Raw genomic sequence first — 114,451 nt, forward strand, 5'->3', positions numbered from 1 at the left:
GCCAAAGTCACCGCGCAGTCACTAGCGTACGGCGCGTCCGGCACATTCGGACTTCGCGGTCCGGTCGGCCCCGGAAAATCAGACGGCCCGGCGCGGAGACCTATTTCAAAGTGCAAGAAAGGAACGCGCATGTCAGCAAGGATTTCCCTCTTCGCCGTGGTGGTCGAGGACATGGCCAAGTCGCTGGAGTTCTACCGGAAGCTGGGCGTCGAGATCCCCGCCGAGGCCGACTCCGCGCCGCACACCGAGGCCGTGCTCGACGGCGGCATCCGGCTCGCCTGGGACACCGTCGCGACGGTGCGCAGCTACGACCCCGAGTGGCAGGCCCCCACCGGCGGGCACCGCTTCGCCATCGCGTTCGAGTTCCCCGACACCGCGAGCGTGGACAGGAAGTACGCCGAGCTCGTCGACGCCGGCTACGAGGGCCACCTCAAGCCGTGGGACGCCGTCTGGGGCCAGCGCTACGCCATCGTCAAGGACCCTGACGGCAACGTGGTCGACCTCTACGCGCCCCTCCCGTAACACCCTGGGCGGGGCCCGGACCGACCGCGCGTCCGGGCCCCGCCGGCTCGGCTCACCGGCACGTTCCCCGAAAGGTGGACACCATGGTCCTACGAGCGCCCAGGCGCCGGCGCGAACCGCGCCGCACGATCACGCCGCTGCCCGGCCGCGGCGAACGGGAAGAGATCTGCGGACGGGTCGCATTCGTCCGCCAGGAATACGGCCCGGCCCCGGCCGATCTGCTCCCCTTCCCCGATTCCCTGTCGGCCGCCCCGCTGGGCACCCTCCGCTCGGGGATCCGCACCGGATTCCTCGGCGGCCCCTGGCAGGACGGCTTTCCGCGCTATGTCTGGCAGCGGTCCGGTGACTCCGTCGTGGAATTCCGGCTGACGGGCCGTTCGCCGGGCGAATACACCGGATATGAACTCCACCCGAGCGAATGGCCGGAAGGGCTGGCGGACCATGCTTCCTGAGTTCCAATTGCAGTGGAATTGGCTCGACGCCCCGGCCGGCGGGGAAGGCGAGCTGCGGGCGACCTGGGCCCGGCTGCGCATCGCCGTGGGCGCCGAGACCGTCACGCTCGTCCAGGAGCCCGGACCGGGAACCTTCCGGGAGTACACGACCGGCTCGCTCTATCCCCTGGCCGAGTGGGTCGCCTTCAACTGGTGGTCTCTCGTGGCCGACGCGCGGCCCGGCACCCAGATATCCCAGCTGCGGTTCACCTACCGCTACGGCGTGGGCGACGACCGCGGTTCCTGGTGGATGCGCTCGCGCCGCCACATCCTGCGTGCCGCGTGCGACGGCTTCCGCTGGCCGGACATGCTCTTCGTGCCCGAGGGCCGGGAGACCCGGATCGTGTGGATGCCCGACATGGGCCCCGACGCGCGCCCGGGCGACCGCTTCGCGAGCCGCGGCAACTCCTGCGTGGAGAGCGCCGCGTTCACCGCCACGCTGGCCTCGTTCGTCGACGCGGTGACCGAGCGCCTCACGGCCCAGGGCATCACCGGTACCCCCCTCCAGGAGGAGTGGGCCGCCGTCCGCGCCACCGACGAGGACGAGGCGGCCTTCTGCCGCGTCGCGGCCCGGCTGGGCCTGGACCCCTACGCGGAGGCGGAGCCGTACGAGGCCGACATCCTCAAGGCCGCCGAGCAGCTGCCGGAACCTCTCGCCAGTGACTTCTTCAACGGGGTGCGGCCGGAGCGGATAGCCGACCAGCTCCAGTGGATCGCGCGCGTCAGCACCCTGATGGGCACTGCGCCGCAGGACGCCCCGCTTCCCGCCGAGCTGGTGGAACTGCGCAAGGACTGCGCCGACTTGAGCGAGCGGTTCTTCGCTCCGGGGCGGCTCGACAACCCCTGGGACCTCGGCTACGAGGTGGCGCACCGGGTGCGCGCGTGGGCCGGGATCGACGACACCGCGCCCTTCGACCCGGCCCCCCTGATGGGCTACCGCACCGAGCAGGTTCCCTATATGGACCGCGGCCTGGTCGCCCTCGGCACCCGCAGGGGCGCGGACGGGCCGGTCCTGGTCTCCTCCCGGCGCTACACCGACCGCCCTCGCCGCTTCCTCCAGGCCCGCGCGCTGTGGCATCTGATCTGCGACCCCGACGACACCTTCCTGATCGCGGCGGCGCACACCCACCGCCAGCACGTGGCGCGCGGCTTCGCCCTGGAGGTCCTGGCCCCGGCCAAGGGCGTGGCGAGCCTGCTGGCCGACCCCGGGCACCTGGTGTCCGCGGAGGACGTCGAGGTGATCGCCGACGACTACGGCTGCGGCAACATCGTCGTGGAGCACCAGCTGGACAACCGCGTCCTGGCGAAGGACTTCACCTGGTCCGGCCGGCCGCGCGCCGGCGCCCCGGCCGGTGAGAGGGGCCGGGGCGCATGACCGCCACCACCGGGCCCGCCTTCCCCTTTCCGCCCGGCCCCGAGGGCACCGTGCCGCCCGAGTACGCGCGGCTGCTCGCCGAGGACCCGGTCTCCGAGGTGCGCCTGGCGGACGGCTCACGCATCTGGCTGGTGACGCGGCACGAGGACGTGCGCACGGTGCTCGACGGCGGCCGCTTCAGCCGCCACCGGGCCGCCACACTGCCGGGAGCGGGGTTCGGCCGGTCCCAGGGGCCGGGCATCGTGGACCTCGACCCGCCGGAGCACGGGCGGCTGCGCGGTCCGGTCGTGGCCGCGTTCGGCGCCTCGCGCACGGCGCGCTTCGCCCCTCGCATCGAGGCGGCGGCGGAGGCGGTCCTGGACCGGCTCCCCGCCGGTGCCGGGACGGTCGACCTCGTCCAGGCGTACACCGCGCCCTTCGCGGGCCGCGTCACCTGCGAGTTCCTCGGGCTGCCCGGGGAGCGGTGGCAGGAGGTCACCTCCGATGTCGAACTGCTGCTGCTTCCCCGCGGCGCCACCGAGCAGGCGCTGAAGGAGGCACGCGGCAGGCTCGGGCAGGTGCTGGACGACCTGCTCGCCGCCCGCAGGGCCGAACCGGGCGACAGCGTCACCGACACGCTGCTGGGCGCGGCGGAGCTCACCGACGACGACCGGCGCCTGCTGCTCCACGGCCTGATCATCTCGGGCTTCATCACCATCCGCGACCTGCTGGCCCGGCACCTCTTCGGCGTGCTCTCCTCCCCCGGCCTCGCGGCGCGCCTGCGCGACGACCCGGCCGTACTGCCGTCCGCCGTCCAGGAGTTGCTGCGCTACTACCCTTCCAGCAACGACGGACTGCTGCGGGTCGCCACCGAGGACGTGGTGCTCTCCGGCCGGCGGATCGCCGCCGGTGACGCGGTGCTGCCGCTGGTCTCGGCGGCCTCCCGCGACCCCGCGGTCTTCACCGACCCCGGCGTGCTCGACATCGACCGGGTCGCCGATCGCGGCATCGCCTTCGGCGCGGGAGCGCACGCCTGCCCCGCGACGGGGCTGGCCGTGACCGAACTGACCGTCGGCATCGGCCGCCTGCTGGCCGCCTTCCCCCACGTCGCCCTGGCCGTGCGGCCCGACGAGGTCGAGCACAGCTCCGAACTGCTGCCCCTGGGCATCCGGTCGCTGCCGGTGGTCCCCGGGCCGCGCCGCTGAGCCGGAGCCCCCGGGGCACGCGCAGCGCACTTCCCCACGTCCCGGCGAGGAAGGCTCCGTTGGTGAAACCTGCCAGCCACTCCGCGGCGCCCGGCGGCGTGGACATCGAAGAGCTCGCTTCCCCATGGGGCACGGCACGTCAAGGGAGACGACCCGCAGCGCCGGTACGCCGGAGACCCACGCGCGGCTCCAGGCCCTGAAGTCGCGGTACGGCCGGGCCGTGTCCTCCGGTTCAACCCCGAAAGCCCGCCGTTGCCGGCCGGGCCCGGCCGGCGCATCCCCACGGGTCAGCAGAAGGAGACGGTGAAGACGATGAACCGGGCGGACACCGCGGTCGAGCGGTTCCCGATGTACATCGACGGGCAGGCCGTGCAGGCCCACGACGGTGCCGTGCTGCGCACCTTCGAGCCGGCCACGCGGCGCCATCTGGCCGACCTCCCCAGCGGCGGCCCGGAGGATGTGCGCCGGGCGGTGGCCGCCGCGCGGCGGGCCTTCGACGAGGGCCCGTGGCCGCGGCTGTCCCCGGGCGAACGGGCGGGCCTGCTGCGCGAGGTGGCACGGAGGCTACGCGAGGAGGCCGGTCCCCTGGCCGAGTTGGAGGCCCGCGACAACGGCTCGACGCTGCGCAAGGCCCTCGGGGCCGATGTGCCGGGGGCCGCGGCCGCCTTCGAGTGGAGCGCGTGGTGGGCGGAGCGGCTGCCCGAGCGGCAGCCGGAGGCACCCGGTTCCGGCTCCTACGTGGTATGGCGGCCGGTCGGGGTCGTCGCCGCGATCGTGCCGTGGAACCTGCCGCTGCTGCTGGCGGCCTGGCGCATCGCCCCCGCCGTCGCCGCGGGCAACACCTGCGTGCTCAAACCGGCCTCCTTCGCCTCGCTCTCCACGCTGCGGCTGGTCGCGCTGCTCCACGAGTGCGGCCTGCCGCCGGGCGTGGTCAACGTGGTCACGGGGCCGGGCGGTGTCACCGGGGAGCGGCTGGTGCGCTCGCCCGGTGTCGACCTCGTGGCGTTCACCGGCTCCGACGAGACCGGGGCCGCCGTACGGGAGGGTGCCGCCTCGGCGGGGACGAGCGCCCGGCTGGACCTGGGCGGCAAGTCCCCCAACATCGTGCTCGCGGACGCCGATCTGGACCGGGCCGTCACCGGTGTCGCCTGGGGCGCGTTCCTGCACAACGGGCAGGTGTGCATGGCCGGCACGCGAGCGGTGGTGCACGCCGGTGTTCATGACGAGTTCCTGCGGCTGCTGGCCGAACGGGTGGGCCGGCTGCGCGTCGGCGATCCGCTGGATCCGGCCACCGACCTGGGTCCGCTGGTCTCGCGCAACCAGGCGCGTACGGCCAGGCGCTTCACCGAGCTCGGCCTCTCCCAGGGCGCGGAGCTGGTGTGCGGGGGCAGGGCCCCGACGGCGGACGAACTGCCGCACGGGCTGGACGCCGGGGCGTATTTCCTGCCCACGGTGCTGGCGTCGGTCGGCCCGGACGACGCGGTCGCGCAGGAGGAGATCTTCGGCCCGGTGCTCGCGGTCGTCCGGGCGGAGTCCGACGAGGACGCGGTGCGCATCGCCAACGGCTCCCGCTACCGGCTCAGCGCCGGGGTGTGGTCCCGCGACCCCGCGCGGGCCCGCTCGGTGGCCGAGCGGCTGCGCGCGGACCGGGTGTGGATCAACGACTACCGGCTGGTCGATCTGGAGCTGCCCGGCGCCGCCGGGTCCCGCTCCGCCGTGTGGGACCGGCTGACCAACGAGCTGGACGCGTACCGCCGGAAGCATGTGGTGCACGGCGGCGGGGCGGGAGCGGGCGGGGTGTCGGCGCCGCCCACTCCCTACGCGCTGCTGGGCGGGTGATGTCAGCCGAGGACGGAGCCGCGGGAGCCCCGCGGCGCGAGACCCAGCAGTTCCCGCAGGGTGGGGGCCACGTCGTAGAGCGACAGACCGTCCGCGCGGCCGGGGGTGACGCCGGGGGCGCTGAGGGCGAAGATGCCGGTGTCCCCGTGGTTGGCGTGGTCGGGTCCGGTGTCGTTCTCCGTCGTGTAGAGGCCCTTGCCCATGCCGAGGGTGGCCAGGGCCCGCCAGCGCAGGTTGCCCACGTAGACCAGGAGGTCGGGGGCGATGCCGTTGACCTCTCCGTAGAGCTCGGCGGGGCGCAGGGCGCGGGTGCCCATCGGCTGCCCCTGGTCGTCGGGCAGCGCTTCCAGGGCGGCGGCGATGAGGTCGCGGGTGGTCTCGTACTCCGCGGCCGGGATGGTGCCCTGCGGCTCGCGGCCCTCGACGTTGAGGAAGATCCGTCCGTAGTAGCCGCCTTCGGCCCAGGCGGTGGTCCGCTTCCAGTCGACGGCGGCCTGGGCGACGGGGGTGGGGCCGGCGGGTTCCTCGGTCAGGACGAGGTAACCCTCCTTGCGCAGCCATTCGTTGATGAAGAGGCCGCCCACCATGGGCTGGGCGCCATGGTCGGAGACGACGAGGACGGCCGTGTTCTCGGGGAGGCTCTCCAGGAAGCGGCCGAGGTGCCGGTCGAGGGCGCGGTAGTAGTCGCGGAAGAGGCCGGTGTAGGCGTTGCCCGGCTCGTGGCGCGGGTGGTCCGGGTCGCAGTATTTCCAGAAGCCGTGGTGGAGGCGGTCGGGGCCCATGTCCACGAAGGAGAGGAAGTCCCACTCCTGGGTGGTCGCCAGGTGGCGCGCGACCTCGAAGCGCTGCTCGCTCATGTCGAAGACGCCCTGCGAGACGCGTTCCAGGTCGGTGGAGCGGAAGTCCTCCACGTCCAGGGCGTAGCCGCCGGTGAGCTTGTGCAGCTCGTCGGCGAGGCCAGGCGGGGAGGTGTAGCGCGACCGCGTGGAGGGGGCCAGGAAGCAGGAGACCATGGCGCCCTGGATGGGGGCGGGAGGATAGGTGCCGGGGACGCCCAAGACCACGCTGGTGCGCCCGGCGGCCGTCATCTCGTCCCAGATGCGGGGAGCCCGGATGCTGTGGGAGGTGGCGAACTTCAGCGGTCCGTAGTCATAGGCGCCGCGGTCGCGGAATCCGTAGACGCCCAGTTCGCCGGGCGAGCGGCCGGACATCATGCAGGACCAGGCGGGCATGGTGATGGGCGGGTCGATGCTGCGCATCGGACCCCACAGGGATTTCCGCCTGAGGGCGGTGAACACCGGCATGTCCTCGGCGAACCGGTCGAACATGTACTGCGGGGTCGCGGAGTCGAGTCCTATCACGGCAACTTTTCCGGCAGCGGGCATCGCGGATTCCTCTCGCTGTGCGCACCGTGCGACATTGCTTGCCGGAAAACGTACACGGCGGTCCGGCGGTCCGACAGGGGGCCGTGGAAATGCCGTCGCATTTCCGTGTGCCGGGCCGGTGGGGAACTCCCGCCGCAATCCCGGCGAGCCCGCCGGAATCCCCTGTCACATTCGACCGGAAAATCTGCGAACCCCCGGGGAGACCAATGAAGATCAGCATCGCTCTGCCGAACACCGTGCCCGGCGTGGACGGACATCTGATAACCGATTGGGCAAGGCGGGCGGAGGAGCGGGGATTCGCCTCGCTCGCGGCCACCGAGCGCCTGGTGTATCCGGGCCTCGACCCGCTGCTGGCGCTGGCGGCGGCGGCCGGGGCGACCTCCCGGATCGGGCTGCTCACCAATGTCCTGATCGGCCCGCTGCGCACCGCGCCGGTGCTGGCGAAGGCGGTCACGAGTCTGGACTCGCTGTCGGGCGGGCGGTTCACGCTGGGGGTCGGGCCCGGGGTGCGCGAGGACGACTTCGAGGCCGCGGGACGCGTCTTCGGCGACCGGCGCGCGGCGTTCGAGGAGCAGTTGGAGCTGCTGGGCCGGGGCGCCGGGCCGGGCGCGGACGGGCCCGGCGTGCCGGTCCTGGTCGGCGGGGTCAGCGCGGCCGCGGTGCGCCGCGTGGTGCGCTGGGCCGACGGCTGGACGGCGCCGGGACTGGAGCCGGGGAAGATCGTGCCGGTCGCCGGGCGGGTGCGCCGCGCCTGGAGCGAGGCGGGGCGCGCGGGGGCGCCGCGCGTGGTGGCGCTGGCGCGCTACACCCTGGGCGAGGACGTGGCACAGGAGTCGGCGGCCTTCGTCAGGGACTACTTCGCGGTGCTGGGCGAGGAAGCGGAGGAGTTCGTGGCGAAGACCCCGCGCACCGCAGGACAGCTGCGCGAGGCGGTCTCGGCGCTCGCCGACGGCGGGGTGGACGAGGTCGTCCTGCACCCCACGGCGGCGGCGCTGTCCCAAGTGGACCGGCTGGCGGACGCGTTGCTCTAGGGGCGGCGCGGCCGCCCCTTCAGCGGCCGGCGCGCCAGCCGCCGGCGAACCGCAGGGCCCGCTCCACCCCGTCGAAGCGGAAGGGGTGCCCGACCTGGAAGATCAGGTGCTGGACACCCATCGCCACCAGGCGGCGCAGCTCCTCGTCGGTCTGGTCGCGGGTGACGAAGGCGCTGCGTTCGATCTCCGCCGGGTCGCGGCCGACCCGCGCGCACCACTGGTCCAGCACGCGGTTGCCCTCGGCGAAGCGCCAGGCCATGGTGTTCCAGACGGCGGCGCGTTCGGCGGCGAAGCGCAGCAGGCGCCGCTGTCCGTCGCCGCCGATGAGCAGGGGGAGCTCGCCGAGCGGGCCGGGGCACAGCCTGCCGAGTCTGCGGTCGACGCGCTCGACCGCCTCGATGAGCCCCGCCACCCGCTCCCCCGCGCCGGGGGCCGGGTATCCGTACTCCTTCAGGTCGCGTTCGACCCACCCGGCGCCCATGCCGAGGATCAGCCGGCCGTCGCTGAGGTGGTCGACCGTGCGGGCCATGTCCGCCAGGAGGTCGGGGTTGCGGTAGGCGTAGTTGGAGACCAGGGTGCCCAGCCGGGCGGCGCGGGTGTCGGCGGCCATGGCCGCCAGCAGGGTCCACGCCTCGAAGTGGCTGCCGTCGGGGTCCCCGGTGAGCGGGAAGAAGTGGTCCCACAGCCACAGCGAGTCGGCGCCCAGGGAGTCGGCCGCCCGCCAGGCGGCCCGCAGCTCGGCCACCGAGGTGTGCTGAGGGGCCAGCCAGACCCCGATGCGGAGGGGACCGTCCGGCGGCGATGTGTGTGCCATGGAGAATCCGTCCTTCCCACACATGAAAAAATCATGGACCGGCGTTTTTCGCGCTATGGTGCGGGCCAGATTTCGGCTGCTAGCCTCGCCATATGGATGCGACTTTGACGAATGACGTCGAGAAAGCCTCCCGGGATCTGGTCGAATCCGGATACTGCCTGATCGAGTGCCCGTTGCCGGCCGCGGTCTTCGAAAAGCTCAGAGGGCGGCTGCTGGAGGTCGCCGAGCAGGAGCGTGAGAACGGTTCGGCTTTTCTCTACGACGGCGGAAACCAACGCGTCTTCAGCCTGCTGAACAAGGGCGAGGAATTCGAGCAGAACGTGCAGGACCCCACCGTCATGCGCCTGATGGAGGAGATCCTGGGCTTCGGCTTCCTGCTCTCCAGCACGCACGCCAATATCGCGGGTCCCGGCGGCTCCCGGATGCATCTGCACGCCGACCAGACCTTCGCCCGGCCGCCGTGGCCCCCGTATCCGCTGGTGGCCAACAGCATGTGGATGCTGGACGACTTCACCGAGGACAACGGCGCGACCCGCCTGGTGCCCGGCTCCCATCTGCTGGGCCGGCAGCCGGACTACGACCGGGGCGAGGGGAACACCGAGTCGGTCCCCGTGTGCGCGCCGGCCGGGAGCGTGATGGTCTTCGACGGGCGCCTTTGGCACCAGACGGGCGCCAACTCCACCGGCCGGCCACGGCACGGCATCCTCAACTACTACTGCCGCGGCTACGTCCGGCAGCAGCAGAACTTCTTCTCGGGCCTGCGGGAGGACGTCGCCACCCGCGCGACGCCCGAGCTGCGCCGGCTGCTGGGGTACGAGAACTACTTCTCCCTCGGGATGACCGACGGCCTGCCGTAGCGGCGCCGGGCGGGAGAGCGGACGGGGCCGGGGCGGTGCGGGAGAGAGGACGCGGACATGTCGCGAACGGCTGAGGGGAACGCCGGGGGCCTGGTGGTGCCGGTGGTCCGGCTGGTCACCGTGACGGACGGGCCGGACGCGGAGGGCTGGCGGGAGGCGCTCGCCCCCGAACTGGCCGCGGACCACGGCCTCGACGCGATCGCGGAGGCGGCCGGGGACGGCGGGCCGTGGGCGCTGTTCTGCGCCGGTGCCGGGCTGGGCGCGGCGCTGCGGGCCGCCGGGCGGGCGGCACGCCCGCCGGTCCATGTGCTGCTGTGGCTCGGCGACCGCGGACCGGGCGGGGAGGCGGAGGAAGGCTTCGGCCAGCTGCCCTGCCCCGTCACCGTCCTGGTCTCGGCGGCGGTGGACCGCCACCGCGCCGTGGTCCCGGCCTGGCGCGGTCTGACCGAGGGGCCTTTCACCGTACGGATCCTCCCGGCGGCCTGTCCGCTGCCCGGGGCGTGCGACCGGGCCGGCGCCCAGGTGATCAAGGAGGAGCTGCGGGTGTGGCCCGCCTGAGCGTGCGTACGCGCCGGTCCGCGTCACCGTCAGCTCTCGGGAACCAGCCGGGTGAGGGCACGGGCGGCCAGCCGATAGCCGAGCGCTCCCATCCCCATCACGACACCGGAGGCCAGCGGGGCGGTGACGGAGGTGTGCCGGAACGCCTCCCGCCCCCATACGTTGCTCAGGTGCACCTCCACCCAGGGCGGGGCGAAGTCGGCGAGCGCGTCGCGCAGTGACCAGCCCGCGATCATCAGGGCCCCGGGGTTGACCACGGCTCCCACCACGTCGTGGTGGCTCTGGAGCACATCGACCAGTTCTCCCTCGCCGTTGCGCTGTTCGGAGACCAGCCGCCAGCCGCGCGCCCCCACCTCCTCGGCCACGGCGGCCTCGATCTCGGCCAGGGTCTCGGTGCCGTAGATCTCCGGCTGCCGTTTGCCGAGGGTCCCCAGATTGGGTCCGTTGAGCAACAACACGCTGCGCATGCCGGTCTCCTCTCAGCCCACGAGTGACTTGTGGAGTTCCGCGGGGGTGGCTCTGGCCAGGTCGGCGTCGTCGGGGAGGTCGGCGCCGAGCTCCTCCTCCAGGACGACGGTGAGTTCGATGAGCCGGGCGGAGTCCACCGCCAGCTGTTCACCGAGCGGCGTGTGGGGGTCCAGGACGGCGTCCTCGGCCCCCAGTGTCCTCGTCACGAGACGCAGGAAGTCCTCCAGCGCGGGCGCTCGTTCCATGGTCGTTCGCTCCTTCGGGGTCCGGCGCCGCGGGCGGCCGGGCGGGCGGCCCGGCGGGCGCAGGGGCAGGTCCTGTTCGTAGTGCAGGCCGAGCCGCAACGCCGTCTCGGCCTTGGCCAGTTCGGCGCCGAGGTATCCGGCGTGGGCGGGGTCCTCGATGACCCCGGCCTCCAGCAGCCCGAGCAGCATCGACTCCCCGCGGGTGCCCCACATCTCATGGCAGGGCATCACCTCGGAGGTGTAGTGGCGCAGCAGGATACGCCGGTGCTCGCGGTCGAGGCTGATCAGGACGAAGCCGCCGATGCCCGCGTCCAGGGAGCGGCGCCGGCCCACCGGGTGCAGGCGCCCGAACCCGGGTCCGCTGAAGCGTGGTTGATCCGTGTCGTGGTCGCGGGGCTGGCGGTCCGGTGCGCGCCGTACCCGTGCGAGGAGCGCCGCGACCTCGGCGCGCAGCGTCCCCTCGTCGCGCACGCCGCGGGCGTCGACCAGCTCGACGCGGGCGCGTACCTCGTCGATCTCCCGCTCCGTCACCGATCTCAGGACCGGGAGGTAGCCGATGGCTCCCCGGATGTGCCCGTCCTCGGGGCGGAGGCCGTGCTGGAAGAGGGCGATCAGACTCTGACCGGCGAGGAAGCGGGGCGAGTCGCGGCCGCACACGAGCAGGCCGCGGACCGTACGGTCGTGCCGCAGGGCCTTGATCACCTGCTCGATGCCCAGGTTGGCGGTCATCAGCGTGCCGGCGACGGCCACGCCGGGCAACCGGGCCAGGGGGGTGACCAGTTCCCTGCTGCTCAGCGTGCAGACCGCCACCCGTGCCGTGGCGGCTTCCGTCTCACCACGTGGCACCGCTGCCCTCTCCCGTGTACTGGCGCGGCAGTCCGCCGGGGCGTTCCCTGGGGATGGTCGAGCTGACCTCCGTCACCCGGGCACCGAGCCGGGTGAGGGCCATGCCGACGCGCAGCTGTTCGCTGCGGAGCAGGTCGAGGCGGTCGCGGAAGAAGTGCTCGACGTCCACCACCTGCCGGCTCTGCTTCTCCGGGTCGAGGGAATCGTTCATGACCGCCTCGACATTGGACATGAAGAAGGCGTAATTGTGCTGCCCCATCTCCTGGCGGATCTCGTGCACCCGGTCCTTGAAGTTCTCCATCACCTCGTCCACCCCCGGCAGGGAGGTGAACCGGCGGTGCAGCCGGGAGATGAAGGTCTGGAGAACGACGTTGTAGGTCTCGAAGGCGAAGACGGAGGACTGCTCGGTGATGACGCCGTGCCGGTGGTAGTCGTCGTTGTTGTACAACTGGGCGAAATGCTTGGCGAGCCGTCCGACGCGCGGGTCCTTGAATTCGTAGCCGTACGGGTCGAGCCCTTCGAGATAGCTCTCGCACAGGAGTCCGTCGGTGCGCATGCGGCTCACGATGGCGGTGCCGGGGTAGATCTCCAGGCGCTCGGTCATGCGCCGGAGATTGTGCCCGGAATTGTCGCGCAGGAAGGCCGCGTTGGTGACGATCGTCTCCAGGGTCGCGTACGGGTGGAAGGGGATGAACCCCATGGCGAGATAGATGCCGTGTTCCCGCAGCATCCTGATGATGGTGACGTTGTCCTCGACGGTGGCGCGTTTCTCCCAGAGCAGCAGTTCCTCGGCGGTGCCGGCTTCGATGCCGACGTTGACCTTCTCCAGGCCCGAGGCGACCAGCAGATCGAGCAGGGCGTGGTCCTCGGGGGTGTCGTGCCAGTTCTCGGCCCGCATGCAGACGTTGTAGTAGATGTCGAGGCCGCGCTCCAGGATGCCGTTCGCGATGGCCGCGACCCGTTTCTTGCCCACCCGGCCGCCGTCGGGGTCCTCGAAGGTGGAGTCGACGAAGTCGAAGGTCCGGAACTGGTGGCGCGCGACGATCTCGGCGACCTCGTCCACGATCTGTTCCGGCCCGCGACCGCGCCACGCCTTGCCCGCCTGGACGCGGTTCTTCAGGTGCGGGGCGGAGCAGAAGGCGCAGTTGGCTACGCAGCCCCGGCTGGTGCTCACCCGGACGTACTCCAGCTTGTCGCCGTGCTGGCTGAGCTGGTCCCGGGCGGGGAAGGGGAGGTCCTCCAGATTGTGGATCAGGGGGCGGGCGGGGTTCTGGCGCGGGGTGCCGTCCTCGTCGCGGTAGCAGATGCCCTTGCAGGCGGACAACGGCTCCTTGAGGCAGAGCCGTTGGACGAGGTCGAGGATGGTGGGCTCGCCCTCCCCCACGGCGACGACGTCGGTCCAGGGGTTGTTCCGCAGGACGTCGAGGCCCGCGAAGGTGCCGGCGGGGCCGCCGCAGGCGATCGTCGTCCCCGGCAGCTCCTCCCGCAGCAGCCGGCACAGGGTCAGGCAGCTGCCCAGGTTCAGGCTCATCAGGGTGAAGCAGACGAGGTCGGGGCGGAATTCCTTGAGTGCCTCGACGGTGGCGGCCGCCGCGTCGTCGCCGTGCTCCACCTCCCGGATCTCCGCGGTGAAGCCGGTGTGGCGCAGCACGCTGGCCATATAGGCGACGCCGAGGTGTTCGGGGGACATCACGAGGTCGCCGTCGAGGAGGATCAGGAAACTGACCCGGAAGGACGCGGGATCGGTGATGCGCGGGTCCAGGGCCAGGTCGAGTGTGCCCGGTTTGGGTGCCGATGGTGCCAGACCGAGGTCGTGCTTCATCAGAACTCCCTGATGTCGGGATGGGGATCCGTACGGCCGCGGGCGGACGCGGGTCCCGTCGTGCCGAGCACAGCCGCGCCGTCGAGCCCGCCGGGGTGGATGCCCAGGGAGGCGAGGACGGTCGGGGCCACGTCGGTCATGTCGAGCGGGCCGCCGGCCGCCCCGGGGACGGGCGCGCCTCGGCGGTAGAAGACCGCGTCGTCGCGGGTGTGCGTGCCGGTGAGGATGTCATCGCGCACGGTGGCCGTGCCGCCCCAGCCGCCGCGCAGCTGCACACCGGGGGCGGGCACGGCCACCAGGTCGGGGGCGTTGCCCAGGATCGGGCCGTGGTAGACCTCCGGGGCGCGGTAGAGGGCACGGACGAGGAGCGGTCCGTCGACATCGGGGCCGAGGCGGGTGCCGTCGCAGCGCAAGGCGGCCAGCTCCCGCGCGATCTCGTGGGCGGCCTCGTCCGCCTCCGCGTCGGTCAGGCCGCCGCCGGGGAAGCGGCTCTTGCGGTTGAGGTAGACGCGGGCGGGGTCGAGCGCGAAGGCGGTGCTGCGCGCGTCGACCGCGGTGAGGTCCGGACACGCGTCGAGCCCGGCCAGCCAGCCGGACTCCCTGAGCCACGCGTTGAGATAGACCTGACAGGCCGCGGGGCCGAAGCCGTGGTCGCTCATCAGGAAGAGTTCGCCGCCCGGCGGGAGGGTGCGCACCAGGGCGGCCACGCAGTCGTCCACGAGGCGGTAGAAGCCGAGGACGTCCCCGTGCAGGGGGTCGGCGGGGTCGGCGACGGCGCGCCACAGGAAGTGGTGGACGCGGTCGGTCTCGGTGAGCACGGCGACGGCGAGGTCCCACGCCTCCTGCCGCAGGAGGCGTTCCATCGCCCGGGTGCGGGCGCGCAGGGCCCGGACGGCGCGTCCGAGGAAGGCCGCCGGGTCGGCGGCGACGTCACCGACCTCGACGTCGAGTTCGTAGTCGAGGCCGCGCAGCAGGGGCAGCAGCCGTGGCGGGCTGACGGCGCGCTCCAGTTCGGGGGCGACGAAGCCGGAGACCAGCACGCCGTCGATGGCGGGGGCGGGGTAGGTGCCCGGCACGTTCAGGCACAGGGTCCTGCGGCCGGCGCGGGAGGCGAGTTCCCACAGCGGGGGTTCGCGCAGCTGCTCGACACCGGGGAAGCGGATGCGGTAGCCCTCGCCCGGGGTGAGGTCGGTGAAGCCGTAGATGCCGTGCCGGCCCGGGTTGGTGCCGGTGAGGAAGGTGGCCCAGGAGGTGGAGCTGATCTCCGGTACGGGTGCCAGCAGTTCCGCGCAGTGGCCCTCGGCGAGCAGCGCCGCGGTGTGCGGCATGGTCCCGTCGCCGGCCAGGCGGGTCAGCAGGGTCCTCGGCATGCCGTCGAGCCCGATCACCAGGGCGTGCCGGTCCATCGTGCTCACGTCCTTCCGCTGCGGGGAGCCGGGCCGGGGGCAAGAGCGCGCGCGGTCGTCATTCGGCGGGCGCGGTGACGCCGCTCATGCGCTCGGACACATAGCCGGCGAGGAGGTCGAGGCTGTCGATGAGCTTGATCGACAGGTCCTCGTCGGCGATCTCTATGCCGAATTCGCTCTCGACCCAGATGAGGAATTCGATGGTGTTGATCGAGTCCAGCCCGAGCTTCTCCACGAGCCCCTCGTCGGGCACGGCCGAGGGTTCCAGGGACAGTTCGAGGGAGTCGACGAGCACCTTGCGCAGCCGGTCCTTGATCTTGTCGGTGGTCAGGGTCTCCATGACAGACAAACCTCTCTCCTCCACACCGCCGCGGACGGCGGGACTCCGGTGGGGACAAGCGCCGGTACGGCCCGGCGGTGGTTACAGATAGCCCATTTCGCGCAGGCGGTCACTGGTGTAGGCGTCCTCGCCGCCGGCGGCCGCGACCGTGGCGGGGCTCGTGGTGGCCGGGGCGCCGGTGGCCTCGACCCGGGGATCGGCGGGCGGGAGGCGTACGCCGTCGTCGAGGACGGCGGTCACGGGGCGGCCGTGGATGTCCTTCGGCCACGCGGCCCCGAGGTCCGTGAGCAGGGTGGGCAGGGTGTCGGTGAGCGCGACGGTGCCGGGCAACCGGCCAGGGCGGACGCGGGGCGAGCGGTGGGCCCACATGCCGCGGTAGCGGTGCAGGCCGGTCTGCGCGCTCGGCCGCCACACCTCTCCGCCGAGGTCGGGGACGGGGAGCACGGTCTCGTCCTGCGGGACGAGGAGGAGGTCGGGTGCCCGGCCCGTGTGCGGCCCGGGGTACGCCTCTTCGCGCGGGCGGACGGCCCGGAAGACCCGCTCCCCCTCGGGGCCGGTCAGCCCGGAGAGCAGGTCCGCGACCTCGTCCATGACCCGTGCGCGGTCGCGGGGGGCGACGGTGCCGCGCCGCTGGCGGCCCCGCACATTGACATTGAGGCCGTAGCTGCCGGGCACGGGCATGTAGACGCTGGTGCGGCGGAAGTCGACGTGGCGCCCGCCGCCCGCGAACCAGCTCGCCGCCGTGTCCTGCGGCTCCTCCCCCGGCGCGGTGGCCAGCAGTCCGGCCTCCTCCAGGAGCGTGTGCACCGCGAGGCCGTGCCGTCCCGGGCCCAGGCCGTGGTCGGAGACGAGCACGACGGAGGTGTCCTCGTCCACCAGCTCCAGGAGTTCGCCGACCGCCTGGTCGATGGCCCGGTAGATCCGGGGCATGGCGACATCCCAGCCGCTGCCTTCGGGTGCCGCCCGGTGGCCGGGGTGAGAGGGGTCGCCGAAGTGCCAGTAGTGGTGGCCGACCCGGTCTGCCTCGGTGAGCACGACCATCACGACGTCGGTGGGCCGGGTGGTCATCAGGTGCCGTACGGAGCGGACCCGCGCGGCCACATTGCGCTCGGCTTCCTCCAGATAGGCCATGTCGCCCCGGAACATGGTCGCGAGGTCCGACTGGAAGTGGGCCTTGGCGGCGGCCAGTTCGCGCAGCAGGGAATCCGGGCGGCAGTGCTTGAGGGTGCGCTCCAGCGGCCAGGTGACCTGGTAGCCGGGGAGGTCGGCCGGCGGGTGCGACATGGGGATGTTGACGAGGCCCAGCGAGTATTCCTGCGCGGCCAACCAGTCCCAGGCGCTGGACCTGCCCAGATCGCCGGAGCGCGTGACACGGGCCCCGTAGGCGGGGTCCTGGGTGTCGTAGAACTGATAGATCCCGTGGCCGCCGGGGTCGCTGGCGGACACGAACGTGCTCCACCCCGGCGCCGTGTGGGCGGGCCAGGTGCAGTCCGTGGCGGCGCCGGCGCTCTCGCGCAGCAGCTTCGCCATATGGGGCAGCAGACCGCACTCGATCAGCGGGTCGACCGTATCGAATGTGCCTCCGTCGATTCCGATGACGAGGGCGCGGGGAGAGGGTGGCACGAAATTGCCTCCAGCTCTGAAAAACTCATCATGATTGCAGGCGGAAACCGCCGCTCATCGATGATCCGAGGACTGTAACAGCCCCTCACCGGTGCGTCCACAGACCGCACAACGGTGGCCGTAGGGCGCCCGGATCCGAGGTCCGGAGTCGGATTCGGCTCAATGAACCATGCACAGAGCACATACCAGGACGCTGCCCGGCCCACCATACGCGACGCCGCGCGCTCCCTCCAGGCATGCGGTTTGAGCCACTTCGACGCGGGACAACGCGGCCTAGGGCACTGCCGGAGCGTCCGTGAACTGGCCCAATTCACTCCGGTAAAAGGTAATTTCACAGCTCAACCACCCTGCTGACGAGAATCCACCGCCCACCGGGGGCCGGGGCAGAGCTTCCCGGCAAGGGTGTTGACTCCGGCAACTGCCCTATGGAGGCTCGTGCTTGGCATGTGATCCGGCCCACGACCGGGGGCCGGATCACATGCCCGCTCCGGCCGGCCTCACGCCGCGGGCCGGATTTCCTCCTCGCCCCCGAGGAACGGTGATTCCCGTCGGGTCACGCACCGCCTCGGCGCAGGGTGAACACAACGGAAACGAGCCGTGCACAACGGCCCCCGAAGACATCCGAAGTCACCACGGACTCGGCACCCATCCGTCAGCCGTACAGCGCCCGAAGCCGCCCATGCCGCACCCGCAGGACCGAAAGGCTGCTCAATGACACCAACGTCCGGTGATGACGTCCTGTCCTTTCCCTCATGGCCGCAGCACGGCGCGGAGGAGCGCGCCGGTCTTCTCCGGGCCCTGGACCAGAAGGGGTGGTGGCGCGACGCGGGGCAGGAGGTCGGCCTCTTCGAGCGGGAATTCGCCGACTATCACGGCGCCCCGCACGCGATCGCGACGACGAACGGCACCCACGCCCTGGAACTCGCCCTGGGGGTCATGGGGATCGGCCCCGGTGACGAGGTCATCGTCCCCGCGTTCACCTTCATCTCGTCGTCGCTGGCCGTGCAGCGCGTGGGCGCGGTGCCGGTGCCGGCGGACGTACGGCCCGACACCTACTGCCTCGACGTCGACGCCGCCGCGGCGCTGGTCACCCCGCGGACCAAGGCGATCATGCCGGTCCATATGGCGGGCCAGTTCGCCGATATGGACGCCCTGGAGAAGCTCTCCCTCACCGCGGGCGTACCGGTCCTCCAGGACGCGGCGCACGCCCACGGCGCGCAGTGGCAGGGCCGACGGGTCGGGGAACTCGGCTCGCTCGCCGCCTTCAGCTTCCAGAACGGCAAGCTGATGACCGCGGGTGAAGGCGGCGCCCTGCTGCTGCCCGACGACGACTCCCACCGCGAGGCGTTCCTCCAGCACTGCTGCGGACGCCCGCCCGGGGACCGCGTCTACCGCCATCTGACGCAGGGCTCCAACTACCGCATGAACGAGTTCTCCGCGAGCGTCCTGCGCGCTCAACTGACACGCCTGAAGGGGCAATTGCGCATCCGTGAGGAGAGCTGGGCGCGGCTGCGCACAGCGCTGGCCACCATCGACGGAGTGGTGCCGCAGGGGCGCGACGAGCGCGGCGATCTCCACTCCCACTACATGGCCATGGTCCGGCTGCCCGGGATCTCCGCCGCGCGCCGCCTCGCCCTGGTCGACGCGCTGGTCGAGCGGGGGGTGCCCGCGTTCGTCGGCTTCCCGCCGGTCTACCGCACCGAGGGCTTCGCACGCGGCCCGGCGTCGGCGGACGCCGAGGAGCTGGCCAAGAACTGTCCCGTGGCGGAGGAGATCGGCAGCGACTGCCTCTGGCTGCACCATCGCGTACTGCTCGCCGACACACCGACGCTGGACCGGCTGGCGGAGATCTTCTCCGGCCTCGTCGGCGCGCTCTGACCCGATGCGGACCCCCCACGGCAGCACCGCGCCCCGGCTGAGCGTCGTCGTCCCCAGCCGGGGACCCGCGGCACGCCTGCGCGCGACCCTCGCGTGCCTGACCGGATCCGGCCCGGGGACGCCTTCCTTCGAGGTCGTCGTCGTCGACGACAACGACGGGGGCGGTCAACTGTCGGCGGCCGCAGGCGAGATGGGCGAGCTGATCCCGCTGCGTGTCGTGCGGGGTCCGCTGCGGGGGCGGGCCGCCGCCCGGAACGCCGGGGCCGCCGCGGCCCTCGCGCCCCGGCTGGTCTTCCTCGACGACGACGTCCTGGTGGGCCCCGGATTCCTCGCGGCACACGCCGGCGCCGCGGACCCGGGCGCCTTCACCCACGGCCGGCTCCGCGAACTTCCCACCGCCGCACGGTTCCTCGCCACGGTCGACGGGGCCCCTCCACCCGAGGTCCGGCGCGCCCGCGCCGACCTCGAACCCGCCTCCCCGGCCACCCCGGAGCGGCGCCCGCCGCACCGGCGGCTCGTCGCCAACGCCCTGGAGCGGGCCGTGGAGGCCATGGCCGGCGGCTCCCTGCCGGACGTCGCGCCCTGGCTCGGCTTCATCGGCGCGAACACCGCCCTCGACCGGGCCGTATGGGAGCGCACCGGCGGATTCGACGAGGAGTTCGGGCGCACCTGGGGGTGCGAGGACCTGGAGTTCGGATTCCGCCTGCACGCCGCCGGGCTGCGCAGGACCCTCGCCCCCGGCGCCCTCGGCGTGCATCTCAGCCACGCCCGCCCCGGCCGCTGGGAGCAGCACCACCGCAACCTGACGCACTTCTCCACCACCCATCCGCACCCGTCGGTGCGCGCCCTGGAGGCCCTGCTCGGGCCGGAGGGCACGCCCGAGGCGTATGTGCGCGCCGTCCAGGCCGAAGAGGCCGCACCGGCACGGGACGCCGCCCGGTGAGCGGCATACCGGCCACCGTGCCGCAGGGGCCCGTGGTGCTCTCCCCGCACGCGGACGACGCCGTGTGGTCCCTGGGCGGGCGGCTGGCGCGCTGGGTCGCCGAGGGCCTGCGGCCGACCGTCGTCACGGTCTTCGCCGGGCCCGCGGCCGGGGCGCCCGGGTCGTGGCGCGCCGCCGCCGATCCCGCGGTGCGCCAGGCCGAGGACCGGGCGGCGTGCGCCGAACTGGGCGTGCGCCATGTGCCGCTGGACTTCACGGACGCGGCCCTGCGCACGGCCTCGGGCACCTATCGCTACGCTTCCCCGCGCCGGCTGTTCGGCCCTTGGCACCCGGCCGACCTGCCCCTGCTGGACGAGGTCCGGGCGGCTCTGCGGCCGCTGTGCGCGGGGGCGGCGAGCGTCCACGCCCCCCTGGCGGCGGGCCGGCATGTCGACCACCGCCTGGTCCGCGGCGCGGTGGAGGCTCTGGCCCCCGCCCGCACCGTCTTCTACGAGGACTTCCCCTACCGGCTGCGCGAGCGTGATCACGCGAACCTGCGGCCGCGCACGGAGCGGCTGCCGTCCGCGGCGGTGGACCGCTGGCTCACCGCCGCCGGTCACTACACCAGCCAGGCCGGCGCCCACTTCGGCGGGGTCGCCGCCCTGCGCGAGGCCCTGCTCGCCCGCGCCCGCGCGCACGGCGGGGCCGGCGGGCCGGTGCACGCCGACCGCCACTGGGTGCCCGTCGGCCGGGACGACCGGGGCGAGGCCCGGCCCGCACTCGTGGAAAGGGGGCCGTGACCCACGCCGCGCGCAGCCCCACCACCAGAGAGGCCACTCATGTCCCGTAACACCCATCCTCCGACGGCCGCCCCCGACGCGGGCACCAGGCGGCGCCTGCCGCTGATCGGCAACGACCTGGTCATCAACGAGGACTCCTGCAACCTCAGCTGCACCTACTGCCTCACCGGACAGAGCAACCTCAAGGAGGGGCACTCCCTCCAGCTGATCTTCGAGCCCCCGCGGCGCGACAGCTACGCCAAGGACAGCGGGCTCGGGCAGCGCATGGACAAGGTCGCCGACCGGCTCCGGGACCGCTTCGGCCTGCCGCTGCTGAAGGTGACCGGGGGCGAGATCTTCCTCGTCCGGGGGATCATGGACTTCCTGGAGCAGGAGGCCCGCAAGTACGACGTGCTGGTCGTCCAGACCAATGGCGTCCTGGTGCGCGAGGAGCACCTGGAGCGGTTCCGCTCGTGGGGCAACGTCGTGCTCCAGGTCTCCCTCGACAGCCATCTCCACCACGGCAACAGCCACCGGGTGCCGTCGGAGGGCCTGCACGGGAAGGTCGTCGCCGCCATCGCCCGGATCCTGGACTCGGGGTTGCCGGTGGAGATCTACACGGTGCTCAACGACCGGAGCGTCACCGAGGTCTGCGCGTTCGCCGAGTGGCTGTCGGGGTTCTCCCGGCCTCCCGTGTTCTTCCCCTTCCCGGTGCGGGGCCCGGACTCGGAGGACTTCAAGGTGCGGCCGGAGCAGTTCGGCCACATCCAGGAACTCATCGACCGCTATGACGAGTTCGCGCGGGTCCTCCCGCCGCGGCCCTATTTCGACCGGCTGACCAGCTTCTACCGCGAGGGACGCCGCACCTTCCGCTGCCACCTGCCGCGGCTGGTCGTCTCCAGCTTCAGCGACGGCGTGGTCACCCCCTGCCCCAACATCTGGTTCTCCGACATGGGCAACGCCCTGGAGGAGGACTGGAGCGAGATGCTGGACACGGTCGGCACCAGCGGCCTCTACCGGGCCCTGCTCGCCCCCAAGCCCCGGCTCAAGGCGTGCCACGGCTGCTTCACGCCCTGGGACACGCTCTCGATGTACTTCGAGGACGAGATCACCCTCGACGAGCTGTGCGCCGCCCCCACCTACTCCCCGCCCCGCATCCGGCAGATGCTCAGCGACGCGAAGGCGGACTACCTCCAGGGCGGCCATGACTGAGCCGACAGGCGGTCACGAGGCGGACACCCTCCTGGGCGCGGTGGAGCGGCTGCCGGCCGGCCGGACGCCGCTGCCGGGGACCGACGCGAGCGCCCTGCTGGAGCAGGTGCGTACGGCCGCGGCGGCGCTCAAGGCCGAGGCGGTGGAGGGCGAGGCCGTGGCCCTGCGCGCACCCAACAGCCCGCAGTGGGTCGTCGCCTTCCTCGCGCTGCTGGCGTCCGGCGCCAGGCCCCTGCTGCTCGAACCCGGCACACCGGACACCGAGACCGCGCGACTGCTGCGCGCGGCCGGGGGCGGCAGATCCCTGGTCGTCCCCGGGACCGGCGAACTCCGACCGGCGCTGACCGGCCCGCCCGGGGAGCACTCCGGCGGCGGGTCCGCCGTTCTGCTCCCGACCTCGGGGTCGACCGGCGCGAGCAAGCTCGTCGCCCGCAGCGAGGAGAGCCTGCTCGCGGAGGGCCGCCGCTACCGCGACGGGGTCGGCCTCACGGGGGAGGACACCCTCCTGCTGCCGGTGCCGCTGTCCCACGCCTACGCGCTGGGCTGGCTGTTCGGCGGCCTGCTGACGGGGGCCGCGCTGCGCCCCGTACCGCCGGCCGCCCTGGGCCAAATCGCCGCGGAGCTGTCCGGTGGCGCGACGGTGGTGGCCCTGGTGCCCAGTGTGGCCCGGCTGCTGGCGACCCGTCGGCTGCGGGGAGCAGCGGCCGGACGGCCTCCGGGAGCGGCCGCCGCGCCCGCCCTCCGGCTGGCCATGGTGGGCGCGGGACCGGTGGACGAGCAGCTGGACCGCGCGTTCACCGAGGCGTTCGGGACTGGCCTCGCCCGGAACTACGGATCCACGGAGACGGGCGCCGTGCTCGCCGGGCCGGCGGGCCTGGAGCCCCTGTGCGCCGGCGCTCCCCTGCCCGGCGTGGAGTGCGAACTGACCGGCCGGGACGGCATGGTGCCGCCTCCCGGCACCCCGGGGCTGCTGAGCGTGCGGGTGGACGGAGAGCCGTACGCCATGGGCGACCTCGCCGTGGCCGTGCCCGGGGGCCTGCGCATCCTGGGACGGGAGGACCGGGCGATCCGCCGGGGCGGGCGCTGGGTCTCCCCGCTGGAGATCGAGGAGGTGCTGCGCGCGCACCCGGACGTGGTGAACGTGCGGGTCGGCGCCCGGCGGGGGCGGCACCAGGGCGAGGACGGGATCGTCGCGGAGGTCGCGCCGGCGGCGCCCGGCCTGACCCCCGGGGCGCTGCGCGAGCACGCCCGCCGGGAGCTGGCCCCGCACAAGGTGCCCGACGAGTTCGTCCTGCGGGAGAGCCTGCCGGTCAACGCTACCGGCAAGGTGCGGGCGGCGTCCGTCTACCGCCTCACCCGGGGCGCTGTCGAGGCCGCCCGCGCGTACAAGACCTCCGAAGTGCTCTTCGCCCTGCACGACTTGGGCGCGCTGGAACCGCTCGCCCGGGGCGCCGACACGGCGCTCCTCGCCGGAGAGCTGGGGTGTGACGCCGATGCCCTGGAGTGGCTGCTGCGCACGGCCACCGCCCTGGGGGTGCTGACCACCGAGGCGGAGGCGCCCGGGGCACGGGTCCGGGCCGGGGAGCTGGCCGCGTTCGTGGCACTGGAGGAGCACCTCTCCCGGGGGCTGGTCACCCGCGAGGAGCTCGCCGCCGTCGCCCGGCGCGGGACGGCTCGGCGCCCCTTCGACGAGAGCCCGCCGGAGACTCTCGATCCGCTCGTGCCGCTGTACCAGGGCGCGATGGACGGCCCCGGCGCACGGGCCAGGGCCGCGCTCGGTCTGCGGCTCCTGCGGCCGGGGCCGGCAGCGCGGACGGTGGAGGTGACCGCGGGTCCGGGCCGCTATCTGGAGCGCCTGCTCACCTTGGATCCCGAGGCGACCGGCCATCTGGTCACCGTCGGCCGGCTCAGCGGGCCGCTCTCCCCGGCCGTCGCCGCGGCCGTCGAGGCGGGCAGGGTGACCGTCGGCCCGCGCCTGCCCGCCGGTGACGCCGACTTCTGCGTGGTCGCCAACGCGGTGCACGGCCCGGGGCCCGGCAGCGCTCTCGGTGCCCTGCTCGGCTCCCTGCGGCCGGGCGGGCGGCTGCTGGTCGACGACGTCTTCCTGCCGCCGTCCGGGCCGGGGAGCGAACTGGCCCTGGACTGGCTCACGCACGGCGGGACCGCGTGGCCGACCACCGGCGATCTGATCGCCGGGCTGCTGCAAGAGGGGGCGGAGGTCGCGCGGCACGTGCCGCTGGACGCGTCCCCCTGTCATCTGATCATCGCCAAGGAGGCCGGTTCATGAGCAGCGTCACCGACCGGGCCACGGAGCGCCTGGGACAGAGCGGCCGCGTGGTCGTGGTCTCGGGCGCGTCCGGGCAGATAGGCGGCGCGTGCGCGCTGGAGCTCGCCGCGCTCGGCGCCACCGTCGTCGCGGGTTACCACAGCGGGGAGCAGGCGATCCGCAAGCTGCGGGAGCAGGTGGAGGGCCAGGGCGGCACGCTCGTACCCGTCGCGGCGGACCTCGGCGAACCCGCGGGCGCCGACGCGCTGGTGGCCGCGGCCGTCGAGCGGTTCGGACGGCTGGACGGCTGTGTGGCGGCCGCGGGTCTGCGCACCCGCAGGCTGGCGATGGCCACGGACACCCGGAGCCTGGAGAAGCTGCTGCGGGTGAACCTGGCCGGTTCGGTCAACCTCGCCAAGGCGTGCCTGAAGCCGATGATGCGCGCCAAGTACGGGCGGATCGTGCTCTTCGGCTCCCGGGCCGGGACCAGCGGGCTGCCCGGCCACAGCGCGTACGCCGCCACCAAGGGGGCGCTCCAGCCGTGGGCGGCCTCGGTGGCGGGCGAGGTCGGCAAGCACGGCATCACCGTCAACGTCGTCGCGCCCGGGGCGATCCGGGCCGAGGTGATGGACTTCTCGGAGGCCGAGCGCGATCTCGTCCTCCAGTTCATCGGGGCGGGGCGGCTCGGCGAGCCCGAGGAGGTCGCGGCGGCGGTGTCGTTCCTGCTGTCGCCGTCGGCCTCCTATGTCAACGGCAATACGCTCGTCGTCGACGGCGGTGCCCGCTTCTGATGACTTTCACGGAAAAGGCACCCGTCGTGACACCGCCGGAGACGGCGCGCGAGCCCCTGCGGATGGCCGTGCTGGGCGCGGGGTGGGTCTCGCGCAAGGTGTGGCTGCCGCTGCTGGCGGAACACCCGGCGTTCCGGGTCGACTTCCTCGTGGACGACGACCCCGTGGCCGCCAGGTCGGCCCTGCCGGAGGGCACGCCGACGCGCGTCCTGAGCAGACCGGAGGAGATCGCTCCGAGAAGCGTGGACGCGGCCATCATCGCCCTGCCCAACCACCTCCATCTCCCCGTGGCCAAGGCCCTGCTGGAGCGGGACGTGCCGGTGTTCGTCGAGAAGCCGGTGTGCCGCACGCTCTTCGAGGCCCAGGCTCTCGCCCTGGACCACCAGGCGCGGGGCGGCAGCATCGGGGACATCACCCTCTACGCCTGGAGCGCCGCCCGGCACCGCACCGACGTCTGCCGCCTGGCGGAGCTGCTGCCCTCGCTGGGCGCCGTGCGCAGCGTCGGGCTGAGCTGGATCCGGGCCACCGGCATCCCGCAGCGCACCGGCTGGTTCGTCGACCGGCGGCTCGCCGGCGGCGGTGCGCTGCTGGATCTGGGCTGGCACCTGCTGGACGTGGGGCTGCACCTGCTGGGGTGGCCGCGCGTGGTCCGGGCGGCGAGCACGATGTCGGCGGACTGGATGAGCCGGGGCGAGGCCACGGCCGACTGGAGCCGGCGCTCCTCCGGCACCGCGCGGTCCGGGCCCGGGGAGACGGTGGAGGACACCGCCCGCGGCTTCCTCGTCACCGACACCGACGTGGGCATCTCCCTGGAGACGCGCTGGGCCTCCCACCAGGCGCTGGACGTCACCACGATCACGGTGGAGGGCACCGAGGGAGTGGCCACGCTGCGCGGCACCTTCGGGTTCAGCCCGCACCGGCTGCGGAAGTCGAGCCTGGTGGTCCTGCGCCAGGGGGTGGAGGAGACCATCGCGCTGCCCGACGAGCCCGTGGGCGTCGAATACAAGCGGCAGGTGGACGAACTCGCCCGCCGGCTCGGCGGCTCGGCCGACGGGCAGGGCCCGGTGTCGGGCCTGGGCGAGGGCTCGATGGCCGAAGTGACCATCCTGGCCTCCTGCATCGACCACATCTATTCGGCCGCCGGTGTCGAGCCACCCTCCCCCCTGCGCCCGCCGGAGAGCGACGCGGCGCCCGGCACGCCCACTTGTCCACGTGTCCTGCCCACCCGGGGAAGCCAATGAAATTCGCTTATTTCTCCCATGTCTGGGGCCGTCCCGGGATCACGCCGGGCGAGCGCTATGAAGAGCTCTGGCGCGAGGTCGAGGACGCCGACCGCCTCGGCTTCGACTACGCCTTCTCCGTGGAGCACCACTGCACGCCGCACGAGAGCTGGATGCCCTCGCCCGCGGTCTTCTGCACCGGCGCGGCGCTGCGCACCGAGCGCATCCGGGTCGGGCCGATGGGCTGGGTGCCGCCGCTGCGCCACCCACTGCACCTGGTCGAGGAGGTCGCGACCCTGGACCAGCTCCTGGGCGGACGCCTGGAGGTGGGGCTGGCCTCGGGGGTCAGCCGTGATCCCTTCCTGCCCTTCGGCGCCGATTTCGACAACCGGCACCTCCTGACCCGGGAGGCCCTGGAGCTGTTGCGCGCCGCGTCCGCCGCTCAGGGCGCCTTCGATTTCGACGGACCGGCGCACCGGCTGCGCGACATCAACCTGTCCTTCCCGCCGGTGCAGCGCCCGCACCCGCCCGTGTGGGTGCCCACCACCAACCGCAACACCCTGCGCTATCTGAGCGAGGCCGGTGCCCACACCAGCTCCACGATGATCGTGCCGCGCGCGTCCATGGCGCTGGTCTACCGGCACTACCTCGACTGGTGGCGGGGCCACGGCCATGTGACGGACCCGCGCATCGGCTACTGGACGCTGGTCCATGTGGCCCGGACGGACGCCGAGGCGGAGGAGCGGGCGGCCGCGCACATGACCGAGACGTTCACCAAGACGCTGCGGTACGGCTCGGTGTCGCGCTCGCGCGATCAGCACGCCCCGCCGAGCAGGCTCAGCACGGCGGACATCCTGGCGGGCTCCGGCGACTTCCGCTTCCTGCTGGAGAACAACCTGGTCTTCGTCGGCTCGCCGTCGACCGTGGCCGACCGGATCAGGGCGGCGTCCCTGGAGGGTCATTTCGACACACTGCTGGGCGAGTTCGCCTTCGGTGAGCTGGCGGACCGGCACCGGGCCGAGTCCATGGAGCTCTTCGCCCACGAAGTGGCCCCGGCGCTGCGCCCCTTCACCCCCTACGCGCCGCGCCCGCAGGAGCCGGCGTACACCGCGAGCGACGAGCAGCAGGTGGCGGCCCGCCTCCAGGCCCTCGGCTACATCGACTGACGCGGCACCCCATCGGCGGGCGCACCCGCTGTCCCGTCCGCTTTCCGTCCCGCTGTGTTCCGTCCAGGCGAAAGGACCGAGGAGATCAGCGTCTACACGCCGGCCCGGCCCCCCTCCACCCAGGAGCTCCAGGCACTCGTGGCACGGCTGCTGCTCGTGCCCGACGAGCACCGCCGCTTCACCGTCGACGAGCAGAGCGCGCGCCGGCTGCACCGCGTCGGACCGGAGTTGCTGTCCGCGCTGTGCGAGGCGGGCGTGCCCTTCGTGGGTACGGGCGCGGCGCGCCTCTTCGACGGCTACGACCTGGGCAACGCGGCCCTGCACCTGGGCCTGGCCTCGGTGCAGCGCCGGGCCGTCCGCTCGTGGGCCGGTTCCCTGCGGACCGCCTCGGCCTCGCAAGGGCCCCGCTACCGCGTCGACGTCACCGCCTCCTGCCCGGTGCCCGGCCACGCGGGCCCGTGCCGCTACGGCGTGCTGCTGCCCGGCGCCCGCCGCCCGGTGGAGGCCGCCTCACCGCAGGAGACCACGCTGGCGCGGCTGTACGTACGGTCGCGCGGCCACTGGCCGGACTTCCCCCCGGCCGTCCTCGACCTGCTGCGCACCCTGGAGCCGGTCGGCTTCTTCCTGCTGCCCGAAGCGATCCGCTGGGACCCGGAGTTCCTGTGGAGCACGCGCATGGCGGACTGCGGCGGCGCGGCGGCCTGGCTGGTGGCGGAGGGCCGGCGCCGCGGGCTCGACGTGCGGTTCTCCTTCGGCCTGCTGGTGGCCAAGCCGTACTCCACACCGCACTGCTGGGCCGAGTTCCTGGTGGGCGGCCGCTGGGTGCCGGCCGATCCGCTGCTGCTGCGGGCCATGGCCGCCTGGGGCGGGCTGGACGCCGCGGCCCACCCGCCGCACAGCTCGCCGGGGGCCATCTACCACCGGCTCGCGGGCCGCTTCACGAAAGTCGTCAGCCACGCCGGGGTCTGGGCCCCGACGTCCCTACCCACGGAGCTCCTGCCATGCCTGTGAACCCCCCGCCCATCCCGGAGGCCGCGAAGGACGCGCCTTCCCCCTCGTTCCCGTCCCGGTTCACCACGGTCGTCTTCGACCTCGACGGCGTCCTCATCGACAGTTTCGCGGTGATGCGCGAGGCGTTCGCCCTGGCCTACCGCGAAGTGGTGGGGCCGGGCGAGCCGCCCTTCGACGAGTACCGCACCCACCAGGGCCGCTATTTCCCGGACATCATGCGGCTGATGGGTCTCCCCGGCGAACTGGAGGAGCCGTTCGTCCGGGAGAGCCACCGGATGATGGACCAGGTCGAGGTGTATCCGGACGTGCCGCAGCTGCTGGCGGACCTGCGGGCGGACGGCGTCGGCACCGCGATCGCCACCGGCAAGTCCGGCTCCCGGGCCCGCGCCGTGCTGGAGGCCGTCGGGCTGCTGCCCCTGCTGGACGAAGTGGTGGGCAGCGACGAGGTGCCGAGGCCCAAGCCGCACCCCGACATCGTGCGCGAGGCGCTGCGCCGGCTGGACGCGGCGCCCGAGGGCGCGGTCATGGTCGGTGACGCGGTGATCGACATCCGCAGCGGCCGCGCCGCGGGAACCGCCACCGTGGGCGCGACCTGGGGCGAGGGCGCACCCGGGCAACTGAGCGCCGAGCGGCCCGACTTCCTGCTCGACAAGCCGCAGAGCCTGCTCGCGCTGGTCCGCAGCGGCGGCCGCGCATGACGTCCGCGACCCCGCGCTGGAGCGTCGTCGCCCCGCAGGGCACCAACCTCGAACTGGCCGGAACGGACAGCCGCGAGGGCTGGCGGCTTCTCCTGGAGACCGCCCGCACCGTCCGCCGGCAGGGCCGCGGCGGGCTCTGGCTGCTGGACCGCACGGACACCCTGCCCCGGCGCGAGCCCGAGCCGGTCTGGGAGGGCTGGACGGCGCTCGCGGCGCTCGCGGGCGCGGTGCCCGGCCTTGATCTGGGGCTGCTCTCCTCGGCCCCGCCGTTCCGCAACGCCGCGCTGATCGCCAAGCGGGCGGCGGCCCTGGACATCGTCTGCGACGGCCGCCTCACCCTCGGCTTCTCCGCCCGCGAGTACCTCCCGGAGCATCACTCGACAGGGCACGCGGTGCCCGCGGGCCTGGAGCCCGACGAGGAGGAGGCCGCGGCCCACAGGTCTCTCGGGGAGACGGCCGAGGCCCTGCGCGCGCTGTGGAGCGGACAGCCCGTCACCTTCACCGGGGAACACATCCGCCTGACGTCGGCGCACTGCGTGCCCACCCCGCGGCAGCGCCCTCTCCCCCTCGCGCTGCGCGCCCCGGCCGGGGACGCCGGTCGCGGCGCGCTGCTGCCCGCCGACGCCACCGTGCGGGAGTGCGCGCACATCCAGTGGACGGGCGAGCCCGGTCAGGTCGCCGCGGCCGTCACCGCGTTCCGCCGCCGCCGTACGGAGCTCGGGCTCGATCCGGACGGCGTCCGGCACGCGTGGGCGGCGGAGTGCCGGATCTTCGACTCCGCGCTGGACCGCGACCGCTGGCTCGCCACCCCGCACGAGGTGCTGTTCTGGAGCCACCACCCCGACCTGCTGGCGCGGCGCAGCCTGTACGGGACGCCGGAGCAGCTCGTCGAACGCGCGCGGCGTCTCGTCGCCGCGGGCGTGGCGGAGTTCGTGCTGTGGTTCCGCGACTACCCGGCCACCACCAGCCTGGAGCGCCTGTTCCACGAGGTCGTCCCCCAGGTGGCGCCGGGCGCCGCCAAGGCAGCGGAGGAGTGAGCCCGTGCCCGACACCCTGTCCACCGCGCCGTTCCTGTCCACCGCCTGGCTCGACGGGGCCCGGAAGCTCGAACGCCCGCCGGCCGGCGAGCGCAGCACGGTCGCGCTCCGCCTGGAGCTCACCGACCCACCGGCCGATACGCCGCCGGCGGTCGACGTGCGGGTGGACCTGGTCTCCGGGCGGCTGGGTCTCACGGCCGCGGCCGGCGAGAGCCCGGGGCTGCGGATCCGGCTGCCCCTGGCGGCCGCCCGCGCCCTGCTGCTCGGCCCGGCGCGGGAGCGGGCCGGTGTCTTCGAGCGGGGTGACGTCCGGGCCGAGGGCAACTTCAGCCTGCTGTTCTTCATCGACGCCGCGCTGGAGCGCGACGGATCGGGCCATGTGGCCGCGCTCGGTGGCACGCCCGGTGCCCCGGCGCGCGCAGCGGCCCCCCCGCCCGGCACCGAGGAAGCGGCCGAGGCCGTCCGGGGCGCCCGTGCGGCACTTCCCGGCACCATGCGGGAGCTGGAGCGCGAGGTGGGCACCTCCACCCCGGGGGCGCAGATCTACGTCTCCCGCGACGGGGTCCCGCTCGCGGACGCGGGACTGGGGCTGGCCCGTCCCGGGGTCGCGATGACCCACCGGTCGCTCCCCTTGTGGTACTGCTGCGCCAAGCCACTGCTGTCGGTCGCCCTGGGCCGCCTGTGGGAAGCGGGAGTCTACGACCCGTACCTGCCCGTGGCGCACTATCTGCCCGAGTTCGGCAACCGGGGCAAGGAGTCCATCACCTCGATGGAGCTGCTGACCCACACGGGCCCGCTGCCCACCGGCGACGATCCGCTGCACGGCGTCGTGGCCGGCCCGGACGAGGAACGCCTGCGCCGCGCCTTCGAGGTGCCGGTGGCACCGCGCCCGGGAGGTGTGCCCGGCATCAACTACAGCCAGTGGTGGGCCTGGTTCGTCCTGGCGCGCATCCTCCCCGCCGTCGACGGCAGGGAGTACGGCACGTACGTCCAGGAGGAGATCCTGGGGCCGTGCGGCATGTCCGCCACCCATGTCCAGCTGGACCGCGACGGGTTCGCCGCGCTCGGGGACGAGCTGCCGCTGATCCATGTGAGCAACCCGGAAGGCGGCCCGCGGCCCACCCACTGGTGGTCCACCGAGGCGGCCACCACACGCTGCATCCCCGGGGTCAACACCCGGGGCCCGCTGCGCGACATGGGAAGGCTCTTCGAGATGCTGCTGCGCGGCGGGTCCGCGCCCGGCGGGCGCGTCCTGGCGCCGCCGACCGTCGCCGCCCTCACGGCCCGGCACCGCACCGGCCTGACGGACCGCTACGGCAACGCCGACTGGGGCATGGGCTTCCGCCTCGAATGCCGCCGGCTGGACCCGCGGTTCACCAGCTTCGGCTCGTACACCTCCCCCCGGTCCTACGGGCACGACGGCCTGTGGACCGCGGTGGTGTTCGCCGACCCGGACGCCGCTCTCGTCGTCGCCCTCCACCTCAACGGGAAGGTGGAGCACGAACGCCACCGCGAGCGCATCATCCGCCTCGCCGACGCCGTCTACCGGGACCTCCGCGTCTCCTGACCCCCGACCGGCCCAGACCCCCGACCTTCACGAGAGGCTCATCCATGCCGCACTCCGAGCTGTCCGACCTCCCCATGCCCTCGCCCGCCTCCGACGAAGTGGGCGCGCTCTACGACCGGTTCACCGCCCTGGGGGCCGCGTCCCTCGGCGAGAACCTGCACTTCGGCTACTGGGACTCCCCCGGCAGCCAGGTGCCGCTGGCCGAGGCCACCGACCGGCTCACCGACATGATGACCGAGCGGCTGCGCGTCGGCTCCGGCTCCCGCGTCCTGGACCTCGGCTGCGGCGTGGGGACACCCGGCGTGCGCATCGCCCGCCTGAGCGGCGCGCACGTCACGGGCATCTCGGTGAGCAAGGAGCAGGTCGCCCGGGCCAACGCGCTGGCCGAGGACTCCGGCCTCGCCGACCGGGCGCGCTTCCAGCGGGCCGACGCGATGGACCTCCCCTTCGAGGACGGGAGCTTCGACGCGGTCATCGCCCTCGAATCGATCATCCACATGCCCGACCGCGCCCAGGTCCTCGCCCAGGTCGGCCGGGTGCTGCGGCCCGGGGGCCGCCTGGTGCTCACCGACTTCTTCGAGCGGGCCCCCCTCGCCCCCGAGGGGCGGGCGGCCGTCCAGCGCTATCTCCACGACTTCATGATGACCATGGTCAGCGCCGAGACGTATCCTCCCCTGCTGCGCGGGGCGGGCCTGTGGCTGGAGGAGTTCCTCGACATCAGCGACCAGACCCTGGAGAAGACCTTCGTGGTGCTCTCGGAGCGCATCAACGCGTCGAAGGAGCGCCTGGAGACGGAATTCGGCGAGGAGATGGTGGACCAGTTCGACCCCGGCGACCTCATCGGCATCAAGGAGTTCGGCTATCTGCTGCTCGTCGCCCAGCGCCCGGGGAAGTGAGCGGCATGACCGACACCGCGTCCGCCTCCGACCAGATGGTCGAACTCTACAACCGCGTCACCGACTTGATGGTGCACGCGGAAGGCGGCTACATGCACGGCGGCTACTGGGCGGGCCCCGACGTCCCCACGAGCGTCGAAGAGGCCGGTGACCGGCTGACCGACCACGTCTCGGAGCGCCTGGGCCTCACCCCCGGGGAGCGGGTGCTCGACGTGGGGTCGGGCAACGGCAAGGCCACCTTGCGCATCGCCGCGCGGCACCGGGTGAAGGCCACCGGGGTGTCCATCAACCCGTATCAAGTGAGCCTGTCCCGGGAGCTCGCCGAGAAGGAGGGCGACGACACCACCGAATTCCACATCGGTGACATGCTCGCGCTCCCCTTTCCCGACGGCTCGTTCGACGCCTGTTACGCCATCGAGAGCATCTGCCACGCCCTGGAACGCACCGACGTCTTCACCGAGATCGCCCGGATCCTGCGCCCGGGCGGCCGGGTGACCGTGACGGACTTCGTGCTGCGCCGGCCGCTGAGCGAAGCGTCCAGGGCGATCGTCGACACCGCCAACGACAACTTCCAGCAGGGCCCCGTCCTCACCCGCGAGGCGTACGAGGACCGCATGCGGTCGGCGGGGCTGGAGGTGGTGGAGTTCCTCGACATCGGGGACGAGGTACGGCCGTCGTACGCGGCGGTCGCGGCGAAGATGCGCGCGGCCAGGGACGAGCTGGGCTCCCACATGGACGACGAGGCGTTCCACCGCATGGTCGACGGCATCGACCGCATGGGCTCGGTGGAGGAGGTCGGCTACTCGGTGGTCACCGCGCGGAAACCTCTCCCCCGGGCCCAGGGCGACGACGGGAGGGAGGGCCGGTGAAACCCACGCGAGAAGCCCCCCGGCAGGCGGGCCCCTGGACCGTCACCGAGGCCCCGGGGCGGCTGCCGCTGATCGGCCACACCATCCCGCTGCGCCGCATGCCCCTGGAATTCCTCACGGCCCTCCCCTACCGGGGCGACCTGGTGAAGGTCTCGCTCGGCCGCACGCCCGCCTATATGGCCTGCCACCCCGACCTGATCGGGCAGGTCCTGGCGGACCCGCGGACCTTCGACCGGGGCGGGCCGTTCTACGAGAAGACCAAGCTGCTCATGGGCAACAGCCTGGGCAACTGCCCCTTCAGGGACCACCGCCGTCAGCGCCTGCTGGTGCAGCCCTCCTTCCGCCGCGGCCGCCTGGCCACCTACACCGAGGTCATGCGCCGGGAGCTGGAGGCGGAGATGGACCGCTGGCGGCCCGGCGGGATCATCGACGTCAACGACGTCTTCCACGCGCTGACGGCACGGATCGGCGCACGGGTGCTGCTGTCCACGGAGATCGGCACCCCGGCCGTCGAAGGCATCCTGCGTCACCTCCCCGTGGTGATGGAGGGCATGTACGAGCGGATGGTCTCCCCGCTGGGTCTCCTCCACCGGACGCCGACGCCGGGCAACCGCCGCTTCGACGAGGCGCTGCGGCGACTGCGCTCCATCGTCGACGACATCATCGCCACCTACCGGGCGGCGGGAACGGACCACGGTGACCTGCTCTCCGGGCTGCTGGCCGCCCGCGACGAGGCCACCGGCGACCGGCTCTCCGACGCGGAGATCCACGACCAGGTGATGAACTTCCTGATGGCCTCCACCGAGACCACCGCGACGGCACTCACCTGGACCTTCCACCTGCTCGGCGAGAACCCCGGCTGCGAGGCCCGGCTGCAGGAACTGGCCGACAGCTCCCCCGCCGGGGAGCCGGACGGGGCGGACCGGACGGCAGGCCACAAGGACGAGCCGGACTACGCCCGGCGCGTCATCACCGAGGTGCTCCGGCTGTACCCGCCCGGCTGGCTGGTCACCCGGGTCGTCTCCGAGGAGACCGAACTCGGCGGCGTACGCATGCCGGCCGGAACGGTCATCATCTACAGCACGTACGCCCTCCAGCGTGACCGGCGCCTGTTCCCCGATGCCGAGCGCTTCGACCCCGACCGGTGGCTGCCGGAGCGGGCCAAGGACGTGCCGCGCGGCGCGATGATCCCCTTCGGGACCGGCAGCCGGAAGTGCATCGGCGACGAGTTCGCGATGAACGAGACGACGCTCGCGATGACGATGGTGGCCGCCCGCTGGCGGCTGCGGCCCGTGCCCGGCACCGTGGTCCGGCCGGAGCCCCGGGCCCTGGTCGCCGTGGGCCCCCTGCCCATGGTCACCGAACCACGCGTCTGAGCCCCTGCCCGCGAGCAGGGCGCCGATCGCGGTGCGGCGGACCCGCCGACGGGTCCGCCGCACCGGTTCACCGGCTTGTCATCACCACTGCTCGAAGACCGCCTCGGGAACGACCCGGACGGCGACGATGGCGCTCTCGTCCGGCGGCTCGGGGAAGGACTCGCGATAGGGCATCCCCCGGTATTTCAGGGAGAATTCATCGAAGAAGGCGCCGGGGTCCGGCACATCCATGAAGTGCGCGGTGCCCCGGATCGCGGCATAGGTGTAAGGGGCGTCCGCCGGGTGGAGCAGCACGCTCACGCGCGCGTCGTTCAGGATGTTCTTCTCCTTGCGGCTGCCGCGCAGAATCGTGAACAGTACGTCGGAGCCCTCACGCCGGACCCACACGACGGACTGGTGCGGACGGCCGTCGGGGCCGACAGTCGCCACGACGCCGAACACGAGGGAATCCAGGGCCTTCTTCAACGGCTCGGACAGCTCGATCGACATAGAAACACCACTCCCCTCCCGAATCGAAACACTCTACTTTCTCCTGAACTTGTCGGCATCACCAGTCACTTGACGCCATCGGCCCCATGCGAAAGGTTCCCTCCAGTGAGTCATCCCGTCGTCCGAGCCGAGGGTCACATCTGGCTCACCGCGCGGCTGCTGGAACAGCGCCGCTTCGCCCACCATTTCCGCACACCCGACCCCGACGGGGTGGAGGCGGCGCTGAGGGGCTATCAGCGGCCCGACGGAGGCTTCGGCTTCGCGCTGGAACCGGATCTGCGCGGACCGGGCCCGCAGCCCCTGCACGCGGCCTTCGCGCTGCGGGTGCTGGACGAGATCGGCCGCTGCGACGAGACCCGAACGGCGGGTCTCCTGCGGCATTTCGAGGCCATCAGCGCGCCCGACGGAGCCCTGCCGGCCATCCATCCCTCGCTCCGCGGCTACCCCTCGGCATCCGTCCTGCCCCTGCGGGACGATCCCCCGGGCGCGCTGCTGTCCACCGGTCCCGTCGTCGGGCTGCTGCTGCGCAACGGCATCCGCCATCCATGGGTGGAGCGCGCCGCGGAATTCTGCTGGGCGGCCGCCGGCGCGCTGGACGCCACCCACCCCTACGAGGTGGAGGCCGCGGTCGACTTCCTCGACGGCGTGCCCGACCGCGACCGGGCGCTGCCGGTGGCCCTCCGGCTGGGGGACATGACGCGCGGGCGGCGGATGTATGTGACCGATCCGGAGCGTGCGGAGGAGTTCCCTGTGCCGCCGGGGTACGCGCCGGGCGAGCACCACTTTCCCTACGACGTCGCCCACTCCCCCGCCTCCCTGGCCAGGCAGTGGTTCACCGGCCGGGAGATGGAGGACTGCCTGGACTTCCTCGCGGCCCGGCAGGAGGAGGACGGCGGGTGGCCGATCCTGTGGCGCGCGTGGGCACCCGGGTCACGGCTGGAGTGGCGCCCGGTCGTCACCCTCGCCGCCCTGCGCACCTTGCGCGCCTACGGCCGCCTGTGAACCCTGTCAGTCGCCCTCCCGCGGCATCGCCGCGAGCGTGCGCAGGACGACGTCCTCCGGGATCCCGGGCACCAGTTCCACGCCGGACGGCCCGTCGAGCACGAAGGCCAGTCCGGACGTGGCCTTCTTGTCGTGCCGCATCAGGGCGACGAGCTCGGTGATGTCGGTGCCCGCCGGAAGGGCTTCCGGGAGTCCGTAGTGGCGGACGACCTCGGTGTGCTCGCGCGCGCGGTCGGCGCCGATGCGGCCCAGCGCCTCGGCGAGCCGGCCCGCGAAGACCGTCCCGATCGCCACGCCCAGGCCGTGCCGGAGGGCGAAGTCCGTGGCGGTCTCCAGCGCGTGGCCCAGCGTGTGGCCGTAGTTGAGGATGTGCCGCAGGCCGGAGTCCCGCTCGTCGGCCGCGACGACGGACGCCTTCAGCCGCAGGCTCGCGGTGACCTGTTCGTGGACGGCGAGGCCGCGGAGGTCGCCCGCGCCGATGAAGTGGCAGCGCGCTATCTCGCCGTAGCCGTTGGTCCACTCCTCGGCGGGCAGCGTCCGCAGGTACGAGGTGTCGCACAGCACGGCCTTGGGCTGCCAGTAGGCGCCCACGAGGTTCTTGCCCTCGGGCAGGTTGACCGCGGTCTTGCCGCCGACGCTCGCGTCCACCTGCGCCAGGAGGGTGGTCGGCAGGTGCACCACCGGCACACCCCGGTGGTGCAGCGCCGCCGCCAGGCCGACGGTGTCGGTGGTCGAGCCTCCTCCGCAGGAGACGACGACGTCGTGGCGCGTGATGCCGAAGGTGGTGAACTTCCGGCACAGGTCCTCGACGGTCGCGAGCGTCTTGTGCCGCTCGCCGTCCCGCGCCCGGACGATCAGCGCGGGCACCCCGGGATCGGGCACCAGGTCGGGGGGCCGGGCGGTCACCACGGCGGCCCGGCGCGCGCCGAGGGAGGCGACGATGCCGGGGAGGAGGTGGCGGACCCCCGGTCCGACGTGCACGGGATAGGACCTCTCGCCCAACTCGACGTCGATGCGGCTGTGCTGGGGCTGCGGCACTTCGGGCTCCTCACTCGTAAGGGCGTCCGGTGCGGACACGCGGCCGCGCTCGGCGCTCAGTCCCCTTCCCCGCCTTCCCCGCTTTCCGCGCTCTCCAGGACGTAGCCACGCCCCCGGACGGTGCGCACCCTCAGGCCCAGCGCGGCGAGACGCCGCCGGATCCGCATGATGTGCAGGTCGAGGGCGTTGCGGCTCGGCACGGTACGCCCCTGCGGCAGACGGAGCAGATCGTCGCGGGTGACGACCTCGGCGTAGGACTCGGTGAGCCGGGCGACGAGCCGGGCCTCGGTGGGCGAGAGCAGGGCGGAGCGCCACCGGAAGCGCAGCACTCCGTTCGGGTCGACCTCGGGCCGGGACTCGGCGGCGGCTGCCCTGATCCGCAGCGCCTCGGCGCGGGCCCGCAGATCGTCGGCGCTGACGGGAGCGCGGACCCAGTCCTCCTTGAGGTCGACGCACAAGGGCGCCTCGGCCCCGGCCTCCAGCACCAGGATCCGCATGACGCCCCGGTCGCGGCAGCGCTCCCTCCGGTCGGACTCCACCGGCCAGCGGATCAGCTCCACCCTCTCCACCGCTGATGCTCGCAACTGGCGCCCCCTCCACGGCAACTGGTCTCTGCGCGACCGGACTTCACTCAATCACACAGAAGCGCACGGGCGCACCAGTGCCCACAGGAGCGGCGTAGAGGAACAGGTTTCCGTGGCCTCCCGGGAAGAGACCCCCTCGAAGAGGCTCCTCCCGGGAGAGGCCACGGAAGGTCAGACGGCCTGCGCGAAGGAGAACAGCCGGTGCGGGTCGTAGGCCGCCTTGACGGCGGCCAGGCGGCCGTAGTTCTCGGCGTAGTAGGCCGACTTCCAGTCGCCGAGCTCCGGGTCGATGAAGTTCTGGTAGCTCTCGCCGTTGGAGTACGGCCCCAGCGTGCGCAGCCCCCGCGCGGCCCAGGCGCGGCCGAGCCGCTCGTCCTCCTCCGTGTACTTCGGGTCGTTCAGACCGACCGAGAACCCGAGGTAGAACTCGGTGTCGCGGTGGACGTACGCGGTGGCGGCGCGGTCAAGGCGGTTGGCGGCCCCGCCGAGGGCGAAGAAGCTCAGGAAGCGGAACTGCCCGGCGCGCGGGTCGGCGGCGTACGCCTCCAGGATCCGCTCGACGCCTTCTTCCCCGATGGCCCGGGAGAAGAGCCGGTTGCGGTCCATGGAGAAATTCTGCCGGGGCAGTGCGGCCTCGGGCGAGTAGCCGACCGTGTGGCACTGCTCGGGAGTGAGGTCGGCGCAGCCGTACTGGGCCATCATCGCGTCGTGCTGGGAGAGCGTCTTGGCGGAGCGGGTGGCGGGCGTGCCGCCCACCGAGGCCACCAGGGAGTCCAGCAGGGGGGCGAGCGCGTCCGGCGCGCCCAGCCAGGCGCCGGTGACGACCACGACCGGCGCGCCGGTGCCGGCGTCCGGCCACTGCACGGCCAGCGCGGCGCCGAGGTCCCGGGGGCCGTCGATGATCCAGTGCTGCCACGCCTCGATGACCCGCCGCGCCGACTCCCACGGCCAGGTGAGGTTGTAGCTGACGACGCAGGGCACGTCCGTGGGGCGCAGCTCGAAGCTGGTGACGACGCCGAAGTTGCCGCCGCCCCCGCCGCGCATCGCCCAGAACAGGTCGGGGTGTTCGGTGGCGGAGGCCGTCACGGCACGGCCGTCGGCGAGCACGACCCGGGCGGAGACCAGCCGGTCGCACGCCATGCCGAACTTGCGGCTCTGCCAGCCCAGGCCGCCGCCCTGGACGAAGCCGCCGGGACAGACGCCCGGGCAGTTGCCGCTCGCCACGGCGACGCCGCGCGGCGACAGGGCGGTGAGGGCGTCCACCTGCTGGGTGCCCGCGCCCATGACGACGGTGTTCCGGGTGAAGCTGACCGCGTGGAACTCGGAGACGTCCAGGACGATCCCGTCGGTCGTGGAGTAGCCGCCGAAGCTATGCCCACTGCTGCGCGGGGTGAGGGGCAGCGCGTTGTCCTGGGCGAACGCGAGGGTCGTCCGTACGTCCTCCTCGGTGCGGCAGTACGCGACGGCCTGCGGGCGGATGCCGTCGAACTGGCCGCTGTAGATCTTCCTGGCCCGCTCGTAGCCGATGTCCGACGGCAGGACGAGATCGCCCGACAGATGACGGCGTAAGGAGGCCCAGTCGGTCCCGCGCGCCGCCGCGCGTCCTCGTCCGCCCGGCAGGCCCACGGCCGCCGCACCGGTGGCGGCCGTACCGGCCACGGCGGCGGCCGCCGCCACCCCGGCGCCGGCGCGAATGACGGTCCGTCTGTCGAGCATGACGCTGGCTCCTTCTGCCGGCCCCGAGCGCACGAGGCATGGTGAACATGCGCGAAATCACCTGTGATTGTGCTCAATCGGACCGGTGAGCGGCCCTACCTGTCACCCCGCCGAAAGAAACCGCCGAAAGAGACGGTCGCCGTCCAGGGGCCGGGCTCCCTGCCCGTGCGCCTCCGTTGCGAGCAGGACCGCGCCGTGCAGGGACGACCGCCCGCCGAGCACCGCCGGCCGCACCCGCACCGGATCCGTTCCGGGGCGCGCCAGCCGCTCGGCGTGTGCCGCCACCGAGGCCACGTATCCCGGCATGCCCGCCGCGAACCCGCCGCCGACGAGGACGAGTTCGGGGTGTGCCAGCTCGCAGATGCCGGTCACGGCGGCGGCGACCGCCCCGGCGCTCTCGTCGACCGCCGTCAGCGCCCACGGCGCGTGAAGGTTCGCCCCCGCCGCCAGTTCGGCGAAGCCGGTCTCCTGGCCGCGCAGCTCGGCGGCGCGGCGGAGGGTGGCCGGTCCCGACGCGATCGCCTGGACGCACCCGGCGCGCCCGCAGTCGCAGCGGGGGCCCGAGCGGTCGACGACGACATGGCCGACCTCGCACGAGCCGCGGCCGGGACCCGGCCAGGAGCGGCCTTCGTGGACGATGCCGCCGCCGATGCCCGTGCCGACCCCCACGTACAGCAGGTGCCGGCAGTCGGCGGCACGGGACTCGGCCAGTGCGGCGAGATCACCGTCGTCGGCACAGGCGACCGGGATACCGGGCAGCAACTGCCGGAAGGCGGCCGCCAGATCGAGGCCCGCCCAGCTCGGCCGGCCCGGCCACGTACGCACCCTGCCGGCCGCGTCGCAGATCGCGGGCAGAGCCACGCCGGCCCCGGCGAGGGGCCCCTCGCCGCCTTCCAGGAGGCCGCGGACGCGCGCGGCGAGCAGGTCCAGGTCCGCGGTGACGTCACTCGCGGCGGGCCAGCGGAACGTCTCCTCGGTGCGGCGGCCGCCCGGCTCGCCGCCGGTGTCCTCTGTCACCCGCAGGGCGACCTTCGAACCTCCGATGTCGATTCCCAGGTATCTGATCGCCTCGTCCCTCCGTCGGGAGCGGTCGGGAGCAACTGCCGGGACGACAACGGCGCGTCAGGGCAACGCCGGGTTGTGCCGAGCGGCAGTCACGGCAAAGCTGTGGAGCATCTCCAGCACCGTAGGACAACATCCGAGCGGGGTACAGAGAGGATCCGCTGATGGAATCCCTTGGGCCGGTGGCCGGCGTCTCGGGCACCACGCGGCTGTACGCGGTGCTGGGCGACCCCGTCGCCCAGGTCAAGGCGCCCGGCCTGCTCAACCCCCTGCTGAGCGGACTCGGTCTGGACGCCGTGGTGGTGCCGGTGCACGCCCGGGCACGGGATCTCACCGAGGTGGTCAAGGGGCTCAAGCGGATCGGCAATCTGGACGGCCTGCTGGTCACCGTTCCGCACAAGGCGGCCCTGTGCGCGCTCGCGGACGGCCTCGGACCGGCGGCCGCCCTCATCGGGACGGCCAACGCGATGCGGCGCGACCCCGACGGCCGCTGGCTCGCCGAGAACTTCGACGGGCACGGATTCGTCCAGGGGCTCCGGACGGCCGGGCACACGGTGCGCGACAGCCACGTGGCGCTGGTCGGCGCCGGAGGGGCGGGCAGCGCGATCGCCACGGCGTTGCTGATGACCGGCGCCGCGCGGGTGTCCGTGCACGACACCGACCGCGACCGGCTCGACGCGCTGCTCCTGCGGCTCGGTTCCCGCTGGCCGGACGGGATCCGGGCGCTCGGGCCCGGTGACCTGGAGGCGGCCGGCTTCGCCGTCAACGCGACGCCGCTGGGCATGCGCCCCGAGGACCCGCTGCCCTTCGACCCCACGAGGGTGCGACCGGACGCCGTGGTGGTCGACGTCGTCATGAAGCCGCACGAGACGGCACTGCTGAGCGCGGCCGGCGCCGCCGGGCGCCGCGTGCACCACGGCATCCACATGCTGGAGCAGCAGGTGCCGTGCTATCGCGCGTTCTTCGGGTGGCCGTGACCTCCGGCCCGGCCCGCATTCGGCATGCGCCGGGGCCGGCGACCGAACTCAGGTGAGCCTGGCCGGAACACCGGCAATCCCTGAGCGCGAACTCCACGACTTCCGGGCGGTGCCGGGAATTGGCCCGTGGCCGCCTGCCAGGAAAATACGGGGCTGAAATTCGCCCCCAACTCCGGCCTGCTCATACGATGTTCGCCCACTCGTCCGGGTGAAGCACTCGCGAGACCTCTGGCCAGCATTGACGCATTGCGCTGTCCTGGAATTCCGCCTCTCCGGTCCCACGGACCCGCGGACCCACCGGAGAGAAGCCCCTCACTTTCTTGTCGACTTTCTTTTCCACGCGTCCTCTTCACGCCTCTACGAAGCGTTGGATGCACCCGGCAACCAACCCCATCGGGAAGGAAAGAAAGATGAGCAGAAGCAGGTTCACCACGACCGTGTCAGCTCTCGCGCTGACCGTGTCGGGGCTCCTGGTGGCCACCACCGGAACGGCCCAGGCGGCGGCCTACGACGACATCAATATGCAGAAACAGGAAAAGACCCAGTGGTGCTGGGACGCCTCGGGCAACACCATCGCGAGCTGGTGGGGCTACAACTACAGCCAGACCGACTTCTGCGATCTCGCGCACAACGCGACCGGCGTCAGCTGCGACAACCAGCCGGCCACCCTCGGGGACATGGCGGGCGCCTGGCAAGGCATGGGCTTCGGCAACACCGGCCAGGGAGTGAGCAGCCCGCTGTCGTTCAGCGAGACCTCCAGCGAGGTCAACGCGGGCCGGCCCATGGCGGTGCGCATCGGATGGACGTCCGGCGGTGGCCATATGAACGTCATCTACGGCTACGACGAGTCGAACAACACGATCGGCGTGGGCGACCCGTGGCCGGACACCCAGACCTACACCTGGTGGAACTACAACGACTACGTCAGCAACAGCTCGTTCAAGTGGACGCACAGCCGTGAGCGGATCCAGGGTTAGGGAGGGCACCATGCGTGACAACAGAAGCTCCGGGACCACTCACCTCGCGCGCCTGTCCCTCGGCCTCGCGCTGGGCGCGTCGGCGGTGCTGACCGCGGCGACCGGAACGGCGCACGCCGTCGACGGCCCGCTCGACATCCCCGACTACCAGGCCGCGCTGGACGCGGTGAAGTCGACGGCCGTCCACAACTCCGTCTGCCGGTTCCTCAGCGTTCCGGTGCCGCACGGCGGCGCCCGGGGGCCGCAGACGATTCCCGCCAAGACTGACCCGTGCCAGGGCGTGCCGTCCTTCACCATCAAGGACCCGGTGGCGCTGTACGAGGTCACCCCGGACTTCGTGGCCGGCAAGGCCAAACCCGTCCTCACCGAGGCCCTCCGGCTCACCTACGCGGTGTCCTCGGTCAGCGCCGGCGACGGCCGCGGCGCGACCGCCATGCTCGCCGCCACCCAGGGCGGCGGCTGGCACCTGGCCGCCGTGCGCGAGGGCGACAGCGACGCCGCCTACCCCACGAAGGGGGATCTGGGGGCCTCGGTGTTCTCCACGCCGCAGGACCACGCCTGGTACCAGCTGAAGCTCGACACCGTGGAGCCCCTCAACGACGCGGCCAAGACCGCCCTCGGCGGCAAGGCGTCGGTGTCCCTGGCCGATTACCAGACCCTGCTCAAGGGCCGTCTCGCCGACAAGCTGCCGGGCTCGGACTACGACACGAAGGGCTACTCCAGCGGCTACCGGGCCACGGCCCCGGCACACCGCTCCTCGTCCCCGGCCCCGCTGGTCATTGGCGGTTCGGGCGCGGCGCTGGCGTTCGCCGGCGGCGTCTTCGCTGTCCGCCGCAGGCGCGCGGCCAGGACCGGCTGACCCGCTTCGCGACACGTCGTTTCCTTCGCCCCGGTGCCCGGCCGTCCGGCCGGGCACCGGGGCGAAGCCGTGACAGGAGTCAGCTCACGGCGTTGTACCGCTGGAGGTACCCGGAGAAGCGCTCCAGATCCTCGTCGCCCCACTCCGTGAAGCGCTCCTCGAAGGTCACTCTGCGCTGCCGGTGCGCTTCCTCCAGGAGCCGCAGGCCGTCCTCGGACGGCCGCAGGATCTGGCCCCGGCGGTCGTCGGGGTCGGGCTCGCGGACGATCAGGCCCAGGCGTTCCAGCACGGCGGTCTGCCGGCTGACCGTGGACTTGTCCAGCAGGAAGTGCTCGGCCAGATCCGTGCCGCGGCAGCCGCCGGTCTCCTTCATGTGATCGAGCATGGTGTAGGTGACCAAGGACAGCTCGGGGTGGATCTGAGCGGCCTTGTGGCGTGCCCGGCGGGCGAAAGCGGTCAGCTCGCGCTGGATGGTGCCGATGGTCACATCGCGGTCGGGCATACGTCCTCCTCCATGTTCGTTGCATAATACATCTGACATTGGTTGCATTTACCAACCTATCCAGAGGAGCCGCCCCCATGACCACAGCCGCGCACGGACCACGCCACGCCACGCACGGGCCGCGCCATCACGCCAAGCACGTCACGCTGCACCTGCTGACCCCGCTGCTGATGTGCCTCGGCATGGGCCTCGCCTACCTGGGCGCGTTCCACTCGCCCGAACCGCACGAGATGAAGATCGCGGTCGTCGGCACCTCGGCCAAGGCGGACACGCTCGCCCGGACCCTCCAGAGCAAGGCGGGCGACACGCTGGACGTCACCACCGTCGCGGACCGCGAGACCGCCGTCGCGCGCCTGGAGGACCGCGACCTGGCCGGCGCGTACGTACCGGACGCCGCGCACCCCGAGGCGCTGGTCGCCAAGGCCAACTCCGACACCACCGCCGTGGCGGCCACGACCGTCTTCCGCACCGTCGCGGACCGGCAGGGCGTACCACTGACGGTCACCGACCTCACCACGCTCTCCAAGGGCGACCCGACCGGGCAGGGCATCTTCTTCCTGCTGGTCGCGCTGAGCATCGGCTCGTACGGCAGCGTGGCCGCCATCGGGGCCGCCGGCGCGGCCTTCAAGCTGTGGACCCGGGCGGCGATCGGCCTGGCCACCTCCGTCGTGGTGAGCGTCATCGGCATCGCGCTCGCCGGCCCGGTCTTCCACATCGTCGACCACGACTACGCGACCGTGTGGGCCATGGGCTGGCTCTACTCCGCGGGCGTCATCACCATAGGCATCGGCCTGCACACCTTTCTCAAGCGCTGGACGACGCTGGCGCTGATGGTGCTGTTCGTGATGCTGAACTTCACCTCGTCGGGCGGCGTCTTCCGGCCGGAGCTGCAGAACGGGTTCTTCGGCTCGCTGCACGCCTTCTGGAACGGCGCGGGCTTCGTCGAGGGCGCCCGCAGCCTGCTCTACTTCGACGGCGGCGCGGGCTTCGACGGCCGCGTCGTCTCGCTGGTGTGCTGGCTGGCCGCCGGCGTGGCACTGCTCGCGGTCTCGGCCGCGACCGAGAGCCGCCGGGCACGGCGGACGCCGTCGGCCGCCCCGGCCGTTGCTTGACATCCTGAAACATTGGCATTTACATCGAAGCAGGTACTTGAGGACCTCAAACACCCGCTGCCGAGCCCCACCGGCGAGGCACCCCGCACCCACGATCGAGGCACCATGCACCACCCCGCTCCCGAGCAGCCCGCCGACGTCGTCGCCCGGCTGCGCGCCACCTTCCGCACCGGCCGCACCAAGCCCGTCGCCTGGCGCACCACCCAGCTGCGCGGCCTGCGCACCATGCTCACCGAGGAGGGCGCGGCGCTCGCCGCCGCCCTCCACGAGGACCTCGGCAAGAGCGCGTACGAGGCGTACCGCACCGAGATCGACTTCACGATCCGCGAGATCGACCACACCCTCGACCACCTCGACGCCTGGCTGCGGCCCGAGCCGGCCCCGGTGCCCGCGCACCTCGACGGGGCCACGGCCTGGACGCAGTACGACCCGCTGGGCGTCGTCCTGGTGATCGCGCCCTGGAACTACCCGGCGCAACTGCTGCTCGCCCCCGTGGTGGGCGCGCTGGCCGCGGGCAACGCCGTGGTGGCCAAGCCCAGTGAGCTGGCTCCGGCCACCTCCGCAGCCCTGGCCCGGCTCCTGCCCCGGTATCTCGACGCCGACGCGGTGGCCGTCGTGACCGGCGGCATCCCGGAGACCACGGCCCTGCTGGAGCAGCGGTTCGACCACATCTTCTACACCGGCAACGGCACCGTCGGCCGCATCGTCATGACCGCGGCGGCCAGGCACCTCACCCCGGTCACCCTCGAACTCGGCGGCAAGTCACCGGTGTTCGTCGACAAGGGCACCGACCTCACGGTCGTGGCGGCGCGGCTGGCGGCCGGCAAATTCCTCAACGCCGGCCAGACGTGCGTGGCGCCCGACTACGTCCTCACCGACCCGGAGACCGCCCGCGCGCTGGAACCGGCCCTGGCCCGGGCCGTCGAGGAGCTCTACGGATCCGACCCCGCGACGTCCGAGACGTACGGGCGGATCATCAACGAGCGCCACTTCGACCGGCTGTCCGCCCTGCTCGGGTCCGGACGCGTGGTGACCGGCGGCGGCACCGACCGCGCCACGAAATACATCGCCCCCACCGTCCTGGCCGACGTCGATCCGGAGGCGCCGGTCATGCGGGAGGAGATCTTCGGTCCCCTCCTGCCCGTCGTCACGGTCGCCGGCCTGGACGAGGCCATCGCCTTCATCAACGACCGCGACAAGCCGCTGGCGCTCTACGCCTTCACGGAGTCCGAGGCGACCCGGCGGCGCCTCGCGGCCGAAACCTCCTCAGGAGGGCTCGGGTTCGGCCTTCCGCTGGCCCATCTGACGGTCTCCGACCTGCCGTTCGGCGGGGTCGGCGAGAGCGGCATGGGCAACTACCACGGCCGCTACTCCATCGAGACGTTCAGCCACCGCAAGGCCGTGCTGGAGAAGCCGCTGGCCTGAGGGGCCGTCGTGCGGGAGGCCGCGTCCGGTGCGCCGGGCGCGGCCTCCCGCCATGGCCGGATGTGACAGAGGCCCGTCATTGCGGTCATGCCGGCCGGCGGCGACGATGGACACATGTCCGCCGCCCACCGCGTCGTCATCGCGGTCTTCCCCGATGTCGATCTCCTCGACGTCACCGGCCCGGCCGAGGTCTTCGCGCTCGCCAACCGGGAGACCGGTGGCCGTGCGGGCTACCGCGTCCGCCTGGCGGGCCCGGAGCGCGGGGAGGTCACCACGTCGGCCGGTGTGCGCCTGCTCGCCGACCTGTCCTTCGGTGAGGTCGGCGCGGCGGTGGACACCCTCCTCGTCCCCGGCGCGGTGGACCTGCGCCCTGACGGCCCGGTGGCCCGGATCGACCAGGCGGTCGTGGACTGGGTGCGGGACACCGCCCCGCACGCGCGGCGGGTCGCCTCGGTGTGCGTGGGCGCGCACGTGCTGGCCGCCGCCGGGCTGCTCGACGGGCGGACGGCGACCACGCACTGGTCGACCGCGGCCCAGCTCGCCGCCGTACACCCCCGGGTGACGGTGGACCCGGATCCGATCTTCGTCCGCTCGGGACGGGTGTGGACCGGGGCCGGGATCAGTGCCTGCCTGGACCTCGCGCTGGCCCTGGTGGCCGAGGACCACGGCGAGGACCTCGCGCTGGCGGTGGCCCGGCAGCTGGTGATGTACCTCAAACGCCAGGGAGGCCAGAGCCAGTTCAGCGTCCCGCTCAGCCGTCCCGCCGCCTCCCGGCGCGACATCGACGAGCTGCGGCTCCACATCGCCGACCACCCGGACGGCGACCTCTCCGCGGCCGCGCTGGCCGGGCGGATGAACCTCAGCGAGCGGCATTTCGCCCGGGTCTTCCGCAAGGAGACCGGCACCACTCCGGCCGACTATGTCGAGGCGTCCCGTGTGGAGGCCGCGCGCCGGCTGCTGGAGAGCACCGACGAACCGCTGGAGAAGGTCGCGAAGGCCAGCGGTCTGCGCTCGGTGGAGACACTGCACCGGGCCTTCCGCAAGCAGCTCGGCACGACCCCGGCGGCCTACCGCCGCGGCTTCCGCACGACCGCCTGAAGCATCCCCTCCTCCGGCAGGGCGAGCGCCGCGGCTTCGCCATGCCCGTATCCCTCCTGGACCCGTATCCCTCCTGGAAAGGACCCCTTCCGATGACCGCTTCCACGACCCTGCGCGACGTGATCGGCCTCGACGGCCGGCTGCCCCGGCTGCCCGGCACGGCACTGATCATGATCGACTTCCAGAACACCTACCGCACCGGCGTGATGACGCTGGACGGTGCCGAGGCGGCCCTGGCCGCCGGTGCCCGCCTGCTCGCGGCGGCCCGCGCGGCGGGCACCCCGGTCGTGCACATCGTCAACGACAGCGGTGCGGGCACCCCTTACGACATCCGCGCCCGGATCGGCGCCATCAGCGACGAGGTCGCCCCGGCCGAGGGCGAGCCCGTCGTGGTCAAGCGCTTCCCCGACGCCTTCCACGACACCGGTCTGGAGCAGACGCTGCGTGACCTCGGGGCGGGCCCCGACCTGGTCCTGGCCGGATTCATGACCCATATGTGCGTCACCTTCACCGCCCAGGGCGCCTTCAACCGCGGCTACCGCCCCACCGTCGTCGCCGAGGCCACGGCCACCCGCCCGCTCACCGCCCCCGACGGCACCCCCGTGCCCACCGCCGCCCTCCAGGCGGCGAGCCTGACCACCGTCACCGACCTGTTCGGCACCGTGGCCCTCACGGTGGACGACCTGCTCGGGAGCTGACAGCCCAGGGCCGCTGCCGCCGGAGGGACCGGCGGCAGCGGCCCTGTGGGTCACTGCGCCATCTCGTACGCGCCGGACAGCGCCTCGACGCGCTCCCAGACGCGCGCGGAGCGGGCCTCGTCGACGACCGGGCGGCGGACCGCGCCCAGCGCCCAGCTCTGCTGCTCCTCGGTGGCGGAGTCCTTGCCGTGCAGCTCGACGGCGTGCGCGGAGAAGTCGCGGACGAGGACGGCGAACAGCTCGTCGAGCACATCCTCCTCCAGACCGGTCAGCCGCGCCTGCTCCAGGATCAGCTGGCCGTGCACGACAAGCGCGAACAACTGGCCGACGGCGAGCAGGAGATCGAGGTCGCGGCTCTGCTCCTCGTCGGGGGCGGCGGTGGTGACGAACGCGCACAGGGCGTCCGCCTGCTCCCGGAAGCGGCCGACGTTGGGCACGGCGGCGTACGCGTCGTACGCGGTGCGCCAGTCGTGGAAGCGGACGGAGCCGAGGCCGCGGGCCGGTCCCTGGCGGAAGAGGAACGCGTCGTCGGCCGCGTCGAGGCGGGTCGGCACGGGCGCGTAGTCGGCCGGGTCCAGCAGGTGGTTGCGCATGAACTTGAGGATGAGCGCGAGGTTGACGTGGACCGTGCCCTCCAGCTTCGGCAGCCCGCGGATCTCGGTGGCGGCCTGGGCGAAGTAGGTGTCCTTCTCGAAGCCCTTGGCCGCGATGACGTCCCACATCAGGTCGATGACCTTCTCGCCCTCCGTGGTCACCTTCATCTTCGTCATGGGGTTGAAGAGCAGGTAGCGGCGGTCGTCGGGCCCGGCGGAACGGAAGTAGTCGACGGCGCGGTCGCTGAACAGCTTCATCCCGACGAGACGGACGTACGCGTCGGTCAGCTCGCGGCGCACGTGCGGGAAGGCGGTGACGGGACGGCCGTAGAGGACGCGGTTGTGCGCGTGGGTGACGGCTTCGTACATCGCGTGCTCGCAGATGCCGATCGAGGCCGTGCAGAGGTTGAACTTGCCGACGTTGACGGTGTTGAGGGCCGCGTCGAACGCGGCGCGGCCGGTGTGCAGCACATCCTCGGGGCCGACCGGGTAGTTCTCCAGGCGGAACTCGCTGACGTACTTCGAGGAGTCGACGACGTTCTTCACGAGGTGGTACGCCGAGTGACGGCTGTCGGCCGCGAAGAAGACGTAGCCGTCGGGGCCCTCGACGTCGGTGCGGCGGCCGAAGACGGAGACGAGCCCGGCGGCGTTGCCGTTGCCTATGTAGTACTTCGAGCCACTGGCCCGGAAGCCGCCGTCGCCGTCGGGCTCCAGCAGCATGTCGGTGGAGTAGATGTCGGCGCCGTGGGCCTTCTCGGACAGGCCGAAGGCGAACACCTCGCCCTGGGTGAGGAGTTCCGCGGCGCGGGCGCGGGCGGCGGCGTTGTCGCTCTGCCAGACCGGGCCGAGGCCGAGGATGGTGACCTGCCAGGCGTACCAGTAGTCGAGCCCGTAGAAGCCGAAGATCTCGTTGAGCGCCGCGATCCGGGCGGTGTCCCAGCGCGCGTCGTCCCGCCCGGCGGCGGCCGGGGTGAGGAAGGTCGCGAACAGCCCTTCCTTGGCGGAGAACGCGAGGAAGTCCGCCAGCCAGGCGCGGGAGCGGTAGTCCTCGATCAGCTTGCGCTTGCCGCGCTCCTCGAACCAGTCGACGGTGGCGCGCAGCAGCCTGCGGGTCTCGGGGTCGAAGTGCGCCGGGTCGTAGGTGCGCGGGTTGAACAGAAGCTGGTCGGCCATGGAGGTTCGCCTTTCCGGCTTGACGGTTGAGGATGAGGAAGATGATGAAGAAGTCGGGGTTCAGCGCTGGGGACGGAGCCGCTGGAGAGTGGCGAGCACGTCGTCGAGCCAGGCGATCGTCATCCGCTCGTACGCGATGCCGCCGCGCAGCACGACGTGTTGCAGCTCCTGCCCGGCATCGAGCGTGCCGGGTGCTTCGGTGCCGGTGAAGTCGCGCAGCTCGCCCGCGAGATAGTGCGCGAGCCGCTCGGTGTGCGCCCGGTGGTGCCGCTCGACCTCACGGATCAGCGCGGCGGGGTCGTCGAAGGCCGCGCCGCGGATCTTCACGGCGAGGTCGTGGCGGACGCTCTCGGGCTCGATCGGTTCGTGCAGCCACTGCGAGAGGGCGGCCCGGCCGGGGCCGGCGACGGAGTACTCCTTCTTGTCCGGCCGGCCCTGCTGCGGCACGTCCCGGACGTCGAGCCGGCCGTCGCCCTCCATCCGCTTGAGGACGCGGTAGATCTGCTGGTGGGTGGCGGTCCAGAAATAGCCGATGGACCGCTCGAACCGCCGGGCCAGCTCATAGCCGGAGCCCGGCTTCTCCAGCAGGGAGACGAGGATCGCGTGCTCGAGCGCCATGCCCGGATCCTGCTATGCAACTCGTTTCATATACAAGCGGCGCCACCCAGGTGAGACACGGCTCACCCGAGGCGTGTCCGAGGATGGCCACGATCGGCCCCCTGTGATCGCCACGCCTCCGGTGCCTCTCCCGCACGGCACTTCCCCGGTGTCATCCTGGACGCATCTGCGGGACATCTGCGGGGAGCGCCCCGCGGGAAGGGGCCCACCGTGCTTCGCGTCGCAGTCGTCGGGTCGGGACCGAGCGGGGTCTACACCGCCCAGGCACTGGTGCAGCAGCAGGACGTCCCCGGAGTCACGGTGGACGTCCTGGACCGGCTGCCCTGTCCGTACGGGCTGGTGCGCTACGGAGTGGCGCCCGACCACGAGAAGATCAAGTCGCTCCAGGGCACCCTGCGCACCGCGCTGGAGCACCCGGCCATCGCCTTCCTGGGCAATGTCCCGGTCGGTGACGGGCCGGGCGGCCTGACACCTCGTCGGCTCCTGGAGCTCTATCACGCGGTGGTCTACTGCGTCGGCGCCGCGACCGACCGGAGGCTCGGCATTCCCGGTGAGGACCTGCCCGGCAGCTTCTCGGCCACGGAGTTCGTCTCCTGGTACAGCGCCCACCCGGACGCCGCGCCCGGCGGCTTCGTCCTCGGCGCGCGCTCCGCGGTGGTCATCGGGGTCGGCAATGTGGCGGTCGACGTGGCCCGGGTGCTGGGCCGCGGCGCGGACGAGCTGCGGCCCACGGACGTGCCGGACGCGGCCCTGGCCGCGCTCGCCGCCAGTCGCGTGCGGGACGTCCACATGGTGGGCCGGCGCGGGCCCTCCCAGGCGAAGTTCACCACCAAGGAGCTGCGCGAGCTGGGCGCGCTGCCGGGCGCCGGGGTTCTCGTACGGGCCGGGGAGGCGGCGCTGGATCCGGCCTGGACGGACCCGTCGGGGCTGCCGTCGGCGAGCAGACGGAACGTCGACGTCCTGCGGAGCTGGGCGCAGGCGCCGGGGGAGGCCCGGGCGCGCCGGATCCACCTGCGGTTCTTCCTGTGCCCTGTCGCCCTGCTGGGGGACGGCGCGGTGCGCGCGGTGCGCTTCGAGCGGACCGCGCCGGACGGGCACGGCGGCGTGACCGGCACCGGCCTGTTCGAGGAGATCGAGGCGCAGCTGGTGCTGCGGTCGGTGGGTTACCGCGGGGTGCCGATCCCGGGGCTGCCCTTCGACGGCGAGCACGGGACCGTGCCGCACGCGCGGGGCAGGGTGCTGCGTGGCGGGGTCCCGTCGCCCGGTGAGTACGTCGCGGGGTGGATCAAGCGCGGGCCGACCGGGGTGATCGGCACCAACCGTTCGTGTGCCAAGGAGACGGTCGGCTCACTGCTGGCCGACGCCGAGGCACTGAAGGCGCGCCGCCCCGTCGAGGACGCGCGTTCCGCGCTGCGCTCGGCCGTCCGGGAGGTGGTGGAGTGGCCTGGCTGGCTCGGGATCGAGGCGGCGGAGTCCGCGCTCGGCCGCCGCCTGGGCCGGGGGCCGGTGAAGATCCCGGACTGGGACGGGCTGCTGACGGCGGCCCGCGCCCGGCGCTGAGGACGCCGGCGGCCGGGCGGTTCAGCCGCGCGCGAGCCGCTCGGCCTGGTGCGCGGCCGAGGTGAGCAGGGCGTCGAGCAGCCCGGGGAAGAGGGCTTCGAGGTCGTCGCGGCGCAGGGCGTTCATCTTCGCGGTGCCGCGGTAGATCTGCTGGATCACGCCGCTCTCGCGCAGGACGCGGAAGTGGTGCGTGGTGGTGGACTTGCTGACCGGCAGCTCGAACACCGAACAGGACAGCTCGCCTTCCGCGCAGGCGAGGCTGCGGAAGATCTTCAGCCGCATGGGGTCGGAGAGCGCGTGCAGCACACTTTCGAGACGGATCTCGTCCCGTTCGGGGTGCTCCAGCGAACGGCCCGGGGACGGGGGCCGGGTCTGCGTCGTCACGGCTGCTCCTTCAGGTCGGCAAGGCTTCGGAGGGCCCGTGAGGACGGCACGGGGAGCCGGTGTACGAGATCCATCGTACTTCGATGCCCGCTTACTACGAGAGGCATCGTACGAGTTTCGGCCACGACGGCGGCCAAAAGCGGTCAGCCGCACAAATGTTTCCATTTTTCGCGCAACCGCACATGCGTGTCGATCATCTGTAGAAGTGTGGCGGGGGGTGTTGTCGACCGGTTCGGGCGACGCGGCCGTGACCGCCGCTTGCTCTGCTGGTACGAGAAAGGTCGACTCACGTGCACGTCGGATCGGGCCGTCGCTCCGTCCTGTTGGCATCCGCCCTCATGGGTTCCCTGGCGCTCAGCGCCTGTTCCGGGGGGTCCGGTGGCTCCGGCGCCGATGCCGGGTCCGAGGCCCGGATCAGCGTCACCCCGGGCGAGGGCAAGGAGGTCGCGCTCGGCTCCCCGATATCGGTGAAGGCCGAGAACGGCCGGCTCACGGGCGTGGAGGTCAAGGACGACAAGGGGCAGAAGGTCGCCGGGCAGTTGGCCGACGACGGCTCCTCCTGGACCTCGGAGGGCAAGGTCGGCCCGCGGACCACCTACACCGTGCGCTCCACGGCGAAGGGCGGCAAGGACGGCAAGGGCAAGGAGTCCTCCTCCACGGCGACCTTCACCACGCAGGAGGCGCCGAAGGTCAACAAGCTCACCAACACCCCGGGCAACGGGCAGACCGTCGGCACGGGCATGCCCGTCTCGATCCTTTTCGACAACCCGGTGGACAAGAGCAAGCGCGCCGAGATCGAGAAGTCCCTGAAGGTCACCACCCAGCCGAAGGTGGAGGGCGCCTGGGGCTGGGTGAAGGACTGGTCGGGCCAGGACCGCATCGACTGGCGCCCCAAGGACTACTGGCCGTCCGGGACCAAGGTCTCCGTCAACGGCAACCTCGCGGGCGTGGACTCCGGTGAGGGCGGCTGGTTCGCGAAGAACTACCAGTTCGGCTTCTCCATAGGCGCCGACCACAAGGCCGTCATCGACGTGCCCAGCCACACGCTGACGATGTACGAGAACGGCAAGCCCGTCGGGGACATCAAGGGCTCCGCCGGCTCGCCCGTGGACCCCACGCGCGGTGGCGTCCACACCGTGCGCAGCAAGAACGCCGCCGAGACCATGGACTCGTCCACCATCGGCCACGGCAACGAGTGGATGCTGGACTCGAAGTGGGTGACCCACCTGACCGCGTCCGGGACCTTCCTGCACTCGGCGCCCTGGAACCAGTCGCTCGGCGTGGAGAACAACAGCCACGGCTGCTTCGGCATGACCACCAGCGACGCCAAGCGGGTCTACGACTTCCTGCCCATCGGCTCGACCGTCGAGGTCAAGAACACCAGCAGCACCAAGGTGACCGACGTCGGCAACGGCCTCGAGGTCTGGCAGGAGTCCTGGGACCAGTGGCAGAAGCGCAGCGCGCTGAAGTAGCCGTTCGCCCGTAGTGATGTGGGCCGGGGGCCACGGGAGTCGCTCCCGTGGCCCCCGGGCCGTCAGGCGGCCCAGCCGTACTGCGCGGGGCGGCGCGGCGGCAGCCCCAGGCCGGTGGCCGCCCGCAGCGGCCAGTAGGGGTCGCGGAGCAGTTCACGGCCGAGGAGCACCGCGTCCGCACGGCCCGACGACACGATCTCCTCGGCCTGCGCGGGGTCGGTGATCAGGCCGACGGCGGCCACGGCCAGGCCCGCCTCCTCGCGCACCCTGGCGGCGAAGGGCACCTGGTAGCCGGGCCCGGTGGGGATGGTGGCGTCGGGGGTGTTGCCGCCGGTGGAGGTATCGAGCAGGTCCACGCCGTGCGCGGCGAGGTCCTTCGCGAACCGCACGGTGTCGTCGGCGGTCCAGCCTTCCCGGCCGTCCTCGGGGTTCTCCGTGAGCCAGTCCGTGGCGGAGATCCGGAAGAGGACGGGCAGTTCCTCGGGCCACACCGCGCGCACCGCGTCCACGACCTCCAGCGCGAACCGGGTGCGGTTCTCGAAGGAGCCGCCGTACTCGTCGGTGCGGCGGTTGCTGTGCGGGGACAGGAACTCGTTGATCAGATAGCCGTGGGCGCCGTGGATCTCGACGACCTTGAAGCCGGCCGCGAGCGCCCGCCGCGCGGCGGCCGCGAAGTCGGCGACCACCTGGGCGATGCCGTCCTTGGTCAGCTCGCGCGGCGTGGGGTAGCCCTCCGCGAACGGCAGCGGGGAGGGGGCGACGGTCGTCCAGCCGTGCGCCTCGGGGCCGGCGGGACCGCCGCCGCGCCACGGCCGCTCGGTCGACGCCTTCCGTCCGGCGTGCCCGAGCTGGACGCCCGGCACCGCGCCATGGGCCTCCAGGAAGGAGGTGATGCGCCGGAACGCCTCCGCCTGGCGGTCGTTCCACAGCCCCAGATCGGCGGGCGATATGCGTCCCTCGGGAGAGACGGCCGTGGCCTCGGTGAGGATCAGGCCCGCGCCGCCGACGGCCCGCGCGGCGAGGTGGGCGAAGTGCCAGTCGTGCGGCATACCCATGTCGGGGCCGTGGTCGTCCGCGCTGTACTGGCACATCGGAGCCATCCAGACCCGGTGGGGGATGGTCAGCGAGCGCAGGGTGAAGGGCTCGAAGAGGGCACTCATCAAAGACTCCGTTTCCGCCGGTGCGACCGAGGCGCCGCGAGTGGTACGAGAAACACCGTACTACGAGGATCCTCGAATTACGACACCCTTCGTACAAGGCGCCTGACTCTCGTTCGGGGGACACCGGCCCCGGCCGGAACGGGCCCATGGGCCGGACGCGTTCGTGCGGGCACGCGCTGAGCCAGTAGAGTGACGCCCCGTGGCTGCACGACCTTTGAACGAGATCGTCGAGAACGGCTGGGCCAAGGCACTGGAACCGGTGGCCGGGCGCATCGCGTCGATGGGTGACTTCCTGCGCGCCGAGATCGCCGCGGGCCGTACCTATCTGCCCTCCGGCGCGAATGTGCTGCGCGCTTTCCAGCAACCCTTCGACGACGTAAGGGTGCTGATCGTCGGTCAGGACCCGTATCCGACACCCGGTCATGCCGTGGGCCTGAGCTTCTCGGTCGCGCCCGAGGTGCGTCCGCTGCCCGGCAGCCTGGAGAACATATACCGGGAGATGCACACCGACCTGGGCCTCCCCCGCCCGTCCAACGGCGACCTCACGCCGTGGACCCGGCAGGGCGTCCTGCTCCTCAACAGGGCCCTGACCACCGCCCCGCGCAAGCCCGCGGCGCACCGGGGCAAGGGCTGGGAAGAGGTCACCGAGCAGGCGATCCGCGCGCTCGTCGCCCGCGGCGGCCCGCTGGTGGCGATCCTGTGGGGCCGCGACGCGCGCAATCTGCGGCCACTGCTGGGCAGCGTGCCGTCCGTCGAGTCCGCGCACCCCTCCCCCATGTCCGCCGACCGCGGCTTCTTCGGCTCCCGGCCGTTCAGCCGGGCCAACGAGCTGCTGGCCCGCCAGGGGGCCGCCCCGGTGAACTGGCAGCTGCCGTGAGACGGCCGGGCCGGTGACACGCGCGGCGGGTCATGTCCTGGGGGTCGACTCGGGCGGTTCGGGCATCCGGATCGCCCTGGCCCCCGCGGACGGCAGCGACCCGCCGCTGACCTGGACCTCCCCGGCTCCGGCGGGGGTGGATGCCCGGCGGCTCCTCGACCACGTCCTGCCCGCCGCCCGGGACCTGCTCACCCGCGCCGGAGCCGGGACCTGCGAAGCCGCCTGTGTGGGCGCCGCGGGGATGGTGGCCCTGGGCGACGAGCTCCGCGCCGTCCTGCCCGGCGCACTGCGCGAGGCCCTCGGGGTGCGCCGCCTCGCCCTCGCCTCGGACGCGGTCACCGCGTACGCGGGAGCGCTCGGGCAGCGCCCCGGCGCGGTGGTGGCCGGGGGCACCGGGATGATCGCACTCGGCACCGACCTGACCCCGCAGGGCGGTTGGCGCCGCGCGGACGGCTGGGGCCACCTGCTGGGCGACTGCGGCGGCGGCGCCTGGATCGGCCGCGCCGGGCTCGAGGCGGCGCTGCGCGCGTACGACGGGCGGGCCGGCGGGTCGGAGGCGCTGCTGGCACGGATGACCGCCGTCCTCGGCCCGGCGCCGGAGGTGCCCGGCGCGCTCTACCCGCGGGCGGACCGGCCCGCGGTCCTCGCCTCCTTCGCGCCCGAGGTGGCCCGGTGCGCTCCGGAGGATCCCGTCGCCGCCCGGATCCTCCACGAGGCGGCCCGGCACATCGCCGGGGCCGCCGCCGCTGTATGCCCGCACCGACGGCCGGTTTCCGGCCGATCGGCGCGCGCGGCGGCGGAAACGGCCGCTCCGGGAGCGGCTGGTGTGACACATGAAGTCGCACTCACGGGCGGGCTGTTTCGCATGGGTGAACCGCTGCTCGCACCACTGCACGAAGAATTGCAATCGCAACTACCTCACGCGCAACTCGTCCCCGCCCAGGGCACACCGCTCGACGGCGCATTGCGCGTGGCAGGAGCCTTGGTGACGGACAGTCTGCGCTTGCCGACGGACCCTGTGATGTTGCGTATCATTTGCTGAACAGCTCTGCGACGACCGTATGTCTGGACGAATAAATCCGGACAGACGACGCTGTATCGCCCCCGCCCGAACGGCCTGGTGCGATGAACGGCTAACATGCGGCGCCATGAGTTCCCCCACAGGGCCCGCGCCTGGCCTGCCTGTACGAATGCCGCGTCCCCGCCAGCCCGGACGGCACCGGCGGCCGGAACCGGCGGCCGCGCCGACGGGCGCGCCGCCGCTCGTCCTCGCCGTGCCGGGGGCGCCCGACCTCGCCACTCGCCGGCTCGCCGAGGAGACCCTCAGCATCGCCCGCTCCGAGCTCCCCGGGCTCGACGCGCGCATCGGCTATGTGGACGCCGACGGCGGCGACGTGGGGTATCCGTCGCTGGAGTCGGTCCTGGCCCACGCGGCCGCCCAGCGGGCCGCTCGCGCCGGCGAAGCCCAGGACGGCCCCGAGGGGGACGGAGCCGACTCCTGGGACCGCTTCCCGACCGCCGTGGCCGTGCCGCTGCTCGCGGGACCCGACAGCTCACAGCTGCGCCGCATACGCCAAGCGGTGATGAACAGCGGTTCCGTCACCGAGCTCACCGACACGCTGGGCCCGCACCCGCTGCTCGCCGAGGCTCTGCACGTGCGCCTCTCGGAGGCCGGGCTGGCCCGTGCCGACCGCGCCCGACTGTTCACAGTTGCAACTGCCGCGGACGGCATCGTCCTGGCGACCGTCGGCGGCGAGGAGGCCGTGCAGGCGGCGGGCATCACCGGCATGCTGTTGTCGGCCCGCCTGGCCGTGCCGGTGCTCGCGGCGGCGCTGGACGAGGAAGGCGCCATCGCCCGCGCCGCGGAGCAGCTGCGCTCCTCCGGCTCCCGGAATCTGGCTCTCGCGCCGTGCATCATCGGTCCCGAGGTGGCCGAGGGTCTCGCTGCCGAGGCGGCGCGCGAGGTGTCCTGCGCCGCGGCCGAGCCGCTCGGTGCCTACCCGGCGATCGGCAAGCTGGCCCTGGCGAAGTACGCGGCCGTGCTGGGCCTGACGACCCAGCCGTCGCTCCAGGGAGCCCCGGTCCGCTGACGGTCCATCCTGTACGACCGCGCGTGACCGGCAGGGCGAACGCTGCCGCCACGTGCCGCACGACCTTGACGGCACGGCCGCGGAGACGCGGGCCGGAGCGGTCCGGAGAGGGGCTCCCGCGTCGCGGGGGCCCCTCCGGCCTTGTCCGGTCGTCCGCGTTTCCTCAGGAGAAGATCACGCAGGAGGCGGCGGGCACGGCGAGCGACCCGGCGGGGCTCGGTATGCCCGTGTCGGGGTCGATCGCGAACCAGGTGACATCCCCCGACCGCTCGTTGGCGGCGTAGAGATACCGCCCGCCGGGGTGGAGCGTCAGATCGCGGGGCCAGTGGCCCCCGCAGGGGGTCGAGGCGCGAATTCCGAGGATGTCGCCCGCTGTGTCGAGGGCGAGGGTGGTGATGCTGTCGTGCCCCCGGACGGCGAGCCACAGGAACCGCCCGTCCTCGGAGACGACGGGCTCCGACGGATAGTCGACGGTGCCCGTGCCCGGGAGGAGGGCGCGCGTCTCCCCGGTCGGCACCAGGGAGCCTTCCGCCGCGTCCCAGCGGCACACCGTGACGGTCGGGTCCAGCTCGTTGAGGACGTAGGCCCGGTCGCCTTTGGGGTGGAAGGCCAGGTGCCGGGGCCCCGTCCCGGAACGGAGCCGCGTCTCGTGGTGCGGGCGCGGCAGGCCGGTCACCGGATCGAGGGCGTAGATCCACACCGAGTCCGTGCCGAGGTCCACCGCGAGCAGCAGGCGTCCGGAGGGGTCGGGCACCACGGCATGCGCGTGCGGACCACGCTGCCGGTCGGCCACGGGGCCGGAACCGCGGTGCGGCAGAACGGCCGACGGCGCTGCGAGTGCTCCGCCCGTCCGGACCGGCAGTGCGCTGACGCTGCCCGAGCGGTAATTGGCGGTGAACAGGTGCGTACCCGCGAAGGCGAGGTGCGTCGGCCCCTCACCACGTACGAGGACCGGCTCACCGAGCGGTTCGGGCCGGGCGGGATCGGCCAGCGAGAAGGCCGCGGCGGCGCCCTCGTCCGTCTCGCTGACCGCGTAGAGCACATCCGCTCCGGGGGACAGCGCGAGGAAGGACGGGTTGGCCACGGCATCGGTGGAATACACCGGTGTGAGCGCGCCCGTGCGGCTGTCGACCTCGGCGACCGTCACACCGGGCCCGCCCGCCGCCGTGAACGAGCCGATGTACGCGAACCGCCCCCGCCGGCTGTGCTGGTCACTGCTGATCACCGTGCCGCCTCCCCCGCCGAATCACTCTGTGCACCTGACGCTACACGGAGCCACTGACAAGCCCGAGGTCAGGGCGGTGGCGAGGCTTCGGGAACCGGGACCGGCCTCCGCCCCTCGGGGCTGCCATTGGCCCCTCCACGGCCGGACAGTACGCTGGGTAACCATGCCATTGGCACAGCTATCTCTGCTCCTCTTGAGCCAACAGCCGGATAGATGGTCTGATGGGGGCGTCGATGGCGCTGCGGAGATCCGTGGCGCCTTTTTCATGTCCGTGCGTCGAAGGGGCGGGAAGCAGTGCTGAAGAGGGCGTTCATGGCACCGGATCCGGGCCGGGCGAGGCTGCGGGTCGCCGTCCGGGCCGTCATGGGCGTAGCCGCCGCTGTCGCCGTGGTCCAGTTGTCGGGCCTGCCCCTGACCGCTTCCATCACCGGCGGGCTCACGGCCCTGCTCGCGCTGTTCACGGTCGCCGACCCGACCGTACGCCGCCAGGCGATCACCACCGCCCTGCTGCCGGTCGTCGGCTTCCCCGTGCTCGCGCTGGCCGCGGCGCTGCACGGCATGCCACTGGTGCGTGACGCGGCCTTCCTGGCCGTCGTCTTCTGCGGGGTGTACGCCCGCCGGTGGGGGGCGCGGGGCAACGCGCTCGGGATCTTCGGCTTCATGATGTTCTTCGCGACGCAGTTCCTGCACGCCGTGCCCGCCCAGCTGCCGCACCTGTACGCGGCCGTGATCATGGCACTGGCCGCGGCCGGTCTCGTCCGCTTCGGGCTCTGGCGCATCGAGCGGCGCACCCCGCCGCCCGCGGGCCCGGCGCCCCTGACCGGCGGCGGGCTGGCGCGCGTCACGACCCGGCAGGCGTTCCAGGCCGCCTTCGCCTGCGGCCTGGCGCTCGCCGTCGGGCAGATGGTCTCCGACGCGCGCTGGTACTGGGCCGTCGGCACCGCCTGGTGGATCTTCGTCAACACCGCCTCGCGCGGCGAGACCCTCGTACGCGGCTTCCGGCGGGTCCTGGGCACGGTGCTCGGTATCGCCACGGGAATCCTCGTGGCCATTCCCCTGCACGGGGCCCCCGTGCCCACCGCGGCCCTGGTCGCCGTCTGCGTCTTCGGGATCTTCTACACGTCCGCTGTCTCGTACACGTGGATGATGTTCGCCGTGACCATGATGGCCGGACTGCTGTACGGGCTCCTCGGGGTGCTGGACGCGGATCTGCTGGTCCTCCGGCTGGCCCAGACCGGCGTCGGTGCGGCCGGTGCGGCGATCGCCGTCCTCGTCGTCCTGCCCGTGACCACGCACGCCGCGACCGACGCGTGGATCCAGCGCGCCCTGCGCTGCGTGCACACCTGCGCGGCCGAAGCCGCCGCACGGCTCGCCGGTTCCGGGACGGCCGACCCCGCCCCACGGGTCGCCGAACTGGAGCTCCTGCTCGGCCGGGTGCGGCTCTCGCTCGCCCCGCTCGTCCATCCACTGAACCCGTTCCGCGCCCGCGAGGAGAAGGCCCGCCGGGTGCTGGCCCTCCTCGACGACTGCGCCCGCGAGGTCCGGGGGCTGGCGTCCGTCGCCGCGGACCCCGAGGCATCGCACGACGACCGCCTCGCCGCTGCCTGCTGGCGCGTGGAGGCCGCGGTGGAGGCGCTGACCGCACCGGGCAAGGCGCGCGACGCGGTGGGGTCCACGGCAGCGGTACCCGAGCACTGGCTGGCCGAACCGGCGCTCGCGCACCTGCACAGCCTGGAGCGGGCCCTGGCCGAACTCGCGGTGCCCCTGCACAGCTCGCGGCCGTCACCGCTGCTCGGCGCCTGACCGGAAACCCCGGCACGGCGCGGTGGACGGCGCGTACCGCAACTGGCCGACGCCGACCGCGCATTCGGGGACGAGGCCGGCCCGTCTCCTCGTCGACAACGTTCCTCGCACGGCGCTCCCCGCCGGACATCGAAGGTCCTCCGGCAGCCGGCCGGCCGGCGCTGAGACGCGTGAGCGGCGGGAAGGCCACGGGCACCTGACGGCGTGTGAGGCTGCGCCATTGGTACTGTTGCCGGCCTGGAAGTACGACCACCGGGAGGCCGTCGGCCCATGGCCGTGGACACGCTGGACGCGAAGATCCTGCGGCTGCTGCTGGAGCAGCCGCGTACGAGCGTGCGGGAGTACGCGCGTGTGCTGGGTATCGCGCGCGGCACGCTCCAGGCGCGGCTCGACCGGCTGGAGCGCGACGGCGTGATCACCGCCACCGGACCGCGGCTGTCCCCCGCCGCGCTCGGCCACCCCGTGCTGGCCTTCGTCCATATCGAGGTCACCCAGGGGCACCTGGACACGGTCTCCACCGCGCTCGCGGACGTGCCGGAGATCATCGAGGCGTTCTCGATCACCGGCGGAGGTGATCTGATGGCGCGGGTCGTCGCCCGGGACGCCGGACATCTGGAGGACGTCATCCAGCGGCTGGTCCAGTTCCCGGGTGTGGTGCGCACGCGCACCGAGATGGTGCTGCGCGAGCGGGTGCCCTATCGCGTGGTGCCGCTGGTCGACGCGGTGGGGCGCGCGGCGGCTCAGCGGAGCTCGTGAACGGGCCTTCCCGGGCGCGGAACCGGCCCCGTTTCTCAGCGTGAAGCAGTAGGTGCGATTATCTGCACGCTCTACTCAACACGCGAGAAACAGAGGCATGTATGGAGCGATGTGAGGGAAGACCGGCACGCCGGTGGGGTGCCGCTCTGATCGCGTCGGCCGCGGCGGTCGCCGTCGCGGTGCCGGCGACGACCGCGCAGGCCGCGAGCGGCCCGGCGGTGACCGGCGCCAAGGGCGCGTTCCTGCTCGACAGCGGCAGCAACCGCCAGCTGTGGAGCAAGGACGCCGACACCAAGCGGCAGATGGCCAGCACCACCAAGGTCATGACCGCGACGGTCGTGCTGGACACCCCCGGGGTCGATCTGAACAAGCAGGTCACCATCAAGCAGTCCTACCGCGACTACGTGGAGCGGAACGGCGCGAGCACCGCCGATCTGCGCACGGGCGACAAGATGACGGTACGGCAGCTGCTGTACGGCCTCCTGCTGCCGTCGGGGTGCGACGCGGCGTACGCGCTGGCCGACACGTTTGGCAGCGGCAGCACCGAGAAGGCACGCACGAGCTCGTTCATCGCCAAGATGAACAAGAAGGCGTCCGACCTCGGCATGAAGAACACCAAGTACGACTCGTTCGACGGCATATCGCAGACCGGGGCCAACTACACGACCCCTCGTGACTCGGCGCAGCTCGCCCGGCACGCGATCGCCAACAGCACGTTCAGCACGGTCGTGAAGACGACCGGCACCCAGCAGAAGGCCGCGAACGTCAAGCGGACCTACTACTGGGACAACACGAACAAGCTGCTCGGCTCGTACAAGGGCGCGATCGGCATCAAGACCGGCACCGGCACCGCCGCCGGGCCGTGCCTGGTGTTCGCCGCCAAGCGCGACGGACGGACCGTCGTCGGCGTCATCCTCAATGACGCCACCTCCCGCTACCCGGACGCGGTGAAGATGCTGGACTGGGCCTACCGCACCAAGTCCAACGTCAAGCTGCGCCAGCTCCCGGAGTCGGCCCAGCGGGACTGATGCCCCGCTGAACGACCGCGGATGAGCCTTCCGGCCATGCGCCAAGGCCCTACCAGGAATGCCTGGTAGGGCCATAGTTGTGGGCGCACCGAGGGCCTCAGGGCGTGAGCTTCCGCGGACTCGGCGCAGCCCCACTCAGCCGAGAAACGACAGGCGGACTTTCCGGTCCGGGTTGTCCACGTTCGTGTCGACCAGGACGACCGACTGCCAGGTCCCCAGCTCCAGTTCGCCGTCCACCACGGGCAATGTGGCGTGCGGCGGGACCAGGGCGGGCAGGACGTGATCCCGGCCGTGCCCGGGAGTGCCGTGGCGATGGCGCCAGCGGTCATCGGCGGGGAGCAGGTCGCCGAGGGCCGCCAGCAGGTCGTGGTCGCTGCCCGAGCCGGTCTCGATGACCGCCAGCCCGGCGGTCGCGTGGGGCGTGAAGACGTTCAGCAGTCCGTCGCGCCCCGGGGCGACCTCACGGAGGAACGCCGCGCACTCCTCGGTGAGGTCGTACACGGTCTGCGTGGAACCGGTCGTGATGCCGATCGTGCGGGAGGTGAAGGTGGTATCAGCCATGCCTCACATTCAAGCGGAGTGGTGACGGCCCCCGGCGCCGACCCGTCCGCGCGGCCGGTCCTTCACAGCGGTCGCTCGCTGCGGCAGTATGAGGCGCCGGATGATCAGGGCGGGAAGAGGAGGGGGACATGCGCGTAGGACTGTTCGTCACCTGCGTCAACGACACTCTCTACCCCCGCACGGGCCGGGCGGTCGTCACCCTGCTGGAACGGCTCGGTGTGCGGGTGGACTTCCCGATGGAACAGAGCTGCTGCGGCCAGCCGTTGTTCAACACGGGATACCGCCATGAGACCGAGCCGCTGATGCGCCGTTACGCCGCCGCCTTCCGCGACCACGACTACGTCGTCACGCCCTCGGGCTCTTGTGCCGCCATGGTCCGTGACCATTACCCACGGATCGCGGCGAAGGCCGCCGCGGAGGGCCGGGGCGAGGAGCTGTCCACGGTGGCGGCCGAGGCGGTGGCCAAGACCTACGAGCTGACCGAGTTCCTCGTCGACGTCCTCGGCGTGACCGACGTCGGCGCCTCCTACCCGCATACCGTCACCTACCACCCCACCTGCCACGGACTCCGGGCGCTGGGCCTCGGCGACCGGCCCCGGCGCCTGCTGGAGCAGGTGAAGGGTCTGGAACTACGGGAGCTGGCAGGGGCGGAGGAGTGCTGCGGTTTCGGCGGCACCTTCGCGGTGAAGAACCCCGCCGTATCGACCGCGATGGGCACCGACAAGGCCCGCGCCGTCACCGCGACCGGCGCACAAGGCGTGTGTGCGGTCGACAACTCCTGTCTGATGCACATCGGCGGCATTCTCTCCCGCGCCGGCTCGGCCGTGCGTCCCGTCCATATCGCGGAGATCCTCGCCAGCAGGGAGGGCGACGTCCGGTGAACAGCGGTCGCAGGAGCGATCCCGTCAGCGGTCCGGCGGGCAGGAGGCCGGGCCCCGCCGACGGCGGCCCTCAGGACCGCGCCCGCGGTGCCACCTATCTGGGCATGCCGGCCTTCCCCCGGGCTGCCGCCGTCTCGACCCGTGACGGCCGCCTGCGCGCCAATCTCCGGCACGCGACACACACCATCCGCGCCAAGCGCGCCCAAGCGGTCGCGGAACTGGCGGACTGGGACCGACTGCGCGCCGCCGGGGCCGCGATCAAGGACCGGACCTTGCGTCATCTCGACGACTACCTCGTGCGACTGGAGGAGTCGGTGACCCGGGCCGGCGGCACGGTGCACTGGGCGGCCGACGCCGGGGAAGCCAACCGCATCGTCACCGACCTGGTGCGGGCGACCGGTGAGACCGAGGTAGTCAAGGTCAAGTCGATGACCACGCAGGAGATTGGCCTCAACGAGGCCCTTGAGGACGCCGGGATCCACGCCTACGAGACCGACCTCGCCGAACTGATCGTCCAGCTCGGCGACGACCTCCCCTCGCACATCCTCGTCCCCGCCATCCACCGCAATCGCGGCGAGATCCGTGACATCTTCCGCGACCGCATGGCGAGCTGGGGCCGCCCCGCCCCCGAGGGTCTGAGCGACCGGCCCGCCGACCTCGCCGAGGCGGCTCGGATACATCTGCGCGAGAAATTCCTGCGCGCCAAGGTCGGTATCTCCGGCGCGAACTTCATGGTCGCCGAGAGCGGCACCCTGGTGGTGGTCGAATCCGAAGGCAACGGCCGGATGTGCCTCACTCTCCCGGAAACACTGATCTCGGTCGTCGGTATCGAGAAGGTCGTGCCGACATGGCGGGATCTGGAAGTCTTCCTCCAACTCCTGCCACGCTCCTCGACCGCGGAGCGGATGAACCCGTACACGTCGATGTGGACAGGCACCACCGACGGCGACGGCCCGCGCTCCTTCCATCTGGTGCTTCTCGACAACGGGCGCACGGACACCCTCGCGGACCGGGTCGGCCGCCAAGCGCTGCGCTGCATCCGCTGCTCGGCCTGTCTGAACGTCTGTCCCGTGTACGAGAGGGCCGGCGGCCATGCGTACGGCTCGCCGTACCCGGGTCCGATCGGTGCGATCCTCACCCCGCAGTTGCGCGGCCTCACCTCCCCGCTGGAGGAGTCCCTCCCGTACGCCTCGTCGCTGTGCGGGGCTTGTTTCGAGGTGTGCCCGGTCGCCATCGACATCCCGGAAGTCCTGGTCCACCTGCGCGAGCGGGTCGTGGAAGGCGGCGAGGTGACCCTGCGCGGAACGCGCACCGTCATCAAGCCGGCCAGGAAACACCGGGCCGAGCGCGCCATGATGCGGGCCGCCCGCTGGACCTTCGACCACCCGGGCGCGCTGCGCCACGGCCAGCGGCTGCTCTCCCGCACCCGCCGCCTCCACCCCGGACGGCTCCCGGGCCCCGGCCGGGCCTGGACCGACACCCGGGAACTGCCCGATGTGCCGGCCGAATCCTTCCGGGACTGGTGGGCCCGTACGCGAGGGGACGCGACATGAGCACGTGGTCGAGTTCGGCATCGGGGGCGGGGTCGAGCAGGGAACGGGTCCTGGGGCGTATCCGGCGCGCACTGGCCGACGTGCCACGCGACGAGCACCCGGACGACCATCCCGTCGTGCGCGACTATCTCGCCACGCACGGGCAGCGCACGCCCGCCGAATCCGTCGATCTGCTCGCCCGGAACCTCTCCGACTACCGTGCCGTCGTCCACCGCTCGGACGCCGCCGGTCTGCCCACGCTCCTTTCCCGTCTGCTGGCCGCACGGGGCGCGCGACGCGTGGTCGTGCCGTCCGGGCTGCCAGGGACCTGGCTCGCCGAGGCGCGGGTGGACGTCGCCTTCGCCTCCGCCGCCTTGTCGCCGGGCGAACTGGACACGATGGACAGTGTCGTCACCGGCTGTGCCCTGGCGATCTCCGAGACCGGCACGATCGTCCTCGACGGGAGCCCGGGGCAAGGGCGCCGCATCATCTCGCTCGTGCCCGACCATCACCTGTGCGTGGTGCGGACCGCGGACCAGATCGTGGACTCCGTACCGCAAGCCCTCCCCCGCCTGGCCCCGGACCGTCCGCTGACCTGGATCTCCGGCCCTTCCGCCACCAGCGACATCGAGCTGGACCGGGTCGAAGGAGTCCATGGCCCACGCACCTTGGAAGTGATTCTCGTGGCGGGAGATCCACGGCCTGCCTCCGCGTACCCCTGAGACGTTCGGAGTCGACGCATGCGCGCACCACACCCGGACCCCCGCGCCGCCACCGTCACCGGTGCCTCCCCCGAGGTCTTCCAACTGAACCGGGAACCCGCTCGCAGCCCGCTCATCCCCTTCGCCGACGTGCCGTCCGCCCTTGCCCACCGCCCCGCCGAGTCGCCGTACTACCGCTCGCTCAACGGCGAGTGGCGCTTCGCCTGGTCCAGCAACCCGGCGGATCGCCCCCGAAACTTCCTCGACCACGACTTCGACGACGCCGACTGGGACCGCATCGAAGTGCCCGGCAACTGGGAAACGCAGGGCTACTCCGAGCCGGCCTACTTCAACGTCCGCTATCCCTGGACCGGATACGAACAGCCCACTCCCCCACACGCGCCGACCTCCTTCAACCCGGTGGGCTCCTATCGCCGCACCTTCACCATCCCCGACGGCTGGCGGGGTCGCCGGACACTGATCTCCTTCCAGGGCGTCAAGTCGGCGTTCTTCGTCTGGGTCAACGGCGAGCTGGTCGGCTACAGCGAGGACAGCTACTCCCCCGCGGAATTCGACCTCAGCCCCTATCTGCGCGACGACCGTGGGGCGGAGGAGAACAGTCTCGCGGTCGAGGTCTACCGCTGGTCCAACGGCAGCTGGCTGGAGGACCAGGACATGATCGATCTGTCCGGGATCTTCCGCGACGTCCATCTCATCTCCGTGCCCCAGGTCCATGTGCACGACCTCTTCGTCCGCACCGACCTCGGCCCCGACTTCCGCGACGCCGATCTGATAGCACAGGTGACCCTGCGGTCCGACCCGACAGCCGGCCCTGCCGACCACCTCGTCCGGGCCGTCCTGCACACCGCCGACGGAGCCCCTGTTCTCTCCCGCACCGGCAACGCCCGCTTCGACGCCGCCACCGGGGAGGCGATCGTCGAGCTCAGTGCCCATGTGCCGAGGCCACTGCTGTGGTCCGCCGAGGCGCCGAACCTCTACGACCTCACGGTCGAACTTGCCGACCCCGAGGGCCGCACGCTCGAAGTCCAGCACACTCGCGTCGGCTTCCGCGGCATCTCCTGCGCACGGGGAAGACTCACCATCAACGGCGAGCCCCTCGTCTTCCGCGGGGTGAACCGGCACGAATCCGATCCGGACCACGGGCAGGCGGTCCCGCTGGATCGCATGGTGCGGGACATCCGCATCATGAAGCAGCACAACATCAACGCCGTCCGTACCTCCCATTACCCCAATCACCCACGCTGGCTCGAACTGTGCGACCAATACGGCCTCTACGTGATCGACGAGGCCAACCTGGAGACGCACGACGTGCGGGACACACTGCCGGGAAACCGCCCCGAGTGGGCCCCCGCCTGCCTCGACCGGATCCGCAGCCTCGTCGAACGGGACAAGAACCACCCCTGCGTCGTGGTCTGGTCGCTGGGCAACGAAGCCGGCCGGGGGGACACCTTCCGCGCGATGGCCGACTGGGTCCACGACCGCGATCCGTCCCGCCCTGTGCACTACGAGGGCATGAACGAAGTCGCCGACATCGAGTCGCAGATGTATGCCACGCCCGACGCCGTGGAGGCATACGGACGATCCAGCGCGACCAAGCCGTACATCCTTTGCGAGTACGCCCACTCGATGGGCAACAGCACGGGCAACCTCAAGGACTACTGGGACATCATCGAGACCTATCCCCTGCTTCACGGCGGATTCATCTGGGACTTCGCCGACCAGGCAGTCCGTCTCCCGCTCCCGGACGGTCTCGACGGCACCTACCTTTCGTACGGTGGCGACTGGAAGCCCGGCCACCCCTCCGACGGCAACTTCTGCTGCAACGGTCTCGTCGACGCCGACCGCACCCCGCGGCCCGCTCTCCTGGAGGTCAAGAAGATCTATCAGCCGGTACGGGTGTCCAGTGTGGATCTCGGCGCCGGGACCGTACGGGTCACCAACTGCCAGCTCTTCACCGGTCTCCAGGGATACGAGCTGCTGTGGGAGGTCACCCGCGACGGAGCCCGTATCCAGCACGGCTCCCTTGCCTCGCCACAGGCCGGGCCAGGTGAATCCGCGACCGTGCAGTTGCCGTTGAAGCCACCGGACAAGCCGGTACCCGGCGCCGAGTACTGGCTGAACATCTCCTTCACTCTTCGCGGCGCAGCGTCCTGGGCCGAAGCGGGCCATGCCGTCGCCGCCGAGCAGTTCGCCCTCCCCTGGCGCGCCCCGGCATCCACACCCGTCTCCGCGGCTGCCCTTCCGGCAGTCTCGGTCACAGAGACCACACGCACCATCACGGTCACGGGCCCGGAACTCGACCTGGTCCTCGACCGGTTCACCGGAACGTTCACCACCTACCGCTATGCCGGGCGGACGCTCTTGGCGGGTGGTCCGGTGCCCAACTTCTGGCGTGCGCCTACCGATAACGACATCGGGCGTGGCGCCCAGGTCATCTCGCGCACCTGGCGCGACGCGGGCGCCGACCGCACCGTCACCGGCGTCGAGGTCACACGGACCGCGGCGGGAGAAGTCATCCTCACCGTCGCTGCCACCCTCCCGACGTCTCCCGCCGTCTCCCCGTGGACGACCGTCTTCACCGTACGCGGGGACGGCGAGATCCTCGTACGCCATACTCTCCTCCCTGGCCGGGGCCTCCCTGACCTGCCGCTGGTGGGTGTCCTGCTGACCGTGCCGGACGACTATCAGGTGCTCAGCTGGTACGGAAGAGGACCGCAGGAGAACTATCGGGACCGGTGCACCGGCTCCTTCGTCGGTCGTTACGACCGTTCCCTGGCGACAGCCGCCATGCCGTACGCCCGTCCGCAGGAGAGCGGTAACGTGACGGACGTCCGCAGCGTCTCGCTGACAGGGCAGGGTGGTGTCGGGCTGACCGTGCTGGCCGAACCGGGAGAAGCCGCCGGGTGGTTGGAGGTGAGCGCTCTCCCTTGGACACCCTTCGACCTGGACGGGCCCCGCCATCCGCACGAGCTCCAGCCACGTGGCCAGACATTCCTGGGCATCAATCACCGGCAGACTGGCGTCGGCGGCAACGACTCCTGGGGAGCGGCGCCGCTGGAGCGCTATCTGCTGCATGCCGACCGCGAGTACAGCTACTCCTACCGGCTGCGGCCCGCCCCCTGGCGACCGCCCGTGGAAATTCTCGACCCTGTACCGCTCTCCGATGTCCATGGCACGAGACTAGGGATGGAGTGATCGGAGCGTGACGGGCTGTCCACAGCCCCAGTCATATGATCCCACCCAGCGAGGAGCCGAGTTGAGCCTTCCCTTGCATGACATCACTGTCGTCGCCCTGGAACAGGCCGTCGCCGCACCGTTCGCCACTCGCCAGCTGGCAGATCTCGGCGCGCGCGTCATCAAGGTCGAGCGGCCGGACCGCGGCGATTTCGCCCGTGACTACGATCGCAGCGTCAAGGGCCTGTCCGCCAATTTCGTCTGGGTCAATCGGGGCAAGGAGAGCATCGTCCTCGATCTCAAATCCGGCCCGGACCGCTCACTGCTGGATCGCATACTCACTCGGGCCGATGTGTTCATACAGAACCTGGGTCCCGGAGCCGCCGAACGGCTCGGTCTCGGCAGCGCGGAGTTGCGCGCCCGGCACCCTCGCCTGATTACTTGTGATGTCTCCGGCTACGGCACCTCAGGTCCGTACCGTGACAAGAAAGCCTACGACCTGCTGGTGCAGTGCGAGGCGGGGCTGGTGTCGATCACCGGTGACACCGACTCGCCGGCCCGGCCCGGCATCTCCATCGCGGACATCGCCGGAGGCATGTACGCCTACACGGGCATTCTCAGCGCGCTGTACGAGCGTGAGCGCACGGGCGAGGGGTCACAACTGTCCGTCTCCCTCTTCGACGCTCTCGCGGAGTGGATGGGGCATCCGTACTTCGCCGAGACGTATGGCGGCCCGCCCATTTCCCGCAGTGGCGCCCGGCACCCTTCCATCTCTCCTTACGGCCACTACCGTTGCGGGGACGGCGCCAGTGTCTTCCTCAGCGTGCAGAACGAGCGCGAGTGGCAGGCACTGTGCGAAAAGGTTCTCCGGCAGCCCGCTTTGATCCGTGATCCCCGCTTCGCGGACAACCCCGTGCGACGGGCACACGACGACGAGCTGACAGCCGTGATCGAGAAGCAATTCCACCCGCATACGGCGGACGAGGCTGTTGCCTTGCTCGAAGGAGCGGGAATCGCCCATGCGCGGCTTCGGACAGTCGCCGAATTCGCGGCCCATCCGCAGTTGACGGCGCGTGATCGGTGGCGCGACTTCGATTCGCCGACGGGCCCATTGCGCGGTCTCCTGCCACCGGTCGAAGTCCACGGCCGGGAGCCGGTGATGGGTGCGGTGCCCGCACTCGGCGCCCATACTACGGCGATTCGCGCGGAGTTCTCGGAACCTGGCACGCGTTAGCACCGCGACCTCCTATGGCTATACGGGGAAGGCATGGTCGATGAAGCGGTACGTGGTCGTCGGAGCCGTGCCCTGAATCGCTGATGGTCTTGGGGCCCACCACTAAACCTGGCGGGGCCGGGCGCCAATCGGCGCCTCCTGGCCTGTGCCTCGGTGGCCGGCCCGGCGCCCGACCCATCTCAAATGCCAGGGACACAACCCCCGGACACCGGTGCCGTATCAGCGATCGAGCGGGCGTTTCGCGGTCTCCGGAAGCAGCAGATAGACACAGGCCGAGACCACGCAGAGCGCCGCGACGTACCAGGGGAAGGCACTCGGGTGACCCGACTGCTTGAACCAGGTGCCGACATAAGGCGCGGTGCCGCCGAAGAGCGCGACCGTCAGGGAATAGGGGAAGCCGATTCCAGCGGCCCGTACGCGGGCGGGGAACACCTCGGCGTTCACAGCCGCCGCCACGGAGGTGTATCCCGTAAGCAGTACCATCCCGGCGCACTGCACCAGCAGCAGCGAGGTGAAGGATCCGTCGATCGCGTGCAGCAGCGGCACCGCGAGGGCGGCGAATCCCACTGCGAAGCCGATCAGCAGGGGCTTGCGCCCGATGTGGTCCGACAACATGCCGCCGAGCGGCTGGAGTACGGCGAAGAAGGCCAGGGAGATCGTCCCCGCGAGCAATGCGTCGCCTTTGCTGATATTGGCGTTGACCTGGGCGTATGTCGGCAGGTAGGTGGTCCAGGTGTAGTAGGCGAGGGTGCCGCCCGCCGTGATCCCGCAAATCAGGAGTGACTGGCGGGGGTAGCGGCGCATGCCTTCGAACAGCGACGGTCGCGCGGCTGCCTCTCGCACCACCTCATGTGTCTCGTGTGCTCCCTGCCGGATCCAGAATCCGACGAGGCTGATGAGGGCTCCGAAAAGAAAGGGAACGCGCCAGCCCCAGTCGCCCATCTGCTCATCCGTGAGGAGGTGGGCCAGGAAGGCCGCGCTGCCGGACGCGAGGAGCTGTCCGAATGTCGTGGACACGTACTGGAAGCTGGAGAACAGCCCCCTTCGGCCGGGACCGGCCGATTCGATGAGGAAGGTCGTCGAGGCCGCGAATTCCCCTCCCACGGAGAGCCCTTGGACCAAGCGGGCAATGACGAGCACCACCGGCGCGAGGACACCCACGGAGGCATAGGTGGGCGTGAGTGCCACCAGCAAGCTGCCGCCGCCCATGAGCAGAATGGTGACGGTCAGCGCGGCCCGTCGGCCTCGGCGGTCGGCGACGGCCCCCATCAGGAGACCTCCGACCGGACGCATGAAGAAGCCGACAGCGAAGACGGCGAAGCTGGACAGCAGGGGCACCAGGGAGTTTCCTGAGCCCTTGGGGAAGATCTGGTCTGCGAAGTAGGTCGCGAGGAACGAATAGGCGTACCAGTCGTACCATTCGGCGGCGTTGCCGACCGATGCCGCAGCGAGCTGGCGGACAGAGGACCGGGAGCGGAAGCCTGCCGCCTTCACCGGATTCGGAGGGCCGGCGGCTCCGCCACCATCGACAGGCAGGGACTCGGATTGCGTCATGATCCATTGAATCCCCTGCCCCTTCGCCTCGCACACCCGTCCGATGTGGCTTCTCCCCGACCCTGGCTGTCCGGCCCCTCTCCCTCAGACGCTCGCCGCGAGGTGGGCGTCACGGCGCACAAGGGCGGCGTAGTGGCCGTCGTCCGCGAGGAGTTCCTCATGGGTGCCGCGCTCGGCGATGCGTCCCCTGTCGAGCACGACGATTTGATGGGCGTCGCGGACGGTGGAGAGCCGGTGCGCGATGGTGATCGTCGTGCGGCCTGCGGAAAGGGCATCGATGGCTTGCTGCACCGCGTGCTCCGTGCGAGTGTCCAGGGCACTGGTCGCTTCATCAAGGATGAGGACGGGCGGATCGCGGAGAATCGTGCGGGCGATGGCCAGCCGCTGCTTCTCGCCTCCGGAGAAGCGGTAGCCGCGCTCACCGACGAGGGTGTCATAGCCGTCGGGCAGGGAAGCGATGTGCTCGTGGATCTGCGCGGCCTTGGCTGCCTCCACCATCTCCTCGTCCGTGGCATCCGGTTTGGCGAACCGAAGATTGTCGGCGACCGAGGCATGAAAGAGATACGTCTCCTGCGAGACCACTCCGACCGCGCGGGCGAGCGTATCGAAATCGAGGTCACGGACGTCGACCCCGTCCAGAAGCACCCGGCCGCCGATGACGTCGTACAGCCGCGGCACCAGATAGCTGAGGGTGCTCTTGCCCGAGCCGGTCGGGCCGACGACGGCCAGGCTGCCACCGGCCGGAACCTCCAGGTCGATGCCGCTGAGCGCTTGTCTCGGCGGCTCTCCGGAACCCTGCGCCTCGTAGGAGAACGTGACGTCCTCGAAGCGGACTTCACCGCTCACCTTCTCCAGCCGCACCGGCTCTTCCGGCTCGGCGATGTCCACCGGCAGGTCGAGGTATTCGAAGATCCGCTGGAAGAGAGCGAGGGAGGTCTGCATCTGCACGCCCGTGGTCAGCAGGCTGATCGCCGGCCGGAAAAGGGCCTGCTGGAGCGAGACGAAGGCGACGAGGGTGCCGAGGGAAATGCCGGGGCCGCCTGCTTGCAGCGCGATACCGGCCGCCCAGTAGACGAGAGCGGGCATGGCCGCCATGACCACGCCGATGGTGGACATCCTCCAGCGCCCGGCCATGTTCGCGCGGACCTCGAGCCCGACGAGTCGTTCGGATTCCTGGGAGAACGCGTGGGTGAGGGAGTCGGAGCGGCCCATGGTACGGCCGAGGAGGATGCCGCTCACCGACAGCGACTCGGTGACCATGGCCGCCATGGCGGCCATCTGCTTCTGCCGCTGAGAGGTGATCTTCTTGCGCTCGCGGCCGACGCGACGGCTGATCCATACGAAGACCGGCAGGAGCAGCAGGGAGACGACCGTGAGCCGCCAGTCCAGGGCCAGCATCGCCACCACCGTGGCGACGACACTGGTGAGATTGGAGACCAGCGAGGTAGCGGTCGAGGTCACCGTGGCCTGCATGCCGCCGATGTCGTTGGCGATGCGGGACTGCACCTCACCCGTGCGGGTCCGGGTGAAGAAGGCGAGGGGCATGCGCTGGAGCCGGTCGTAGACCGCGGTGCGCAGGTCGTGCATCACCCGCTGGCCGACCGTGGTGGAGATCAGCGTCTGCGACACGCCGAAGATGCCGTTCACGACCGCGGCCGCGATCATGCCGAGCGCCAGCAGGCTGAGAAGGCCCGTACGGCCTTGCGGGATGGCTACGTCGAGCACCTCGCGCAGCAGGAAGGGCGAGGCGACCGACACCAGTGAGGAGGCGGCGACGAGGAGCCCGACGAGGGCGAGTCTGCCGCGGTAGGGACGGAAGAGCCCGAGGATCCTGCGCACTTGCGCGGGTTGCTCGGGGTCTGCGGGCGGGGGTGTCCAGTCAGGTTGGTCGTGACGCATGGGCTCCTGATTCTCTGATCACGAAGGGTGTGCGAGAGAGGTGCGAACGAGACCGGCAACCTACCGGCCCACGATGCCGGCGAGGCTCGCAAGGCCGGCGAAGCCGGCGATGGAGATCCGATCACCAGCGAGCATAGCTCATTGTTACCTATACTCACAATGCACTGAGTCCTGTAATCTCTGATCATGACCGCTTCCGATTCGTCCGCCCAGCTCGCCGAACAGCTGCTGCGTCTCACCCGCAGGCTCCACCGGGCGCAGAGGCTCTATCTGGGACCGGTTGGCATCACGCCCGCTCAGGCCCGCCTGCTGCGCACCGTCGCGCACTGCGAGGAGCCGCCGCGTATGGCTGATCTCGCCCAGCGGCTCGAGGTCGTGCCGCGCGCCGTGACCACGTTGGTCGACGCCCTGGAGGAGCACGGTTCCGTGCGCCGGGTCCCGGATCCGTCCAACCGGCGGGTCATCCGGATCGAGCTCACCGATCACGGTCGCTCCACCCTGCGCGCTCTGCGTGAAGCCCGGCGGACCGCCGTCGAGGACACCCTCGCCCCGCTCTCCGCCGAGCGGCGTGAACTGCTCGGCGGCCTGCTGGCCGAGTTGCTGAACGGCCCGGACCAGCACTGCTGACGCCGCTGCCCGCCGGAAGGCGGGACCTCGGGGCAGCGTTCCCCGGGGTCCCGCTCGACCGCGCCGGTCAGCAGCGCTGCCGGTCCTCCGTCAGATGGCCCTGGGCCGTCGCCAGCGTCCGGTCGTAGCAACCGCCGGGGCCTTCGAGGCGGTACCGCTCACGCGAAACGCCGGTCGCGTGCCGCTGGTCGCGCGATACGTTCTGGTTGTACGCGGCATCACCCTTATAGGTGTCGTCGAAACTCGACCAGGTGAGACGTTTGCCTGCACGCAGGGTGACGCTGTCCGCCCGGTCCCCCATCGCCATGACCGTGCGCAGACGGTCTCCGGTCGAGACCGTCGTCGCCCCGTCCATGGTGTAGGTCCGGTGGGTCCGGGTCGTGGTGGCGGGTCCGTGCCCGGCTGTCGTGATCATCTCGTCGTCGTTCCAACGCGCCTGGAGCGCGTCCGTCGTCTCGCTCTCGTTCCAGCGGTGGTCTGAGTGACCTGTGAGGTTCCGTGTGACGGTCGTCGCCACACGGCCATGCGAGGTGTCGAGGTATCCGGCAACGGTCAGGGAGTGCCCACCGTCGGCTCGCAAATGCCGCTCAGCACCGGGCTCGTAGGCGGTGGTGTTGCGGGGGTCCCCCGCGTCGTGGGTGGTCAACGCGCCGGTGACCACGGCCGACTTGGCGTCCTGCCAGACGAGGATGTTGGTGGGCGTGCTCCAGCCGCTCTGCCCGTCGGGCAGTCCCGCCACGGAGACCGTGACCCGGTGCGGCTTGCCGTCGTTCAGCTGCCCGGCGAAGGGCGTGAGGTCGTACTCGACAGGTCGCACGTCGAAAGCGCGCGGGCCCGGAATCACATACCACAGGAAGGGGTTGGACCAGCCTCCGGTCCACACCGTCGGGAACGGCGCGGCGATGCCCGCCAGGCGGCCGTCCACCGCGACCTGGACCTCCCGATAGGGACCGTCCTTGGCCTTGCACGAGTACGGCGTGGAGTCGGGCACGGTGAGGTACCAGAACTCCTCGCAACCGCCACCCGAGCCCGTCGCGTAGACCTCGGCCACGATCCGCTCGCTGTTGCGCGGCGTGGTCAGCTGACCCTCGTAGGCCGATCCCACGCTGTGCGCCCCGTCGAGGCTGAGGACCTTGTCCGGAGTGGACGCGGCCTTCCCCGGCCCTTCGGCGGCATAGAAGGTCAACGTGACCTTGACCTTGATGACGCCGGTGTACGTGCCGTCCACGGTGTTGCCGATGAGCATCTCGACAGGCTGCTCGTTCCGCAGCGTGGCGGCATAGCGGGTGACGTCCTTCTCCACGTTCCAGGCGATGCCCTGGGGTGACGGCTCGGGTGTGGAGGTGCGCAAGACCTCGACACCGCCGATGTGCAGATAGCCCAGGCGATCGAATTGCCTTCCGGCGACGGCCCCTTCGAGCCGTAGGACCACCTTGCTCCAGTGGTCACCACAGCCCTTGGGCGGCGTGTATGTGTTCTTGTAGGGCGTGTAGTCGCGGAATTCCGTGTCGGCGACGGTCACCTTGCAGGACCGGGTGTCCGGGGTGGCTATCGGCGGGGCGGCGGTGACCGGGTCGTGCCAGTCGGTGCCGAACTCGGTCCGCGGGCCCGCGGCCGTCGCCGGGGTCACGCCCAGCGACAGCCCGATGGCCGCGGCGCACAGCGCGAGAAGCAGTCGTCTCATGGGGCAGGAGTGAAGCGCGTCGTGGAGCGGCGCGCCAGAGCCCCTTTGGCCTCATGTGTCGTCGCTGCGGGAAAACCAGTTGAACCCAGCATCCCGGTGGCGCGAACCTTTCAGTATTCCCACCCTTCACTCGAACCCGGGATGACATGCAGATTCGCGATCTCCCCTATCCCGACCCCGGCCGGCCCGACGTCCGGTCCGGACCTCATCTGCTGCTGTGGCTGGGGCGGAACCAACTGGTGGGTCAGGTCAAGGCCATGCTGTGGGGCACCCTGCACATGGTGTCCGTGGCCCTGCTGCCGGTGACCATGGGCGTCGCCGTACAGGCAGTCGTCGACCGGTCGGGCATACGGCTGGTGCTGGCGGGTGGCCTGATGGTGCTGCTCGGCATCCTCATCGCCCTGGGCGACACGATGCTGCACCGTACTGCCGTCACCAACTGGATCACGGCGGCGGCCCGGGTGCAGCAGCTTCTGGCACGCAAGACAGCCGAGTTGGGAGCCACTTTGACCCGGCGTGTCGCGGCGGGTGAAGTGGTCGCCGTCTCGACCGGTGATGTGGAGAAGATCGGCTGGTTCGTGGAGGCACTGTCGCGCTTCGCCTCGGCCGCGTTCACCACCGTGGCAGTGTGTGTGGCCCTGGTGATCTACCAGCCCGCGCTGGGTGTCGTGGTGGCGATCGGCGTGCCTGTGCTGGTGCTGGCCGTGCTGCCGCTGCTGCCCCGTGCGACGAAGCGTGCGGACGAGCAGCGCGAGAAGGCGGGCCGGGCGACGGAGTTGGCCTCGGACACAGTGGCCGGGCTGCGTGTGCTGCGGGGCATCGGCGGCGAGGAGCTGTTCCTGGCCCGCTATCGGCGGGCGTCGCAGGAGGTCCGCAAGGCTGCCGTGTACAGCGCCCGGATGTGGGCGCTGATCGCCGCGGTGCAGGTGGCCCTGCCGGGGCTGCTGCTGATCGCAGTGGTCTGGTACGGCGTCGGGCTGGTCCAGGACGGGCGCATCGGCGTCGGCGAACTGGTCACCGTCTACGGCATGGTCACCTTCCTGCTCTTCCCGCTGCGCCAGTTCGAGGAGATCGCCATGGCGTACTCCTTCTCCCGTCCGTCCGCGGCGCGCGCGGCCAGGGTGCTCGCGCTCCGGCGCACCGTACCGGCGGCGGACCACGTGGACCGCGGGCCGGCACCGTCAGGCGATCTCCACGATCCGGCGAGCGGTGTGCTCGCGCCTGCCGGCCGGCTGACCGCGGTGGTGTGCGGTGACCCGGACGCCGCAGGAAGGCTGGCCGACCGGCTGGGCGGGCATGCGCCGGGCGACACCACCGGAGTGGCCTCGGCCCGGCTCGGCGGTGTGGCACTGGATGAGCTCCCACTGGACACGGCCCGCGCCACGGTGCTCGTCCAGGACAAGGATCCGGTGCTGCTTTCGGGGACACTCGCGGAGCTGCTGGACGTGCCCGCTTCGGGGGCCGTGGGCACCGAGGCGGCTCTGGCCGCCGCGCAGTGCGGTGATGTGCTGACCGCGCTGGCACAGGCGTCGGCGGACGACTCCGGTGATCCGATGCGGACCCGGATCACCGAGCGCGGCCGTTCGCTCTCGGGAGGGCAGCGCCAGCGGCTGGCACTGGCGCGGTCGCTGGTGACCGATCCGCAGGTGCTGGTGCTCGACGAGCCGACCTCCGCCGTGGACTCGCATACGGAGGCGCGGGTCGCGGACGGGGTGAAGGCTCTGCGAAAGGGCCGCACCACCGTGGTGTTCTCCTCCAGTCCGCTGCTGCTCGACCGGGCCGACCGCGTGGTGTTCGTGCAGCAAGGCGCTGTCGCGGCCGAAGGAACGCACCGTGAGCTGCTGCGTCATCCCGTTTATCGCGCTGTCGTCACACGGGAGTCGGACGCGGAGACCGACAAGGAGAAGACAGGGGGAGCCGCGGAACTGGAATCGGAGCTCACCGAGCTCAAGGAGATCGAGCCCATCGAGGAGTCGGCATGATCGGCGTGGCGCCACCGGCCTACGACCCGGCGGCACCGGAGTCGGCGACCACCTTGCCCGTGGCCGCACCGGCGACCGTACGGGCCTACGTCCGCGGGCTGTTCCGCCGGCACCGGAGGGCCTTCGCCCTGCTGGTGACGGTGAACGCGCTGGCCGTGACCGCGTCCGTGGTCGGCCCGTATCTGCTCGGCGGCTTGGTCGAGGACCTGTCGGCGGGGGCGCGTGACCTCCATCTGGGGCGCACGATCTCGCTGTTCGCGGTCGCCCTGGCCGCACAGACCCTGTTCGTACGGCTGGTGCGGCTGCGTGGGGCGGTGCTCGGCGAGGAGATGCTGGCGGATCTGCGCGAGGACTTCCTCGTGCGGTCGGTGGCACTGCCTCCAGGCGTCCTGGAGCGGGCGGGCACGGGCGACCTGCTTTCCCGTATCACCACGGACATCGACCGGCTGGCGAACGCCATGCGCGAGGCCGTGCCGCAACTGGCCATCGGCTTCGTATGGGTGGCGCTGCTCCTGGGCGCCCTGACGCTGACGGCGCCGCCGCTGGCGCTGTGCGTACTGGTGGCGCTGCCGGTGCTGGTGGTCGGCTGCCGCTGGTACTTCAAGCGGGCGCCGAGTGCCTATCGGTCCGAGGCCGCGGGGTATGCCGCGGTGGCGGCGTCCCTGACGGAGACGGTGGACGCGGGGCGGACCGTCGAGGCCCACCGGCTGGGCGCGCGCCGGGTCGCGCTGTCCGACCGGCGGATCTCGGAGTGGACCCAGTGGGAGCGCTACACCCTGTGGCTGCGCTCGGTGCTGTTCCCGGTGATCAACGTGACGCACACGCTGGTGTTCGGTGCGGTGCTGATCATCGGTGGCGCCTTCGTCCTCCAGGGGTGGGTCTCGGTCGGTCAGCTGACGACGGGCGCGCTCTTCGCGCAGATGCTCATCGAACCGGTCGGGCTGATCCTGCGCTGGTACGACGAGCTCCAGGTCGCTCAGGTCTCGCTGGCTCGGCTGGTGGGGGTCCGCGAGATCGAGCCCGACGACGGGGTCGAGGGCACGGAACCGAAGGGCCGGAACGTACGGGCCGACGAGGTCAGGTTCGGCTATCGCGCGGGCAGCGATGTGCTGCATGGGGTGTCGCTGGAGGTCAGGCCGGGGAGCCGGGTGGCCCTCGTCGGGCCGTCCGGCGCGGGCAAGTCGACGCTTGGGCGGCTGCTGGCGGGCATCTACGCCCCGCGCTCCGGCGCGGTGACGCTCGGCGGCGCCGAGCTGGCCCGGATGCCCGTGGAGCGGGTGCGGCGGCATGTGGCCCTGGTGAATCAGGAGCATCACGTCTTCGTGGGCTCCCTGCGCGACAATCTGCTGCTCGCCCGAACGACCGCCGATGACGACGAGCTCTGGACCGCTCTCGGCGCCGTGGACGCGGATGCCTGGGTGCGAGCCCTTGAGCGGGGTCTCGACACGGAGGTCGGGTCCGGTGCGCTGTCGCTCACCCCTGCCCAGGCCCAGCAGATCGCACTGGCGCGGCTCGTCCTCGCCGACCCGCACACGCTGGTGCTGGACGAGGCGACATCGCTGCTGGATCCGCGGGCGGCCCGGCACCTGGAGCGCTCACTGGCGAGGGTCCTGGAGGGACGTACGGTCGTGGCGATCGCGCACCGGCTGCACACGGCCCATGACGCGGATGTGATCGCGGTCGCGGAAGAGGGCCGCATCACCGAGCTGGGCAGTCACGATGAGCTGGTCGCGGCGGACGGGGCGTACGCGGCGCTGTGGCGCTCCTGGCACCGGTAGGCCGGTGGTGGGCCGGGGCCCTGGGGATCAGATGATATCCAGGGCTCCGAGCCCGCCCGCCCCTCCGAGCAGGATGAACACCGGCGTCAGGACCTTCAGCTCCACCCAGCTGCCCGCCCGGAAGCGCAGGGCCTTCGGCGGGCCCACCGGATACCAGCGCTTGCGGCCGATCGGGATGGGCCACAGGATCGGGCAGCCGGAGACGGTGAGCGCGTCACCGATGTCGTGCACGAGCGCCCCGAGGATGATGGGCAGGCCGAGCCACATGTACTCCTGGCCCGGGTCGTCGAACAGCCAGTGGGAGCCGTTGCCCGGCTGGTTCAGGACGCCGGCGAGTATCCAGGCGCTGGTGGCGCCGAGCAGCCACACCAGGACATCACTGGACGTCCTGGCCATCCGCCACAGGAGCCCCTCGACGGCGAGCACGAGGTGGACGAAGAGGATGCCGAGCACCGCCCAGCGACCACCGGTCATCGCGAGCACCGAAGCGCCGACCCCTATCAGGACCGCCCACAGCCAGGTGTGGGTGAGGGTGCGGTGGCCGCCGTTGCGCCGCGGATCGCCGTGGCCTCGGGTGGCCTTGTAGACGGCGTGCGAGAGCTTGTCGATGATCTCGCACAGTGAGCGGGATATCGGCCCGAAGGCTCGCGATATCGTCGCCGACTTGTGGTCGAGGTCGGGCGCGAGTGCCGCGCCGGCGCAGATCAGGGCACCGACGATCAGCACCGGCCACGGCATCGGGTGGCCCGCGGCGGCGACCGCGGCCCCCACCCCCAGCCAGGCGGCGGCGCCCGAGAGCGAGTGCGCCGGTCCCATCATGGTCGTTTCACCCCTTTTGTTGGCCGACGTCGTGCATTCCTGACGCCAGGTCGGCGACTCAGCGTAGCGTCCGATGATCTTCATCCGGCCGCCCGGTTCTCTGATACGGCCCGGGGCCAGGCAGTATGGAGGGGTGACCCTTATCGATCAGATGCCGAGCCATGCCGACCCCGATGCCCTCTTCGAAGCTTTTTCGACCTGGGCCGAGGAGCGGGGTATCACGCTGTACCCCGCGCAGGAGGAGGCACTGATCGAGGTTGTCTCCGGAGCGAACGTGATCCTCTCGACGCCGACTGGCTCGGGGAAGAGCCTCGTCGCGGCCGGAGCGCACTTCACCGCGCTCGCCAACGACCAGGTGACGTTCTACACCGCGCCCATCAAGGCGCTGGTCTCGGAGAAGTTCTTCGACCTGTGCAAGATCTTCGGCACGGAGAACGTCGGCATGCTCACGGGTGACGCGTCGGTCAACGCCGACGCGCCCATCATCTGCTGCACGGCCGAGGTCCTCGCCTCCATCGCGCTGCGGGACGGCAAGGACGCCGACATCGGCCAGGTCGTCATGGACGAGTTCCACTTCTACGCGGAACCCGACCGGGGCTGGGCCTGGCAGATCCCGCTGCTCGAACTGCCGCAGGCGCAGTTCGTCCTGATGTCGGCGACGCTGGGTGACGTCTCCAAATTCGAGGGGGATCTCACCCGACGCACGGGCCGGCCCACCGCCGTGGTCCGGTCGGCGACCCGGCCCGTCCCCCTCTCCTACGAATACCGCGCGACGCCGCTGACCGAGACCCTGACCGAACTGCTGCAGACGCATCAGGCGCCGGTCTACATCGTCCACTTCACCCAGGCCGCCGCCGTGGAGCGGGCGCAGGCGCTGATGAGCATCAACATGTGCTCGCGCGAGGAGAAGGAGGAGATCGCCAAGCTGATCGGCAATTTCCGCTTCACCACCAAGTTCGGCCGGAACCTCTCGCGCTATGTGCGCCACGGCATCGGCGTCCACCACGCCGGCATGCTGCCCAAGTACCGCCGGCTCGTGGAGCGGCTGGCGCAGGCGGGCCTGCTGAAGGTCATCTGCGGTACGGACACGCTGGGCGTCGGCGTCAACGTGCCGATCCGTACGGTGCTGTTCACCGCCCTCACCAAGTACGACGGCCAGCGAGTGCGGACGCTGCGCGCCCGGGAGTTCCACCAGATCGCCGGCCGGGCCGGCCGGGCCGGGTTCGACACGGCGGGCTTCGTCGTCGCCCAGGCGCCCGAGCACGTCGTGGAGAACGAGAAGGCGCTGGCGAAGGCGGGCGACGACCCCAAGAAGCGCCGCAAGGTGGTCCGCAAGAAGGCTCCCGAGGGCTTCGTCAACTGGGGCGAGAACACCTTCGAGAAGCTCATCGCCTCCGAGCCCGAGCAGCTCACCTCCCGCTTCCGGGTCACCCACGCGATGCTGCTGGCGGTCATCGCGCGCCCGGGCAACGCCTTCGAGGCGATGCGCCGTCTGCTGGAGGACAACCACGAGCCGCGCCGGAACCAGCTGCGGCACATCCGCCGCGCCATCGCCATCTACCGCTCGCTGCTCGACGGCGGTGTGGTGGAGCAGCTCGACAAGCCCGACGCCGAGGGCCGGATCGTACGGCTGACGGTCGACCTCCAGTCCGACTTCGCGCTCAACCAGCCGCTCTCGACCTTCGCGCTCGCCTCCTTCGAGCTCCTGGACCCGGAGTCCCCGTCCTATGCGCTGGACATGGTCTCGGTGGTCGAGTCGACGCTGGACGACCCACGGCAGATCCTGGCCGCCCAGCAGAACAAGGCACGGGGCGAGGCCGTGGCGGCGATGAAGGCGGACGGCGTCGAGTACGAGGACCGCATGGAGCGCCTCATGGACGTCACCTACCCCAAGCCGCTGGAGGAGCTGCTCACCCACGCCTACGGCCTCTACCGCAAGAGCCACCCCTGGGTCGGCGACCACCCGCTGTCCCCGAAGTCGGTCATCCGCGATATGTACGAGCGGGCCATGACCTTCACGGAGTTCACCTCCTTCTACGACCTCGCGCGGACCGAGGGCATCGTGCTGCGCTACCTCGCCGGGGCGTACAAGGCGCTGGACCACACCGTTCCCGACGACCTGAAGTCCGACGACTTCGAGGACCTGATCGCCTGGCTCGGTGAAATGGTCCGGCAGGTCGACTCCAGCCTGCTGGACGAGTGGGAGCAGCTGGCCAACCCCGAGGAGGAGACGGCGGAGGAGGCACGGGAGCGCGCCGACCAGGTCAAGCCCGTCACCTCGAACGCCCGCGCCTTCCGGGTGCTGGTGCGTAACGCGCTGTTCCGCCGGGTCGAGCTCGCCGCGCTCGACAAGGTCGGCGAGCTCGGCGAGATGGACGCCGAGGCCGGGTGGGACGAGGACCGCTGGGCCGAGGCCATGGACGCGTACTGGGACGAGTACGAGGAGCTGGGCACCGGCCCCGACGCCCGCGGGCCGAAGCTGCTGCGCATCGAGGAGAAGCCGGAGGACGGTCTGTGGCGGGTCCGGCAGACCTTCGCCGACCCGAACGGCGACCACGACTGGGGCATCTCCGCCGAGGTGGATCTCGCGGCTTCCGACGAGGAAGGCCGCGCGGTGGTGCGCGTCATGGACGTGGGCCAGCTGTAGCCTCCGAGGCGCCGCCCGCGCGCGGCGCCGCACCAGCAGAGGAGTACCGATGGCCAGTCCGACCGACCGTCTGGTGGGTCTGCTCGACCTGGAGCAGATCGATCTGAACATCTTCCGGGGCCGCAGCCCGGACGAGTCCCTCCAGCGGGTCTTCGGCGGACAGGTCGCCGGCCAGGCGCTGGTCGCGGCCGGGCGGACCACCGACGGTGGCCGCCCGGTCCACTCGCTGCACGCGTACTTCCTGCGCCCGGGACGGCCGGGCGTGCCGATCGTGTACCAGGTGGAGCGGGTCCGCGACGGGCGGTCCTTCACCACGCGGCGGGTGGTGGCCGTCCAGCAGGGGCGAACGATCTTCAATCTCACCGCTTCCTTCCATCAGCCCGAGCCGGGCTTCGAGCACCAGGTGGCGGTGCCCGACGTGCCGGGCCCGGATGAACTGCCGCGGCTCGCGGACGAGATCCGCGAGCACCTCGGCGGAGAGCTGCCGAACGCTCTGCGGCACATGGAGCGCCGGCTCGCCTTCGACATCCGTTACGTGGACCGGCTGCGCTGGACGGCGCAGGAACTGGCCGGCGCGGAACCGCGCAGCGCGGTGTGGATGCGCGCCCTGGGGCCGCTCGGTGACGATCCGCTGGTGCACACCTGTGCCCTCACCTACGCCAGCGACATGACGCTCCTCGACGCGGTGCGCATCCCGGTGGAACCGCTGTGGGGTCCGCGCGGTTTCGACCTGGCGTCCCTGGATCACGCGATGTGGTTCCACCGGCCCATCCGTGCCGACGAGTGGTTCCTCTACCAACAGGAGTCGCCCATCGCGACGGGCGCCAGGGGCCTGGCGCGCGGCCAGATCTTCGACCGCGAAGGCAGACTTCTGGTGTCCGTGATGCAGGAGGGGCTGTTCCGCAAGGTGCCGTGAGAGCGGCTTCAGTCGCGGGCGAGCGGCGCTCTCCTGCGGCGCAGCCAGCTCCAGAGCGCACGGAACCCCGACGGTGTCGCCTGACGCACACCCGGTGATCCACCGGTCCCCGTCGTGGGCGCCCCCGACGTGGCAGCCATCGGCTCTCCTGCCATCAGGGCGGGAACGACCTGCGAACCGGCGACCGGTGGCCCCTTGGGCATCGGCGCCTGCCGGATCACACGAGCTTCGGCCAGCGCGACGGTGAGCCTGCGCCGATACCGCTCGATCTCGTCCGGCGCGGCCGCCAGGGTCACCCTGTCGATGACCTCGCGCCCGGCCGGGGCATTCGACCGCCCATAGGCGAGCTCCGGGCGCAGCGCGCTCACATAGGCGCGTTCGCAGGGGTCGGGGACGGCATCGGCCAACTGCTCGGGGCCGAGCACCGATGCCATGACCGCGGCCCGCTCCCACGGGTCCTCGGCCAGGGCCAGTAGTTGGTCGATCCGCCGGGCGCGCCAGGTCCGGGCCCGCCTGTCCTCTCTCTCCGCCAGGGCGGTGCGCAGCGCGGGAGGAGTGCGACCGGTGAGCAGGTCGGGGCTGGCGTCGGCGAACTCCACGAGATCGGCCGCGAGATAGTGCCAGACCACCGCACGGTACCTGTTGACGTAGAACCTCACGGGCGCGAAGCAGCCGGCTCTCGCGAGGCGGCCGAACCGGGCCGGGCTGATGCCCATCAGCTCGGCTCCCTCGGCGGTGCCGACCACCCACACCCGGGTGCGGAGCGTATCGGGGAACCCGGGCCGGGCCGTATGCCTCTCGATCTCCTCGCGTGGGACTCTCCGACGCCCGCCGGGCCCCGCCGCGACCGTCCGTACATGCCCCAGTTGCACGGCGAGTTCGAACTCGCGTGGCTTGAGCTCCAGCTCCCGGGCCGCTCTCCCGAACGGAACCCCGGCCACCGCCGTGCCCGGCTCATGGCACTGCTGCACCGTCATGACATCCTCCCCGCTACAGGTCGATCACTGACAGTAACGACTGTAGCGGTGGGAGACGACAGCGCGTTCACCCTGTGGATAACTCCGGTCAGAGCTCGCGGTCGGTGTCCCCACGGGGCGCGCCCTGTTGCCGCGCCTCCACGCTCAAGTGCTCGCCGACCCGGTTGACCAAGAGGGTCATTTCATAGGCGACATGGCCGATATCGGCGTCGGGTCCGCCCAGGACACAGAGGCAGCTGCCTTCGCCCGCGGCCGTCACGAAGAGGACACCCTCGTCGAATTCGACCATCGTCTGCCGTACTCCGCCGGCCCGGAATTGCCGACCCGTGCCCTTGGCGAGGCTGTGCAGCCCCGAGGCGACCGCGGCCAGGTGCTCGGCGTCCTCTCTTTCGAGGCTCGCGCTGGCGCCCGTCACCAATCCGTCGTTGGAGAGCACCAGCGCGTGGCGTATCTGCTCGACGCGCTCGGTCAGGTCGTTCAGCATCCAGTCGAGTCCCTTGCTGAGTGCCATGTCCCGCCTCCCCGTTCCGCCGTTCCCCGTAACTGCCGTGCCAGCCTTGCTCACCCGCGCGCTGTCGGCAACCCGCCCGGCCTGTCGGCACGCGTCTGTGCGCCAGTTGGCACAGGATGGGGACATGGCAGAGAAAATGAACAAGGACGAGTGGCGCGCCTTTCTTTCCATGGGAACGCGCACCGGAAAGCTTTCGACGGTACGCGCCGACGGAAGCCCGCACATCGCGCCCATCTGGTTTGTGCTCGATGGTGACGACCTGGTCTTCAACACCGGCGCGGATACGGTCAAGGGCCGCAATCTCGCCCGCGACAACCGGATCGCGCTCTGTGTGGACGACGACCGGCCCCCGTTCTCGTTCGTCACCGTCCAAGGGCGCGCCGAGTTGAGTGACGACCTCGATGAGGTGCGCGCGTGGGCGACCAGAATCGCCGGGCGCTATATGGGCGACGAACGCGCCGAGGAGTACGGGGCACGGAACGGCGTCCCCGGCGAGCTGGTGGTCCGCGTCCGGATCGACAAGGTCGTGGCCCTGGCCTCGGTCACGGACTGATCCTCGCCGACGCGGTCTGAGGGCGGCCCGTTCGGCGGCGACTGCCCGCCCGGGAGAGGGCGGGCAGCCCGGAGTCACGAGGCCGGGGCGGGCTGCTCGGTGATCGCGGCGGCGAAAGCGGCTGGGGTGTCGAACATGATGTGGTGCCCGGCGTCGGCCACGGGCACCACGGCCACGCCGGAGGCGACCAGTCCGGCACGGTCCTGGAGTTCACCGCCTGCGCTCCCCCATCAGGTAGGTGCGCGGAACGGTCGGGCTCATCAGCCAGTGGCGCATCGTCGGGCCGGTGCCGCGGACCAGCCCGACCGCCGTACGGTGCAGGGCCGTCGGGTCGGCCCACCGCGTCATCGCCCGCCAGCCGGGACCGACCCGTTCCAGCGTCTCCGCGAAGCCACCGCCCCGCACGAACTCCTCCGCGCAGGCCGCGATGCCGCTGCTCCGTCCGTGGCGGGTCCGGGTCGAGGTTCGCCTCGGCAAGGAGGACGCGGTACACGCGCCCTCGTGTCCCGACTTCCGCCTGCCGCACGCCTTCTGCTCATCGAACACACCGATATCTCCGGCGAGTCCGGTAAACCCCCGCGGCGGGAGGTTGTCGGCTCACTGCGCCGCGGCGTCCGGGCGCGGGCGTCCATGAGGGACCGGGCAGGTGGGGGCGTTCGCACCGGCCCCGCGGGCGGGGAATGTGCCGAGTGCCGCGATGTCGTAGCCGTTCGGATAGCCCTTGATCTCGGGGTTCTGGCGGACGTAGTGAGGAGTCCGGCGTGGCGGCAGCAGCCGGATGGCCTTCGCCCGGGCGCGCAGAGCGCCGTGCGCCAGCGCACGGGCGGCAGGGTGCGGCTGTTCGTAGCGGAACGCGCGCAGCAGCGGGTCGTCCAGGAGGGCCCTGCCCGCCCCGCGCACCAGCGGGGCGAAGGCACGCGGATACCAGGACGCCATCAGATCGAGGGTGGCGTCCGCGACTCTCCGCCCGCCTTCGTCCCAGCCGAAGTGGGCGTCTTCGTATTCGTCGAGGAAGCGCTGGAAGCCGGCGTACGACCGGGGGATGTCCTGGATGCCCATGTGCTCGCCGAGGGTGCGGTAGTACGTGGCGAGCGCGTGCCGTTCGTGCTCGGAGAGGCGACGCCAGCCGTACATGTCGATCCACCTCGCGGGGACGACGACGAAGGTGCTGAGGACGTACCGCATGTCGTCATTGCTGATGTCGTAACCGCGGTGCATCTGATTGATACGGCGGATCGCCGACCGGCCGCTCTCGTGGTCGAAGCCGTGCTCGACGACCGCGTCCAGCAACAGCGCCGTGTCGTCGTAGCGCTTCTGCGTGCGGTCGGGGAACTCTCCGGTCGCGGCGAGGAGGCTGCCGATGCTGGGCACGGCGTACGTCCGGTAGAGCGCGAGCTCAAGGGCGCGGGTCATGTCCCAGGGGAACTCGAGGGTGGCGGTGATCCGGTAGATCCGCAGGAAGTCCTTCTCCGGGTCCAGCCGCCGGATCTCCCTGAGCCAGTCGAAACGCTTCACTCGGCGGTTACCCCTTCGTTCGTCGGAGGTTCAACTCTACGGACGCCGGGCACACTTGAACGACCGCAGGGCATTCGGCTCACGGGGGCAGGTGATCGACGTGTTCGACAGGCTCCGCAAGCGCATCGAAGTGGCCTGGCAGCCGCCTGTGCCGCCGCCGTCCACGGGGCGCCGGAGCAACCTCTTCGAGGCGGCGGCGACCTATGTGGCGGCCTGTGCCGAGGACGATCACGAGACCAGCGCGGAGGCCGCCCGCTGGGTCTCACCGGAGGCACTCTGCTTCGGCGTGAACGAGCTCGCCTGCCGTGCGGTCATCGCGCTGGCCCGCGAGCACGGCCAGACACCGCAGCACGTGGCCCGGTCGCTGCTGGGCCTGCCCGCCGCCTGACCCACCCGAGCGCGCCGCCCAGCTCCGGGGCGGCCTAGACGCGTTCCAGCGGAAGGTGCGGCTCGGGCGGAAGTTCGGCGCGTATGGAGTCGCCGGGTCTGACCTCGCCACCGGTCAGGACAATGCCCATGACGCCTCCCTTGCGGACCACCGCGCCGTGCTCGTCGCGGCCGGCGACCTGCTTGAGCAGCCCCTTCTGGAACGCCTCGATCTGGAGGCAGGGATTGCGCAGTCCGGTCACCCCCACGACGGCCCGGTCACCGAGGCGCAGCCGCGTCCCACGCGGCAGTCCGAGCAGGTCGATGCCGCTCGTGGTGACATTCTCCCCCAGCTCCCCGGCCCGCACCGTGAAGCCCGCCTCACCGACCTCGTCGAACAACTCCTCGTGGATCAGGTGGACCTGACGGAGGTTGGGCCGGCCGGGATCCCGAGCGACTCGCGAACGGTGTTGCACCGTCACCCCCAAGTGGGCGTCCCCCTCCACACCCAGCCCCTCCAGCAGCACGATGCTCTCCCGTACGGGCTTGCTGAACTCGTGCTCCGCGCCGCGGCACACGGCCTTGACCGTTCCCGACATCATTCGTTCCCCCTTGTGGCCACCCCGCTGCCGCGCCCCGTTCACGCGCGACGTCGACGATCCGACTCTAACCGCCGGCACTGACAGTCACGGGTCGCGCTCCGCTCGGCCACTGTTCCCGCCCCCGTCACCTGGAAGGCGTGTACATGTCATTCTCAACGCTCTACGCTGCCAGCGAACCCGCAGGCCCCACCCCCCGATTCCACACGTCCACTTCGCCTGTGCGCTGACTCCCACCCCGTACGGAGGACCCGTGCCCGCCGCAGCCAGCCAGTCCCGCGCCCCGCGCCTTCCCCGCCGCCCTGACCACAGCCTTCGGACTCGCCGCCGCGTCCCTCGGACTGTGGGCCACGGACTCCTCGGCCGCGACGGCGGTGCCCACGCCGGACCACGTCGTGGTCGTCGTCTTCGAGAACCACGCCTACGACCAGGTCATCGGCAGCTCCAGCGCCCCGTACATCAACTCCCTGGTCTCCGGGGGCGCCAGCCTGACCGCTTCGTACGCCGAGACTCACCCCAGCCAGCCGAACTACTACGCGCTGTTCTCCGGGGACACCCAGGGCGTCACCGACGACAGCTGTGTCACCCCCGGATTCAGCGACGCGCCGAACCTCGCCTCCGAGCTCCTGGCCACGGGCAAGACCTGGGCCAGCTACAACGAGTCCCTGCCGGCCGAGGGTTCGACCACGTGCAAGAGCGGCAAGTACGCCCAGAAGCACAACCCCTGGTTCGGCTTCGACAACGTCCCCACCAGCACGGCGCACACCATGACGGCCTTCCCCGGCGACTTCGGCAAGCTGCCGACGGTCTCCTTCGTCGTCCCGAATCTGTGCAACGACATGCACGACTGCTCCGTGGGCACCGGTGACACCTGGCTGCAGAAGAACCTCAAGAGCTATGCCGACTGGGCCAAGACCCACAACAGCCTGCTGCTGATCACCTTCGACGAGGACAACCGGCTGAGCGGCAACCGCATCCCGACGGTCCTCTACGGACAGCCCGTGCAGGCCGGTTCGACCTCCGACGTCACCTACAACCACTACGACCTCCTGCGCACGGTCGAGGACATGTACGGCACCTCGCACGCCGGCAACGCCGCGGACGGCAAGGACATCACCGGCATCTGGAACAACTGACCGTGTATCTCGCGGACAGCCGCACCACCCCGGAGCCTTCCGGAACCGCCGGCCGGCACTCCCTCCCCGGCCGGCGGGCCGCACTGGTGCCCGGAGCCGTGCTCGCTCTGGGCAGCGTCAGCCTGATCACCGACATCTCCTCGGAGATGGTCACCGCCGTCCTGCCGCTCTACCTCGTCGCGGGGCTCGGCCTGTCCCCGCTCGGCTTCGGCCTCCTGGACGGCGTCTACAACGGCGTCAGCGCGCTCGTACGGCTCATCGGCGGCAGGGTCTCCGACCGGGGCGGCGGGAGCCACAAGGCGGTCGCCGCGGTCGGCTACGGCCTTTCCGCCTTCTGCAAGCCCCTCCTGCTGGTGGCGCACAGTGTGCCGCTGATCGGCGCGGTTCTCGCGGCGGACCGTACGGGTAAGGGGCTGCGCACCGCGCCACGCGACGCCATGATCTCCCTGGCCTGCGAACCGGGCACCCGGGGGCGGGCGTTCGGCGTGCACCGCGCGATGGATACCGCCGGGGCCCTGCTCGGCCCGCTCCTCGCCTTCGTGATCCTGCGGGCGGCGGCCGACGGCTACGACGCCGTCTTCACCGTCAGCGGCTGCATCGCGGCGCTGGGCGTCCTCGTGCTCCTGCTGTTCGTCCCGGGGCACCGGGCCGCTCCCGCGCCGGCCGAACCAGCCGTCGGCCGCGCGCCCCTACGGGCCGTTCTGCGTCGGCCGTCGGTGCGCCGGCTCACCTGCTGTGCCGCGTTGCTGGGGCTGACGACCGTCAGCGACTCGTTCCTCTACCTCACCCTCCAGCGGCGCCTGGATCTCTCCGAGACGTGGTTCCCGCTGCTGCCGCTGGGAACAGCCGCGGCGTTCCTCCTGCTGGCCGTGCCCTTCGGGGCCATCGCCGACCGGGTGGGCCGCCGCAGGCTGTTCCTCTGCGGTCACCTGGCACTGCTCACCGCGTACGGCCTGCTGGTCGCCCCGCTCGGCGACTCGACGACGCTCGCCTTCGTCGTGCTCGCGCTGCACGGGAGCTTCTACGCGGCGACCGACGGAGTGCTGGCCGCCGTCACCGCCGACGCCGTGCCCGCGTCGATCCGCGGCACGGGGCTCGCGGTGGTCCAGACAGGTCAGGCGGCCGCCCGTTTCGCGTGTTCGATCGCCTTCGGGGTGGCCTGGACCACCTGGGGCGACCACGTGGCGCTGGGCGCGGCGGCGACCGGTCTCACCGTCTCCGTCGCCGTCAGCGCCCTGCTGCTGCGCCCTTCGCCCGACGCCCTACCGGAGCCTGTCCGTTGAACCGCAAGAACCGCATCCTGGCCCTGCTCGCCGCCGTACTGATCCTGGGCGGTGTCGCCGTGGGCGCCACCTTGCACGCCGCCGGACGGTCGGCCGAGAAGGACCGCGCGCAACCGGGCGGACCGCGCGTACGCGCCGGGAAGGTCGCCCTGGACGCTCCGGGGCTCAGCGTCTTCCGCAACATGGCCTGGGGCCCGCACCGCGACGAGATCTCCACGGTCTCCGCGGACGACCCGGCCGGGCAGCGCACCTCCTCCGGAGTGCGCTGCCTGCGTTTCCACGCGGCCGCGGGCACCGGCATCTGCCTCCAAGCGGTGCACGGCAGGCTCCGCGACAGCTACCGCGCCGTGGTGCTCGACGCGCACCTGCGCGAACTGCGCCACTACGATCTGGCGGGCATCCCCACCCGGGCCCGGGTATCCCCGAGCGGCCGGAGCGTGGCCTGGACGGTCTTCGTCAGCGGCGACTCCTACGCGGGCACGGCCTTCTCCACCCGCACCTCCGTGCTCGACATCCGCGCCTGGAGCCTGGACCGCGACCTCGAGGAGTACCGGTTCTTCCTGGACGGCCGCCTCCACCGGGCATCCGATCTCAACGTCTGGGGTGTCACCTTCGCCGACGACACCCGGTTCTACGCGACCGTCGCCACCGGCGGGCGGACCTATCTCGTACGCGGCGACCGCTCCGACCGGACGCTGCGCACCCTGCACACCAACGTCGAGTGCCCCTCCCTCTCACCCGACGGAACGCGTATCGCCTATAAGAAGCGCGTCGAGGGCGCCTCCTCCGACGCGCCCTGGCGGTTGTACGTCCTGGATCTGCGCACCTTGCGCGAGAGTGCCACGGCCGAACGCCGGAACGTCGACGACCAGGCGGTCTGGCGGGACGGGCACACCCTCGTCTACTCCCTGCCCGGGGACTACGGCTCCGACCTGTGGACCGTCCCGGCGGACGGCTCCGGGAGCCCCCGGCTCGCCATGACCGCCGCCCTCGCCCCGGCCTTCACCGGCTAGCGCCCCAGTTGCTTGCGGGACACCCTGCGGAGCCTCTTGCGCTGTGCGGGGTCCAGCAGCAGATAGGCGGCGGCCGGCACCGCCAGCAGCACCAGCAGGCCCACCCAGGGGTGCAGCCACAGCAGGATCACTCCCGCCACCACACCGGCGACGGCGACCTTGGCCCTGTTGCTCATGTCCGTGCCTCCTTCGCGACGGCTGCCGCTTGTCCTGGAGAACGCCCCGGGGTTCCGTTCGGTTCCTCACCCGGTCCGGAGCGGGGCACCGACCTCGTGCATGTGGCCCAGCGCCTGCCGGTAGGAATCGACCAGTCCGGTCTCGGTGTAGGGCAGCCCGACCGCGCGGCAGTGCGCGCGGACGAGGGGCCGGGCGAGCCGCAGGTGGGGCCTGGGCATGCTGGGGAAGAGGTGGTGCTCGATCTGATAGTTCAGTCCGCCCATGAACCAGTCGGTCAGCGCGCCGCCCCGCACGTTCCGCGAGGTGACGACCTGGCGGCGCAGATGCCCCCAGCGCTCCCCGTCCGGGTCCGGCATGTCCATCCCCTTGTGGTTGGGCGCGAAGACCATCCCGAGATGGAGGCCGAACAGCGCGTGGTGGACCAGCGCGAAGACCAGCGCCTTGCCGGGTGACAGTGCGGACAGCAGGAGTGTCGCGTAGCCCACCGCATGGAAGGTGAGGAGTGCCGCTTCGATCCGCCGATCGCGTGCTTCCTGCCTTTTGAGGTCACGCACACTCGAAACCTTCAGGGCGATGCCTTCGAGCAGGAGCATGGGGAAGAAGAGCCGGGCCTGGTGGCGGGTGAGCCAGCGGGTGAACCCCCGCCGCTGCGCAGCCTGTCGCTGCGTCCACACGAGCGCGCCGACGCCGACGTCCGGATCCTTGTCGATGTGGTTGGGGTTGGCGTGGTGACGGATGTGCTTGTCGTTCCACCAGGCATAGCTCATGCCCAGCAGGAGGTTCGCGTGCAGGAGGCCGAGTACGCGGTTGGCGCGCCGGGTGGCGGCTATCTGCGCGTGCCCGCTGTCGTGGCCGACGAAGGCGATCCGGGCGCAGAAGACGGCGGCGGGCACGGCCAGCAGGACGGCCCACCAGGTGTCCCCCGCGAGCGCGGTGCCGACGGCCGTGGCGGCGAGTGCGAGCAGGTCGGCGGCGATGGTGAGCGCGTACCTGCCCCTGCGCCGGTCGAGGAGTCCTTCCTCCCGGACCAGGCGCAGGAGCGGCGCGAAATCGCTGCCCGCGGCGCGTTCCGCGAGCGGGGTGGTGGCCTGGCGCATGTGGTCTCCGGGGAGTTCGGACCGGCGGGCTGACCTCACAGAACGTACGGATCCGGGGCGTCCGGCAGCCATGGCGGCACCACCCGGAACCGCCGGGGGCATTCCCCCCTGCCCGCGGGGGGCTGGGTGCACCCCGGCGAGACCACGAGGCGGCACGTGTCGCGCGTCACACCCGGAGGAGGCGCTTCCGGCAGGGCTTCCCTGTATCCTCGGCCGCTCCGAGCTCCACTAGTCAAATTTGAGGAATGCTCAGCCCAGTGACACCACCCCCTGCCGCAACGCCCTCCGAGATCTCCCTGCTCGCACAGTGCTCGGCGGTCTTCCTCCCCGGCGACCCGGCACGCACCGGCCGCGTGGCCTTCTGGCGGATGGACGAGGACCCGCCCGCCGCACCGGGCGGCGTCGAGGAACTGACCGTCGCCGTCGACGACGGCACCGGCGTCTCCACCACGACGGTCCGGGCCGTGGTGATGCCCGTGCGTGAAGCCGTGCCGGTCCTCACCCGCGCCCGCGCGGCACGCGCCGACGAGGCGGCCGCCTTCTGGGGTGCGGCGGCAGTTCTCGCCCTGCAACTGGCCGCCCGCGGCCGCCTGCTCCCCGGACTGACGGCGACGGATCATGACGCCTGGCGCGTCGGACCGCTGGCCCCCGAGGACATGACCCGGATCCGGGAGCTGGCGGCCGCCATGCCGCCCTCCGCGCACTGCGTGCCGCTCCCGCACAACGACGGTGGCGCCCTGCTGCTCCCCGAGCCCGAACGGCTCGTACGCGCCTTCCTGGACGCCGTGGCCGACGGCCTGCCACGCACTCCCGCCGCCGCGGTCGCGGCGGGCGGCCCCGCCTTCGCCGCCGCCGAGCCCCGGCGGATGCCCGAACAGCGCGCGTGGGCGGACAGCGTGGCGGCCGGGCACGACGCCGGCGTACGGCTGTCCCTCCGCGTCGAGGTGCTGGGGCTCACCGACACGGAGGACGCCTCTCCGCGGTTCCGCGCCGTGCTCCAACTGCACAGCCTCGCCGACCCGGCGCTCGTCGCGGACGCGGCCGACGTATGGTCCGGCGCCTCACCCCTCACGGCCTCGCTCGGCAAGGGAGCACGCATGAACGCGCTGCTCGCCCTGCGCCGCGCCGCCCACGCCTGGCCCGCTCTCGCTCCCCTGCTGTCGGCCCCGGCCCCCGACGCCATCGACCTCGCAGACGACGAGGTCGGCGAACTGCTCGGCGCGGCCTCCGAGGCGCTGGACGCCGCCGGCGTCCAGGTGCACTGGCCGAAGGAAATGGCCCGCAAGCTCACCTCGTACGCCGTCGTCGGCCCGCAGGACGACACCGGCCACGGCCGGAACGACGACCGTTCGGCGATGCCCTCCCTGCTGTCGGCCGACGCACTGCTCACCTTCAGCTGGCGATTCGCCGTGGGCGACGAGGAGTTGACGCAGGCCGAACTGGACCGGCTCGCGGAGGCCAGCCGCCCGGCCGTGCGCCTGCGCGACCAGTGGGTGCTCCTCGACCCGGAATCCGTACGCCGCGCCCAGGGGCGGCAGGACCGCAAGCTCACCCCCGTGGAAGCACTCGGCGCGGCCCTGACGGGACATACGCAGACGGAAGGCCCCAAAGGCGCCGAAGAGTTCGTGGATGTCCGGGCTAGCGGCTGGCTGGCGGCGCTGCGCGACCGTATCGCCGAACCGGAGAGCGCCCAGGAGCCCCTCGCGCAGCCCCCCGCGCTCGCCGCCACCCTGCGCGACTACCAGCTGCGAGGACTCAACTGGCTGCACCGCATGACCTCGCTGGGGCTGGGCGGCTGCCTCGCCGACGACATGGGTCTCGGCAAGACCATCACGGTCATCGCCCTGCATCTGCACCGCGGGACGCTGCGGGACGCGGCCGGACCGACCCTGGTCGTCTGCCCGACCTCCCTGATGGGCAACTGGCAGCGCGAGATCGAGAAGTTCGCCCCCGGTACGCCCGTGCGCCGTTTCCACGGCCCCGCGCGGAGTCTGGACGGCCTGGCGGACGGCGAGTTCGTCCTCACCACGTACGGAACGATGCGGCTGGACGCGCGGCGGCTGGGAGGGGCCGACTGGGGCCTGGTCGTCGCCGACGAGGCCCAGCACGTCAAGAACCCGCACTCCGACACCGCGAAGCAGCTGCGCACCATCGGCGGCAAGGCCCGCGTCGCGCTGTCCGGCACTCCGGTGGAGAACAACCTCTCCGAGCTGTGGGCCATCCTCGACTGGACGACGCCCGGCATCCTGGGCTCCCTCGGCGGCTTCCGCCGGCGCTACGCGCAGGCCGTCGAGGGCGGTGTGGATCCGGGCGCGGCCGAGCGCCTCGCCGCGCTCATCCGCCCGTTCCTGCTGCGCCGGCGCAAGTCGGACCCGGGCATCGCCCCCGAGCTGCCGCCCAAGACCGAGACCGATCACACGGTCGCGCTCACCAAGGAACAGACGGCTCTCTACGAGGCCGTGGTGCGGGAGATGCTCGCCGAGGTGGAGGCCACGGACGGCTTCGAGCGGCGTGGCCTGATCGTCAAGCTGCTCACCGGCCTGAAGCAGATCTGCAACCACCCTGCACAGTTCCTCAAGGAAGACGGCCTCCAGGAGGGCCCCCCGCGCATCCAGGGCCGCTCGGGCAAGGTCGAGCTGCTCGACGAACTGCTGGACACGATTCTGGCCGAAGGAGCAAGCGTCCTGGTCTTCACGCAGTACGTCCGGATGGCCAGGCTGCTGGAGCGGCACCTGACGTCCCGGGGTGTGCCCACGCAGCTGCTCCACGGCGGTACACCGGTGCCGCGGCGCGAGGAGATGGTCCGGCGCTTCCAGGACGGTGAAGTGCCGGTCTTCCTGCTGTCGTTGAAGGCGGCCGGGACGGGGCTGAACCTCACCCGGGCGGGCCATGTGGTGCACTTCGACCGCTGGTGGAACCCCGCGGTGGAAGCGCAGGCGACCGACCGCGCGTACCGCATCGGCCAGACCCAGCCCGTGCAGGTGCACCGGCTGATCGCCGAGGGGACGATCGAGGACCGGATCGCGGAGATGCTCGCGCGCAAGCAGGCCCTCGCGGACTCCGTCCTGGGCTCCTCCGCGGAGGCCGCCCTGACCGAACTCACCGTCGCCGAACTCACCGAACTCGTCGCACTGAGGGGGACCGGCCGATGACCGGACACGACATCACCGGCGGCACCGAACTCACCTTTCCCGCCCTGCCTCCCGAGCCCGGGCAGAGCTTCGCCCGGAGCTGGTGGGGACGGGCCTGGCTCAAGGCCCTGGAGGACGCCGCTCTGGACGGCCGTCAGGTGAAGTCGGGGCGCAGGCACGCCCGTGCGGGGGCGGTGGGCGCGGTGTCGGTGCGGCCGGGCCGGATCACCGCGCTGGTCCGCGACCGTGACGGCACGCCGTACCGCTCCGATGTGGTGGTCCAGGAGCTCTCGGCGGCCGACTGGGACCGGCTGCTCGACCTGGTGGCCGACCGCGCCGGCCATATCGCGGCACTGCTCGACCACGACATACCGCCGCACCTCGCGGAGGACGCGCTGGCCGCCGGCGTGGAGCTGCTGCCCGGCATCGGCGACCTGGAGCCCGAGTGCGGCTGCGGGGCGTGGGACCACTGTCCGCACACAGTGGCCCTGTGCCACCAGGTGGCGCGGATCCTCGACCAGGACCCGTTCGTCCTGCTGCTGATCCGCGGGCGCGGGGAACACGAGCTGCTGGACGAGCTCCAGGCCCGCAACTCCGCGCGCACCACGGCGCACGCGCCGGAGCCGAGCGCCGGCGTCCCCTCGGGCGTTCCGGCCCGCGAGGTCTTCGAGGCGGGCTTCCTCGTACCGCCGCTGCCCGGTCCGCCGCCCCCGGTGGCGACCGCGGGCCACCCGCCCGTGCTGTCGGGCGACACCGCTCCAGCCCCGGGGCTGGATACCGAGGCGCTGGAGTTCCTGGTCGCGGACGCGGCAGCGCGGGCCCGGCTGCTGCTGGCCGAGGCCCTCGCGCCAGGCCACGAGCGGTCGCCCGCAGGAGCTGAACTGAGCCTGTGGCAGGACACCGTGCGCCTCGCCGCCTCCGGACCACCGGCCGGTGTCGCGGCACGGCTCGCGTCGGGCTGCGGCCGCGACCGCGCCGGGCTCGCCCAGGCCGTACGTGCGTGGGGCCACGGAGGGCCCGCCGCGCTGTCGGTCCTGGAGGACGCATGGACACCGGGAGCCGAGGATCTCGCACGCGCCGGCGCGCAACTGACTGCCGCTCGGGAAGCCGGGACGGTGCCGGTACTGCGCGCCTCGCGCAACCGCTGGACGGCGGTCGGCTCGGACGCACAGCTGCGTTACGGACGCGACGGCCGCTGGTGGCCGTACCGCAAGGAGAGCGGCCGCTGGCAGCCCGCCGGACCCTGCGAGGACGATCCCGCGTCCGCTCTCGCGGCACTGACGGAGCGTTCGCAGGAGGGCTGACAGAAGGCCACGCCCTGAGGGGCCTCCCCACCCTGGCCATAAATCAAAGGCAAGAGTGGGTGAAATTCACGCTTTCCCAGGAAGTTGTCAAAATTTTGCCTTTCAGCGCAGGAATATGGTGATCTACAGGTACATCACCTTCTGATCAGAGAAAGGCCCTTCGGGATGGTTTTCGCCCTGCTGCGCCGTCGTAAACGTTCCCTCCACCAGGAGGTCGCTCCGATTCCGCACGGCGCGGGGGCTCTCGACTGCCTGGTGCTCGATCCGGTCCAGCTACCGCTGCACAGAGCGGAAGTGTCCGTGCGGGATCTCAACGGTCAGGAAGTGGTCCACGGGCAGACCGATCCGCACGGCCGGTTCGCGGCGACCATGGCGCCCGGCGAGTACACCGTCGCCGTGACCGCCGAAGGATTCCAGCCCGTACGGCGCTCCTTCACGTCCACGGAGGGCACACGGACCTCCCTCGAACCGGTGGGCATGGAACCGGCGCCCGCTCCGGCCATGCCCGCTCCCGGCGCATGGCGCATCGATCCGGACCACACGGCCGTGCGCTTCATCTCCCGGCACATCGGGCTCGCCGAGGTGCACGGCCGGTTCAACCGGTTCGAGGGCACGCTGTGGATCGCCGAGAACATGGAACAGTCCCGCATCGATGTGGTGATCGAGACGGCGAGCATCGACACGGGGGTCAAGCAGCGTGACGAGCACCTGTGCTCGGCCGAGTTCCTGAACGTCGCCAAGTTCCCCTACATGCAGTTCACCAGTGAGCGGTTCGTGCACCGCGGCGGGTCCCGGTGGACGGTGCAGGGTGTGCTCAATCTGCACGGGGTGAGCCGCAACGTCGCGCTCGACACCCGCTACCTGGGCATCGGCACCGGCATCATGGGCGAGACCCGCACCGCCTGTTCGGCCTCGACCGAGCTGCACCGCGAGGACTTCACCCTGGACTGGCGCTCGATGCTCCAGCGCGGCATCGTCATGATCGGTGCGACGATCAAGATCGAGCTGGACATCCAGGCCGTACCGGCCCAGTGACGGCATCGGCCCGCACGGCGGCCCGGTTCCCGCGGTCGTCGACGGGCAACGGCGGCAACTCCGTGGGGAATCCGCTGGGCAGGCTCGTCGGAAGGCCGCTGGGCCATCCGGACGGCAGACTCGTCGGCAGCCGGCTGGGGAGGCGCGTCGGCAGCTCCGAGGGAAGTCCGCTGGGGAGGGTGAGCGAGGGCGACGGGCCGGCCGAGGGCCCATGGCCGGGCTCGTCGCCCTTCTTGCCCTTGTCCCCGATGATCAGCACCGCCCCCAGCGCGACCGCCGCGATCGCCACCAGCACGGTCACGGCGATCACCGTCCGCCGTCCGCCGCCGCCCGGCGGCGGCTCCGGTTCCCACGGCGGCTGACCCGGCCCGAACCCGCCCGGCGGCGGGGCGGAGGGCGGAGGCGGTGGGCTCGCGGGCGGGCCGTACGGCGGTCCCGGTGGAGTGGCCATACGGTCCAGCGTTCCCGGCCGTCGACCGTCGTCACCGCGCGGTGACGGTACCGCCACACGCTCCGCCCAGGACCGCGACATTCCAGGGTGGGAAAAACCCGCGCCCGCTCCGCGTGGCAGCCCCGAGGAAAACGGCCATAATCATACGATTTGCCGGTGCTTGTCGAACCCTACGCGGGTCGCTCAGCGGCGCGCGCGCAGGAATGCCTCAAGGCCGGCGAGGTCGTCCGTGTTGAGATAGTCCACACCCGCGGCGAGCAGTTCGTGCCACAGGGCGTCACGTGCCACGCCGGGCTGGTCCGGCGTGGCCCAGAAACGCACCTGCCGGTGTTCGGCGTGCGCGGTGGAGACGAGCCGCAGCAGCTTGGCACGTTCCCGCCCGGGCATCGGACCCACACCTTGCCAGGCGAAGTTGAGGTTCCAGTCGTCACTGACGAGCGGGGCGAAGGACGCGGGGGCACCGCTGCCGAGATCCGCGAGGCGGCCGTCGTAGAAGGCGTGCCGCACCCGCTCCTCCTCCATGGGGCCACGGGCGCCCCGGTCCCCCGAGATGACGGCGGTGATCGCGCCGCGCCGGATCCGGCCGCTGTCGCAGACGCTCAGCATCGAGCGGTAGCGCTGAAGATGCCGGGAGAGCTCCCGGTAGGCCGGACCGCCCGCGGTCTTGATGTCGATGAGCAGTTGCAAGGAGAAGTCGTACCCCGGATAGACCCGGCCGTGCCCGGATCTGACCCGGCGCAGCAGCGGTTCGAGGTAGAGCGACTCCAGGGTGCGCGTGGGGTCGAGCTCGGAGGCGTCGTGCGCGACCAGGAGCTTGTCGCCGACGAGCCAGATGTCGGCCTCGACGCTGCCGAAGCCGTGGGAGAGCGCGTCGGTGAGCGGGTGGAGGTGCTCATAGTCGTTGTGGGCGTGGGCACGGCGCAGCGGAGGCCTGCCCCGCGCGGCGCCCGCGCCGGGCGCCGCGTCCGCCGGCTGGGCGAAGGCGGGTCCCGCGACGCAGCCGGCGAGGGCGGCTCCCAGGGTGAGGACGGCTGCGCGGCGCGTACGAGGGGTCATGGCGACTCTCCCGGATCGGGGGCGTCCGCGGCGGTGGCGGCGGCCCGCACGAGCTGTCTTCTGCGAGTATCCGGGGCCACAGGGCCAAAGGGCAGGGAAGTGGCAAGAGTTGCCCGCGTCGACGTCGGCGCGTTCCCTGTCGTTCTTTCGGGGCATGGTGAACTCTCTTGCATCGTGCCAGAGTTGACGGGACCTCTGGGGAGACTGTGAGCAGATGCGGAAACCGCGTGCGCGCGGGGCTGACGGTTCTGGTGGCGTGGGCGGCGCTGGTAGCGGGAGGTACGGCCTGGGCGGACGCGGCGGACGCCGGCACACGGCAGGCACTACGGCTGGGCGCGTCGACCTCTGTGGCGCCCGGGGTCGAATACCGCGACTTCGCCTTGTCGGCCTCGCACGGGCCCACGTACGGGCATCTGCTGACCGTCGACCTCCGCGAACCGGGCGTCTCCCTGGACCTGCTCTACCCCGGATCGGTCGCCGCGCGGTCCACGGTGTCCCACATGGCCGACCGGAGCGGCGCGGTCGGCGGGGTCAACGGCGACTTCTTCAACATCACCGAGTCCCAGCACCCCGGGGTCGAGTCGACGGGCGCCCCGGTGGGGCCGTCCATCGCGAGGGGGCACCGGCTCGGCGCGGCGGTGCCCGACGGTCAGCGCTTCGGGCCGGCGATGCCGCCGGGCGCGTCGACCCGGGACGTCATCGGCGTCGGGACGGACGGCAAGGCCAGGCTGGACCGCCTGACCCTGGCGGGCACGGTGACGGCCAAGGGCAGGAAGCTGACGCTGCGCGGCTTGAACCAGTACGCCTTGCCGGTGGGCGGGATCGGGGCGTACACCCCGGACTGGGGCACGGCCTCGCGGCGCCGGGCGACGTGCGGGACGGACACCGACCGGTCGGCTCCGTGCAGTGCCAACACCTATGAACTGACCGTGCGGCACAACCGCGTGACGGAGGTGGCGAAGACCCCCGGGCGCGGTGGGATCCCCTCCGGGTCGACGGTCCTGGTGGGGCGCGAAGGGGGCGCGAAGGAGCTCCGCAAGCTACGGGTCGGCGACTCGGTGAAGGTCGAGGAACGGCTGGAGCCCAAGAAACGGGGAGCGCTCCGCTTCGCCATCGGCGGCTTCCCGGTACTGCGTGGTGGCAGACCGCTGGCGGGACTGAACCGTTCGACGGCGGCGGTGCGGACCTCGGCGGGCACGGGTGGGGGCGGCCGGCGGTTCCTCCTGCTCGCCCTGGACGGCGGCACCGAATACCGCTCGGGCATGACCGTCGCCGAACTGGCCGCCCTCATGCGGGACCTCGGAGCGGACGACGCGGTGAACCTGGATGGCGGCGGGTCGAGCACCCTGGTGACGCGCGACCCTGACGACGGGCGCACCACGGTCCGCAACCACCCGTCGGGCGGGGGTGAGCGGCCGGTCGCCAACGGAATCGGAATTTTTATCCGAACTTAATATCGTCGATCAATCCACCCATGTGAGTGACTGTGCCACGCGATTCCCGCTGCTAGCTTCGAAGGTGCACGAGCGAAAAATCAGCGGAAAAGAATCGTCGGGTCCGCAATGGGCATTTCGCAATGGATGGGTGGGCATTCGCATCATGACGACATCAGTGGAGACCGGCACCGCGGACAATAGCGGTACCGCCCCCCTGAGTTTGAGCACCGCGGCCGCGCGCAATCTGGCGACCACGACAAAAACCGTGCCGCAGATGCAGGGCGTCACCTCGCGGTGGCTGCTGCGCCTGCTGCCATGGGTTCACGTCCCCGGCGGTTCCTACCGGGTCAACCGCCGGCTGACTCACACGCTGGGCGACGGCCGGGTGGAGTTCGTCTCCACGGGCTCGGAGGTCCGGGTCATCCCGGCCGAGCTGGGCGAGCTGCCGCTGCTGCGGGGTTTCACGGACGCGGCGACGCTGGAGGCCCTGGCGGGCCGCTTCACCCAGCGCGAGTTCCAGCCCGGCGACGTGCTCGTGGAGGCCGGACAGCCGGCCGACCAGGTCGTCCTGATCGCCCACGGCAAGATCGACAAGGAGCGCGAGGGCGAGTACGGCGACACAGCCGTGCTCGACCTGCTGGCGGACGGCGGGTATTTCGGCGACGAGGCGGTCGCCGCGGAGGAGGAGCAGACCTGGGACTTCACCGCCAAGGCCGTCACCGCCTGCACGGTGCTGACCCTCCCCCGCCAGGCATTCCAGGAGCTACTCTCCGCGTCGGAAGAGCTCCGCGCCCATGTCGCGGCCTTCCATGCCACCGTCGGCCTCCCGCAGAACGAGCACGGCGAGTCGGCCATCGCCGTCGCGTCGGGCCACACCGGCGAGCCGTCGCTGCCGGGTGTCTTCGCCGACTACGAAGCTTCCCCGCGTGAGTACGAACTGAGCGTGGCCCAGACGGTCCTGCGGGTGCACACCCGCGTCGCGGACCTCTACAACGAGCCGATGAACCAGGTCGAGCAGCAGTTGCGCCTGACCATCGAAGCCCTGCGCGAGCGCCAGGAACACGAGATGGTCAACAACCGCGCCTTCGGGCTGCTCCACAACGCCGACCTCAAGCAGCGCATCCACACGCGCACCGGGCCGCCCACCCCCGACGACCTCGACGAGCTCCTGGCCACCGTGTGGAAGGACCCCGCGTTCCTCCTCGCGCACCCGCGCACGATCGCGGCGATCGCCCGCGAGTTCAACAGCAGGGGCATCTATCCCGACAGCGTGGACGTGAACGGGCACGCGGTGCCCGCCTGGCGCGGCGTCCCGATCTTCCCGTGCAACAAGATCCCCGTCACCGAAGCGGGCACCAGCTCCATCCTGGTGATGCGTACCGGGGAGGAATCCCAGGGCGTGGTCGGTCTGCACCGGACGGGAATTCCCGACGAATACCGCCCGAGCCTTTCGGTGCGGTTCATGGGAATCAGCGAGCAGGCCATCATCTCGTACCTCGTGAGCGCCTACTATTCGGCCGCCGTTCTCGTTCCCGACGCCCTGGGAATTCTCGAGAACGTGGAAATCGGGCACTGAGATCCGGACCGGGCCGGATTCCGATATCCCCGGCCCAGCGCACACGTATCGCGTCGGACAGCGCAAGCATCCAGATAATCGCAACAGATGGGTGATAACCAGTCATGACCACGTCAGTGGAGTCCGTGTCCGATGAGCAGCCGGGTCAGTCGCAGCTGAGCCTCGGCACTCCGGCGGCACGGCAGCTCGCCACCACGACGAAGTCCGTACCGCAGATGCAAGGGATCTCCTCCCGCTGGCTCCTGCGCGTGCTGCCCTGGGTCCAGGTGTCCGCGGGCACCTACCGGGTGAACAGGCGGTTGAGTTATACGGTCGGCGACGGCAGGGTCGAGTTCATCTCGACCGGGGCGGAAGTCCGGGTCATCCCCCCGGAGCTGGGCGAACTGCCCCTGCTGCGCGGCTTCGAGGACAACGCCGTGCTGGAGTCGCTGGCGGACGGGTTCGTCCAGCGTCAGTACGCGGCGGGCGACACCCTGGTCCAGGCCGGCGCCCCCGCCGACCAGGTCTTCCTGATCGCCCATGGCAAGCTCAACAAGACGGGCCCCGGTAAATACGGGGACGACACGGTGCTCGGAGTGCTGGCCGACGGCGACTACTTCGGCGAGCGCGTGCCGCTGGAGCCGGACGCCACCTGGCCGTTCACCGTCACGGCCGTCACGCGCTGCACGGTCCTGGCACTCCCCCTCCAGACCTTCCAGGAGCTGGCCGACCGCTCCGAGGCACTGCGCACCCACGTGGCGGGCTTCGCCTCCCGCCCCCGGCCGGCGCAGAACCACCGCGGTGAGGCCGACATCTCCGTGGCCTCCGGCCACAAGGGGGAGCCGGTCATCCCCGGCACCTTCGTCGACTACGAACTCTCCCCGCGCGAGTACGAACTGAGCGTGGCCCAGACGGTCCTGCGGGTGCACACCCGCGTCGCGGACCTCTACAACGACCCGATGAACCAGGTCGAGCAGCAGCTGCGCCTGACCATCGAAGCCCTGCGCGAGCGCCAGGAACACGAGATGGTCAACAACCCCGAGTTCGGGCTGCTCCACAACGCCGACCTCGGCCAGCGCATCCACACCCGCAGTGGCCCGCCCACCCCCGACGACCTCGACGAGCTCCTGGCCCGGCGCCGTAAGACGCAGTATCTGCTGGCGCATCCGCGCACCATCGCGGCCTTCGGCCGGGAGTGCAACAGCCGTGGCCTCTACCCGAAGAACATGGAGGTCCTGGGGTCGGCCGTCCGCTCCTGGCGCGGGGTGCCGCTGCTGCCGTGCAACAAGATCCCGGTCAGCGAGTCGGGGACCAGCTCGATCCTCGCGATGCGCACCGGTGAGGAGAACGAGGGTGTGGTGGGCCTCCACCAGACCGGCATCCCGGACGAATACCAGCCCAGCCTCAATGTGCGGTTCATGGGCATCAACGAGCAGGCCGTCTCGTCCTACTTGGTGAGCGCCTACTTCTCGGCGGCCATCCTCGTGCCGGATGCCCTGGGCGTGCTGGAGGACGTCGAGATCGGGCGGTAGCAGTACCCCGTGCCCTGGCCGGCCACAGCGCCGGCCAGGGCGTCAGGGCCGTACGCCGCTGACAAACGTGGTGGTGGCCGAGAGCCCGTGGGCCAGCGTCGGGGCGATGCTCGTGCTGGAGAGGAGGAATCCGAGCAGAACACAGACCAGCGCGTGGGAGACCCGCAGCGCGCCGCTGCGGAGAAACACCACCGCCATGATCAGAAGCAGTACGACCATGGAGATCGAAACGGCCACGGTGAGCCTCCTGAGGCGGAGTGGTTTTTCTGCCAGTCTGGCCCATCACACGCTCTGGACCTGCGAAGGGCGTGTACTCCAATCGGGTGGGAGTGCGCCCGGCCGGGAGCGCGGCGACGACCGCGCGGACAAGATCGGCGCAAGCGAAGTCGGCATCGGCGGATCGTCGGCCGGATGCCGGGAGGACGGCCTGGGATGAGCGGGATCGGGCTCGGGCCCCTCCGCAGCGGGACCGCGCCGACCCGGCGGCGAGGTCCGGAGCCCTGCGGCGGGGACGCGGTCGCGCTCCCGTACGGACGGGGCCGGTCGCCGGGAAGACCGGGGCGGGCGCTCGGCGGGCAGGCGGGCCGGGCCTTGCCTAGGCTGACGGAATGAGCCGTACAGCCCCGGACAGCCCACACGCGGCGGCGCCCCCCGCCACGGCGGGAGCCGGAGGCCGGGACAGCAGCGAGGGGCGGGGCTCCGCCTGGCAACGGCTGCTGCACCGGGTGCCCAACGGGTTCGCGGTCTTCTTCGGGCTGCTCGGAGTGTTCTGCGCCATCACCTCGCTGATCGTGCCGCTGCGGCGCGCGGCCCGCCCCCTGACCGACGCCCTGGACACGCTGACCGTGCCCACCGCGCCGAACCTCGCCTACGCCGTCTTCCTGCTGCTGCTCGCCACGGCGATGGCGGCCCGTAAGCGCGTCACCCTCTGGTTCGTCCTCGGCTATCTCTCCCTGCTGCTCATCGCGGACGCGCTGCTGCTGGCGGTGGGTTACTGGGACACGATCCCGTCCCTGGTGCTGTGTGCCGCCGCGATGACGCTGCTGATCCTGGCCCGGCGGGAGTTCTACGCGGCGTCGCGGCGCGGGGCGTTCCTGCGGGCGCTGCTGGTGCTGATCGCGGGGCTGGCCGTGGCCATTCTGGTGGGCTGGGGCCTGGTGGCGGCGTTCCCGGGTTCGCTGGAGCGCGGCGGCGGCAACCGGCTGCTGTTCGTGGCCAACAAGGTGTGCGGCGGCCTGGTCAGCGGCCGGCACTTCACCGGACACCCGCCGCACTGGCTGTATTTCCTGCTCGGGCTGCTCGGCGCGCTGGCGCTGCTCAACGCGGCCATGACGCTCTTCCGTTCACAGCGACTGGAGGCCGCGCTGCACGGCGACGAGGAGCCGCGCATCCGCGCGCTCCTCAGCCGCTACGGCGGCCTGGACTCCCTCGGGTATTTCGCGACCCGCCGCGACAAGGCCGTGGTCTTCTCCCCCAGTGGCAAGTCCGCCGTCACCTACCGGGTGGAGGCGGGCGTCTGTCTGGCCTCGGCGGACCCGCTCGGCGACCCGGAGGCGTGGACCCCGGCGATCGACGCCTGGCTGGAGCTCGCGGGGCGGTACGGCTGGCAGCCGGCTGTGATGGGGGCCAGCGAGGCAGGGGCCAAGGCGTACGCCCGCTCGGGGCTCGGTGCGCTGCAGCTGGGTGACGAGGCGATCCTTCAGGTGGCCGCGTTCGACCTCGACGGCCGGGAGATGCGGGTGACCCGGCAGGCGGTCAACCGCGTGGAGCGGACGGGCGCGACCACGCGGATCCGGCGGCACTCGGCGCTCTCCGACGAGGAGATGGGCGAGGTCATCAAGCGCGCGGACGCGTGGCGGGACACCGAGACCGAGCGGGGTTTCTCCATGGCGCTGGGGCGCCTGGGCGATCCCGCCGACGGTGACTGCCTGCTGGTCGAGGCGTTCGACAGCGAGGGGAAGATGATCGCGCTGCTGTCGTTCGTGCCGTGGGGCCGTGACGGTGTCTCGCTGGACGTGATGCGCCGCGACCGGGCGGCGCCCAACGGGGTCATGGAGTTCATGGTCGCCCAGCTGTGCGCGCAGGCGGGGCGGTTCGGTGTCAAGCACATCTCGTTGAACTTCGCGGTGTTCCGCTCCGCTTTCGAGGAGGGCGCGCGGATCGGCGCGGGGCCGGTGCTGCGGTTGTGGCGGAAGCTGCTGCTGTTTTTCTCCAAGTGGTGGCAGCTGGAGGCGCTCTACCGGTCGAACGTCAAATACAACCCGGAGTGGCATCCGCGGTTCCTCTGCTACGCCGACGCCGGTGCCCTCGCCCGGATCGGGCTGGCCTCCGGCATCGCCGAGGGCTTCGTGGCGGTGCCCAGCCTGGGCAAGCTGTGGGGCCGGGGCCGGGCACGGGGCATCACGAGCCCCGCCTCCACCGCGGGCCTGCCCTCGCTCTCCGAGCTCGGCTTCGCGGGCGGCGAGGGCCCCGGCGGCGAGGAGGGGCAGGACGAGCTCGCGGGCCTGCCCGAGCAGGTGCGGGTCAGGCGGCAGAAGCTGGACCGGCTGCGGGAGGCCGGGGTGGACCCGTATCCGGTCGACGCCCGCCGCACCCACACCCTCGCCGCCGTGCGGGCCGCGCACCCGGGGCTCGCGCCCTCGTCCCGCACGGGCGAGCGGGTGACCGTGGTCGGCCGGGTGCTGCTCGTGCGCAACCACGGCGGCATCGCCTTCGCCGTTCTCCGCGACTGGTCCGGTGATCTTCAACTGGCCTTCACCCGCGACGACTCGGGGGACGACTGCCTGCGCCGCTTCGCCACCCATGTCGATCTCGGCGACCACATCGAGGCCGAGGGCGAGGTGGGCACCACCGACCGCGGTGAGCTGACCGTCTTCGTGACCCGGAGCCGGATGATCGCCAAGTGCCTGCGCCCGCTGCCCGACAAGCGGCGGGGACTGAGCGATCCGGAGGCGCGGGTGCGGATGCGCTATGTGGATCTGGCCGTCTCGCCGGAGGCGCGGCAGACCGTGCGGGCTCGCAGCGCCACCGTGCAGGCGCTGCGCCAGGGGCTGCTCGACCGGGGCTATCTGGAGGTCGAGACGCCGATGCTCCAGCAGGTCCACGGGGGCGCGAACGCCCGGCCCTTCACCACCCACATCAACGCCTACGACCTCGACCTCTATCTGCGGATCGCGCCCGAGCTCTATCTGAAGCGGCTGTGCGTGGGCGGCATGGAGAAGGTCTTCGAGATGGGCCGCACCTTCCGCAACGAGGGTGTCTCGTACAAGCACAATCCCGAATTCACGATGCTGGAGGCGTATCAGGCGTTCGCCGATTACGACGTGATGCTGGACCTGACGCGCGAGCTGATCCAGGGTGCCGCCGTCGCCGCCCACGGCTCGGCGGTCATTCTGCGCGCGGACGGCGACGGGAAGCTCGTCGAGCACGACATCTCGGGTCTGTGGCCGGTGAAGACCGTCCACGGTGCGGTGGCGGAGGCGCTCGGCGAGGAGATCGACGCCGATACGCCCGTGGCGGTGCTGCGGCGGCACTGCGACGCCGCGGGGGTGCCGCACAAGCCTGACGACCGGCGGGGGGACATCCTGCTGGAGATGTACGAGCGGCTGGTGGAGGAGCGGACCGGGCCGCCGGTGTTCTACAAGGACTTTCCCACCGAGGTCTCGCCCCTGACCCGCCCGCACCGCGCCGATCCGCGCCTGGCCGAGCGCTGGGACCTGGTGGCCTTCGGCACCGAGCTGGGGACGGCGTATTCGGAGCTGATCGACCCCGTCGAGCAGCGCCGCAGGCTGACCGCGCAGTCACTGCTGGCCGCGGGCGGCGATCCCGAGGCGATGGAACTGGACGAGGATTTCCTGCGGGCCCTGGAATACGCGATGCCGCCGACGGGCGGGCTGGGGATCGGCGTGGACCGGCTGGTGATGTTCCTGACCGGGCTCTCGATCCGCGAGACCTTGCCCTTCCCGTTGGTCCGCAGGCGCTGAATTCCACACCCACTCAAAGACATTCTTTGAGATTCGAATAGAATTCATTATTTGCCTTATGGGTCGGGCGTTGTTAGTTTGGCAACTCAGTCCCTGACCGAGCTGGTGGTGTTTTCCATGACGACGGCACAGCGTACGGCGACCCCATGGCTTCCGATGGCGGCCACGGCGGCGCTGTGGGGGTCGGCGTTCACCGCGATACGTATCGCCCTGCCGGACTATTCGCCCACCACGATCGCGCTCCTGCGCATGGCCATCACCGTGGTGCTGCTCCTGCCGTGCCTGGCGCTCAAGCGCATCGGCCGCCTGGAGCGCGGGGACGTTCTGCGCATGGCGGCCTTCGGGCTCACCGGGATGACCGCGTACCAAGTGCTGCTGTGCGCGGGCGAGCAGAGCGTGGAAGCGGGCACCGCGGCCATGCTGATCGCCGCTTCCCCGGTCTTCACGACCCTGCTGGGCATGGCCTTCCTCGGCGACCGCCCCGGGCGGCGCGGGCTGGCCGGTCTCGGCCTCGCCCTGTGCGGTGCGCTGCTGGTCGCGGTCACATCGGGCTCCGGAAGCGGTTCCCTCATGGGGGCGCTGATGGTCCTCCTCGCGGCCGCCACCCAGGCCACGTCGTTCGCGCTCCAGAAGCCGCTGCTCAAGAAGTATTCGGGCGCGGAATGCGTCTTCTACGGCAGCCTGTTCGGCCTCGTCCCGCTGCTGGCGACGGCCCCGGACGCCGTCGGCCAGGTCGCGGCCGCCGACACCCACCGCACGCTGGCGGTCCTCTGGCTGGGCCTGGGCTGCACGGCCATGGCCTTCTGGACCTGGTCGCGCACGCTGCGCGCGACGACCGCGTCGACCGCCTCGCTCGTGCTGTACGCCGTGCCCGTCGCCGCGCTCGCCCTGGACGCCGCGTTCCTCGGCAACGTCCCCGCCCTCAGCGCGATGCTCGGCGGCCTGCTGGTCCTCACCGGCGTCGCCGTCGCCTCGGTGCGCCGCACGGCGCCCGCTCCGCGCCCGGCGGCCGGGGCCTCCGGAACGCACGAGCGGGAACTGACCGGCGCGGGCAGCCGGAAGTAGCCGTCAGCCGGCGGTGGGCGCCTCGGCGTCCACCAGTTCCTCCCACCGCACCGTACGGTCGCACCAGCGGCCGAGAAGCGTGCGGTCGTGGCCCACGGCCAGCAGGCCCGCGCCGGTCTCCGCGCGGTACTCCTCGACCACGGCCACCAGCGCGGCGGTCGTGGACGCGTCCAGCATCGCCGTCATCTCGTCGCAGATGAGCCAGCGCGGGCGCAGCACGAGCGCCCTGGCCAGGCAGGCGCGTTGCAACTGCCCGTCGCTGACCTCGTGCGGCCGCCGCAGCAGCAGGTCGGCGGAGAGGCCGACGCGCCCGGCGAGTTCGGCCGTCCTGCCGCCGGCCTCGGCGCGGCGCCCGGTGGCCCGCAGCGGTTCCGCGATCAGGTCGGCGAGCCGCAGCCGCGGGTCCGCCGAGAGGCGCGGCTGCTGGAAGACGACGCCGAAGGCGGTGCGCTGCTCGCGCGGGGCCCGGTGGCGCCAGCCGTGGGCGGGGGTGCCGTCGATGACGACCCTGCCGGAGTAGGGCCGGTGCAGCAGCGCGGCGACCCTGGCGAGGGTGGACTTGCCGCAGCCGCTGGGGCCGAGCAGTCCGACGGCCTCCCCCGCCGCGACGGTCAGCGAGACGTCCCGCACGACGGGGGCCCGTCGCTCGTAGCCCGCGGTGATCCGGCTCAGTTCAAGCACGTCAGCTCTCCTCCGGGTGGTGACAGGCGACGCCGTCGACGAGAGGCGGAACCGTTCCGCAGGCGTCCGTCGCCTTGACGCAGCGGGCGGCGAAGGCACAGCCGGGCGGCAGGTCGCCGAGTTCGGGCGGCATGCCGGGGATCGGGGTGAAGGCGCGCTCGGGCAGGGCGTCGAGCAGCCCGCGGGCATACGGGTGGCGGGGTCCTCCGGCGCCGAAGAACGTGGTGGCGCCGGTGATTTCGACGATGCGGCCCGCGTACATCACGGCGACGCGGTCGGCGATGCGCTCCGCCGCCGCGAGGTCGTGGGTGATCATCAGCAGGGCGTGCCCGGAGTCGGCGTGCCGGCGCAGTTCATCGGCCGTACGGTCCACGAGGTCGCGGTCGAGGCCGGTGGTCGGCTCGTCGGCGAGGAGCAGCGGGGCGTTTCCGACCAGGGCGAGGGCGGTGGCCGCGCGCTGGGCGAGGCCGCCGGAGAGCTCGTGGGGGTGGCGGTCGAGGTGGTCGGCGGGGAAGGCGGCGCGCGCGGCGGCGGCTTCACCGGCTTCCCGGAGGCCGTCCTTCCGGAGGGCGGTCGTTCCGGGGCCGGCTGCCGGAAGACCGTCCTCCGGGCGGGCGGCCCGGTGGAGAGCGTCCTTCCGGCGCCCGGTCTTCCGGATCCCGGTCAGCTCGCGCAGTGTCTCGTGGAGGTGCGAGCGCACGGTGCGTACGGGCGTGAGGTGCGCGGCCGGGCTCTGCGGCACGAGGCCGACGCGCCGGCCGCGTACGGTGCGGGCCAGCGTGCGCTCGTCGGCGGTGAGGAGGTCGAGCCCGCCGTCGGCCCCACCGGCGTCGCCGCCCCCGGCCCCCGCGAGCAGCGCCTGCCCCACCGTCCGGGCGTTGGCCGGCAGCAGTCCCAGCAGCGCGGAGGCAAGAACGGACTTGCCGCATCCGCTCTCGCCGATCAGCGCGAGGCACTCCCCCGGCCGCACGTCGAAGGTGGCGTCGGTGACGGCGGCGACGTCCCGGCCGGCGCGCATCCGGAAACGGACGGACAGGCCGCGTACGGACAGGACGGGCTCGCCCGCGTCCCGGCCGCCGGGCGTCGCGGCCTCTTCGGGGGCACTCGTGGTCACAGCGTCAGCTCCGATCGGCGGCGCGGGTTGAGCCGGTCCCGCCACGCGGCCGCGAGGCCCGCGATGGCCAGGGTGGGGACGATGATGCACAGGCCGGGGAAGAGGGTCGGCCACCAGTCACCGGCGAGCAGCGAACCCCGTGCGGCCTGGACCATGTTGCCGAGGCTCGCCTGGTGGGTGGGCAGCCCGAGGCCCAGGAAGGACAGCGCGGACTCGTGCCAGATCGCGTGCGGGACCATCAGCACCGCCGCGAGCCCGGCCTGCGGCAGCACGCCCGGCAGGAGGTGCCGCACGGTGACGCGCCACCGGGACGAGCCGCCTGCTACGGCCGCGTCGATGTACGGGCGGGAGCGCAGCGACAGCACCTCGGCCCGGACGATCCGGGCGGTCGACAGCCAGTGGGTGCAGGCGACCGAGACGATCACCGGCCAGACGCCCGGCCGGAACATCGCCACGATGAAGATGCCGAGCAGCAGATGCGGCACCGAGGAGCACAGGTCGACGACCCGCATCACGACGCGGTCCGCCCAGCCGCCGAGCGCGCCCGCCAGCGCGCCGACCGCCGTGCCGACGACCGTCGCCGTGAAGGCCGCGACCACGCCGACGAGGAGGGAGACACGCAGCCCGTAGACGCAGCGCAGCAGCAGGTCACGGCCGACCTCGTCGGTGCCGAAGGGGTGGGCCCAGGACGGCGGGCGGAGTTTCGCGCCGAGGTCGACGGCCTGCTCGTCCAGGGGGACCAGCGCGGGCACCAGCAGCGCGACGAGGACGACGGCCGCGACGAGCACGCCGGAGACGCTCGGGCGCGGCACGCGCAGGGCCCGCCGGGCCGTGCCGCCGAGGGTGTCAGCCATCGAATCCCACCCTCGGGTCGGCCAGTCCGTACAGCAGGTCGGACAGCAGGTTGCCCGCCAGGACCGCGGCCGTGGCGAGCACGGTCAGGGCCGCGAGCAGCGGGAAGTCGACCTTGGTGGCCGCCTCCACGGTCGCGGACGCGATGCCGGGCCAGCTGAAGACCGTCTCCACCAGGAGCGCGCCGGTGATGAGTTCGGGGACACGCGAACCGATGAGCGTGAGGACGGGCAGCAGCCCGGAGCGCAGGGCGTGGTGGACGAGGACGGTCCGTTCGCGCAGGCCGCGCGCGCGTGCGCCGCGCACGGGGTCCTCCTCCAGCGCGTCGCCGACGCCCTGACGCACGTACAGCACGAACCACGGCAGCTGGGAGACGGCGAGCACCACCGCGGGCAGGACGACATGGGAGACGACCTGGCCGGGGGTGGCCGCGTCGCTGCCCGTGTCGGTGAGCCCGCCGGACGGCAGGGCGTCGAGCTTGAGGGCGAAGAACCAGATGGCGAGCAGCCCGAGCCAGAAGGGCGGCGCCGCTTCGAGCGCGTACGCCACGGAGGTCACGGCCCGGTCGAACAGGCCGCCCCGGCGCCGTGCCGCGAGGACGCCCAGCGCGGTGCCGGCGGTGACCGCCAGCGCGAACGCGACGGCGCACAGGAGCATGGACCAGCCGATGCGCTCGCCGATGACCTGGGCGACGGGCTGGCGCAGGGAGGTGGAGTCGCCGAGGTCGCCGGTGACGGCGGCGGTGATCCAGTCCCACCAGCGGACGGCGAACGGCCGGTCGGCGCCGAGGTTCTCGCGCAGCTGGTCGAGGACCCCCTGGCCCGCGCTCAGCCCGGCGGAGCCCGCGTACGCCTGGGCCGGGTCGAAGGGCGAGGCCGCGGCGATGGCGAAGACGCCGAAGGTGACGGCGGCGAGCACGGGGACGGCGGCCAGCAGCCGCCGTCCGGCCATGCGCGCCATCGGCCCCCAGGGGAGCCGGACGGCGGCGCGGGTCACTTCTTCGGCTGCCAGGACTCGACGTTCCACCACGGTCCGGCGCCCAGGCCGTGGTCGTGGGGCTCGACCTGGGTGGTGATGTCCTGCCACTCGTCGTTCATGACGTAGAGGTGGTCGACGTGAGTGAGGAAGGTGTAGCCGGGGTTGTCGGCGAGCCCACGCTGGACCTTCTCGTACGCGGCCTTGCGGGCCGCCTTGTCGCCGCTGCGGCGCCCTTCCTCCAGGGCCTTGTCGACCTCGGGGTCCGCGTA

The 114,451-nt window shown here is 71.8% G+C and carries 100 protein-coding genes (1 of these 100 cut by a window edge); 62 read left to right on the forward strand and 38 right to left on the reverse strand.

Going from position 1 to position 114,451, the window contains the following annotated elements; all coding sequences use genetic code 11:
- Window positions 1–129: 129 nt before the first annotated feature.
- From ACH427_RS12055 to ACH427_RS12075, 5 genes are all read left to right on the forward strand, one after another.
- Complete coding sequence (locus ACH427_RS12055; RefSeq protein WP_366002349.1) at window positions 130–522, forward strand: VOC family protein; 393 nt, start codon at window positions 130–132, stop codon at window positions 520–522.
- Window positions 523–605: 83 nt separating this feature from the next.
- Window positions 606–974, forward strand: a complete 369-nt coding sequence (locus ACH427_RS12060; protein ID WP_398869323.1) for a hypothetical protein — start codon at window positions 606–608, stop codon at window positions 972–974.
- Window positions 964–2,388, forward strand: a complete 1,425-nt coding sequence (locus ACH427_RS12065; protein ID WP_398869324.1) for a hypothetical protein — start codon at window positions 964–966, stop codon at window positions 2,386–2,388. Before ACH427_RS12060 ends, ACH427_RS12065 begins: the two co-directional genes overlap by 11 nt.
- On the forward strand, window positions 2,385–3,572 hold the full coding sequence (locus ACH427_RS12070) for a cytochrome P450 (protein ID WP_398869325.1): 1,188 nt from the start codon (window positions 2,385–2,387) through the stop codon (window positions 3,570–3,572). Before ACH427_RS12065 ends, ACH427_RS12070 begins: the two co-directional genes overlap by 4 nt.
- Before the next feature lie 312 nt (window positions 3,573–3,884).
- Window positions 3,885–5,411, forward strand: a complete 1,527-nt coding sequence (locus ACH427_RS12075; RefSeq protein ID WP_398869461.1) for an aldehyde dehydrogenase family protein — start codon at window positions 3,885–3,887, stop codon at window positions 5,409–5,411.
- Window positions 5,412–5,413: 2 nt separating this feature from the next.
- Here the strand turns inward: ACH427_RS12075 and ACH427_RS12080 are convergent, their stop codons facing one another.
- Entirely contained in the window at window positions 5,414–6,796 is a 1,383-nt protein-coding gene (locus tag ACH427_RS12080) for an alkaline phosphatase family protein (RefSeq protein WP_398869326.1), read from the reverse strand.
- A gap of 206 nt (window positions 6,797–7,002) precedes the next feature.
- On the opposite strand from ACH427_RS12080, the gene ACH427_RS12085 reads away from it, so the two are divergent.
- The gene (locus ACH427_RS12085) at window positions 7,003–7,827 is read left to right on the forward strand and encodes an LLM class flavin-dependent oxidoreductase (protein WP_398869327.1); all 825 of its coding nucleotides are present in this window, start codon (window positions 7,003–7,005) and stop codon (window positions 7,825–7,827) included.
- A 19-nt stretch (window positions 7,828–7,846) separates the two neighbouring features.
- Here the strand turns inward: ACH427_RS12085 and ACH427_RS12090 are convergent, their stop codons facing one another.
- Complete coding sequence (locus ACH427_RS12090) at window positions 7,847–8,641, reverse strand: LLM class F420-dependent oxidoreductase (RefSeq protein WP_398869328.1); 795 nt, start codon at window positions 8,639–8,641, stop codon at window positions 7,847–7,849.
- A 92-nt stretch (window positions 8,642–8,733) separates the two neighbouring features.
- Here ACH427_RS12090 and ACH427_RS12095 point away from each other — a divergent pair, with 92 nt between their 5' ends.
- Window positions 8,734–9,498 (forward strand): phytanoyl-CoA dioxygenase family protein, encoded by a 765-nt coding sequence (locus tag ACH427_RS12095; protein WP_398869329.1) that lies wholly within the window; start codon window positions 8,734–8,736, stop codon window positions 9,496–9,498.
- Between the two features lie 57 nt (window positions 9,499–9,555).
- On the forward strand, window positions 9,556–10,056 hold the full coding sequence (locus tag ACH427_RS12100; protein ID WP_398869330.1) for a hypothetical protein: 501 nt from the start codon (window positions 9,556–9,558) through the stop codon (window positions 10,054–10,056).
- 29 nt (window positions 10,057–10,085) lie between these two features.
- On the opposite strand, the gene ACH427_RS12105 is transcribed toward ACH427_RS12100, so the two are convergent.
- The 6 genes from ACH427_RS12105 to ACH427_RS12130 all read right to left on the reverse strand — a co-directional run bounded on the left by ACH427_RS12105 (window position 10,086) and on the right by ACH427_RS12130 (window position 16,806).
- On the reverse strand, window positions 10,086–10,523 hold the full coding sequence (locus ACH427_RS12105; RefSeq protein WP_398869331.1) for a type II 3-dehydroquinate dehydratase: 438 nt from the start codon (window positions 10,521–10,523) through the stop codon (window positions 10,086–10,088).
- Window positions 10,524–10,535: 12 nt separating this feature from the next.
- A complete protein-coding gene (locus ACH427_RS12110) occupies window positions 10,536–11,615 on the reverse strand; it encodes a phosphopantetheine-binding protein (RefSeq protein WP_398869332.1) in 1,080 nt (359 codons plus the stop codon).
- Window positions 11,602–13,437, reverse strand: a complete 1,836-nt coding sequence (locus ACH427_RS12115) for a B12-binding domain-containing radical SAM protein (RefSeq protein ID WP_398869333.1) — start codon at window positions 13,435–13,437, stop codon at window positions 11,602–11,604. The genes ACH427_RS12110 and ACH427_RS12115 overlap by 14 nt, the downstream gene beginning before the upstream one ends.
- Complete coding sequence (locus ACH427_RS12120; protein WP_398869462.1) at window positions 13,437–14,843, reverse strand: alkaline phosphatase family protein; 1,407 nt, start codon at window positions 14,841–14,843, stop codon at window positions 13,437–13,439. Before ACH427_RS12120 ends, ACH427_RS12115 begins: the two co-directional genes overlap by 1 nt.
- A gap of 58 nt (window positions 14,844–14,901) precedes the next feature.
- On the reverse strand, window positions 14,902–15,183 hold the full coding sequence (locus tag ACH427_RS12125; RefSeq protein ID WP_398869334.1) for a phosphopantetheine-binding protein: 282 nt from the start codon (window positions 15,181–15,183) through the stop codon (window positions 14,902–14,904).
- An 81-nt stretch (window positions 15,184–15,264) separates the two neighbouring features.
- Window positions 15,265–16,806, reverse strand: a complete 1,542-nt coding sequence (locus tag ACH427_RS12130) for an alkaline phosphatase family protein (RefSeq protein ID WP_398869335.1) — start codon at window positions 16,804–16,806, stop codon at window positions 15,265–15,267.
- 711 nt (window positions 16,807–17,517) lie between these two features.
- Here ACH427_RS12130 and ACH427_RS12135 point away from each other — a divergent pair.
- The 15 genes from ACH427_RS12135 to ACH427_RS12205 are packed head-to-tail and all read left to right on the forward strand — an operon-like array spanning window position 17,518 to window position 34,494.
- Window positions 17,518–18,684: a DegT/DnrJ/EryC1/StrS family aminotransferase gene (locus ACH427_RS12135; RefSeq protein WP_398869336.1), complete on the forward strand. Its 1,167-nt coding sequence runs from the start codon at window positions 17,518–17,520 to the stop codon at window positions 18,682–18,684.
- A 4-nt stretch (window positions 18,685–18,688) separates the two neighbouring features.
- Window positions 18,689–19,627 (forward strand): glycosyltransferase family 2 protein, encoded by a 939-nt coding sequence (locus ACH427_RS12140; RefSeq protein WP_398869337.1) that lies wholly within the window; start codon window positions 18,689–18,691, stop codon window positions 19,625–19,627.
- Entirely contained in the window at window positions 19,624–20,406 is a 783-nt protein-coding gene (locus tag ACH427_RS12145; RefSeq protein ID WP_398869338.1) for a PIG-L deacetylase family protein, read from the forward strand. Before ACH427_RS12140 ends, ACH427_RS12145 begins: the two co-directional genes overlap by 4 nt.
- Window positions 20,407–20,445: 39 nt before the next feature.
- Window positions 20,446–21,597, forward strand: coding sequence for a radical SAM protein (locus ACH427_RS12150; protein ID WP_398869339.1), 1,152 nt, complete (start codon window positions 20,446–20,448; stop codon window positions 21,595–21,597).
- Window positions 21,590–23,884 carry an AMP-binding protein gene (locus ACH427_RS12155; RefSeq protein WP_398869340.1) on the forward strand — a complete coding sequence of 765 codons (2,295 nt, stop codon included), beginning with the start codon at window positions 21,590–21,592 and terminating at the stop codon, window positions 23,882–23,884. Before ACH427_RS12150 ends, ACH427_RS12155 begins: the two co-directional genes overlap by 8 nt.
- Window positions 23,881–24,654 (forward strand): SDR family NAD(P)-dependent oxidoreductase, encoded by a 774-nt coding sequence (locus tag ACH427_RS12160; protein ID WP_398869341.1) that lies wholly within the window; start codon window positions 23,881–23,883, stop codon window positions 24,652–24,654. Before ACH427_RS12155 ends, ACH427_RS12160 begins: the two co-directional genes overlap by 4 nt.
- Window positions 24,654–25,895, forward strand: a complete 1,242-nt coding sequence (locus tag ACH427_RS12165; protein WP_398869342.1) for a Gfo/Idh/MocA family protein — start codon at window positions 24,654–24,656, stop codon at window positions 25,893–25,895. Before ACH427_RS12160 ends, ACH427_RS12165 begins: the two co-directional genes overlap by 1 nt.
- Window positions 25,892–27,040, forward strand: a complete 1,149-nt coding sequence (locus ACH427_RS12170; protein WP_398869343.1) for an LLM class flavin-dependent oxidoreductase — start codon at window positions 25,892–25,894, stop codon at window positions 27,038–27,040. The genes ACH427_RS12165 and ACH427_RS12170 overlap by 4 nt, the downstream gene beginning before the upstream one ends.
- A gap of 54 nt (window positions 27,041–27,094) precedes the next feature.
- Window positions 27,095–28,051 carry a transglutaminase domain-containing protein gene (locus tag ACH427_RS12175; protein WP_398869344.1) on the forward strand — a complete coding sequence of 319 codons (957 nt, stop codon included), beginning with the start codon at window positions 27,095–27,097 and terminating at the stop codon, window positions 28,049–28,051.
- Window positions 28,042–28,749, forward strand: a complete 708-nt coding sequence (locus ACH427_RS12180; protein WP_398869345.1) for an HAD-IA family hydrolase — start codon at window positions 28,042–28,044, stop codon at window positions 28,747–28,749. Before ACH427_RS12175 ends, ACH427_RS12180 begins: the two co-directional genes overlap by 10 nt.
- On the forward strand, window positions 28,746–29,786 hold the full coding sequence (locus tag ACH427_RS12185; protein WP_398869346.1) for an LLM class flavin-dependent oxidoreductase: 1,041 nt from the start codon (window positions 28,746–28,748) through the stop codon (window positions 29,784–29,786). Before ACH427_RS12180 ends, ACH427_RS12185 begins: the two co-directional genes overlap by 4 nt.
- A gap of 4 nt (window positions 29,787–29,790) precedes the next feature.
- On the forward strand, window positions 29,791–31,353 hold the full coding sequence (locus ACH427_RS12190) for a serine hydrolase domain-containing protein (RefSeq protein ID WP_398869347.1): 1,563 nt from the start codon (window positions 29,791–29,793) through the stop codon (window positions 31,351–31,353).
- A gap of 44 nt (window positions 31,354–31,397) precedes the next feature.
- Complete coding sequence (locus ACH427_RS12195) at window positions 31,398–32,249, forward strand: methyltransferase domain-containing protein (protein WP_398869348.1); 852 nt, start codon at window positions 31,398–31,400, stop codon at window positions 32,247–32,249.
- A gap of 5 nt (window positions 32,250–32,254) precedes the next feature.
- On the forward strand, window positions 32,255–33,118 hold the full coding sequence (locus ACH427_RS12200; protein ID WP_398869349.1) for an SAM-dependent methyltransferase: 864 nt from the start codon (window positions 32,255–32,257) through the stop codon (window positions 33,116–33,118).
- Window positions 33,115–34,494, forward strand: coding sequence for a cytochrome P450 (locus ACH427_RS12205; RefSeq protein WP_398869350.1), 1,380 nt, complete (start codon window positions 33,115–33,117; stop codon window positions 34,492–34,494). Before ACH427_RS12200 ends, ACH427_RS12205 begins: the two co-directional genes overlap by 4 nt.
- Window positions 34,495–34,575: 81 nt before the next feature.
- Here ACH427_RS12205 and ACH427_RS12210 read toward each other — a convergent pair whose 3' ends face one another.
- Window positions 34,576–34,983: a PPOX class F420-dependent oxidoreductase gene (locus ACH427_RS12210; protein WP_398869351.1), complete on the reverse strand. Its 408-nt coding sequence runs from the start codon at window positions 34,981–34,983 to the stop codon at window positions 34,576–34,578.
- A gap of 105 nt (window positions 34,984–35,088) precedes the next feature.
- On the opposite strand from ACH427_RS12210, the gene ACH427_RS12215 reads away from it, so the two are divergent.
- Window positions 35,089–35,985, forward strand: coding sequence for a hypothetical protein (locus ACH427_RS12215; RefSeq protein WP_398869352.1), 897 nt, complete (start codon window positions 35,089–35,091; stop codon window positions 35,983–35,985).
- 6 nt (window positions 35,986–35,991) lie between these two features.
- Here the strand turns inward: ACH427_RS12215 and ACH427_RS12220 are convergent, their stop codons facing one another.
- From ACH427_RS12220 to ACH427_RS12235, 4 genes are all read right to left on the reverse strand, one after another.
- Entirely contained in the window at window positions 35,992–37,023 is a 1,032-nt protein-coding gene (locus ACH427_RS12220) for a 3-dehydroquinate synthase family protein (RefSeq protein WP_398869353.1), read from the reverse strand.
- A 56-nt stretch (window positions 37,024–37,079) separates the two neighbouring features.
- Window positions 37,080–37,607 carry a winged helix-turn-helix domain-containing protein gene (locus ACH427_RS12225; RefSeq protein WP_398869354.1) on the reverse strand — a complete coding sequence of 176 codons (528 nt, stop codon included), beginning with the start codon at window positions 37,605–37,607 and terminating at the stop codon, window positions 37,080–37,082.
- Between the two features lie 171 nt (window positions 37,608–37,778).
- A complete protein-coding gene (locus tag ACH427_RS12230) occupies window positions 37,779–39,323 on the reverse strand; it encodes an FAD-binding oxidoreductase (RefSeq protein ID WP_398869355.1) in 1,545 nt (514 codons plus the stop codon).
- A gap of 102 nt (window positions 39,324–39,425) precedes the next feature.
- Entirely contained in the window at window positions 39,426–40,340 is a 915-nt protein-coding gene (locus ACH427_RS12235; RefSeq protein ID WP_398869356.1) for an ROK family protein, read from the reverse strand.
- A gap of 209 nt (window positions 40,341–40,549) precedes the next feature.
- Between ACH427_RS12235 and ACH427_RS12240 the strand changes: the two genes are divergently transcribed.
- From ACH427_RS12240 to ACH427_RS12250, 3 genes are all read left to right on the forward strand, one after another.
- Window positions 40,550–41,362 (forward strand): shikimate dehydrogenase family protein, encoded by an 813-nt coding sequence (locus ACH427_RS12240; protein ID WP_398869357.1) that lies wholly within the window; start codon window positions 40,550–40,552, stop codon window positions 41,360–41,362.
- A gap of 410 nt (window positions 41,363–41,772) precedes the next feature.
- Window positions 41,773–42,339 (forward strand): papain-like cysteine protease family protein, encoded by a 567-nt coding sequence (locus ACH427_RS12245; RefSeq protein ID WP_398869358.1) that lies wholly within the window; start codon window positions 41,773–41,775, stop codon window positions 42,337–42,339.
- A gap of 10 nt (window positions 42,340–42,349) precedes the next feature.
- On the forward strand, window positions 42,350–43,198 hold the full coding sequence (locus tag ACH427_RS12250; RefSeq protein WP_398869359.1) for a hypothetical protein: 849 nt from the start codon (window positions 42,350–42,352) through the stop codon (window positions 43,196–43,198).
- A gap of 79 nt (window positions 43,199–43,277) precedes the next feature.
- Here the strand turns inward: ACH427_RS12250 and ACH427_RS12255 are convergent, their stop codons facing one another.
- Window positions 43,278–43,700 carry a MarR family winged helix-turn-helix transcriptional regulator gene (locus tag ACH427_RS12255; protein WP_398869360.1) on the reverse strand — a complete coding sequence of 141 codons (423 nt, stop codon included), beginning with the start codon at window positions 43,698–43,700 and terminating at the stop codon, window positions 43,278–43,280.
- Between the two features lie 77 nt (window positions 43,701–43,777).
- Between ACH427_RS12255 and ACH427_RS12260 the strand changes: the two genes are divergently transcribed.
- From ACH427_RS12260 to ACH427_RS12275, 4 genes are all read left to right on the forward strand, one after another.
- A complete protein-coding gene (locus tag ACH427_RS12260) occupies window positions 43,778–44,812 on the forward strand; it encodes a hypothetical protein (RefSeq protein ID WP_398869361.1) in 1,035 nt (344 codons plus the stop codon).
- Window positions 44,813–44,917: 105 nt separating this feature from the next.
- Window positions 44,918–46,237 (forward strand): aldehyde dehydrogenase family protein, encoded by a 1,320-nt coding sequence (locus ACH427_RS12265; protein WP_398869463.1) that lies wholly within the window; start codon window positions 44,918–44,920, stop codon window positions 46,235–46,237.
- Between the two features lie 114 nt (window positions 46,238–46,351).
- Window positions 46,352–47,335 carry a GlxA family transcriptional regulator gene (locus ACH427_RS12270; RefSeq protein ID WP_398869362.1) on the forward strand — a complete coding sequence of 328 codons (984 nt, stop codon included), beginning with the start codon at window positions 46,352–46,354 and terminating at the stop codon, window positions 47,333–47,335.
- A gap of 92 nt (window positions 47,336–47,427) precedes the next feature.
- Window positions 47,428–48,033 (forward strand): isochorismatase family protein, encoded by a 606-nt coding sequence (locus ACH427_RS12275; protein WP_398869363.1) that lies wholly within the window; start codon window positions 47,428–47,430, stop codon window positions 48,031–48,033.
- A gap of 50 nt (window positions 48,034–48,083) precedes the next feature.
- Here the strand turns inward: ACH427_RS12275 and ACH427_RS12280 are convergent, their stop codons facing one another.
- Together ACH427_RS12280 and ACH427_RS12285 are read right to left on the reverse strand one after the other, a co-directional pair.
- Entirely contained in the window at window positions 48,084–49,799 is a 1,716-nt protein-coding gene (locus ACH427_RS12280; protein WP_398869364.1) for an acyl-CoA dehydrogenase family protein, read from the reverse strand.
- A 60-nt stretch (window positions 49,800–49,859) separates the two neighbouring features.
- Window positions 49,860–50,417, reverse strand: coding sequence for a PadR family transcriptional regulator (locus ACH427_RS12285; RefSeq protein ID WP_398869365.1), 558 nt, complete (start codon window positions 50,415–50,417; stop codon window positions 49,860–49,862).
- 210 nt (window positions 50,418–50,627) lie between these two features.
- Here ACH427_RS12285 and ACH427_RS12290 point away from each other — a divergent pair, with 210 nt between their 5' ends.
- Complete coding sequence (locus ACH427_RS12290; RefSeq protein WP_398869366.1) at window positions 50,628–51,977, forward strand: FAD-dependent oxidoreductase; 1,350 nt, start codon at window positions 50,628–50,630, stop codon at window positions 51,975–51,977.
- A gap of 21 nt (window positions 51,978–51,998) precedes the next feature.
- Here the strand turns inward: ACH427_RS12290 and ACH427_RS12295 are convergent, their stop codons facing one another.
- Window positions 51,999–52,361, reverse strand: coding sequence for an ArsR/SmtB family transcription factor (locus ACH427_RS12295; RefSeq protein ID WP_398869367.1), 363 nt, complete (start codon window positions 52,359–52,361; stop codon window positions 51,999–52,001).
- 338 nt (window positions 52,362–52,699) lie between these two features.
- Between ACH427_RS12295 and ACH427_RS12300 the strand changes: the two genes are divergently transcribed.
- Entirely contained in the window at window positions 52,700–53,833 is a 1,134-nt protein-coding gene (locus tag ACH427_RS12300; protein WP_398869368.1) for an Ig-like domain-containing protein, read from the forward strand.
- 62 nt (window positions 53,834–53,895) lie between these two features.
- On the opposite strand, the gene ACH427_RS12305 is transcribed toward ACH427_RS12300, so the two are convergent.
- Window positions 53,896–54,993 (reverse strand): NADH:flavin oxidoreductase/NADH oxidase, encoded by a 1,098-nt coding sequence (locus tag ACH427_RS12305; protein ID WP_398869369.1) that lies wholly within the window; start codon window positions 54,991–54,993, stop codon window positions 53,896–53,898.
- A gap of 199 nt (window positions 54,994–55,192) precedes the next feature.
- Here ACH427_RS12305 and ACH427_RS12310 point away from each other — a divergent pair, with 199 nt between their 5' ends.
- The 3 genes from ACH427_RS12310 (at window position 55,193) to ACH427_RS12320 (ending at window position 57,960) form a co-directional block, all read left to right on the forward strand.
- Window positions 55,193–55,870, forward strand: coding sequence for a uracil-DNA glycosylase (locus ACH427_RS12310; RefSeq protein ID WP_398869370.1), 678 nt, complete (start codon window positions 55,193–55,195; stop codon window positions 55,868–55,870).
- Window positions 55,871–55,883: 13 nt separating this feature from the next.
- Window positions 55,884–56,912 carry an N-acetylglucosamine kinase gene (locus ACH427_RS12315; protein ID WP_398869371.1) on the forward strand — a complete coding sequence of 343 codons (1,029 nt, stop codon included), beginning with the start codon at window positions 55,884–55,886 and terminating at the stop codon, window positions 56,910–56,912.
- A gap of 106 nt (window positions 56,913–57,018) precedes the next feature.
- Window positions 57,019–57,960: a hypothetical protein gene (locus ACH427_RS12320; protein ID WP_398869372.1), complete on the forward strand. Its 942-nt coding sequence runs from the start codon at window positions 57,019–57,021 to the stop codon at window positions 57,958–57,960.
- Window positions 57,961–58,123: 163 nt separating this feature from the next.
- On the opposite strand, the gene ACH427_RS12325 is transcribed toward ACH427_RS12320, so the two are convergent.
- Entirely contained in the window at window positions 58,124–59,185 is a 1,062-nt protein-coding gene (locus ACH427_RS12325; RefSeq protein WP_398869373.1) for a lactonase family protein, read from the reverse strand.
- 312 nt (window positions 59,186–59,497) lie between these two features.
- Between ACH427_RS12325 and ACH427_RS12330 the strand changes: the two genes are divergently transcribed.
- From ACH427_RS12330 to ACH427_RS12340, 3 genes are all read left to right on the forward strand, one after another.
- Entirely contained in the window at window positions 59,498–60,988 is a 1,491-nt protein-coding gene (locus tag ACH427_RS12330; RefSeq protein WP_398869374.1) for an FUSC family protein, read from the forward strand.
- A gap of 270 nt (window positions 60,989–61,258) precedes the next feature.
- Window positions 61,259–61,744, forward strand: a complete 486-nt coding sequence (locus ACH427_RS12335) for an Lrp/AsnC family transcriptional regulator (protein ID WP_398869375.1) — start codon at window positions 61,259–61,261, stop codon at window positions 61,742–61,744.
- Window positions 61,745–61,845: 101 nt separating this feature from the next.
- Window positions 61,846–62,772: a D-alanyl-D-alanine carboxypeptidase family protein gene (locus ACH427_RS12340; RefSeq protein ID WP_398869376.1), complete on the forward strand. Its 927-nt coding sequence runs from the start codon at window positions 61,846–61,848 to the stop codon at window positions 62,770–62,772.
- A 135-nt stretch (window positions 62,773–62,907) separates the two neighbouring features.
- Here ACH427_RS12340 and ACH427_RS12345 read toward each other — a convergent pair whose 3' ends face one another.
- Window positions 62,908–63,333, reverse strand: a complete 426-nt coding sequence (locus ACH427_RS12345; RefSeq protein ID WP_116215012.1) for a YjbQ family protein — start codon at window positions 63,331–63,333, stop codon at window positions 62,908–62,910.
- A gap of 128 nt (window positions 63,334–63,461) precedes the next feature.
- Between ACH427_RS12345 and ACH427_RS12350 the strand changes: the two genes are divergently transcribed.
- From ACH427_RS12350 to ACH427_RS12370, 5 genes are all read left to right on the forward strand, one after another.
- On the forward strand, window positions 63,462–64,214 hold the full coding sequence (locus ACH427_RS12350; protein ID WP_398869378.1) for a (Fe-S)-binding protein: 753 nt from the start codon (window positions 63,462–63,464) through the stop codon (window positions 64,212–64,214).
- 104 nt (window positions 64,215–64,318) lie between these two features.
- Window positions 64,319–65,767 (forward strand): lactate utilization protein B, encoded by a 1,449-nt coding sequence (locus ACH427_RS12355; RefSeq protein ID WP_398869464.1) that lies wholly within the window; start codon window positions 64,319–64,321, stop codon window positions 65,765–65,767.
- The gene (locus tag ACH427_RS12360; RefSeq protein WP_398869379.1) at window positions 65,764–66,468 is read left to right on the forward strand and encodes a lactate utilization protein C; all 705 of its coding nucleotides are present in this window, start codon (window positions 65,764–65,766) and stop codon (window positions 66,466–66,468) included. Before ACH427_RS12355 ends, ACH427_RS12360 begins: the two co-directional genes overlap by 4 nt.
- A gap of 18 nt (window positions 66,469–66,486) precedes the next feature.
- Window positions 66,487–69,663 (forward strand): glycoside hydrolase family 2 TIM barrel-domain containing protein, encoded by a 3,177-nt coding sequence (locus ACH427_RS12365; RefSeq protein ID WP_398869380.1) that lies wholly within the window; start codon window positions 66,487–66,489, stop codon window positions 69,661–69,663.
- A 61-nt stretch (window positions 69,664–69,724) separates the two neighbouring features.
- Window positions 69,725–70,876 carry a CaiB/BaiF CoA transferase family protein gene (locus ACH427_RS12370; protein WP_398869381.1) on the forward strand — a complete coding sequence of 384 codons (1,152 nt, stop codon included), beginning with the start codon at window positions 69,725–69,727 and terminating at the stop codon, window positions 70,874–70,876.
- Between the two features lie 219 nt (window positions 70,877–71,095).
- Here ACH427_RS12370 and ACH427_RS12375 read toward each other — a convergent pair whose 3' ends face one another.
- Entirely contained in the window at window positions 71,096–72,430 is a 1,335-nt protein-coding gene (locus ACH427_RS12375; RefSeq protein WP_398869382.1) for an MFS transporter, read from the reverse strand.
- 84 nt (window positions 72,431–72,514) lie between these two features.
- Window positions 72,515–74,329 (reverse strand): ABC transporter ATP-binding protein, encoded by a 1,815-nt coding sequence (locus ACH427_RS12380; RefSeq protein WP_398869383.1) that lies wholly within the window; start codon window positions 74,327–74,329, stop codon window positions 72,515–72,517.
- A gap of 186 nt (window positions 74,330–74,515) precedes the next feature.
- On the opposite strand from ACH427_RS12380, the gene ACH427_RS12385 reads away from it, so the two are divergent.
- A complete protein-coding gene (locus ACH427_RS12385; protein WP_398869384.1) occupies window positions 74,516–74,956 on the forward strand; it encodes a MarR family transcriptional regulator in 441 nt (146 codons plus the stop codon).
- Window positions 74,957–75,023: 67 nt separating this feature from the next.
- Here ACH427_RS12385 and ACH427_RS12390 read toward each other — a convergent pair whose 3' ends face one another.
- Entirely contained in the window at window positions 75,024–76,640 is a 1,617-nt protein-coding gene (locus ACH427_RS12390) for a peptide-N4-asparagine amidase (protein WP_398869385.1), read from the reverse strand.
- A gap of 146 nt (window positions 76,641–76,786) precedes the next feature.
- Between ACH427_RS12390 and ACH427_RS12395 the strand changes: the two genes are divergently transcribed.
- On the forward strand, window positions 76,787–78,622 hold the full coding sequence (locus tag ACH427_RS12395) for an ABC transporter transmembrane domain-containing protein (protein WP_398869386.1): 1,836 nt from the start codon (window positions 76,787–76,789) through the stop codon (window positions 78,620–78,622).
- Window positions 78,619–80,400, forward strand: coding sequence for an ABC transporter ATP-binding protein (locus ACH427_RS12400; protein ID WP_398869387.1), 1,782 nt, complete (start codon window positions 78,619–78,621; stop codon window positions 80,398–80,400). Before ACH427_RS12395 ends, ACH427_RS12400 begins: the two co-directional genes overlap by 4 nt.
- A 27-nt stretch (window positions 80,401–80,427) precedes the next feature.
- Here ACH427_RS12400 and ACH427_RS12405 read toward each other — a convergent pair whose 3' ends face one another.
- Window positions 80,428–81,219: a metal-dependent hydrolase gene (locus ACH427_RS12405; protein ID WP_398869388.1), complete on the reverse strand. Its 792-nt coding sequence runs from the start codon at window positions 81,217–81,219 to the stop codon at window positions 80,428–80,430.
- Between the two features lie 73 nt (window positions 81,220–81,292).
- Here ACH427_RS12405 and ACH427_RS12410 point away from each other — a divergent pair, with 73 nt between their 5' ends.
- Together ACH427_RS12410 and ACH427_RS12415 are read left to right on the forward strand one after the other, a co-directional pair.
- A complete protein-coding gene (locus ACH427_RS12410) occupies window positions 81,293–83,866 on the forward strand; it encodes a DEAD/DEAH box helicase (RefSeq protein WP_398869389.1) in 2,574 nt (857 codons plus the stop codon).
- A gap of 49 nt (window positions 83,867–83,915) precedes the next feature.
- Window positions 83,916–84,782: an acyl-CoA thioesterase gene (locus ACH427_RS12415; protein ID WP_398869390.1), complete on the forward strand. Its 867-nt coding sequence runs from the start codon at window positions 83,916–83,918 to the stop codon at window positions 84,780–84,782.
- A gap of 8 nt (window positions 84,783–84,790) precedes the next feature.
- On the opposite strand, the gene ACH427_RS12420 is transcribed toward ACH427_RS12415, so the two are convergent.
- Window positions 84,791–85,759, reverse strand: a complete 969-nt coding sequence (locus ACH427_RS12420) for a DUF6397 family protein (protein ID WP_398869391.1) — start codon at window positions 85,757–85,759, stop codon at window positions 84,791–84,793.
- A gap of 88 nt (window positions 85,760–85,847) precedes the next feature.
- Window positions 85,848–86,270: a roadblock/LC7 domain-containing protein gene (locus tag ACH427_RS12425; RefSeq protein ID WP_398869392.1), complete on the reverse strand. Its 423-nt coding sequence runs from the start codon at window positions 86,268–86,270 to the stop codon at window positions 85,848–85,850.
- Between the two features lie 124 nt (window positions 86,271–86,394).
- On the opposite strand from ACH427_RS12425, the gene ACH427_RS12430 reads away from it, so the two are divergent.
- Window positions 86,395–86,823, forward strand: a complete 429-nt coding sequence (locus tag ACH427_RS12430) for a PPOX class F420-dependent oxidoreductase (protein ID WP_398869394.1) — start codon at window positions 86,395–86,397, stop codon at window positions 86,821–86,823.
- A 210-nt stretch (window positions 86,824–87,033) separates the two neighbouring features.
- On the opposite strand, the gene ACH427_RS12435 is transcribed toward ACH427_RS12430, so the two are convergent.
- Both ACH427_RS12435 and ACH427_RS12440 read right to left on the reverse strand, forming a co-directional pair.
- The gene (locus tag ACH427_RS12435) at window positions 87,034–87,300 is read right to left on the reverse strand and encodes a hypothetical protein (RefSeq protein ID WP_398869396.1); all 267 of its coding nucleotides are present in this window, start codon (window positions 87,298–87,300) and stop codon (window positions 87,034–87,036) included.
- Window positions 87,301–87,420: 120 nt separating this feature from the next.
- A complete protein-coding gene (locus ACH427_RS12440; protein WP_398869397.1) occupies window positions 87,421–88,338 on the reverse strand; it encodes an oxygenase MpaB family protein in 918 nt (305 codons plus the stop codon).
- A 100-nt stretch (window positions 88,339–88,438) separates the two neighbouring features.
- Here ACH427_RS12440 and ACH427_RS12445 point away from each other — a divergent pair, with 100 nt between their 5' ends.
- On the forward strand, window positions 88,439–88,726 hold the full coding sequence (locus ACH427_RS12445; RefSeq protein WP_398869398.1) for a hypothetical protein: 288 nt from the start codon (window positions 88,439–88,441) through the stop codon (window positions 88,724–88,726).
- A 34-nt stretch (window positions 88,727–88,760) separates the two neighbouring features.
- On the opposite strand, the gene ACH427_RS12450 is transcribed toward ACH427_RS12445, so the two are convergent.
- Window positions 88,761–89,306, reverse strand: coding sequence for an MOSC domain-containing protein (locus ACH427_RS12450; protein WP_398869399.1), 546 nt, complete (start codon window positions 89,304–89,306; stop codon window positions 88,761–88,763).
- A gap of 299 nt (window positions 89,307–89,605) precedes the next feature.
- On the opposite strand from ACH427_RS12450, the gene ACH427_RS12455 reads away from it, so the two are divergent.
- From ACH427_RS12455 to ACH427_RS12465, 3 genes are read left to right on the forward strand one after another with little or no spacing between them, the layout of a single operon-like run.
- On the forward strand, window positions 89,606–90,439 hold the full coding sequence (locus ACH427_RS12455; RefSeq protein WP_398869465.1) for an alkaline phosphatase family protein: 834 nt from the start codon (window positions 89,606–89,608) through the stop codon (window positions 90,437–90,439).
- 2 nt (window positions 90,440–90,441) lie between these two features.
- Entirely contained in the window at window positions 90,442–91,722 is a 1,281-nt protein-coding gene (locus tag ACH427_RS12460; protein WP_398869400.1) for an MFS transporter, read from the forward strand.
- Window positions 91,719–92,735 (forward strand): TolB family protein, encoded by a 1,017-nt coding sequence (locus ACH427_RS12465; protein ID WP_398869401.1) that lies wholly within the window; start codon window positions 91,719–91,721, stop codon window positions 92,733–92,735. Before ACH427_RS12460 ends, ACH427_RS12465 begins: the two co-directional genes overlap by 4 nt.
- Here ACH427_RS12465 and ACH427_RS12470 read toward each other — a convergent pair.
- Window positions 92,732–92,911 carry a hypothetical protein gene (locus tag ACH427_RS12470; RefSeq protein ID WP_398869402.1) on the reverse strand — a complete coding sequence of 60 codons (180 nt, stop codon included), beginning with the start codon at window positions 92,909–92,911 and terminating at the stop codon, window positions 92,732–92,734. The genes ACH427_RS12465 and ACH427_RS12470 overlap by 4 nt on opposite strands.
- 66 nt (window positions 92,912–92,977) lie before the next feature.
- Window positions 92,978–94,009 (reverse strand): fatty acid desaturase family protein, encoded by a 1,032-nt coding sequence (locus tag ACH427_RS12475; protein WP_398869403.1) that lies wholly within the window; start codon window positions 94,007–94,009, stop codon window positions 92,978–92,980.
- A gap of 245 nt (window positions 94,010–94,254) precedes the next feature.
- On the opposite strand from ACH427_RS12475, the gene ACH427_RS12480 reads away from it, so the two are divergent.
- The 3 genes from ACH427_RS12480 to ACH427_RS12490 all read left to right on the forward strand — a co-directional run bounded on the left by ACH427_RS12480 (window position 94,255) and on the right by ACH427_RS12490 (window position 99,479).
- The gene (locus ACH427_RS12480; RefSeq protein ID WP_398869404.1) at window positions 94,255–97,161 is read left to right on the forward strand and encodes a DEAD/DEAH box helicase; all 2,907 of its coding nucleotides are present in this window, start codon (window positions 94,255–94,257) and stop codon (window positions 97,159–97,161) included.
- Complete coding sequence (locus ACH427_RS12485; RefSeq protein ID WP_398869405.1) at window positions 97,158–98,444, forward strand: SWF or SNF family helicase; 1,287 nt, start codon at window positions 97,158–97,160, stop codon at window positions 98,442–98,444. Before ACH427_RS12480 ends, ACH427_RS12485 begins: the two co-directional genes overlap by 4 nt.
- A gap of 165 nt (window positions 98,445–98,609) precedes the next feature.
- Window positions 98,610–99,479 (forward strand): YceI family protein, encoded by an 870-nt coding sequence (locus ACH427_RS12490; protein WP_398869406.1) that lies wholly within the window; start codon window positions 98,610–98,612, stop codon window positions 99,477–99,479.
- A 634-nt stretch (window positions 99,480–100,113) separates the two neighbouring features.
- On the opposite strand, the gene ACH427_RS12495 is transcribed toward ACH427_RS12490, so the two are convergent.
- On the reverse strand, window positions 100,114–100,986 hold the full coding sequence (locus ACH427_RS12495) for a phosphatidylinositol-specific phospholipase C/glycerophosphodiester phosphodiesterase family protein (protein WP_398869407.1): 873 nt from the start codon (window positions 100,984–100,986) through the stop codon (window positions 100,114–100,116).
- A 206-nt stretch (window positions 100,987–101,192) separates the two neighbouring features.
- On the opposite strand from ACH427_RS12495, the gene ACH427_RS12500 reads away from it, so the two are divergent.
- The 3 genes from ACH427_RS12500 (at window position 101,193) to ACH427_RS12510 (ending at window position 105,509) form a co-directional block, all read left to right on the forward strand.
- Entirely contained in the window at window positions 101,193–102,440 is a 1,248-nt protein-coding gene (locus ACH427_RS12500) for a phosphodiester glycosidase family protein (RefSeq protein ID WP_398869408.1), read from the forward strand.
- Window positions 102,441–102,585: 145 nt separating this feature from the next.
- A complete protein-coding gene (locus ACH427_RS12505; RefSeq protein ID WP_398869409.1) occupies window positions 102,586–103,998 on the forward strand; it encodes a family 2B encapsulin nanocompartment shell protein in 1,413 nt (470 codons plus the stop codon).
- A 104-nt stretch (window positions 103,999–104,102) separates the two neighbouring features.
- On the forward strand, window positions 104,103–105,509 hold the full coding sequence (locus tag ACH427_RS12510; protein WP_398869410.1) for a family 2B encapsulin nanocompartment shell protein: 1,407 nt from the start codon (window positions 104,103–104,105) through the stop codon (window positions 105,507–105,509).
- A 42-nt stretch (window positions 105,510–105,551) separates the two neighbouring features.
- On the opposite strand, the gene ACH427_RS12515 is transcribed toward ACH427_RS12510, so the two are convergent.
- Entirely contained in the window at window positions 105,552–105,746 is a 195-nt protein-coding gene (locus ACH427_RS12515) for a hypothetical protein (protein WP_361520260.1), read from the reverse strand.
- Between the two features lie 371 nt (window positions 105,747–106,117).
- Here ACH427_RS12515 and lysX point away from each other — a divergent pair, with 371 nt between their 5' ends.
- Both lysX and ACH427_RS12525 read left to right on the forward strand, forming a co-directional pair.
- Entirely contained in the window at window positions 106,118–109,492 is a 3,375-nt protein-coding gene (lysX, locus tag ACH427_RS12520; protein WP_398869411.1) for a bifunctional lysylphosphatidylglycerol synthetase/lysine--tRNA ligase LysX, read from the forward strand.
- 117 nt (window positions 109,493–109,609) lie between these two features.
- Window positions 109,610–110,557, forward strand: coding sequence for a DMT family transporter (locus tag ACH427_RS12525; protein WP_398869412.1), 948 nt, complete (start codon window positions 109,610–109,612; stop codon window positions 110,555–110,557).
- Between the two features lie 3 nt (window positions 110,558–110,560).
- Here ACH427_RS12525 and ACH427_RS12530 read toward each other — a convergent pair whose 3' ends face one another.
- From ACH427_RS12530 to ACH427_RS12550, 5 genes are all read right to left on the reverse strand, one after another.
- The gene (locus ACH427_RS12530; protein ID WP_398869413.1) at window positions 110,561–111,238 is read right to left on the reverse strand and encodes an ABC transporter ATP-binding protein; all 678 of its coding nucleotides are present in this window, start codon (window positions 111,236–111,238) and stop codon (window positions 110,561–110,563) included.
- Between the two features lies 1 nt (window position 111,239).
- Window positions 111,240–112,256, reverse strand: a complete 1,017-nt coding sequence (locus ACH427_RS12535) for an ABC transporter ATP-binding protein (protein ID WP_398869466.1) — start codon at window positions 112,254–112,256, stop codon at window positions 111,240–111,242.
- A 92-nt stretch (window positions 112,257–112,348) separates the two neighbouring features.
- Window positions 112,349–113,206, reverse strand: coding sequence for an ABC transporter permease (locus ACH427_RS12540; protein ID WP_398869414.1), 858 nt, complete (start codon window positions 113,204–113,206; stop codon window positions 112,349–112,351).
- A complete protein-coding gene (locus ACH427_RS12545; RefSeq protein WP_398869467.1) occupies window positions 113,199–114,155 on the reverse strand; it encodes an ABC transporter permease in 957 nt (318 codons plus the stop codon). The genes ACH427_RS12540 and ACH427_RS12545 overlap by 8 nt, the downstream gene beginning before the upstream one ends.
- Before the next feature lie 41 nt (window positions 114,156–114,196).
- A protein-coding gene (locus tag ACH427_RS12550; protein ID WP_398869468.1) for an ABC transporter substrate-binding protein crosses the window boundary here: on the reverse strand, window positions 114,197–114,451 show its final stretch. It continues 1,329 nt past the right edge of the window; only the last 255 of its 1,584 coding nucleotides appear in the window; its start codon lies beyond the right edge, outside the window — the gene reads right to left on this strand; it ends in the stop codon at window positions 114,197–114,199.

It is taken from the genome of Streptomyces sp. NPDC020379 (assembly GCF_044387105.1).
Taxonomy (GTDB): domain Bacteria; phylum Actinomycetota; class Actinomycetes; order Streptomycetales; family Streptomycetaceae; genus Streptomyces.

Bases quoted from the DNA above. Each gene is read 5' to 3' on its own strand.
- ACH427_RS12055 (WP_366002349.1), top strand. From the start codon at position 130: ATGTCAGCAAGGATTTCCCTCTTCGCCGTGGTGGTCGAGGACATGGCC.
- ACH427_RS12060 (WP_398869323.1), top strand. From the start codon at position 606: ATGGTCCTACGAGCGCCCAGGCGCCGGCGCGAACCGCGCCGCACGATC.
- ACH427_RS12065 (WP_398869324.1), top strand. From the start codon at position 964: ATGCTTCCTGAGTTCCAATTGCAGTGGAATTGGCTCGACGCCCCGGCC.
- ACH427_RS12070 (WP_398869325.1), top strand. From the start codon at position 2,385: ATGACCGCCACCACCGGGCCCGCCTTCCCCTTTCCGCCCGGCCCCGAG.
- ACH427_RS12075 (WP_398869461.1), top strand. From the start codon at position 3,885: ATGAACCGGGCGGACACCGCGGTCGAGCGGTTCCCGATGTACATCGAC.
- ACH427_RS12080 (WP_398869326.1), bottom strand. From the start codon at position 6,796: ATGCCCGCTGCCGGAAAAGTTGCCGTGATAGGACTCGACTCCGCGACC.
- ACH427_RS12085 (WP_398869327.1), top strand. From the start codon at position 7,003: ATGAAGATCAGCATCGCTCTGCCGAACACCGTGCCCGGCGTGGACGGA.
- ACH427_RS12090 (WP_398869328.1), bottom strand. From the start codon at position 8,641: ATGGCACACACATCGCCGCCGGACGGTCCCCTCCGCATCGGGGTCTGG.
- ACH427_RS12095 (WP_398869329.1), top strand. From the start codon at position 8,734: ATGGATGCGACTTTGACGAATGACGTCGAGAAAGCCTCCCGGGATCTG.
- ACH427_RS12100 (WP_398869330.1), top strand. From the start codon at position 9,556: ATGTCGCGAACGGCTGAGGGGAACGCCGGGGGCCTGGTGGTGCCGGTG.
- ACH427_RS12105 (WP_398869331.1), bottom strand. From the start codon at position 10,523: ATGCGCAGCGTGTTGTTGCTCAACGGACCCAATCTGGGGACCCTCGGC.
- ACH427_RS12115 (WP_398869333.1), bottom strand. From the start codon at position 13,437: ATGAAGCACGACCTCGGTCTGGCACCATCGGCACCCAAACCGGGCACA.
- ACH427_RS12120 (WP_398869462.1), bottom strand. From the start codon at position 14,843: ATGGACCGGCACGCCCTGGTGATCGGGCTCGACGGCATGCCGAGGACC.
- ACH427_RS12125 (WP_398869334.1), bottom strand. From the start codon at position 15,183: ATGGAGACCCTGACCACCGACAAGATCAAGGACCGGCTGCGCAAGGTG.
- ACH427_RS12135 (WP_398869336.1), top strand. From the start codon at position 17,518: ATGACACCAACGTCCGGTGATGACGTCCTGTCCTTTCCCTCATGGCCG.
- ACH427_RS12140 (WP_398869337.1), top strand. From the start codon at position 18,689: ATGCGGACCCCCCACGGCAGCACCGCGCCCCGGCTGAGCGTCGTCGTC.
- ACH427_RS12150 (WP_398869339.1), top strand. From the start codon at position 20,446: ATGTCCCGTAACACCCATCCTCCGACGGCCGCCCCCGACGCGGGCACC.
- ACH427_RS12155 (WP_398869340.1), top strand. From the start codon at position 21,590: ATGACTGAGCCGACAGGCGGTCACGAGGCGGACACCCTCCTGGGCGCG.
- ACH427_RS12160 (WP_398869341.1), top strand. From the start codon at position 23,881: ATGAGCAGCGTCACCGACCGGGCCACGGAGCGCCTGGGACAGAGCGGC.
- ACH427_RS12165 (WP_398869342.1), top strand. From the start codon at position 24,654: ATGACTTTCACGGAAAAGGCACCCGTCGTGACACCGCCGGAGACGGCG.
- ACH427_RS12170 (WP_398869343.1), top strand. From the start codon at position 25,892: ATGAAATTCGCTTATTTCTCCCATGTCTGGGGCCGTCCCGGGATCACG.
- ACH427_RS12180 (WP_398869345.1), top strand. From the start codon at position 28,042: ATGCCTGTGAACCCCCCGCCCATCCCGGAGGCCGCGAAGGACGCGCCT.
- ACH427_RS12185 (WP_398869346.1), top strand. From the start codon at position 28,746: ATGACGTCCGCGACCCCGCGCTGGAGCGTCGTCGCCCCGCAGGGCACC.
- ACH427_RS12195 (WP_398869348.1), top strand. From the start codon at position 31,398: ATGCCGCACTCCGAGCTGTCCGACCTCCCCATGCCCTCGCCCGCCTCC.
- ACH427_RS12200 (WP_398869349.1), top strand. From the start codon at position 32,255: ATGACCGACACCGCGTCCGCCTCCGACCAGATGGTCGAACTCTACAAC.
- ACH427_RS12210 (WP_398869351.1), bottom strand. From the start codon at position 34,983: ATGTCGATCGAGCTGTCCGAGCCGTTGAAGAAGGCCCTGGATTCCCTC.
- ACH427_RS12230 (WP_398869355.1), bottom strand. From the start codon at position 39,323: ATGCTCGACAGACGGACCGTCATTCGCGCCGGCGCCGGGGTGGCGGCG.
- ACH427_RS12240 (WP_398869357.1), top strand. From the start codon at position 40,550: ATGGAATCCCTTGGGCCGGTGGCCGGCGTCTCGGGCACCACGCGGCTG.
- ACH427_RS12245 (WP_398869358.1), top strand. From the start codon at position 41,773: ATGAGCAGAAGCAGGTTCACCACGACCGTGTCAGCTCTCGCGCTGACC.
- ACH427_RS12250 (WP_398869359.1), top strand. From the start codon at position 42,350: ATGCGTGACAACAGAAGCTCCGGGACCACTCACCTCGCGCGCCTGTCC.
- ACH427_RS12255 (WP_398869360.1), bottom strand. From the start codon at position 43,700: ATGCCCGACCGCGATGTGACCATCGGCACCATCCAGCGCGAGCTGACC.
- ACH427_RS12260 (WP_398869361.1), top strand. From the start codon at position 43,778: ATGACCACAGCCGCGCACGGACCACGCCACGCCACGCACGGGCCGCGC.
- ACH427_RS12265 (WP_398869463.1), top strand. From the start codon at position 44,918: ATGCACCACCCCGCTCCCGAGCAGCCCGCCGACGTCGTCGCCCGGCTG.
- ACH427_RS12270 (WP_398869362.1), top strand. From the start codon at position 46,352: ATGTCCGCCGCCCACCGCGTCGTCATCGCGGTCTTCCCCGATGTCGAT.
- ACH427_RS12275 (WP_398869363.1), top strand. From the start codon at position 47,428: ATGACCGCTTCCACGACCCTGCGCGACGTGATCGGCCTCGACGGCCGG.
- ACH427_RS12280 (WP_398869364.1), bottom strand. From the start codon at position 49,799: ATGGCCGACCAGCTTCTGTTCAACCCGCGCACCTACGACCCGGCGCAC.
- ACH427_RS12285 (WP_398869365.1), bottom strand. From the start codon at position 50,417: ATGGCGCTCGAGCACGCGATCCTCGTCTCCCTGCTGGAGAAGCCGGGC.
- ACH427_RS12300 (WP_398869368.1), top strand. From the start codon at position 52,700: ATGGGTTCCCTGGCGCTCAGCGCCTGTTCCGGGGGGTCCGGTGGCTCC.
- ACH427_RS12305 (WP_398869369.1), bottom strand. From the start codon at position 54,993: ATGAGTGCCCTCTTCGAGCCCTTCACCCTGCGCTCGCTGACCATCCCC.
- ACH427_RS12320 (WP_398869372.1), top strand. From the start codon at position 57,019: ATGAGTTCCCCCACAGGGCCCGCGCCTGGCCTGCCTGTACGAATGCCG.
- ACH427_RS12330 (WP_398869374.1), top strand. From the start codon at position 59,498: ATGGCACCGGATCCGGGCCGGGCGAGGCTGCGGGTCGCCGTCCGGGCC.
- ACH427_RS12335 (WP_398869375.1), top strand. From the start codon at position 61,259: ATGGCCGTGGACACGCTGGACGCGAAGATCCTGCGGCTGCTGCTGGAG.
- ACH427_RS12340 (WP_398869376.1), top strand. From the start codon at position 61,846: ATGGAGCGATGTGAGGGAAGACCGGCACGCCGGTGGGGTGCCGCTCTG.
- ACH427_RS12345 (WP_116215012.1), bottom strand. From the start codon at position 63,333: ATGGCTGATACCACCTTCACCTCCCGCACGATCGGCATCACGACCGGT.
- ACH427_RS12350 (WP_398869378.1), top strand. From the start codon at position 63,462: ATGCGCGTAGGACTGTTCGTCACCTGCGTCAACGACACTCTCTACCCC.
- ACH427_RS12355 (WP_398869464.1), top strand. From the start codon at position 64,319: ATGCCGGCCTTCCCCCGGGCTGCCGCCGTCTCGACCCGTGACGGCCGC.
- ACH427_RS12360 (WP_398869379.1), top strand. From the start codon at position 65,764: ATGAGCACGTGGTCGAGTTCGGCATCGGGGGCGGGGTCGAGCAGGGAA.
- ACH427_RS12365 (WP_398869380.1), top strand. From the start codon at position 66,487: ATGCGCGCACCACACCCGGACCCCCGCGCCGCCACCGTCACCGGTGCC.
- ACH427_RS12375 (WP_398869382.1), bottom strand. From the start codon at position 72,430: ATGACGCAATCCGAGTCCCTGCCTGTCGATGGTGGCGGAGCCGCCGGC.
- ACH427_RS12380 (WP_398869383.1), bottom strand. From the start codon at position 74,329: ATGCGTCACGACCAACCTGACTGGACACCCCCGCCCGCAGACCCCGAG.
- ACH427_RS12385 (WP_398869384.1), top strand. From the start codon at position 74,516: ATGACCGCTTCCGATTCGTCCGCCCAGCTCGCCGAACAGCTGCTGCGT.
- ACH427_RS12390 (WP_398869385.1), bottom strand. From the start codon at position 76,640: ATGAGACGACTGCTTCTCGCGCTGTGCGCCGCGGCCATCGGGCTGTCG.
- ACH427_RS12395 (WP_398869386.1), top strand. From the start codon at position 76,787: ATGCAGATTCGCGATCTCCCCTATCCCGACCCCGGCCGGCCCGACGTC.
- ACH427_RS12400 (WP_398869387.1), top strand. From the start codon at position 78,619: ATGATCGGCGTGGCGCCACCGGCCTACGACCCGGCGGCACCGGAGTCG.
- ACH427_RS12405 (WP_398869388.1), bottom strand. From the start codon at position 81,219: ATGATGGGACCGGCGCACTCGCTCTCGGGCGCCGCCGCCTGGCTGGGG.
- ACH427_RS12410 (WP_398869389.1), top strand. From the start codon at position 81,293: ATGATCTTCATCCGGCCGCCCGGTTCTCTGATACGGCCCGGGGCCAGG.
- ACH427_RS12415 (WP_398869390.1), top strand. From the start codon at position 83,916: ATGGCCAGTCCGACCGACCGTCTGGTGGGTCTGCTCGACCTGGAGCAG.
- ACH427_RS12420 (WP_398869391.1), bottom strand. From the start codon at position 85,759: ATGACGGTGCAGCAGTGCCATGAGCCGGGCACGGCGGTGGCCGGGGTT.
- ACH427_RS12425 (WP_398869392.1), bottom strand. From the start codon at position 86,270: ATGGCACTCAGCAAGGGACTCGACTGGATGCTGAACGACCTGACCGAG.
- ACH427_RS12430 (WP_398869394.1), top strand. From the start codon at position 86,395: ATGGCAGAGAAAATGAACAAGGACGAGTGGCGCGCCTTTCTTTCCATG.
- ACH427_RS12450 (WP_398869399.1), bottom strand. From the start codon at position 89,306: ATGATGTCGGGAACGGTCAAGGCCGTGTGCCGCGGCGCGGAGCACGAG.
- ACH427_RS12470 (WP_398869402.1), bottom strand. From the start codon at position 92,911: ATGAGCAACAGGGCCAAGGTCGCCGTCGCCGGTGTGGTGGCGGGAGTG.
- ACH427_RS12475 (WP_398869403.1), bottom strand. From the start codon at position 94,009: ATGCGCCAGGCCACCACCCCGCTCGCGGAACGCGCCGCGGGCAGCGAT.
- ACH427_RS12480 (WP_398869404.1), top strand. From the start codon at position 94,255: ATGCTCAGCCCAGTGACACCACCCCCTGCCGCAACGCCCTCCGAGATC.
- ACH427_RS12485 (WP_398869405.1), top strand. From the start codon at position 97,158: ATGACCGGACACGACATCACCGGCGGCACCGAACTCACCTTTCCCGCC.
- ACH427_RS12490 (WP_398869406.1), top strand. From the start codon at position 98,610: ATGGTTTTCGCCCTGCTGCGCCGTCGTAAACGTTCCCTCCACCAGGAG.
- ACH427_RS12495 (WP_398869407.1), bottom strand. From the start codon at position 100,986: ATGACCCCTCGTACGCGCCGCGCAGCCGTCCTCACCCTGGGAGCCGCC.
- ACH427_RS12505 (WP_398869409.1), top strand. From the start codon at position 102,586: ATGACGACATCAGTGGAGACCGGCACCGCGGACAATAGCGGTACCGCC.
- ACH427_RS12510 (WP_398869410.1), top strand. From the start codon at position 104,103: ATGACCACGTCAGTGGAGTCCGTGTCCGATGAGCAGCCGGGTCAGTCG.
- lysX (WP_398869411.1), top strand. From the start codon at position 106,118: ATGAGCCGTACAGCCCCGGACAGCCCACACGCGGCGGCGCCCCCCGCC.
- ACH427_RS12525 (WP_398869412.1), top strand. From the start codon at position 109,610: ATGACGACGGCACAGCGTACGGCGACCCCATGGCTTCCGATGGCGGCC.
- ACH427_RS12535 (WP_398869466.1), bottom strand. From the start codon at position 112,256: ATGCGCGCCGGCCGGGACGTCGCCGCCGTCACCGACGCCACCTTCGAC.
- ACH427_RS12540 (WP_398869414.1), bottom strand. From the start codon at position 113,206: ATGGCTGACACCCTCGGCGGCACGGCCCGGCGGGCCCTGCGCGTGCCG.
- ACH427_RS12545 (WP_398869467.1), bottom strand. From the start codon at position 114,155: ATGGCCGGACGGCGGCTGCTGGCCGCCGTCCCCGTGCTCGCCGCCGTC.